This window comes from Tannerella serpentiformis (assembly GCF_003033925.1).
Lineage (GTDB): Bacteria > Bacteroidota > Bacteroidia > Bacteroidales > Tannerellaceae > Tannerella > Tannerella serpentiformis.
The window spans coordinates 173,014-288,356 of record NZ_CP028365.1 but is presented as its reverse complement, the minus strand read 5'-3'; the positions used below and the strand labels follow the sequence as shown (position 1 = coordinate 288,356).

The 115,343-nt window shown below is 55.7% G+C and carries 83 protein-coding genes, 2 tRNA genes and 7 pseudogenes (1 of these 92 running past the window's edge); 41 read left to right on the top strand and 51 right to left on the bottom strand.

The window, feature by feature from the left end:
• The 6 genes in view from C7123_RS01205 to C7123_RS01180 are tightly spaced (at most 31 nt apart) and all read left to right on the top strand, a layout consistent with a single transcriptional unit that may run on beyond the window.
• Positions 1 to 124, top strand: partial view of an adenylyltransferase/cytidyltransferase family protein gene (locus C7123_RS01205; protein WP_069175499.1) — the end only. It extends 377 nt beyond the left edge of the window; 124 of the gene's 501 nt are visible here — the last part of the coding sequence; the start codon falls outside the window, past its left edge; the stop codon is at positions 122 to 124.
• Positions 125 to 143: 19 nt separating this feature from the next.
• Positions 144 to 872 (top strand): SDR family NAD(P)-dependent oxidoreductase, encoded by a 729-nt coding sequence (locus C7123_RS01200; protein ID WP_037981993.1) that lies wholly within the window; start codon positions 144 to 146, stop codon positions 870 to 872.
• Between the two features lie 3 nt (positions 873 to 875).
• Positions 876 to 1,802: a CDP-alcohol phosphatidyltransferase family protein gene (locus tag C7123_RS01195; RefSeq protein ID WP_037981994.1), complete on the top strand. Its 927-nt coding sequence runs from the start codon at positions 876 to 878 to the stop codon at positions 1,800 to 1,802.
• A complete protein-coding gene (locus tag C7123_RS01190; protein WP_069176387.1) occupies positions 1,795 to 2,643 on the top strand; it encodes a lysophospholipid acyltransferase family protein in 849 nt (282 codons plus the stop codon). The genes C7123_RS01195 and C7123_RS01190 overlap by 8 nt, the downstream gene beginning before the upstream one ends.
• Positions 2,644 to 2,674: 31 nt before the next feature.
• Positions 2,675 to 3,829 (top strand): glycosyltransferase family 2 protein, encoded by a 1,155-nt coding sequence (locus C7123_RS01185; RefSeq protein WP_069175498.1) that lies wholly within the window; start codon positions 2,675 to 2,677, stop codon positions 3,827 to 3,829.
• On the top strand, positions 3,808 to 4,404 hold the full coding sequence (locus C7123_RS01180; protein WP_069175497.1) for a GNAT family N-acetyltransferase: 597 nt from the start codon (positions 3,808 to 3,810) through the stop codon (positions 4,402 to 4,404). Before C7123_RS01185 ends, C7123_RS01180 begins: the two co-directional genes overlap by 22 nt.
• Positions 4,405 to 5,110: 706 nt before the next feature.
• On the opposite strand, the gene C7123_RS01175 is transcribed toward C7123_RS01180, so the two are convergent.
• The gene (locus tag C7123_RS01175) at positions 5,111 to 5,863 is read right to left on the bottom strand and encodes a NigD1/NigD2 family lipoprotein (protein ID WP_083206907.1); all 753 of its coding nucleotides are present in this window, start codon (positions 5,861 to 5,863) and stop codon (positions 5,111 to 5,113) included.
• 164 nt (positions 5,864 to 6,027) lie between these two features.
• On the opposite strand from C7123_RS01175, the gene C7123_RS01170 reads away from it, so the two are divergent.
• The gene (locus C7123_RS01170; protein WP_069175495.1) at positions 6,028 to 7,257 is read left to right on the top strand and encodes a M16 family metallopeptidase; all 1,230 of its coding nucleotides are present in this window, start codon (positions 6,028 to 6,030) and stop codon (positions 7,255 to 7,257) included.
• A 5-nt stretch (positions 7,258 to 7,262) separates the two neighbouring features.
• Here C7123_RS01170 and tsaD read toward each other — a convergent pair whose 3' ends face one another.
• Positions 7,263 to 8,294, bottom strand: coding sequence for a tRNA (adenosine(37)-N6)-threonylcarbamoyltransferase complex transferase subunit TsaD (gene tsaD, locus C7123_RS01165; protein ID WP_069175494.1), 1,032 nt, complete (start codon positions 8,292 to 8,294; stop codon positions 7,263 to 7,265).
• 122 nt (positions 8,295 to 8,416) lie between these two features.
• Here tsaD and C7123_RS01160 point away from each other — a divergent pair.
• The 5 genes from C7123_RS01160 (at position 8,417) to C7123_RS01140 (ending at position 14,202) form a co-directional block, all read left to right on the top strand.
• Positions 8,417 to 8,490, top strand: a tRNA-Pro gene (locus C7123_RS01160).
• 522 nt (positions 8,491 to 9,012) lie between these two features.
• Positions 9,013 to 9,357, top strand: a complete 345-nt coding sequence (locus C7123_RS01155) for a translation initiation factor (RefSeq protein ID WP_069175493.1) — start codon at positions 9,013 to 9,015, stop codon at positions 9,355 to 9,357.
• Complete coding sequence (locus C7123_RS01150; protein WP_069175492.1) at positions 9,351 to 12,623, top strand: UvrD-helicase domain-containing protein; 3,273 nt, start codon at positions 9,351 to 9,353, stop codon at positions 12,621 to 12,623. The genes C7123_RS01155 and C7123_RS01150 overlap by 7 nt, the downstream gene beginning before the upstream one ends.
• Before the next feature lie 138 nt (positions 12,624 to 12,761).
• Positions 12,762 to 13,436: a phosphatidylserine decarboxylase family protein gene (locus C7123_RS01145; protein WP_037984594.1), complete on the top strand. Its 675-nt coding sequence runs from the start codon at positions 12,762 to 12,764 to the stop codon at positions 13,434 to 13,436.
• Between the two features lie 4 nt (positions 13,437 to 13,440).
• On the top strand, positions 13,441 to 14,202 hold the full coding sequence (locus C7123_RS01140; RefSeq protein ID WP_069175491.1) for a CDP-alcohol phosphatidyltransferase family protein: 762 nt from the start codon (positions 13,441 to 13,443) through the stop codon (positions 14,200 to 14,202).
• A 702-nt stretch (positions 14,203 to 14,904) separates the two neighbouring features.
• Here C7123_RS01140 and C7123_RS01135 read toward each other — a convergent pair.
• Entirely contained in the window at positions 14,905 to 15,786 is an 882-nt protein-coding gene (locus C7123_RS01135; RefSeq protein WP_159049791.1) for a hypothetical protein, read from the bottom strand.
• 488 nt (positions 15,787 to 16,274) lie between these two features.
• Here C7123_RS01135 and C7123_RS01130 point away from each other — a divergent pair, with 488 nt between their 5' ends.
• A complete protein-coding gene (locus C7123_RS01130; protein WP_037984581.1) occupies positions 16,275 to 19,277 on the top strand; it encodes a tetratricopeptide repeat protein in 3,003 nt (1,000 codons plus the stop codon).
• A 73-nt stretch (positions 19,278 to 19,350) separates the two neighbouring features.
• Positions 19,351 to 21,156: a TonB-dependent receptor gene (locus tag C7123_RS01125; protein WP_069175490.1), complete on the top strand. Its 1,806-nt coding sequence runs from the start codon at positions 19,351 to 19,353 to the stop codon at positions 21,154 to 21,156.
• Between the two features lie 459 nt (positions 21,157 to 21,615).
• Here C7123_RS01125 and C7123_RS01120 read toward each other — a convergent pair whose 3' ends face one another.
• The 14 genes from C7123_RS01120 to C7123_RS01055 form a co-directional block, all read right to left on the bottom strand.
• Entirely contained in the window at positions 21,616 to 22,266 is a 651-nt protein-coding gene (locus C7123_RS01120) for a porin family protein (RefSeq protein ID WP_083206906.1), read from the bottom strand.
• 229 nt (positions 22,267 to 22,495) lie between these two features.
• Positions 22,496 to 23,164 carry a porin family protein gene (locus C7123_RS01115; protein WP_083206905.1) on the bottom strand — a complete coding sequence of 223 codons (669 nt, stop codon included), beginning with the start codon at positions 23,162 to 23,164 and terminating at the stop codon, positions 22,496 to 22,498.
• 189 nt (positions 23,165 to 23,353) lie between these two features.
• Positions 23,354 to 24,043, bottom strand: a complete 690-nt coding sequence (locus C7123_RS01110; RefSeq protein ID WP_069175487.1) for a phosphatase PAP2 family protein — start codon at positions 24,041 to 24,043, stop codon at positions 23,354 to 23,356.
• Between the two features lie 12 nt (positions 24,044 to 24,055).
• Positions 24,056 to 24,820 carry an SH3 domain-containing protein gene (locus C7123_RS01105; RefSeq protein WP_069175486.1) on the bottom strand — a complete coding sequence of 255 codons (765 nt, stop codon included), beginning with the start codon at positions 24,818 to 24,820 and terminating at the stop codon, positions 24,056 to 24,058.
• A 6-nt stretch (positions 24,821 to 24,826) separates the two neighbouring features.
• On the bottom strand, positions 24,827 to 26,689 hold the full coding sequence (locus C7123_RS01100; RefSeq protein ID WP_069175485.1) for a BatD family protein: 1,863 nt from the start codon (positions 26,687 to 26,689) through the stop codon (positions 24,827 to 24,829).
• Complete coding sequence (locus C7123_RS01095) at positions 26,683 to 27,405, bottom strand: tetratricopeptide repeat protein (RefSeq protein ID WP_037984564.1); 723 nt, start codon at positions 27,403 to 27,405, stop codon at positions 26,683 to 26,685. The genes C7123_RS01100 and C7123_RS01095 overlap by 7 nt, the downstream gene beginning before the upstream one ends.
• Positions 27,406 to 27,433: 28 nt before the next feature.
• Positions 27,434 to 28,249, bottom strand: coding sequence for a hypothetical protein (locus C7123_RS01090; protein ID WP_159049790.1), 816 nt, complete (start codon positions 28,247 to 28,249; stop codon positions 27,434 to 27,436).
• A 2-nt stretch (positions 28,250 to 28,251) separates the two neighbouring features.
• Positions 28,252 to 29,274, bottom strand: coding sequence for a vWA domain-containing protein (locus C7123_RS01085; protein WP_069175483.1), 1,023 nt, complete (start codon positions 29,272 to 29,274; stop codon positions 28,252 to 28,254).
• Between the two features lie 12 nt (positions 29,275 to 29,286).
• Complete coding sequence (locus C7123_RS01080; RefSeq protein WP_069175482.1) at positions 29,287 to 30,276, bottom strand: vWA domain-containing protein; 990 nt, start codon at positions 30,274 to 30,276, stop codon at positions 29,287 to 29,289.
• Positions 30,273 to 31,256 (bottom strand): hypothetical protein, encoded by a 984-nt coding sequence (locus tag C7123_RS01075; protein WP_069175481.1) that lies wholly within the window; start codon positions 31,254 to 31,256, stop codon positions 30,273 to 30,275. The genes C7123_RS01080 and C7123_RS01075 overlap by 4 nt, the downstream gene beginning before the upstream one ends.
• Before the next feature lie 12 nt (positions 31,257 to 31,268).
• On the bottom strand, positions 31,269 to 32,138 hold the full coding sequence (locus tag C7123_RS01070; RefSeq protein ID WP_069175480.1) for a DUF58 domain-containing protein: 870 nt from the start codon (positions 32,136 to 32,138) through the stop codon (positions 31,269 to 31,271).
• Positions 32,139 to 32,177: 39 nt separating this feature from the next.
• Positions 32,178 to 33,173, bottom strand: coding sequence for an AAA family ATPase (locus C7123_RS01065; protein WP_037984222.1), 996 nt, complete (start codon positions 33,171 to 33,173; stop codon positions 32,178 to 32,180).
• Positions 33,174 to 33,325: 152 nt separating this feature from the next.
• The gene (locus C7123_RS01060) at positions 33,326 to 33,805 is read right to left on the bottom strand and encodes a hypothetical protein (RefSeq protein ID WP_069175479.1); all 480 of its coding nucleotides are present in this window, start codon (positions 33,803 to 33,805) and stop codon (positions 33,326 to 33,328) included.
• Positions 33,806 to 34,322: 517 nt separating this feature from the next.
• On the bottom strand, positions 34,323 to 35,939 hold the full coding sequence (locus C7123_RS01055) for a DUF3078 domain-containing protein (protein ID WP_069175478.1): 1,617 nt from the start codon (positions 35,937 to 35,939) through the stop codon (positions 34,323 to 34,325).
• 89 nt (positions 35,940 to 36,028) lie between these two features.
• Here C7123_RS01055 and C7123_RS01050 point away from each other — a divergent pair, with 89 nt between their 5' ends.
• Together C7123_RS01050 and porE are read left to right on the top strand one after the other, a co-directional pair.
• Positions 36,029 to 37,255: an S-adenosylmethionine:tRNA ribosyltransferase-isomerase gene (locus tag C7123_RS01050; RefSeq protein ID WP_069175477.1), complete on the top strand. Its 1,227-nt coding sequence runs from the start codon at positions 36,029 to 36,031 to the stop codon at positions 37,253 to 37,255.
• Positions 37,256 to 37,323: 68 nt separating this feature from the next.
• Complete coding sequence (gene porE, locus C7123_RS01045) at positions 37,324 to 39,321, top strand: PorE family type IX secretion system protein (RefSeq protein ID WP_083206904.1); 1,998 nt, start codon at positions 37,324 to 37,326, stop codon at positions 39,319 to 39,321.
• A 1,168-nt stretch (positions 39,322 to 40,489) separates the two neighbouring features.
• Here the strand turns inward: porE and tamL are convergent.
• On the bottom strand, positions 40,490 to 42,787 hold the full coding sequence (gene tamL / locus C7123_RS01040; protein WP_069175476.1) for a translocation and assembly module lipoprotein TamL: 2,298 nt from the start codon (positions 42,785 to 42,787) through the stop codon (positions 40,490 to 40,492).
• A gap of 609 nt (positions 42,788 to 43,396) precedes the next feature.
• Here tamL and C7123_RS01035 point away from each other — a divergent pair.
• The 7 genes from C7123_RS01035 (at position 43,397) to pbpC (ending at position 56,647) form a co-directional block, all read left to right on the top strand.
• Positions 43,397 to 43,960 carry an L-threonylcarbamoyladenylate synthase gene (locus tag C7123_RS01035; RefSeq protein ID WP_069176385.1) on the top strand — a complete coding sequence of 188 codons (564 nt, stop codon included), beginning with the start codon at positions 43,397 to 43,399 and terminating at the stop codon, positions 43,958 to 43,960.
• 2 nt (positions 43,961 to 43,962) lie between these two features.
• A complete protein-coding gene (locus C7123_RS01030; protein ID WP_069176384.1) occupies positions 43,963 to 45,351 on the top strand; it encodes a sugar transferase in 1,389 nt (462 codons plus the stop codon).
• A 14-nt stretch (positions 45,352 to 45,365) separates the two neighbouring features.
• Positions 45,366 to 47,150, top strand: coding sequence for a chloride channel protein (locus C7123_RS01025; RefSeq protein ID WP_069176383.1), 1,785 nt, complete (start codon positions 45,366 to 45,368; stop codon positions 47,148 to 47,150).
• Positions 47,151 to 47,779: 629 nt separating this feature from the next.
• The gene (locus tag C7123_RS01020) at positions 47,780 to 48,967 is read left to right on the top strand and encodes an ATP-binding protein (RefSeq protein WP_069175475.1); all 1,188 of its coding nucleotides are present in this window, start codon (positions 47,780 to 47,782) and stop codon (positions 48,965 to 48,967) included.
• Positions 48,968 to 49,038: 71 nt separating this feature from the next.
• On the top strand, positions 49,039 to 52,476 hold the full coding sequence (gene nifJ, locus C7123_RS01015; RefSeq protein WP_394365927.1) for a pyruvate:ferredoxin (flavodoxin) oxidoreductase: 3,438 nt from the start codon (positions 49,039 to 49,041) through the stop codon (positions 52,474 to 52,476).
• Between the two features lie 868 nt (positions 52,477 to 53,344).
• Positions 53,345 to 54,286, top strand: coding sequence for a YitT family protein (locus C7123_RS01010; protein WP_069175473.1), 942 nt, complete (start codon positions 53,345 to 53,347; stop codon positions 54,284 to 54,286).
• A 93-nt stretch (positions 54,287 to 54,379) separates the two neighbouring features.
• Complete coding sequence (pbpC, locus tag C7123_RS01005; RefSeq protein WP_237269255.1) at positions 54,380 to 56,647, top strand: penicillin-binding protein 1C; 2,268 nt, start codon at positions 54,380 to 54,382, stop codon at positions 56,645 to 56,647.
• An 86-nt stretch (positions 56,648 to 56,733) separates the two neighbouring features.
• On the opposite strand, the gene C7123_RS01000 is transcribed toward pbpC, so the two are convergent.
• Together C7123_RS01000 and C7123_RS00995 are read right to left on the bottom strand one after the other, a co-directional pair.
• On the bottom strand, positions 56,734 to 57,150 hold the full coding sequence (locus C7123_RS01000) for an FMN-binding protein (protein WP_069175471.1): 417 nt from the start codon (positions 57,148 to 57,150) through the stop codon (positions 56,734 to 56,736).
• Positions 57,151 to 57,389: 239 nt separating this feature from the next.
• Positions 57,390 to 58,358: a UDP-glucuronic acid decarboxylase family protein gene (locus C7123_RS00995; protein WP_037981854.1), complete on the bottom strand. Its 969-nt coding sequence runs from the start codon at positions 58,356 to 58,358 to the stop codon at positions 57,390 to 57,392.
• Positions 58,359 to 58,943: 585 nt separating this feature from the next.
• Here C7123_RS00995 and C7123_RS00990 point away from each other — a divergent pair.
• The 3 genes from C7123_RS00990 to C7123_RS13560 all read left to right on the top strand — a co-directional run bounded on the left by C7123_RS00990 (position 58,944) and on the right by C7123_RS13560 (position 61,890).
• Positions 58,944 to 60,173, top strand: coding sequence for a site-specific integrase (locus tag C7123_RS00990; protein WP_069175470.1), 1,230 nt, complete (start codon positions 58,944 to 58,946; stop codon positions 60,171 to 60,173).
• A gap of 11 nt (positions 60,174 to 60,184) precedes the next feature.
• Positions 60,185 to 61,393 carry a site-specific integrase gene (locus tag C7123_RS00985; protein WP_069175469.1) on the top strand — a complete coding sequence of 403 codons (1,209 nt, stop codon included), beginning with the start codon at positions 60,185 to 60,187 and terminating at the stop codon, positions 61,391 to 61,393.
• A gap of 320 nt (positions 61,394 to 61,713) precedes the next feature.
• Entirely contained in the window at positions 61,714 to 61,890 is a 177-nt protein-coding gene (locus tag C7123_RS13560) for a transposase family protein (RefSeq protein ID WP_083206901.1), read from the top strand.
• Between the two features lie 876 nt (positions 61,891 to 62,766).
• Here the strand turns inward: C7123_RS13560 and C7123_RS13555 are convergent.
• A complete protein-coding gene (locus C7123_RS13555; RefSeq protein WP_394365944.1) occupies positions 62,767 to 63,012 on the bottom strand; it encodes a transposase in 246 nt (81 codons plus the stop codon).
• A gap of 54 nt (positions 63,013 to 63,066) precedes the next feature.
• Positions 63,067 to 63,447: a transposase gene (locus C7123_RS13095; RefSeq protein WP_173896996.1), complete on the bottom strand. Its 381-nt coding sequence runs from the start codon at positions 63,445 to 63,447 to the stop codon at positions 63,067 to 63,069.
• A 298-nt stretch (positions 63,448 to 63,745) separates the two neighbouring features.
• On the opposite strand from C7123_RS13095, the pseudogene C7123_RS13260 reads away from it, so the two are divergent.
• The 3 genes and pseudogenes from C7123_RS13260 to C7123_RS00960 form a co-directional block, all read left to right on the top strand.
• Positions 63,746 to 64,072 (top strand): annotated as a pseudogene (locus C7123_RS13260) (ISAs1 family transposase); the annotation flags it as partial.
• A gap of 128 nt (positions 64,073 to 64,200) precedes the next feature.
• Positions 64,201 to 65,463 carry an AAA family ATPase gene (locus tag C7123_RS00965; protein WP_069175467.1) on the top strand — a complete coding sequence of 421 codons (1,263 nt, stop codon included), beginning with the start codon at positions 64,201 to 64,203 and terminating at the stop codon, positions 65,461 to 65,463.
• 13 nt (positions 65,464 to 65,476) lie between these two features.
• A complete protein-coding gene (locus C7123_RS00960; RefSeq protein WP_069176382.1) occupies positions 65,477 to 66,178 on the top strand; it encodes an RloB family protein in 702 nt (233 codons plus the stop codon).
• A 295-nt stretch (positions 66,179 to 66,473) separates the two neighbouring features.
• Here C7123_RS00960 and C7123_RS00955 read toward each other — a convergent pair whose 3' ends face one another.
• Together C7123_RS00955 and C7123_RS00950 are read right to left on the bottom strand one after the other, a co-directional pair.
• Positions 66,474 to 66,776: a helix-turn-helix domain-containing protein gene (locus tag C7123_RS00955; protein ID WP_069176381.1), complete on the bottom strand. Its 303-nt coding sequence runs from the start codon at positions 66,774 to 66,776 to the stop codon at positions 66,474 to 66,476.
• Between the two features lie 2 nt (positions 66,777 to 66,778).
• A complete protein-coding gene (locus C7123_RS00950; RefSeq protein ID WP_069175466.1) occupies positions 66,779 to 67,069 on the bottom strand; it encodes a helix-turn-helix domain-containing protein in 291 nt (96 codons plus the stop codon).
• A gap of 383 nt (positions 67,070 to 67,452) precedes the next feature.
• Here C7123_RS00950 and C7123_RS00945 point away from each other — a divergent pair, with 383 nt between their 5' ends.
• The 5 genes and pseudogenes from C7123_RS00945 to C7123_RS13255 form a co-directional block, all read left to right on the top strand.
• On the top strand, positions 67,453 to 68,706 hold the full coding sequence (locus tag C7123_RS00945; protein WP_069175465.1) for a VapE domain-containing protein: 1,254 nt from the start codon (positions 67,453 to 67,455) through the stop codon (positions 68,704 to 68,706).
• A gap of 171 nt (positions 68,707 to 68,877) precedes the next feature.
• Positions 68,878 to 69,828 (top strand): toprim domain-containing protein, encoded by a 951-nt coding sequence (locus C7123_RS00940; protein ID WP_038001506.1) that lies wholly within the window; start codon positions 68,878 to 68,880, stop codon positions 69,826 to 69,828.
• 5 nt (positions 69,829 to 69,833) lie between these two features.
• Entirely contained in the window at positions 69,834 to 70,199 is a 366-nt protein-coding gene (locus C7123_RS00935) for a DUF3408 domain-containing protein (protein WP_069175464.1), read from the top strand.
• A 264-nt stretch (positions 70,200 to 70,463) separates the two neighbouring features.
• The gene (locus C7123_RS00930) at positions 70,464 to 70,868 is read left to right on the top strand and encodes a plasmid mobilization protein (protein ID WP_069175463.1); all 405 of its coding nucleotides are present in this window, start codon (positions 70,464 to 70,466) and stop codon (positions 70,866 to 70,868) included.
• Positions 70,852 to 71,823: pseudogene (locus C7123_RS13255) on the top strand (relaxase/mobilization nuclease domain-containing protein); the annotation flags it as partial. The gene C7123_RS00930 and the pseudogene C7123_RS13255, both read left to right, overlap by 17 nt.
• A 637-nt stretch (positions 71,824 to 72,460) precedes the next feature.
• Here the strand turns inward: C7123_RS13255 and C7123_RS00920 are convergent.
• The 5 genes from C7123_RS00920 to C7123_RS00900 all read right to left on the bottom strand — a co-directional run bounded on the left by C7123_RS00920 (position 72,461) and on the right by C7123_RS00900 (position 77,314).
• Positions 72,461 to 73,447 carry a relaxase/mobilization nuclease domain-containing protein gene (locus C7123_RS00920; RefSeq protein ID WP_069175461.1) on the bottom strand — a complete coding sequence of 329 codons (987 nt, stop codon included), beginning with the start codon at positions 73,445 to 73,447 and terminating at the stop codon, positions 72,461 to 72,463.
• Entirely contained in the window at positions 73,431 to 73,835 is a 405-nt protein-coding gene (locus tag C7123_RS00915; RefSeq protein WP_069175460.1) for a plasmid mobilization protein, read from the bottom strand. The genes C7123_RS00920 and C7123_RS00915 overlap by 17 nt, the downstream gene beginning before the upstream one ends.
• 265 nt (positions 73,836 to 74,100) lie before the next feature.
• Positions 74,101 to 74,466, bottom strand: a complete 366-nt coding sequence (locus C7123_RS00910; RefSeq protein WP_069175459.1) for a DUF3408 domain-containing protein — start codon at positions 74,464 to 74,466, stop codon at positions 74,101 to 74,103.
• Positions 74,467 to 74,471: 5 nt separating this feature from the next.
• Entirely contained in the window at positions 74,472 to 75,365 is an 894-nt protein-coding gene (locus C7123_RS00905) for a toprim domain-containing protein (RefSeq protein WP_262509630.1), read from the bottom strand.
• 620 nt (positions 75,366 to 75,985) lie between these two features.
• Positions 75,986 to 77,314, bottom strand: coding sequence for a VapE domain-containing protein (locus C7123_RS00900; protein WP_069175457.1), 1,329 nt, complete (start codon positions 77,312 to 77,314; stop codon positions 75,986 to 75,988).
• A gap of 312 nt (positions 77,315 to 77,626) precedes the next feature.
• Here C7123_RS00900 and C7123_RS00895 point away from each other — a divergent pair.
• Positions 77,627 to 77,905: pseudogene (locus tag C7123_RS00895) on the top strand (helix-turn-helix domain-containing protein); the annotation flags it as partial.
• A 225-nt stretch (positions 77,906 to 78,130) separates the two neighbouring features.
• On the opposite strand, the gene C7123_RS00885 reads toward C7123_RS00895, so the two are convergent.
• The 20 genes and pseudogenes from C7123_RS00885 to C7123_RS00785 form a co-directional block, all read right to left on the bottom strand.
• Positions 78,131 to 78,379 carry a transposase gene (locus tag C7123_RS00885; RefSeq protein WP_083206898.1) on the bottom strand — a complete coding sequence of 83 codons (249 nt, stop codon included), beginning with the start codon at positions 78,377 to 78,379 and terminating at the stop codon, positions 78,131 to 78,133.
• A gap of 116 nt (positions 78,380 to 78,495) precedes the next feature.
• A pseudogene (locus tag C7123_RS13545) lies at positions 78,496 to 78,982 on the bottom strand (transposase).
• Between the two features lie 267 nt (positions 78,983 to 79,249).
• Positions 79,250 to 79,385: pseudogene (locus C7123_RS13540) on the bottom strand (transposase); the annotation flags it as partial.
• A 259-nt stretch (positions 79,386 to 79,644) separates the two neighbouring features.
• The gene (locus C7123_RS12775) at positions 79,645 to 79,803 is read right to left on the bottom strand and encodes a hypothetical protein (protein ID WP_159049785.1); all 159 of its coding nucleotides are present in this window, start codon (positions 79,801 to 79,803) and stop codon (positions 79,645 to 79,647) included.
• A 762-nt stretch (positions 79,804 to 80,565) separates the two neighbouring features.
• A complete protein-coding gene (locus tag C7123_RS00860; RefSeq protein ID WP_069175455.1) occupies positions 80,566 to 81,741 on the bottom strand; it encodes an efflux RND transporter periplasmic adaptor subunit in 1,176 nt (391 codons plus the stop codon).
• Complete coding sequence (locus tag C7123_RS13090; protein WP_037981944.1) at positions 81,738 to 82,982, bottom strand: TolC family protein; 1,245 nt, start codon at positions 82,980 to 82,982, stop codon at positions 81,738 to 81,740. The genes C7123_RS00860 and C7123_RS13090 overlap by 4 nt, the downstream gene beginning before the upstream one ends.
• Positions 82,979 to 86,104: an efflux RND transporter permease subunit gene (locus tag C7123_RS00850; protein WP_083206894.1), complete on the bottom strand. Its 3,126-nt coding sequence runs from the start codon at positions 86,102 to 86,104 to the stop codon at positions 82,979 to 82,981. Before C7123_RS00850 ends, C7123_RS13090 begins: the two co-directional genes overlap by 4 nt.
• Positions 86,105 to 86,252: 148 nt before the next feature.
• Positions 86,253 to 86,921 carry a phosphatase PAP2 family protein gene (locus tag C7123_RS00845; RefSeq protein WP_237269327.1) on the bottom strand — a complete coding sequence of 223 codons (669 nt, stop codon included), beginning with the start codon at positions 86,919 to 86,921 and terminating at the stop codon, positions 86,253 to 86,255.
• Positions 86,911 to 87,408 carry a DUF6769 family protein gene (locus tag C7123_RS00840; protein WP_069175453.1) on the bottom strand — a complete coding sequence of 166 codons (498 nt, stop codon included), beginning with the start codon at positions 87,406 to 87,408 and terminating at the stop codon, positions 86,911 to 86,913. The genes C7123_RS00845 and C7123_RS00840 overlap by 11 nt, the downstream gene beginning before the upstream one ends.
• Positions 87,409 to 87,488: 80 nt before the next feature.
• Complete coding sequence (locus C7123_RS00835; RefSeq protein WP_237269326.1) at positions 87,489 to 89,357, bottom strand: heavy metal translocating P-type ATPase; 1,869 nt, start codon at positions 89,355 to 89,357, stop codon at positions 87,489 to 87,491.
• Between the two features lie 49 nt (positions 89,358 to 89,406).
• A complete protein-coding gene (locus tag C7123_RS00830) occupies positions 89,407 to 89,772 on the bottom strand; it encodes a Fur family transcriptional regulator (protein WP_237269339.1) in 366 nt (121 codons plus the stop codon).
• 302 nt (positions 89,773 to 90,074) lie between these two features.
• A pseudogene (locus tag C7123_RS13245) lies at positions 90,075 to 90,254 on the bottom strand (PRTRC system ThiF family protein); the annotation flags it as partial.
• 90 nt (positions 90,255 to 90,344) lie between these two features.
• Positions 90,345 to 90,980: pseudogene (locus C7123_RS00820) on the bottom strand (DNA methylase); the annotation flags it as partial.
• A gap of 534 nt (positions 90,981 to 91,514) precedes the next feature.
• On the bottom strand, positions 91,515 to 92,723 hold the full coding sequence (locus C7123_RS00815; protein ID WP_069175450.1) for a site-specific integrase: 1,209 nt from the start codon (positions 92,721 to 92,723) through the stop codon (positions 91,515 to 91,517).
• 12 nt (positions 92,724 to 92,735) lie between these two features.
• Entirely contained in the window at positions 92,736 to 93,965 is a 1,230-nt protein-coding gene (locus C7123_RS00810; RefSeq protein WP_069175449.1) for a site-specific integrase, read from the bottom strand.
• Between the two features lie 680 nt (positions 93,966 to 94,645).
• The gene (locus C7123_RS00805; RefSeq protein ID WP_069175448.1) at positions 94,646 to 96,259 is read right to left on the bottom strand and encodes an HU family DNA-binding protein; all 1,614 of its coding nucleotides are present in this window, start codon (positions 96,257 to 96,259) and stop codon (positions 94,646 to 94,648) included.
• On the bottom strand, positions 96,256 to 96,543 hold the full coding sequence (locus tag C7123_RS00800; RefSeq protein WP_037984634.1) for an HU family DNA-binding protein: 288 nt from the start codon (positions 96,541 to 96,543) through the stop codon (positions 96,256 to 96,258). Before C7123_RS00800 ends, C7123_RS00805 begins: the two co-directional genes overlap by 4 nt.
• Positions 96,544 to 96,607: 64 nt before the next feature.
• Positions 96,608 to 97,903: a 30S ribosomal protein S12 methylthiotransferase RimO gene (gene rimO / locus C7123_RS00795; protein ID WP_069175447.1), complete on the bottom strand. Its 1,296-nt coding sequence runs from the start codon at positions 97,901 to 97,903 to the stop codon at positions 96,608 to 96,610.
• Complete coding sequence (gene ftsY / locus C7123_RS00790; RefSeq protein WP_037984639.1) at positions 97,890 to 98,855, bottom strand: signal recognition particle-docking protein FtsY; 966 nt, start codon at positions 98,853 to 98,855, stop codon at positions 97,890 to 97,892. Before ftsY ends, rimO begins: the two co-directional genes overlap by 14 nt.
• 300 nt (positions 98,856 to 99,155) lie before the next feature.
• Positions 99,156 to 99,230 (bottom strand) — tRNA-Val (locus C7123_RS00785).
• Positions 99,231 to 99,702: 472 nt separating this feature from the next.
• Between C7123_RS00785 and C7123_RS00780 the strand changes: the two genes are divergently transcribed.
• Both C7123_RS00780 and C7123_RS00775 read left to right on the top strand, forming a co-directional pair.
• Positions 99,703 to 100,818 (top strand): TlpA disulfide reductase family protein, encoded by a 1,116-nt coding sequence (locus C7123_RS00780; RefSeq protein WP_069176379.1) that lies wholly within the window; start codon positions 99,703 to 99,705, stop codon positions 100,816 to 100,818.
• A gap of 120 nt (positions 100,819 to 100,938) precedes the next feature.
• On the top strand, positions 100,939 to 102,318 hold the full coding sequence (locus C7123_RS00775; RefSeq protein ID WP_069175446.1) for an aminopeptidase P family protein: 1,380 nt from the start codon (positions 100,939 to 100,941) through the stop codon (positions 102,316 to 102,318).
• 457 nt (positions 102,319 to 102,775) lie between these two features.
• Here C7123_RS00775 and C7123_RS00770 read toward each other — a convergent pair whose 3' ends face one another.
• Complete coding sequence (locus tag C7123_RS00770) at positions 102,776 to 104,845, bottom strand: prolyl oligopeptidase family serine peptidase (protein WP_069175445.1); 2,070 nt, start codon at positions 104,843 to 104,845, stop codon at positions 102,776 to 102,778.
• Positions 104,846 to 105,042: 197 nt separating this feature from the next.
• Between C7123_RS00770 and C7123_RS00765 the strand changes: the two genes are divergently transcribed.
• From C7123_RS00765 to C7123_RS00750, 4 genes are all read left to right on the top strand, one after another.
• Positions 105,043 to 105,282 (top strand): DUF4160 domain-containing protein, encoded by a 240-nt coding sequence (locus C7123_RS00765; protein WP_037987067.1) that lies wholly within the window; start codon positions 105,043 to 105,045, stop codon positions 105,280 to 105,282.
• A gap of 11 nt (positions 105,283 to 105,293) precedes the next feature.
• Complete coding sequence (locus C7123_RS00760; protein ID WP_237269325.1) at positions 105,294 to 105,695, top strand: DUF2442 domain-containing protein; 402 nt, start codon at positions 105,294 to 105,296, stop codon at positions 105,693 to 105,695.
• 622 nt (positions 105,696 to 106,317) lie between these two features.
• On the top strand, positions 106,318 to 107,301 hold the full coding sequence (locus C7123_RS00755) for a DUF6261 family protein (protein ID WP_069175444.1): 984 nt from the start codon (positions 106,318 to 106,320) through the stop codon (positions 107,299 to 107,301).
• 466 nt (positions 107,302 to 107,767) lie between these two features.
• Positions 107,768 to 110,743 (top strand): BACON domain-containing protein, encoded by a 2,976-nt coding sequence (locus C7123_RS00750; RefSeq protein ID WP_083206891.1) that lies wholly within the window; start codon positions 107,768 to 107,770, stop codon positions 110,741 to 110,743.
• A gap of 159 nt (positions 110,744 to 110,902) precedes the next feature.
• On the opposite strand, the gene C7123_RS00745 is transcribed toward C7123_RS00750, so the two are convergent.
• Positions 110,903 to 114,553 (bottom strand): 1-acyl-sn-glycerol-3-phosphate acyltransferase, encoded by a 3,651-nt coding sequence (locus C7123_RS00745; RefSeq protein ID WP_069175440.1) that lies wholly within the window; start codon positions 114,551 to 114,553, stop codon positions 110,903 to 110,905.
• Positions 114,554 to 115,343: the final 790 nt, after the last annotated feature.

The following is a 115,343-nucleotide window of genomic DNA, read 5'->3' as shown; positions in this document are numbered from 1 at the left end:
CCGTAAGACCATCCACGACTCTTACGAGAAACACCTGCAGCAGGAGCGACAGGCCAAGCCCGAGTCGGTGAAGGGCATGAAGATCGGTCTTGACGACGAGCCGACGTCCGGCCAACCATCCTAACGCCGCACCCCAGAGAGATATGACTAAACAAGCATTGATCACGGGCGGTACGAAGGGCATCGGTCGTGCCGTAGCCGACGTGCTGGCCCGCGCTGGCTACGACCTGACGCTGACCTACGGCGCCGACACCGTGGCCGCCGAGGAGGCCGCGGAAGCGATCCGCACGGCGTCGGCCGTTCGGGTCGACCTGCTCCAGGCTGACATTACCGACCCCGCCTCCATTGCGCGTGTCGCCAGCCATTTCGAGGCCTCAGACGCCACGCTTGACGCCGTCGTCCTGAACGCCGGCACCACCTATCGCGCTTCGTTCGAGGAGCTGGAGCTGGCCGAGTGGGAGCGGCAGTTCTTCGCCAACGTACACTTCCCCGTCTTCCTCCTCCAGCGACTTGTGAAGCGCATACGGCGCGGTGCAGGCGTCGTCTTCACCGGATCGCTGATGGCCGTCGAGCCGCACGGCATGTCGCTCTCGTACGGCGTCACCAAGTCGGCCGTACATGCCCTGGCCAAGAACCTCGTCAAGTTTCTTGCCCCCTACGGCGTCCGCGTGAATGCCGTCGCACCGGGCTTCGTCGACACCGATTGGCACCGCACCAAGCCCGCCGAGGTGCGTCGCAACATCGAAGGGAAGATCGCCCTCGGCCGCTTCTGTAGCCCCGAGGAAGTAGCCGAGGTCTACCGGATGTTGGTCGAGAACAGTTATATGAACGGCGCAGTGGTCGTGGCGGACGGCGGATATTGCTATCGGTGAACCATGAGCGACAAGTCATTCGAAGCGTCCCTGAAATCCATCGAGACCGAGAACCTGATCGATCTCTATTTCTATCGCCCCATCGGCTATCGCCTGGCGCGCATGCTGCAGCACACCGGCGTCACGCCGAACATGGTCACCATCCTCTCCATCTTCGTCGGTGCCGGCACGGGCTACCTCTTCTACTTCACCGGCCGCCCGGAGTACACCGTGGCGGGCATCCTGCTGCTCATCGTGGCCAACATCCTCGACTGTGTCGACGGCCAGTTGGCCCGCTTGACCGGCATCAAGTCCGAGATCGGTCGCATCCTCGACGGCATGGCTGGCGACATCTGGTTCACCCTCATTTACGTTGGCCTCGCCCTGCGCCTCACGCACCTCTACGGTAGCGGTTGGTTCTTCGTGCCCGCCGTCGCTTCCGGTCTCTCGCATCTGCTTCAGGCCGGCATCACGGACTATTACAAGACGCTCCACCTCTACTTCGTCAGCAAAGAGAAAGGCCGCGAGTTCCATAGCATCGATCAGGTCAAGGCCCAGCAACGCGCCATGAAGAGCCGCACCAACCGCGCCTTCTTCGCCCTCTATGAGGTCTACACCCGGGTGCAAGAGTTTTGGACGCCCGCCCTGCAGCGCATGCTCCGCACGCTTCAGGCACGCTATGGCGACGACATCCCCGAGCCCCTTCGCCAAGCCTTCCGCAGTCGCAGCCGCCACCTGATGACGCACTTTATCGACTTCATGACCTTCAACGGTCGCACCGTCGTTCTCTTTCTGGTCATGCTCCTTAGCATACGCTGGAGCGGCATCGTGTGGATCTATTTCGTGTACGAGATCGTTGTGCTCAACGCCATTCTGCTCCTCTCTGTCCATCGGCACGAGCAGATTTGTCGTGACATCATCACCCTTGACGAACGCAGCCGGCATGAGTGAGCAGACCGACGTGAAGCCCGTCTTCGGCCTGGCCGATCTGCAGGCCGCTGCGCCCATCTTCCGCCACCGATGGGCCATCCCCATCGCTCGCCGGCTGATGAAATGGCTCGCCATCGACAAGGTCAACGCCATCCACACCCGACATTGCCACCTGCGTGGCGCCGCCTTCACCTCCGCCATGCTGGCCGACCCGATGATGGACGTGCGCTACAACATTCATCACGCCGAGCGACTCGACACCCTCCCCACGGGCGCCTTCATCACCGTCTCGAACCATCCCATTGGGTCGCTCGACGGCATCATCCTCATCGACCTTTTTGCCTCCCGCCGACCCGACTTTCGCGTCATGGTTAACGGCGTGCTGGAGCGCATCTGGGCCATGTCGGACAACTTCATCTCAGTCACGCCCAAGACGGGCAACCAAACGACGGCCCATCACGCCAATGTGGGCGGCGTACGCCTCGCCCTCGAAGGGTTGCGGAACGGTCACCCGATTGGATTCTTCCCCGCCGGCGCCATGTCGTTCGGTAACGCACGCGGCGAGGTGCTCGATCGGCCGTGGACGCACAGCGTGATCCGCCTGATTCGCAAGGCCGGCGTCCCCGTCTATCCTGTCTACTTCGATTTCCGCAACTCCCGGTTCTTCTACGGGCTGGGCTGGATCAGCTGGAAGATCCGCACGCTGCGCGTAGCGGCAGAGGCCTTCAACAAGCGCGGGCATACGGCCGAAGTCTACGTTGGCACCCCCATCGACCCGGACGTGATCCGTAGCTATACGGACGATGTGGCTCTGGCCGACTTCCTCTATCGCCGCACGTACGCGCTGCCGAAGGAGGATTAATCCCCCCGCCCAACCGATTGCCCCCACCGCCATGCTGCTCTCCATCGTTATCGTCAATTACAATGTGAAGTACCTGCTCGAGCAATGTCTGCGCTCCGTCCGTGAGGCCGCGCAAGGCATTGAGGTGGAGACGTGGGTGGTGGACAACGCTTCTACGGACGGGTCTGTCGACTATCTGAGCCCACTTTTCCCCGAGGTACACTTCATCGAAAACGCAGACAATCCGGGCTTTGCCAAGGCGAACAATCAGGCGATCCGCCTCTCGCGAGGGCGCTACGTGCTGCTTCTGAACCCCGACACGATCGTGACCAGCGAGGCGCTGCGCGGCGCGTGCCACTTCATGGACAGCCACACGAACGCGGGCGCGATCGGTGTGAAAATGATCAACGGGCACGGCGCTTTCCTCCCCGAAAGCAAGCGCAGCTTCCCCACGCCGTGGGTGGCCTTTTGCAAACTCTCCGGCCTCTCGCGCCTCTTCCCCCGTTCGCCCCGCCTGGCCGCATACAGCCTGCGATACCTGTCGGACGACGCCGTCCACGAGGTGCAGGTGCTCTCCGGTGCCTTCATGTTCCTCCGCCACGAGGCGCTCCGGCGCATCGGCCTGCTGGACGAGGCATTCTTCATGTACGGCGAGGACATCGACCTCTCTTATCGCATGATCCCCGCCGGTTATGCCAACTATTACCTCCCCTTCAGCATCCTCCATTACAAGGGCGAAAGCACCCACTACGCCGACCGACGCTATTTGAATGCCTTCTATAATGCCATGCTGATTTTCTATCGGAAGCATTACCCGAACGCCGGCGGACCGGCCTGGGCCCTGATCCGTCTTGCGGTTTGTTTGCGCAAAGCCCTCGCCGGACTGTTTGGCTGGAAACGCACGCGCCCCTCTCGTCGCCGAGGCGGGCGCAGGCCGGAACTCATGTATGTGTGCAGCAAAGCGCACGCCGCCGATGTGCGCCGCCGTGTATTGGAGCGATTCCCCGAGGCCGCATCGATCGCTTGGGAGGCGGCGGACGAGATAGGCGCCATCCCCCCGCTGGACGGGTGTACGGACATCATCTTCTGCCACCCCGACCTCTCTTTTGATCGCATGATTCACCTCATGGACCGCTGTCCGGATAAGCGGATGACCTACCACACGTTTTACCCCGACACGGATCGATGGATCTCACCCACCCGATAACGCCGCCCCCCGAGGCGTGGCTCGACGGCCGTCGGGTGCGCCTGCGCGCCCTCGAACCGGAAGATTTGGAGGCGCTCTATGGGTGGGAGAACGACCCCGCGACGTGGGAGCAGGGCTGCACCCTCGCGCCCTACTCCCGCTACGCCCTGCGCGAATACATCGCCTCCGCCTCGACGAGCGACCTTTACGCCATGCGTCAGCTCCGCCTGATGATCATCGACAAGTCGGCCGATCGAGCCATCGGCACGGTGGATCTTTACGACTTCGATCCGCACCATCAGCGTGCCGGCCTGGGGGTGCTCATCGACGCCTCTTGTCGTGGACAGGGCTTCGGGCGGGAGGCCATCGGCCTCGTTTCGGCCTACGCCTTTCGTTTCCTTCACCTCCATCTGCTTTACGCCCACGTGTCCACGCGCAACACGCCCAGCCTGCGACTTTTCGCTGCGGCTGGCTTCCAGTCCTGCGGCACACTCCCCGGATGGGTCCGCACTGCCGAAGGCTTTGACGACGTCGTCGTTATGGTGTGCACTTGCGACTCAGCGGCCCCGTCAAGCAACTTTTTCGCATCGCTGTGACCCAGCGGCCCCGTCAAGCGACTTTTTGGCGTCGCTGCGTGCCAGCGGCTCCGTCAAGCGACTTTTTAGCGTCGCTGCGTGACAGCGGCTCTGTCAAGCGACTTTTTGGCGCCGCTGCGTGCCAGCGGCTCCGTCAAGCGACTTTTTGGCGCCGCTGCGTGCCAGCGGCTCTGTCAAGCGACTTTTTGGCGCCGCTGCGTGCCAGCGGCCCCGTCAAGCGACTTTTTGGCGCCGCTGCGTGCCAGCGGCTCTGTCAAGCGACTTTTTAGCGCCGCTGCGTGACAGCGGGCCCGTCATGCGACATTTTTGGGCGCCTGCGTGCCAGCGGCTCCGTCATGCGGCATTTTGAGGAGCCTGCATGCCAGCGGCTCCGTCATGCGACATTTTGAGGAGCCTGCGTGCCAGCGGCTCCGTCATGCGACATTTTGGGGCGCCTGCGTGCCAGCGGCGCGGCCCGAGCGACAGGATGGACACGCGGAGGCGTGAGGATAAGGAGCGGCTTGCATGGGGCGCCGGCTGCGTAGCGATCCCGCCAGGACGGGGCGTAAAAAGTATGAGGATGCACCCTCACGGACACATCCTCACGCAGAACACTACCTCATTGTCAAGGTAAACACACGATTGTTCTAACTAGTTGTTTGTCTTAGTCTATGTTCTAAACGAGATCTATGATAACTGATACTTATACACTTACACGGTGCTCTGCTTATTCCACATCGATGAGTTCCTCTTGTGCCATGCTGCGCGCCTCGTAGGGGATGGTCTTATCGACCGACCGGCGGCAAACGATCTTGTAGCGCTTCTCACCGTCGAAGGTTTTCACCCGTACCGTCACCGTGGAGTCTGACCCGGCGGGGAACTTTAGCTTAGCCATATCGAAGGCCACGAAAGCGCGTCGGCCGTAGCGCGGGGGGTCGCCGAAAGCGTTGTGGCGAAACTCGAAGACGTAAGGTGGGATGCCCGATTGCGATACCTGCACAAGGTTCACCAAGTGGCGCTTCGTACCGCCGTGATTGGCCCCGAAATGCACGTTGATGTAACCGTCGCCATACCAAATGTCGATCACGCTGATAGGATCAGAGCCGAAGTCGTCCGACGTTTTTGAGGTGCTCAACATATCGGATTCTATGAACGGTTTCGTGAGGATGTCACGGATGCTACGCATAAGGATGGCGTGGTCGTAGCCCTGGAAGGTGTCGGAGAGGATCGTATAGTACGCCAGGGCGCGGTGGCGCGTGGTGGGGCGATAGAAGGGGATCTCCGTGCCGGCGGGCCAGAGGCGCGTGCCGTCGTCGAGGGTGAGCGAATAGGTGCCGCCCTTGCCGATCGGGTCGACGGTCACGACCGATCGCCAGACGCGCCCTAAGCTGTATCCGCTATCGTCTTTGCTGCATGATACGGCCCCCGACATGATCAATGCCGCACAGAGACTCATCAAAAGGAATTTCGTCGTTTTCATCTGGGTGTTGTTTTTTTGATTTACTGCAAACCTTGATGGGGGAGGGTGCGATAGCGTTGCATTGAGTGGATGTTAAAACTTCTAAGGCCCTGACGCCGGTCTGTCGCACCTCGTGCGGCCACCGATCGCCGTCTACTTTTGCGGCCGATAAAGACGAAGAACTGATGAGAGAAGAAATCACGCTTACGCACACCCTGCCCAATGGGCTGCGGATGGTCCATTTGCCGACCGATTCGGAGGTGGCTTATTGCGGGCTGGCCGTCGACGCTGGCACGCGCGACGAGGCGCCGGACGAGAGTGGGCTGGCGCATTTCGTGGAGCATATGCTTTTCAAGGGTACCCGTCGGCGCCGGGCATGGCACATCCTGAATCGCATGGAGGCTGTCGGCGGCGATTTGGATGCCTACACGACGAAGGAGGAGACGTTCCTCTATTCCGTCTTTCCCGCGCCACACTTCGAGCGGGCGGTGGAGCTGATCGCCGATTTGGCGGCACACGCGCAGTTCCCTGCGGCCGAGATCGAGAAGGAGCGCGAGGTGATCTTGGACGAGATCCGATCCTACGAGGATGCGCCTGCGGAACTGATTTTCGATGAATATGAGTCGATGCTCTTCGACGGTCACCCGCTCGGTCGGCCGATCCTCGGCAATAAGCGCGCGCTGCGGCGTTTCGACACCCTGCGCGGGCGATCGTTCATGGAGCGTTACTATACGGCGGCGAACATGGTCTTCTTTTCGATGGGCGCCACGGCGTTCCAGCGGATTGTGCGAATGGCCGAGCGACATTTTGCCGACCTACCCGCCGTGGGTATCCCTCATCAGCGCACGTCGCCGGCTGAGGTTTCGCCACGCGAGTCGGTCAGCCGAAAACGTACGCACCAGTCGCACGTGATCCTTGGCGCCCGCGCCTGCGACCTCTACGACACGCGTCATGCGCCGCTCTATCTGCTGAACAACATCCTCGGCGGGCCGGGCATGAACAGCCGACTGAACGTGGCCCTGCGCGAGCGTCGCGGGCTGGTCTACGGCGTGGAGTCGAACTTGACGTGCTACACCGACGCAGGTCTCTGTACGATCTATTTCGGCACCGATCCGCGCAATCGCACGCAGGCGCTCGACCTTGTCCGCGCCGAATTGGCGCGCCTCCGCGAGCGCCCCCTATCGCTCACGCAACTGGCTGCGGCCAAGAAGCAGGCCATCGGGCAGCTGCGTGTGGCAGGCGACAATCGCGAGGGGCTGTTCCTCACGCTCGGCAAGTCGTTCCTGCGCTTCGGTCGGTGCGATACGCCGGCCGAGACGGCCCGTCGCATCGAGGAGGTGACGGCCGACGAAATCCTCGCCGTGGCCAACGAGTTTCTCGCGCCAGACCGCCTTTCGTGCTTAGTCTACGAGTAGCGGGCTCAACAGATCGTCGACGTGACGCGCGCATAGGGGGCGGCATCCATCGGGCAGAAGAGGCCGTCGGCGTACTTGAAATAGCCCGTCATGGCGACCATTGCGGCGTTGTCCGTGGTGAAGGCGTTCGGCGGCAAGAAGATGTTCCAGCCGAGGCACTCGGCATGGTCACGGAAGGCGTCGCGCAGGCCGGAGTTGGCCGAAACGCCCCCCGCCACAGCCACTTCGCGGATGCCGGTGTCAGCCACAGCGCGGCGCAGTTTGTCCATCAGAATATCAATGACAGTGGCCTGCAACGAGGCGCAGAGATCTGCCTTGTGCTTCTCCACGAAGTCCGGATCGTCCTTCAGCGCGTCGCGGAGGGTGTAGAGGAAAGACGTTTTGAGTCCGCTGAAGCTGTAATCGTAGCCCGGGACGTGTGGCTTGCTGAAGGTGAAGGCCCGCGGATTGCCCTCGTTGGCTAAGCGATTGACGATGGGGCCGCCGGGATAACCGAGCCCCATCACCTTGGCGCACTTGTCGAAGGCTTCGCCCGCGGCGTCGTCGATCGTTTGCCCGATGACCTCCATGCGATCGTAGGCCTCGACGCGAATGATCTGCGAATTGCCGCCCGAGACGAGTAGGCAGATGAAGGGGAACGCGGGGTGCGCATTGTCGTCGGGCGACTGCTTGATGAAGTGCGCCAGCACGTGCGCCTGCAAATGATTGACCTCGATCATGGGGATGCCGAGCGAGATGGCCAGCCCTTTGGCGAAAGAGGTGCCCACGAGCAGTGAGCCTAAAAGTCCCGGCCCGCGCGTGAAGGCCACGGCCGTCAGCTCCGAGCGATGAATACCGGCCCGACGGATGGCCTCGGAGACCACAGGGACGATGTTTTGTTGATGTGCCCGCGAGGCTAGCTCCGGCACCACGCCGCCGTAGGCCTCATGTACGGCCTGGCTGGCAATCACGTTCGACAGCAGCACGCCGTCGCGTATCACAGCGCACGACGTGTCGTCGCACGAAGATTCTATTCCCAATATTGTTACGTTGCTCATACCTATTATATCTATTGTGTACCTCCTGTCTGAGGAGAATGCGGCGCAAATTTCGGAGAAAAAGCTCACGGGAATTTGCTCGTTTCAAAATGATGTTACCTTTGCGCCCGTCAAAAATGACACGGGATGTAGCACAGTTGGCTAGCGCGCCACGTTCGGGACGTGGAGGTCGGACGTTCGAGTCGTCTCATCCCGACCTCATCATATTATTAATTGAGAAATTGGTGATTCGAAGAAAAGGGTTTTCCGTGATGGAGAGCCCTTTTTTTTGTCCTTACCCCAGGGCTCCACGCCCCAGCGGGTGGTTCCGCGGCGGATTGTCGGGCGCAGCCTTACGGACTCTCACGCGATCTGCTTGTCTGAGACAATGAACTGAGGTGGTTTCGTTTCGGCCGATTGTATGATACAATGAGCCGAAATGGTTTTGATTCTCGCCATTGTACGATACAATCGGCGTTTTTTTTTCGATTCGGCCGATTGTATGATACAATGAGCCGAAATGGTTTTGATTCTCGCCATTGTACGATACAATCGGCGTTTTTTTTTCGATTCGGCCGATTGTATGATACAATGAGCCGAAACGGTTTTGTTTCTCGTCATTGTACGATACAATCGGCCTACGAGTCATCTGTTGATTGTACGATACAATGAACGCGGTGCGAGAATGAGGTGCAAGGCGCGCCTATTTTTGCCGCCCGAATAATGATCCAATAGAAGAATGAAGAAGAACAACGACTGGAAGGAGCGGCTCGGAGTGATCTATTCCACGAATCCAGATTTTGCATATCAAACAGACGAGGCGCCGGAGGTGGAGACGCTGCCTTGCGACCGTCAGCGGCTGCGCGTAAGGATTGACCGGCGGAACAGGGGCGGCAAGACGGTGACGATCGTGGAGGGCTTTCGCGGCCGGACGGACGATCTGGAGGCGCTGGGCAAGGCGCTGAAGGTGCGTTGCGGCGTGGGCGGGGCGACAAAGGACGGGGAGATCATCCTGCAAGGCGACCTCAGGCAAAAGGTGGCGGACATCCTTCAGGGCGAGGGCTACGGGGTGCGCGTATGCTGACCGTTTATCGCGCATCGGCCGGGGCGGGCAAGACGCACACGCTGACGGGGGAGTACCTCAAAATGCTTTTCGGCGGCAAGGGGCAAGAGGGCGAGGCAACGTATCGCCACATCCTGGCCGTGACGTTTACCAATAAGGCGACGGCGGAGATGAAAGACCGCATCGTTCGCGACCTCTACGCCCTGGCTTCGGGCGGGCGGTCGGGTCATCTGGAAATGCTCCGGGCGCATCTCGGGGGGGCGACGGAGGCCGACGTGCGGACGCGGGCTCGGACGTTGCTGGTGCGCATGCTGCATGATTATGCAGCGTTTAACGTGAGCACGATCGATCACTTTTTTCAGCAGACCCTGCGCGCCTTTGTGCGTGAGATCGGCTTGCAGGGCAACTATGTCGTGGAGCTGGACGCCGAGCCGGTGCTCGACGAGGCGGTGGACAGTTTGCTGGCCGGCTTAGACCGTGAGGGGGGCGACTCGGAGCTTTTCCGGTGGCTGCTGCGCTTCAGCGAGCAGAAGGTGGAGCGGGGCGAAACGTGGGTCTTGAGCCGCGACATGAAGACGCTCGGGCGGCAGCTCTTCAATGAACACTACAAGGCGCTGCGCAGCGCGGACGATGCTGACGAGACGGCGCCCACGGTGGACCGTAAGAAGATGACGGCCTACAGCGACATGCTTTACGCCACCATGAATGCCATCAAAAGCGAGGCGCGCGAGCTGGGCGAACGAGGGCTAGCCATCATGGCGCGCTACGGGCTGAAGCCGGAGAGCTTCAAATGGAAGGACAAATCGGGCCTGATGTTTTTCAATAAGCTGCAATCGGGCGTCATCGACGAGGAGCCGGGCAAACGGTTCTGTCAGTTGCCGGACAATCTCGCAGAGTGGGTCTCGGGGAAGAATGCGGCTATCGAGCAGGCCTACGCCGACGGCCTGAACGACTGTGTCAAGGCGGTGATCCGATTCTATGACACGCGCATGCGAGACTATCTCACGGCCCAAGCCATTGCCGCCAACTTCTACACGTTGGGCATCCTGGGCGACATCGCCCGCGAGATTCGCCGTCGGAGCGACGAGAAAAACCGCATGCTCATCGCCGACACCGCCGAACTGCTCACGCGCATCATCGACGGCAGCGATGTCCCCTTCATTTACGAGAAAACCGGCACGCGCATCCGGCATTACCTCATCGACGAGTTTCAGGACACCAGCGCGCTGCAATGGCGCAACTTCCGCCCTTTGGTGGCCGACAGTCTCGGCGCGGGCTACGACGATCTGATCGTGGGCGACGTGAAGCAGAGCATCTACCGCTTCCGCAATTCTGACTGGACATTGCTCGACGAGCGCATCGGCCTCGATTTCCCGACCGGCGTCACGGAGCGTACGCTGGCCGAGAACTGGCGCAGCTTCGGTCGCGTGGTGGAGTTCAACAACGCGCTTTTCACCTTCTTCCCCGCGCGGCTACAGGAGCGATACAACGTAGGGCTGGCCGAGTCTACGTTGCCGCCGGAGCGTTGTGCGCTCTATGGCGGGCGCATTCTCCGGGCCTACGCGCACAGTCGGCAGGCGCTGCCCGAAGGTCGAGCTGCCAATGCCGGGCACGTGCGCGTGGAGCTGCTTGAGCATACGGGTAAGAAGGAGGAGTGGCAGGAACAGGCGATGGCGCGTCTGGTGGACGTCGTCAGTGAGCTGCGGCGACACGGTCGGTCGTGGGGAGACATCGCCGTGCTGACCCGTACGCGTGCCGAGGCGGCCCTCGTCACGGGCGCGTTGCTGACGTACGGTCGGCAGCATCCGGAGGCGGCCCTCCGAATCCTCTCGGACGACGGGCTGCAGCTCGATGGCGCGTCGGCTGTACGCTTCATCGTGGGCATGTTGCGCTACATGAACCGCCCGGACGACTCTACGCTGCAGCGCTCCGCCGGCCTCCTGCTCTCGGCCATGCGTATCAAGCGCATGGGGGAGGGCGCCAACCCGTCGCTCGTTTGTGCCGAGCTCGACGTGGACGGTGCCGAGGCCCGCGATCCGCTCCTTGCGGGCCATCGCTCGATCTATGAGGCGGTCGAGGCCATCTGCCGCCGCTTCGGGAGCGACTTCCCAGAGGACGAGCTGATCTTCGTGCAGTCCTTTCTCGACCTCATAGCGGACTATGCCGAGCGCGAAGGGTCGGACGTCGACCGCTTCCTCTCGTGGTGGAAAGACACGGGTATCCGGACCCAGATCGCTATGCCTGAGACGCAGGATGCGCTCCGCGTCATGACCATCCACAAGGCCAAGGGTCTCGGCTTCGATGTCGTCGTCTTGCCCTTCAGCGATTGGGGGCTGGACGCAAAGTCGGAGACCATCCTCTGGTGTCGGCCACGCGTCGCACCGTTTGACGCCATCGGCGCCGTGCCCGTCAATTACAAGGCTGAGCTTAGCCGCACGATCTTCTCCGAGGAGTACTATCACGAAAAGCTGCACGCCTATATCGACGCCCTGAACACCTTCTACGTCGCCCTCACCCGCGCCAAGGAAGAGCTGATCCTCTTCACTCCGGCCGAGAAATCCAAGAAGGACGCCAAGAAGGACGCCGCCGCATCGATCGCTGACATCCTCCGCGAAGCCCTCACCTCTCGCCTCACGCAGACAGCCGAAGGCGATCCGCTGCTCCCCTTAGCCGACGGATTCCGCGCGGAGGACGGACTCTTCGAGTGGGGCACTTGGATCGATTGCGAGGCCAAGTGCACGGACGAGCTACCCGCCGACACCGCGTCGATCGTCCGCACACTGCCCTCCGTCCGCCCCGATGCGCGCATGTACTTGAGCCTCTCCGGCCGGTCGTTCGACGATACGCAACGCGATTACGGCGTGCTCATGCATGACCTGCTCAGCCATATCCGCACCGTGGACGACCTTCCCGCGGCCGTAGCCGCCAAGGTCTCCGCGGGCGAGATCGGTCGCCGGTCGGCCGATGAATTGGAGAAGCGCCTGCGCACCCTGCTCGACCTCCCCGCCGTCCGAGCGTGGTTTGACGGCTCGATGACGGTCCTCACCGAGGCCGAGATCCTCTCCGGCGACGGCCGATCGCGCCGCCCCGACCGCGTCATGCTCGCCACCGATGACGAGGAGCCGTGCGCCGTCATCGTAGACTACAAATTCGGCCTCCACAAGTCCACGCGCTACGCCCGACAGATCCGCGACTACATGGCCCTTCTGGGCGCCATGGGTTACGCCAACGTCCGGGGCTATCTCTGGTACGTGGAGCTGGGCGAAACGGAGGAGGTGAGCGCATGAGCCGAATGCCCCGCCATCGCTCGGTCAAACGGGTGGCCGACGCCCCTCAGGCGCCCCGTGCGACCTATCCCTCGACCGACTTTCGGCTGGCCGTATCTCAATGAATATTCTATTTTTGCCCCGCTTAACAAGATAAGGATGAAAGTTCACCGCGAAGGAACAGGCTTATTGCTGACGTTATTTACCCTTTTGTTTGTCGTTGATCTCTTGATCTACTATACGATCGACAAAGGGTTCTTTTTTTACCTCTTCACCGCCTCGTCGGTCGTCTTTTTTGCCCTCGTATTGAATTTCTTCCGCAGCCCACACCGCCGCTTCCCGTACGACTCGGAGGGCCTCGTGATCGCCCCAGCCGACGGAACGGTCGTTGCCATCGAAGAGGTGGCGGAGAATGAGTATTTCCACGACCGCAGGCTCCAAGTTTCCATCTTCATGTCCGTCTTTAATGTCCACGCCAACTGGTATCCGGTCAATGGCGTCGTCAAGCACGTCTCGCATCAGAAGGGGCGCTTTCAGGCGGCCTACTTACCCAAAAGTAGCACCGACAACGAGCGCTCCACGATCGTCATAACCACCTCTTACGGCGTCGAGGTGCTCACCCGCCAGGTGGCTGGTGCCTTGGCCCGCCGCATCGTCACCTACGCACAGCCCGGAGAGCAGTGCAAGGTCGACGACCAGATGGGCTTCATCAAATTTGGCTCGCGCGTGGACACCTTCCTGCCGGTGGGTACCGACGTACTCGTCCGCCTCGGCCAGAAGGTGCGGGCCAACCAAACACCGATCGCCCGACTGGGCAAAATCATCTACCGATAGCGCTATGCCGAACCTCCTTCGTCACCTCCCTAACGCGCTCACTTGCTGCAACCTGATCTGCGGTTGCATCGCCACAGCGGCCGCCCTCGACGGACGACTGATGACGGCCGTGGCGCTCCTCTTTGCCGCCGTCGCGTTCGACTTCGTGGACGGCCTCGCCGCCCGCCTCCTCCACGCCGCCTCGCCCATCGGCAAGGACCTCGATTCACTGGCCGACGTAGTCAGTTTCGGCCTCGCCCCCGCGGCCATGCTTCACCGCCTGTTCGTCGACCTTAGCCTCTTGGGGCCAGACGCCACGCTGCCCCTCCCGTTGTCGATCCTCGCCACGGTAGCCGTCCTGACCATACCCGTTGGGTCGGCCCTCCGACTGGCCAAATTCAACAACGATGCCCGCCAGACGACCTCCTTCATCGGCTTACCCGTGCCCGCGCATGCCATCTTTTGGTCGTCGTTGCTGGCCTCACTGGCCCGGATAGCCGAGCAGTACCCCGCGGCCGTAGCCGCCGACCTCACGCTGTGGGTGATCGGCCTGTCCGTGCTCGCCTTGGCCGGATCATTGCTCCTGGTGTCCGAGCTCCCCATGTTCTCGCTCAAGGTCAAATCGATGGCGTGGCAAGGCAACGAGCGGCGGTACCTGTTGCTCATTTCGGCCGTTGTGCTCACCTTGGCAATGCCCATGCTGACCGGCATTTCGGCCACCATTTTGCTTTACATCCTCCTCTCCATTTTCGATCGGAAAGCCCCCGAGGCAGAGTCGCCCACGTAATCCATTCCGTCGTTCGCCACCACCCGTAAGTTGCCCCCGTCAAGACGTTTGGCGGGGATTTTTTTTGCCCGTCCGCCCCAGTTGGAAAACACAACTTCAACCCCATCCCGTACCCGGCCAATTTCGGAAAACACAACGCCCGCCCCATCCCATACCCGGCCAACTTCGGAAATTACTACGCAGGCTCCTTCCCGTACCCGGCCAACTTCCCCGCCCCCACCGGGGGCGGGGAAGTTGGCCGGGTACAGGATAGGGCGGGCGTTGTGTTTCTTGATGAGGGCAACCAAGCGACGTGTGCTCTCAAAACGAAATCTGACGGGAGCAACCGAGCGACAGGTGCTACTCTTGGAAAGTGTTTTCCGACTTTCTTTCAATCCTCTTTTCTTTCCTTGATGAAAGAAAAGAGGGCAAAAGAAAATCAAGCCCCCACCGGTGGCGGGGAAGTTGGCTGGGTATGGGTTGGAGTTGGCGTAGTGTTTTCCGAAGTTGGCCGGGTACAGGATAGGGCTGGCGTAGTGTTTTCCGAAGTTGGCCGGGTATGAGTTGGGGCTTGCGCAGTGTTTTCCGACGAAGGCTGGGTACGGGTTGGGGCTGGCGTAGTGTTTTCCGGCGGGGGCGGATGACTGGAAATGGCGGGCAAAAAAAAGCCGTCCACGGGCTACTGGCTGTGGGCGGCTTGATGTTGTAATGGGGATCGACGGCTTAGGGCTGTCGGCTGCGGGTGAGCATGGCGTTGTCTTCGTAGAAATAGTAGTCCGAGCCTACGCGCGAATAGACGCTGTGAAGGTCACCCTCACCGTCGCGGTAGATGTTACGTTCGATGATGGCATCGGGAAGCAGCTTGACGGGCGTTCCGTAGATGCCGAGATAGTAGAGATCGGGGTTGAGCGCGTACTGGTTCGTCAGCGGCGCGCCCACGGCACGCAGGACGTTGCAGACGTACCCCGTATTGCGGAGCTTTTCGGGCGCCAGCCGCAGGGTGTAGGTGCTGGTGTCGGTGCGTTGCACTTCGGTGATGGTGATGCTGTTGGCGTAGTTCGACTGGTCGCGATAGTGGTACTTGAAGCGGATCGTGGCCTGAAGGTTCGGGATCTCGATCCGGCTTACATAACCCGCGTAGTCGTAGGAATAGCTGAGCTGGGCCACGAGGCGGTCGCGCTCGCCATCCTTGCCGCGGCGCCAGATCTCCATGTCCTCCACGAAGCCGTTGTCCTGCAGGGAGAGGATGCGGTATTCCAGATCGTCCCAGACGTAGCGGTAGTCGTAGCCGTAATTGATCTCCGGGCGGCGCCAGTCCCAAGCGATGGAGTCGATGGCGCCGTTCTCGTCGTAGATGACGGTGCCTTTGCGGAAGCCGCTGATTCTTACCGCGCCGCCTTTTTGGCGCGTGAGGATCAGCTCGGTGCATACGGTGTCGATGGTGTAGGCCGTCATGCCGACGTCGAGCAGTGAGGCGCCTATGCGGATTTCTTTGTTGTTCACGCGGTTGCCATTTTCATCCACCTCGGTCAGGTCGGACGAGGTGATTTCGCAGCCGGACAGCAGCAACACGAAGGAGAGCAGGAGCAAATAGGTCGTTTTCATCTTCTGTGTGGGGGTCATTAGGAGTTTCGTACGGCGCAAAAGTAGAGAAATTGCCTCCCTGGCCCGGTTTGGACGGTACGTCGCCCCCGCTTTTTCGTCTTTTATAGGATTCTCATTCCATCTTAACCCCCATCGTCAGAAAGGCGGAATGGTTGTGAGGATCGGGTGGGGGGGGCTGGCTTCTGGAGCCTGTTGGGGCACATTTCTTTTGGGGGCACTTTCCGGACGTGGCCCCAGATCGGAGGTCGGTTTTCGTGCCCTTGTTTCGCGCGCGTACCTTTATATATATAGCGCTACGGGGGGCGGCGCACATTGGCTCAGGGCCTGTCTCAGGCACACGGCTGCGCTTGTTCCGAGGGTACGAAAGGCACATCCAAGACCCTCCCGGGGCGCCTTCCGATTCTCATTTTCGCGCCTACCTTTGCACCCATCATCGAAAGAGGCCGCTAAAATGGGTCTCATCAAGCCATTAAGAGGACAAATTGAATATGAAAAAAATCGTCGTATCGCTGTGTTTGATGGCGAGCTGCCTGATGGCATACGGGCAGCGCACGTACCGCTTCGAGCGGGCGGACAGGCTGTTTCAAGAAGGAAAAGCGTTTTTCGAATTGCGCAACTTCCCCGGTTGCTCGGACAAGTTGATGGCCTTCAAAGCCATCTCCCACGATCGCGATCTGATCCAAGAGGCCGACTACATGTTGGCCGTGGTGGCCTCTGAGCAGGGGCGCGAGGACGCCGCCGCCGTCATGGAGCGCTACCTCAGCCTCTACCCCGACTCCCGCCACGCCAATGAAGCCGCCTTCCTCCTGGGCTCGTATTACTTCGCTCACGAGGATTATGGGACGGCTATCCAATGGTTTAACACGTCCGAAATAGACCTCCTCGGCATCGATCAGCAGGAGGATTACGCCTACCGATTGGCCTACTCCCTGCTCCAGCTGCACGACCTACGCACGGCGCGCAATTACTTCGCCCGCATTGAGGAGGTGGGTCGCAAATACCGCGTGCCGGCCACCTATTACCTGGCTTACATCAACTACGCAGAGGACAAACTCAAGCAGGCCGAGCCGCGCTTCGAGCAACTCAAATCCGAGCCCGCCTACCGCGAGCAGTCGCTCTATTACCTGATGCAGATCCACTATGTGGATGAGCGTTACGACCGCGTCAAGTCGGAAGGCAAGGCCCTCCTGAGCGCATATCCGAACAGTCGGAACAGCGCCGAGGCCTACCGCCTGTTGGGCGACGTAGCCTATCGGGAGGGCGACGAGGCCACGGCGATCAAGATGCTCGATAAGTACGTCGAACGGGCCGACTCCTTCGTCCGAGGCGACCTCTATATCCTGGGCGTCTGCCGCTATAACCGAGGCGATTACCCCGAGGCCATCCAAGCCTTTGCCGAGGTGGTGGGCGAAGAGGACGAGCTGATGCAGAACGCCTGCCTTTACCTCGGACAGTGCTACCTGCAAACCGGCGACCGCAACCGTGCGCGTATGTCTTTCGAACAGGCCGCCACGCTGACCTTCGACCCGAAGGTGCAAGAGACCGCGATGTACAACTACGCCCTCCTTATCCACGAAACGTCCTTCTCAGGCTTTGGCGAGTCGGTCACCATCTTCGAGGACTTCCTCAATCGCTTCCCCGACTCCAAGTATGCTGACAAGGTCAGCGACTACCTCGCGGAGGTCTACCTTACCACCAAGAACTACGACGCCGCACTCGCCTCGATCGACAAAATCCGCCGACCGGGTCGGAAAATCCTTGCCGCCAAGCAGAACATCCTCTTCCGTATGGGCGTCGAGGCCTTCACCGCGCGCCGCCCATCCGAGGCCATTCGCCGCTTTGACGAGGCCATCACCCCCGGGGTCTACGACGCCGACGCCTACAGTCAGGCGTACTACTGGCGCGGCGAGACCTACTATCGCCAGGACGATTTCAACAACGCCGCAGCCGATTACCGTTCCTACCTCAGCAACGCCACCGACCGCTCGGCTGAGGCTTACCCTCTCGCATACTACAATCTGGGCTACTGCCTCTTCAAACAACAGCGCTACAACGACGCTCTCGCCGAGTTCCGTCGATACATCAATCTCGAGCCGCGCAAGGAGAGTGTCTCCTATGCCGACGCTTACAATCGCGTGGGCGACTGCCTCTTCCATGCCCGACAGTTTGAGGCCGCTGACGAAAACTACACCCGCGCTGCCGCACTTCAACCCTCCAGCGGCGACTATGCCCTCTATCGCAAGGGCTTCCTGCTCGGACTACAAAAGAATTACCAGGGCAAGATCACGGTCATGGAGCGCGTAGTGCGTGAATACCCCGAGTCGCCCCACGCGGCCGCTGCACTTTTCGAGATGGGTCGCTCGTACGTCATGCTGGAGGACGAGGATCGTGCTGCGGCTGCCTTCACGCAACTGCAGCAGAAGTATCCACTCCATACGCTGGCTCGCAAGGCTGGATTGCAGTTGGGCCTGCTCTATTTCAATAGCAACCGCCCCGAGCAGTCCATCAAAGCCTATAAGAAGGTCATCTCCGACTACCCCGGCAGCGAGGAAGCTCGCACGGCGGTGCAGGATCTCAAGGCCGTGTATGTCGACATGAACGATGTGGCGGGTTACGCCACTTATGTGCGTTCGCTCGGTGACATGGCCGCCCGATTCGAGGTCAGTGAGCAGGATTCGCTAACCTATTTCGCGGCCGAGAAGCGTTTCCTGCGCGGCGAGAGCGAGGCAGAGCAGAGTCTGCGTAACTACCTGCGCCAATTCCCCAAGGGTGCCTTCAGTGCGCGCGCCAACTACTACTTAGCGCAGATCGCTTACGACGCGAAGAACTACGAGGAGGCCAAGAAGTATTACGAGGTCGTGATCCGTAGCGGCGACACCAAGTTCGGCGAGGAAGCCCTGACGCGTAAGGGCGAGATCGAGTACATGAACAAGGACTATGCGGCGGCGCTGGAGAGCTTCAAGCGACTGGCTGCAATCGCTACGACGGCCGAAGTGCGCGACGGGGCTCGACTGGGTGCTCTACGCTGTGCACGTCGTACGAAGCAGTCGGCCGATGCCGTCAAGATGGCCGATGAGCTGCTGAAGAACGAGAAGATTAGTCCCGAGATAGCGGCCGAAGCGCGTTTCCTGCGCATGAAGTCGTACATCGACCTCAAGGAAGACGCCAAGGCGCAGGCCGACCTCGTCACGCTGAGTAAGGATACGCGTACGGTCTATGGCGCCGAATCTAAGTACCTCTTGGCCCAGCGTTACTTCGATCGCAACGAGATCGACAAGGCTGAAAAAGAGATGCTCGGTTTCATTGAGCAGGGTACGCCCCACAGCTACTGGCTGGCCCGCGGCTTCATCCTCCTCTCCGATGTGTATGCTCGCAAAGGCGACAAGTTCCAAGCGCGCCAATACCTCACCAGCTTGCAGAAGAACTACAAGGGTGGCAACAAGGACGACGTCATGGCCATGATCGATAAGCGACTGGCTGCATTGAAATGAGTCCCCGCCCCCTCTGCTACCGCTCACTCCCCACAAATAACTTTCTGACTACTGATTACTACCCCATAAGAAGATGAGAACAGACAATCGGATACGGATCTGCGCTGCAGCAGTCCTGCTGCTCAGCTGTAGCCTCGGCCTTCGGGCTCAGGACGATCGCGAAAACACGGACGAGAAACTGCGCCGCGAACTGACCCTCGAACGTGAGTATGACCCCGGTGTGCAGGACGCGGACAAGGTCAATCGGCTGCCTGAAGTGAAAGACCCGCAGGTGACTAAGCACAAGATCGAGTACTCTCGCTTCACCACCACGGCCGACCCTGACCGAGAGATCATCACCCTGCCTTCAGGACGCGTCATGACCGACATCCCCTATAACCGCAACCGCGGCTACTTCCACTACGGCATCGGTACGCACCTCAACATGGACGGCGACGTCGGCTACCACTTCCTTGACAATGCGACCGACCGCCTCAACGCCCTCCTCTCTCTCCGATCCACCCACGGCAACGTGCGATACAACGACTGGGGAGGCCAGAAGCAGCGCGCCAAGTACACCGACATCCGCGGCGCTGTCCATTACGCCCATCGCTTCGCCCCGCTCACCTTCCGCCTCGGCGGGCAATACCGCTACAACACCTTCAACTATTACGGTTTCCCGCTCGACTCCATCTATCGCCTCGGCCCTTGGAGCATGGCGCCCGCTGTCATCTATCCCGCCGACCGCGACCGTAACCAACGCAACCAAACGTTCGATGCCTACTTCGGACTGCAATCGAACGACACCACCGATCTCAGCTATCGCCTCGACCTCTCTTACCTCCGCTTCGTGCAGCGCTATGGCCACACCGCGCAGATCGACGGCCTGCAAGAGAATCGCTTCTCCCTCAACCTCGGCCTTCTGGCCAACATCGACGACCGCTACTTCGGACTCGACGCCATCGCTCACCTCTTCAATTACGTCTACCCCGCGACCGTCCGCAACGCCGTCGATTTCAACGGCTATCGCAGCCACGCCCAGATCACCCTCACGCCCTACTACCGCTATTTCGACGAGCTATTCAACCTCCGCCTTGGCATCAATCTGGGGCTTGTCACGGGCGACTCTGCCAAATTCTTCGCTGGGCCAGCCATCCGCTTCGAGGCCAAGTTGGCCGACCGCACGTTGCTCTACGGGCGCGCCGACGGTAACATCGGCATGAACGACGCGGCCTCAATTGCTGACCGCAACCGCTATGTGGATCACACGCTCAAGGTGCGGCCCTCGCGCACATGGCTCGACGCCGAGTTGGGCGTTCGGTCGGGCATTGTCCCCGGCCTTTGGCTCGACGCATTTGCGGGCTATGCGGTGATCAAGAGCGCCGCCTTCTTTGTCCCCTCGGACTATCTCGGTGAGCCTTACGACTTCGGCAATTATCACGTAGCCTTCCAGCCCGACGCCACTTGGATGCGCCTCGGCGCTGCGCTCAAGTACGCCTACCGCCAGACGGTCGACTTTTCCGTCAAGGCCGTCTACAACCGCGGCACCTTCCGCAAAGGGGAGGGCAACTCGTGGCTCTCCGGCGCCGGTATGTCGAACATGAAGCCCTACGGCTGCCCCGCTGTGGAGGTTAACGCCGACCTCACCGTGCGGCCGATCACGCCCCTCTCGCTCACGTTGGACTATTACCTCGGCGCCCGCCGCGTCACCCTCTTCCACGGCGACAATATCAAGATGAGCGACCTGCACGACCTGAACTTTACCGCCGCTTACAACATCAACGACACGTTTGGCGCCTACCTCAAGTTCACGAACATCCTCTCGCGTGGACAGGATCTTTGGTACGGCTATCCGATGCAGCGGTTTGGATTTATGGGGGGGATCAACATCAATTTTTGAGACGTCCGTATAAAAGCAGGCGACACTTCCGAAGTCGCCGATAGACAAAGCGTCCTCCGGGCTTATGGATACGTAATCCATCGCTCGGGGGACGCTTCTTTTGAACGTGAGTTCGATGAAGGAATGGGGTTCCTAATCCCTGAAGAATGCCTTGGATAGATCGCTGTAACGGCTAAAGTGCTTTTGGAAATGCCTGCCAAAAACTTCTTCAGCTCATTTCCTCAGGAAATCGGCCGCCACAAAACTTTTTCGGCTCATTTCCTCAGGAAATCGCTTGCCACAAACTTTTTCGGCTCATTTCCTCAGGAAATCGCTCGCCACAAACTTTTTCGGCTCATTTCCTCAGGAAATCGTAGGATGGCCTACATCGAACTCACGTCAAATCAGAAGCCCCGCCCCCAAACTTCGGTGAACCGAGGATGGAGGCGGGGCTTTCCCTATGCGGGGATACTTCGCTGATTAGAACAGCTCGTAAGCCAGAGAGACTTGAAAGCCGCGCTTCTTAGCATACGTGGGGATGAAGTGATCGCCAGATGAGGTCTTGAACTCATGGATGTAGCGCGCAGAGATTGAGAGCCCGTTGTCCAACCGATAGCCCAAGCCAACGACGCCCGAGAGGTCGAACGGGGCGGCCTGCTTGGAGCCGCTCTCCGTGATGTAAGAGTTGCGGCCGCCCAGATTGCCGGTGACGGTGATGTTATCCTTCAGGAAGAAGCCTGCCTGCGGGCCCAGCTCGGCGTAAAGTCCGATGTTGGGCAGGGTGTAGCGGAAGAGCACGGGCACGGTGAGATAGTGCAGCTGCGTCTTGACCGATGCGTCTGCGACCAGGGGTGAGGTGATCTTATAGCCCATCATCGAGTAGAGCAATTCGGCTTGTACACCCATCGCAGGGGTGAGGTTGTAGCGTGTGTATAAGCCGACGTGATAGCCCGGCAGATACTTGCTCTCAAACAGACCGGAGAGCGCTTTGCCACCGGGACCTATTGAGGAGAGATCGATCTTGCTGATCGTCGAGAAGTTTGCACCAGCCTTTACGCCGAAGGAAAGCTGGGCCTGTGCCTGCGTTAAACCGATGGCCGCACACATCAGGAGGAGAATCATTCTTTTCATACTGTGAATTATTAAGGGGTTAAGTGAGTCCTTATAACGGAGAAAGGGCTCCGAGATTGTAATGGGGCTGTTCGGGTGGATCTTCCTTCTTTCTGTTTTAGGGGAGCTATTGGGGCCTGTGTCTGCCCTTTGGGTGTTCCATATAAATAATCAGAAGCCCCGCCCCCACGCTTCGGTAAACCGAGGATGGAGGCGGGGCTTCCCTGATTCAGGCGGACGTCCGCAATGCTTAGAACAGGTCGTAGGTGACAGAGAGCTGGATGCCGCGCTTCTGCGCCTTGTCGGGGATGAGCCGGTTGACGTTAGACGAGGTCTTGAACTCGTGCTGGTAACGTAAGGCGAAGCCTACGCCATTGTCCAACTTGTAGCCGACACCCACCACGCCTTCAAGGCTTAGCGATGCTGCCTGACCCTCACCACTATCGGAGAAGCCGCCTCTGACGGTGCCGATATGTCCGGTTCCCACGATGTTATCCTTCAGGAAATACCCGAACTGCGGACCCAGCTCGGCATAGAAGCCACTGCTCGGCATGGTGTAGCGGAAGAGCACGGGCACGTTGAGATAGTGCAGCTGAGTGCGGATGTAGGTGCCATTGAGCAACGTGGTGGTCACCTTGTAGCCGGCCATAGAGTAGAGCACTTCGGCTTGCACGCCCACGGCGGGGCTGAAATTGTAGCGGCCGTAGAGCCCCAGATGATAGCCGGGGATGAACTTCATCTTGAATTGGTCTGTCTCTAAGCCGTCCCCGGGGCCGTGGATGATCAGGTTGGGCCTACTGATTGTGGAGAAGTTGACACCCGCCTTGACTCCGAAGGAGAAGGGCGACTGTGCTTGGGCATGCGTCAAGCCAAGGGCGATGGCACATGCAGCGAGGAGAATCATTCTTTTAGTTTTCATACTGTCAAATATTTAGAGTGAGTAGTCTGTAAGCGAATGTCTAAGGGGAGAATGGTTAGAGGTGAGCTCTTTCGAGTGCAAAGCTGCTAAATCATCATTAATCACGCACGCCCCAGCCTGCTCCGAATGTTTTTCTCGACGGGGAGTCGGGCGCTCCGCTACGTATGAAAGAGGGGGCTTTCATCGTGTCTACCATACCCACCATACAGCGATAAGCGTGATCGCGGCGTGAGTGAGAAGCATGCCGCAGAGGATGGTGCGGGGCACGACGGCAGGGTAGGGCAGGAGCGGTGTGTCAGGGATAAAGCGGGGGCGGACACGGACGTAGAGTCGGAAGACAAGCCACGCGAAGAGTAGACCGAAGAGGGCGCCGGGGATGATGTCCGAAAGGAAGTGGACACCGAGGTAGATGCGCGTGTAGGACATGGCGGCGGCCCAGAGGAAGAGGCAGATCGTGTAGACACGGTGACGGAAGAGCAGCGAGGTAAACAGCGCGAACCCAAACGTGTTGGCTGCGTGGCTCGACATGAATCCGTAGCGACCGCTGAGGTAAGGCTCGCCGGTGCGGGGGCTGATGACGGTCTGCACCACATGCATAAAGTCTGGGTGACGCGTGGGTCGGAAGCGGGCGAAGAAGGGTTTGCAGAAGCCGGAGGCGAACTGGTCGCAGAGGGTGATGGCCAGCGCTAAGGCCAGGATGAGCAGCACGGATTCGCGCCAAGGTCGCCGGTAGCAGAGGGCAAAAAGAATGAAGACGGCCAGCGGGATCCAGGCGGGGTTGCCGGAGTAGATCCACATGAAGCGGTCTAAGTAGGGCGTGTGCAGGCCGTTGAGCCAGAGGAAGGCGTCGCGTTCGTAGACGAGGATTTGTTCGAGCATGGCGGTGGGGCGTTAGATGCGTTCGAGGTCTTTGCGGGGGATCCAGCCCTCTTTGCCGTCGCCGAGACGGATCTCGTACCATTCGCCGAGGGTGTTCTTGATCGTCACCTTGGTGCCCTCGTGCAGGATGAAGAGGTCGGTGCCACTGCGATCGGGTGAGCTTTTGATGGTGACGGTGGAGGTGAAGACGACTGCCGCGTCGCGCACGATCAAATCCTGCCGCTCGCCCCAGGCAAAGACGTTGGCCATGACGGTGATGAAGAGGAGAAGGAGCCCGAGGTAGAAGCCAGTCTTACGCAGGCGCATCCACTTGGAAAAGAAGAAGAGGACGAGGCAGCCAGCGAAGGCGACGAAGCAGATCAGGCCGACCGCAGCCCAACCGTCGACGCTGAGCAGGTGTTGCACGCTGCGATAGGCACGGCCGAAGAAGCCGTCGGCGGGCTCGATGCGATCTGCCGTGCGTTGGCGGGCCATCTCGAGGTTGAAACGCGTGTCGCCGTCGCCGGGGTTCATGACCAGGGCGCGCTCATAGTTGAGGATGGCAGGGGCGATGCGTCCGAGCTTGTAGTAAGCGTTGCCGAGGTTGTAGTAGACCTCGGCAGCGTCGCCGTAGTTCTTGATCAGGGCTTCGTATTGCTCAGCGGCAGCGGGGTAATTGCCGTCGGCGTAGGCCTTTTCGGCGCTGCGGAGTTCGGCGTCGCGGTCGGCGGCATGCAGACTGACGGCGGCGAAGAGGAACGCCAAAAGGGTGAGGGTGATTTGCTTGATGGGAGTCATGTCAGTTCAATGTTTGGTGAGGTTTTCCATTCGTCCGATGGCGTCGGCGGTCTGCCGATAGAGGGTGTCGAGGGTGTCGGAGGCTTGCGAGGGGGCATAGCGGGCGAACTCGCAGGTGTCGAGTATCTGCATCAGGTCTTTGGCCAGTGTCTCGTCTGCGCCGAAGGTGGCCAGCTCGTTGCCGACGTTCTCGCGCGTCAGGTCGGCCTGCGGGATGTTGAGCTTATCGCTGAGATAACCCCAAAGCGTGCGGAAGATCTCGTCGTAGAAGTCCTCCTTGCGACCCTCCTTCATCAGCTTCTCTGCCGTTTTGAGGCGACGCAGCGCCACCTTGTTGGCGCGTTTGGTGCGGACAAAGGCCAGGTCGGCATTCTCCTTCATCTGCTTGCGGTAGATGACGAAGAAGACGGCGAAGAGCAGGGCGATCAGCACGTAGGCAAGGACGTAAGTGAATGACCCGAAGAAGATGTCGCCCCGAGAGTTGACGAAGTGCGGGCTTGAGGTTTTGATGTAGCGGATGTCTTTGCTGAGATACTTGACGTCCTCCTGCGACCCATAGTTGGAGACGGCGGGCGAGGCGGCGCCTTCGGGGCCCTTTTCGACGTGCAGCTTGAAGGGCTCCGAGGTGAGCGTCTTGTACGATCCGCTACGGGGGTCGAAGTAGGAGAAGCGGATGGCAGGGATCTCGAAGTCGCCGGCGTAGCGCGGGATGGCGATGTATTCGATCGTCTTCGTGCCGCTTGAGCCCGAGGCGGTGGTGCGGATGTTCGTCTCCACTTTCGGGTCATAGACTTCGAAGTCGTTGGGGAAGGTCACGGTGGGATTCTTGGCCAGCTTGATGTTGCCGTTGCCGGTGAGTGTGACGGTCACGGTCACGGCCTCGTTCGTCTTGGCTTGGTTGGAGTTGATGGTGGCCTTCATCGTGTAGCCACCCACGGCGCCATTGAACGATTCGGGCTTGCCGGAGGGTAGCGGTTTGACGTCGATGGTGACGGGCGCCGTGGTGAGCACCTTGCGGATGTCCTGATAACCGCCGCCCATAAGCTCGTCGAAGATGCTTCCCGAGCGTTGCTTGACGCGGACGTGCGCAATGGCATCGAAGCGGCCCGAGCCAATGGTGATCTTGCCCGAACGCTGGGGGTAGAGGATGGTTTGCTTGAAGACGGCGGTGCGATAGTTGCGGCCGTTGTAGTTTTCGAGTGTCCACTGGGGGTTGAGCTCGATGTCTTGGGCGAGGAAGCCCTCGAACTCGGGGAATTTGATGTCGTCGAGGTCGACGTCATAGAGGGAGTAGATCTTGAAGGTGACGAGGATGCCCTCCTGCTCGTAGACGCTGCGGTTGGCTACGTTCATACGTACGAAGAGCTCGTTCGCGCCCACGCTCGTCGAGCCTTGCGAGGCGCCCGCACCAGCGGCTCCTGCGGCGGCCCCGCCGCTCCGTCCACCGCCGGCACTGCCTGCCTTGTCGGGCGGAAGCACCTTAATGACGAGCGAGTTGGAGCTATAGTTGGCGTTCTTGATCTTGATGCTGCCCGGCCCGATGTTGAAGGTGCCCTCCTTCTTCGGCATCAGCACATAGGTGAAGGTCTGGGAGTAGGAGCTTGACATCTGCCCGTTGACGATCTGCATGCTGCGGCTGACGGACGAGCTGGGGCCCATCAGCACCTCGAAGTCCGAGAGATCCGGCGTGCGGAGCGAGCTGGCCCCCTCGGTGTTGACCGTGTAGGTGAGTTGGAATTGCTGCCCCATGACGACAGCGCTGGGGGCCGAGGCCCGGAAGGTCACCCCGTTAGCTTTCGCGAGGTGCGTTGCCCCGGCCGTGAGCCAGAGGGCGAGGAATAGAATCAGTTGCTTCGTTGCGTTTACCATTGCTTATCTGTTTTACGTCGTTCCTGTTGTTGCCGCTGCGCCTTCTTCACCTTCTCCTGCGTGTCGCGTTCGTCTTGCAGGAAGGCGTCGAGTATCTGCTGCGCGTTGTCCTGGCTCATCTGTTCGTTCTGCTGTTTCTCTTGCTGCGTCTTGTTCTCGCGCTTGTCTTCCTTTTGCTGCTGTTGCTGCTGTTCTTGTTGCTGCTGCTGTTGCTGCTGCTGGTTTTGCTGTTGATTCTGTTGTTGTTGCTGTTGATTCTTGAGCAGTTTCTGCGCCAGCGCCAAGTTGTAACGCGTCTCGTCGTCCTTCGGGTTCAGGCGCAGCGACTGCTTGTAGGCCTCCACGCTCTTGGCGTAATCCTTCCCTTGCATTTGGATGTTACCGAGGTTGTGATAGACCTCCGCTAAGCGTCGCCCGTTGGCCGGGTTGTCGGCCAGCAACTGCTCGCGCCGACCCACGATCTGCATGTATTGTTCGGCCGCTTCGGGGTATTTCTTCTGTTTGTACAGCGCATTGCCGAGGTTGTAGGCCGCCTCCACGGAGCGCGGATTGACCGTCAGCCCCTTCCGATAGGCGATCTCGGACTCGGTATATTTCTCGTTGCGATAAAGCCGGTTGCCCTGGCGGATATTCGACCGCTCAGCCTTCTGCGCCGATGCGCTTCCGGCGGCCAGCAGCAGGCCTATGCTGATGATGTATAGCGTGCTTCTTTTCATATTCATCTTTTCTGGGTGATCCAACAATCTATGCGTCGGTTTGTTGAACCGACAAATGGTTTGCCAACGTCCTCGCGCCCTGTGGTAGCCCCGGCGACAGTGTCGCCAGCGTCACCATGCCCTGTGGTAGCTCCGGCGACAGTGTCGCCAGCGTCATCTTGGCCTGTGGTAGCCCCGGCGACAGTGTCGCCAGCGTCATCTTGGCCTGTGGTAGTCCCGGCGACAGTGTCGCCAGCGTCATCATGCCCTGTGGTAGCCCCGGCGACAGTGTCGCCAGCGTCACCATGCCCTGTGGTAGCCCCGGCGACAGTGTCGCCAGCGTCATCTTGGCCTGTGGTAGCCTCGGCGACAGTGTCGCCAGCGTCACCATGCCCTGTGGTAGCCTCGGCGACAGTGTCGCCAGCGTCACCATGCCCTGTGGTAGCCCCGGCGACAGTGTCGCCAGCGTCATCTTGACCTGTGGTAGCCCCGGCGACAGTGTCGCCAGCGTCATCTTGGCCTGTGGTAGCCTCGGCGACAGTGTCGCCAGCGTCATCCTGCCCTGTGATAGCCCCGGCAGACATTCTGCCGACGCCATCTTGGCCTGTGATAGCCCCGGCAGACATTCTGCCAGCACCATCCTACCCCATGATAGCCCCGGCAGACATTCTGCCAGCGTCATCCTACCCCATGATAGCCCCGGCAGACATTCTGCCGACGTCATCTTGGCCTGTGGTAGCCCCGGCAGACATTCTGCCGACGCCATCTTGGCCCATGGTAGCCCCGGCAGACATTCTGCCGACGCCGACGGGGTGGGACGTACTCGCGTCCGATGGATATGGAGGATGGGCCGGATGCCTTTCACTGCTATCTCGAAAACAGCTTGACCCGACGGAAGATCCGATTCCGGCGATCCATGATGATATACTCCGCGATGAGCAGCAGGAGCACGATCCACGCGAGGCTCTGGAACTGCTCGTCGTATTCGGAATAGACCTGGCTTTCTTGCTCGGCCTTCTGCATCTTGTCGATCTCTTTTTGCAGCGTGTGCAGGGCCGAGTTGGTGTTGTCGGCGCGGACATAGATGCCTTTGCCAGCGGCGGCTATCTCCTGACACATCTGTTCGTTGAGTCGGGTGATGACCACGTTGCCGTCGTTGTCCTTCATGTAATTGCTGCTTCCACCGACGGGGATGGGCGCGCCTTCGGGCTGCCCGATGCCGACGATGTTGACGCTGATGCCTCGATCGGCAGCGGCTTTGGCGGCCTTCACGGCGTCGTCCTCATGGTTCTCGCCGTCGGTGATCAGCAGGATGGTCTTACCCGCCTGGTCGTTCGGCGTGAAGGAACGCAGGGCTAAGTTGATGGCTGCGCCGATGGCCGTGCCTTGCGTGGAGACCATCGAGGGGCTGATGGAGGAGAGGAACATCTTGGCGGAGATATAGTCCGACGTGATGGGCAGCTGCGTGAAGGCGTCGCCGGCGAAGACGATCAGCCCCACCTTGTCGTTGGTGAAGCTCTCGGTCATGCGGGAGAGCATCTGCTTGGCCTTCTCGAGGCGGTTGGGCTGGATGTCCTCGGCCATCATCGAGTTGGAGACGTCGAGGCAGATCATGATCTCTACGCCGCGCTTCTTTACCGTCTCGAGCTTGGAGCCGAACTGTGGCCCGGCGATCACGAAGATCATCACGGCCACGGCGGCGAAGAAGAGCCAGAACTTCAGGTGCTCGCGCTTACGCGACACTTCCGGCATGAGCTCGGCCACGAGCTTCGGGTCGCCGAAGCGACGCACGGCCCGCCGACGGTCGATGAGGGTGTAGACGTAGCCCCCGATCATCACCGGGAGCACGGCCAGCAGGTAGAGGTATATGGGGTGTGCAAAACGAAACATGGGGGAGGGGGATTACGGGATTCTCTTGAGGATAGTGATGCGCAGGAGCCACTCGATGAGCAGCAGGCCCAGCACGACGAGGGCGATGCGCGTGTATTCCTCTTGCTTCTTGCTGAACTCGCGGACGCTGATTTTGGTCTTCTCCATCTTGTCGATCTCGGCGTAGATGGACTTGAGGCTCGAGTTGTTCGTGGCGCGGAAGTATTGGCCGCCGGTGATGGAGGCGATCTGTTGCAGAGTCGGCTCGTCGATGTCGACGGGCACCATCTGCATTTGGATCGTGCCGCCGGGCAGTCGGAAGGGGTAGGGCGCCTCGCCCTGAGTGCCCACGCCGATCGTATAGACGCGGATGCCGAACGTGCGAGCGATCTCGGCCGCCGTCACCGGGGCGATCTCGCCGCGGTTGTTCGAGCCGTCGGTCAAGAGGATGATCACCTTCGACTTGGCTTGGCTGTCCTTGATGCGACTCACGGCGTTGGCCAGTCCGACGCCAATGGCGGTACCGTCCTCGATCATGCCGCTTTGGATGTCTTTGAAGAGGTTCAGCAGCACGGCGTGATCAGTCGTGAGGGGGCACTGGGTGAAGCTCTCGCCGGAGAAGACCACGAGGCCGATGTTGTCGTTCGGTCGACCGTTGATGAAGCTGGCGGCTACATTCTTGGCCGCCGTCAGTCGGTCGGGGCGCAGGTCACGGGCGAGCATACTGCCCGAGATGTCCATGGCCATCATAATGTCGATGCCTTCGGTCGAGGAGTTCTGCCAGCTGTCCGTCGACTGCGGGCGGGCCAGAATGACGATGACGAGCGCGATGGCCACCATGCGCAGCACGAAGGGCAGATGGCGCAGGCGCACCTTGGCAGTCGTCATGCCCGGCTGCGCGAAGGCTTCGGACGACGACATCTCCATGCTCGCCTGGCTGCGGCGTAGTTTCCACACATACGCAGCAATCAGCGGCGCAAGCAGGATCAACAAAAACAAATAGGCGGGATTAGCAAACGTCATTTCTTATCCTCCTTAGTTACGGTTTCTGGGGCTGTCCCATCGGGCTGCGGCGCCTCGGTGCGTTTCGTTTGGTTGACGAAGAGGTAGGCGTTGCGCATGCTCTCGTCGTTCTCGTCGGGCAGGGGGTGCAGCTTGGCAAACTTCACATAGTCCGACAGGCGGAGCACCTGCCGCAGCGTGTCGTAGACGGTGCGTTCGTCGGTCTCACGCTCGATGATGGCGAGGATCTCCTCGGAGGTCTTCTCCATCGCATTCACGCCGTAGCGGCGAGAGATGTAGCGGCGGAGCGTGTCGGTCACCTGCGTATAGTATTCCTTGTTCAGGCCTTGCTGCCAGAGCTTTTGATCCTTGATGGAGTCTAACTCGCGGATAGCCGTCTCGTAGGGCGGGAGTTCCGGTTCGGCTGGCTTGACGGGCACTTCCGACCGATGGCGGCGGTAGCGCTGCACTAAGTAGCCGATCACGCAGATGAGGAACAGCGCGGTCAGAACGCCGAAGATCCACGGATAATAGTCGGCCAAGACGAAGGGCGGCTTCCAGACGTCCTTGATGTCGTAGAACTTCTCCGGGTTGTCCACGTCGACGGGCACGGTGGAGACTTTCAGCGCCACCTGGTTCGACGCGATCGTATCGGCGCCGTCGATGGCGATGAAGGGCGGGAGTAGGTAGAGCGACGAATCGAAGGAAGTAACGAGGATGTCGCGGCGAATGACCAAGCGACCGTCGGCCACCGTCGAATCAGCGTCGGAGACGGAGATCACCTCTACGCCCGTCATCAGTGTGTCGCTGGGCAGGGGGATGATGATCCGTCGGTTGGGGTCGGTTGTGACGGTCACGTGCAGCGTCGTCTGTTCGCCGACGAGGATGTCGGCCGTGTCGACCTTCACGTCGATCAGTGTCTGCTGCGCTCCAGCGCTGAACCCCGCGAGGAGGCATACGACGAGGAGAAGCATACGGACGCTTATCACTTTCAATTTCATTGTCAGGAAAAGTCAGTTTCGTTTATCGAAGAGAGCCAGCAGCGCCTTCACATAGTCGTCCTCCGTACGGATAGAGACGGCGTCGATGCGGCTCTTTTGGAAGGCGGCGTTCATCTCCGCCTGCCGTTTGTCCCACCACGTGCGGTAGGCTTCACGCACTCGTTTGGAGGAGCTGTCGATCCATCGTTCTTGGCCGGTCTCGGCGTCGCGCACTTTCATCAGGCCTACGGCGGGCAGCTCCGTCTCGCGGCGGTCGTAGACTTGGATGGCTACGATGTCGTGCTTGCGGTTGGCGATGGTCAGCGCGTCGCGGTAGTTGCCGCGGTCGATGAAGTCGGAGAGCAGGAAGGCCGTGCAACGCTTCTTGATGGCGTTGGTGAGGTACTTCAGCGCTTGGTTGATGTCCGTCTGACGGTCGTCGGGCCGGAAGTCGATCAGCTCGCGGATGATATATAAGATGTGTCGGCGGCCCTTCTGCGGGGGGATGAACTTCTCGATCTTATCGGAGAAGAAGATGACGCCGATCTTGTCGTTGTTCTGTATGGCGGAGAAGGCCAGCGTGGCGGCGATCTCCGTCGTCACGTCGCGCTTCATCTGCGACACGGTGCCGAAGTCCTTGCTGCCCGATACGTCGATGAGCAGCATGACAGTCAGCTCGCGCTCTTCCTCGAAGACCTTGATGTAGGGCCGGACGTAGCGCGCGGTGACTTTCCAATCGATGTCGCGCGTGTCGTCGCCGAACTGGTATTCGCGGACTTCGCTGAAGGCCATACCGCGCCCCTTGAAGGCTGAGTGGTATTGCCCGGCGAAGATGTTGTTCGAGAGTCCGCGCGTCTTGATTTCGATCTGCCGGACCTTCTTTAAGAGTTCGCTCGTCTCCATCCTTACCTATTAATCTATACGGATGATGGGCGGCGGGGGTTAGGGCACCTCGACTTTGTTGAGGATCTCGCTCACGATGGCTTCGGAGGTCAGGTTGTTGGCTTCGGCCTCGTAGCTGAGCCCGATGCGGTGACGCATGACGTCGTGGCAGACGGCGCGCACGTCTTCGGGGATCACGTACCCGCGCTGCTTGATGAAGGCGTAGGCGCGGGAGGCCAGTGCGAGGTTGATCGAGGCGCGGGGTGAGGCGGCGAAGGCGATCATGGACTGGAGGTCGGTGAGGCCGTACTCCTGCGGGAAGCGGGTGGCGAAGACGATGTCCACGATGTAGCGCTCGATCTTCTCGTCGATGTAGACCTCGCGCACGATGTCGCGGGCGGCCATGATCTGCTTCGTGTCCATCACGGGGCGGATCTCAGGCGCGTGCCCGGTGATGTTCTGCCGGATCACCTGTTTCTCTTCCTCCTTCTTCGGGTAGTTGATGATGACCTTGAGCATGAATCGGTCCACCTGCGCCTCGGGCAGCGGGTAGGTGCCTTCTTGCTCGATGGGGTTCTGCGTGGCCATGACGAGGAAGGGGGCGGGGAGCTTGTAGGTCGTTTCGCCGATGGTCACCTGCCGCTCCTGCATGGCTTCGAGCAGTGCGCTTTGCACCTTGGCCGGGGCACGGTTGATCTCGTCAGCCAGCACGAAGTTGGCGAAGATGGGGCCTTGGCGCACTTGAAATTCCTCGTTCTTCTGGCTGTAAACCATAGTCCCGATCACGTCGGCCGGGAGCAAGTCGGGGGTGAACTGGATGCGGCTGTATTTGGCGTCGATCAGTGAGGCGAGCGTCTTAATGGCGAGCGTTTTGGCCAGCCCGGGGACGCCCTCGAGGAGGATGTGCCCGTCGGAAAGCAGGCCGATGAGCAGCGACTCGATGAGGTGTTTCTGCCCGACGATCACTTGATTCATTCCCATGGTGAGCGTTGTCACGAACGTGCTGTGGCGCTCGATTCGCTCATTCAATTCCCGGATATCTACTGTTTGATTCATAGACGTTTGATTGATACTTATACTGTCCTTTTCTATTCTGGGGCGCAAAAGTAGACCCTTTAGCGAGTGAGTGCCCGCGAGGCGTGGTTAAAGAAATGGAAGCTGTTTTGAATTTGCTGAAGCGCGGATGGATGCTGCGGAGGGATGGGCGATTATTCGTCGTCGGCGACGTTTTTCCGGCGTGAGGGGCGGGCGTAGCGCTGGCCGATCTCTTTGACGACGGCTTTGAGGGAGCCTTCGAACCGTGAGGCCTTCTTGAGGTAGCCGTAGACCTCGTTGGCCTCGGCCAGAGCGTCGGCGGAGGAGGCGTAGATGGTGTCGTCGAGCTTTTCGAGCAGCGAGGCGACGGAGGCGCGGAGGCCTTTGAGTCGGTGCATAAGCAGGACGTCGTGCTCGAACTCGTCCACGTCGAAGGTCGACAAGAGGTATTTGGGGAAGCTCTGGGCGCCGCGGAGGGCCATGTCGACAAAAGCGGCGGTGCGCGGGCCGGAGGGCCTGATGCGCCGCTTGTCAGCGGTAGAGAGGGCGATCAGGAAAGGCAGTTCGGACTCGATTTTCTTGATCATCTCTTGGATTTTGTCGCATGATGCCTCGCTGAGCGTGGCCGAGACCAGATTTTTCGTCTTGTTCATCGCAGTAGGGGTTATGATTGATGGCGTAAAGGTAGCGGCTGTCTTTGAATGATGCTTGTGTGATCAAATTTTGATGACGCGCGAGCAACAACAAGCTGGCGAGTGATCAAATTTTGATGACACACGAGCAACAAGAAGCTGGTGCGTGATCAAATTTTGATGACGCATGAGCTTTTTTACCTCTTACGTGATCAAATTTTGATGACGCGCGAGTAACAAAAAGCTGGCGTGTGATCAAATTTTGTTCACGCGTGATCGAATTTTGATGACGTGTGAGGTTTTTTACCTCTCGCGTGATCGAATTTTGATGACGCGTGAGGTTTTTTACCTCTCACGTGATCGAATTTTGATGACGCGTGAGGTTTTTTACCTCTCACGTGATCGAATTTTGATGACACATGGATAACGCAAGCGGACGAAACAAGAAAGGGAGCCCACGGATGAGCTCCCTTTGCTTATACCTTATAGAATAGGGCCGGATGACGGGCGGCGGATGCCCGCGGGTCTGCCCTTCAGGCTAATCCCACTTGTAGCTGAAGCCGAAACTGAGGATCTGGTTCGTTTGGACGTAGGAATCGTAGCCGGGCGTCTTCGTGACGCTGTCGTCGAAGCGGAGGTAGACGTTGATCATGGTCGAGAAGAAGCGGCTGAAGGCCATGTCGAGCGAGTTTTCGAACTCGGCCAGGATGTTCCGGTAGGTGGTGTTGTAGTAGAGGCGTGATTTCCACGTGACGTTGTGGTTGGGCTTGAGTACCATGTCCATACGAACCGTGGAGCCGATCTTATGCAGCACGCGTTCGTAGCCTCCGGAGGCGTCTTTGGGGAAGCCGTGGGGGCTGCGGTCGACGGCGGCGTCGAGGCTGTACATGTGGGTGTAGGAGATGGGTGCGATGTTGACGGCCAGCTTGAGCGAGCGGCCGCGGGTGCGGAATTTCTTCTCCAGGTCGTACTTCATACCCAGGCCCACGTTGACGATGTAGGGCGAGAGGAGGGCCACCTGGCGGACGTTGGTGTTCTTCTTATAGTTGGCCACGAGTGGCGTCTTGAGTTCGCCGTCGATGGTGTAGAACCAGCGGCTGAAGGCGCGGTAGCCGAAGTTGGTGTAAAGGCGGAAGAGGTTGTCGCCGAACTTGTAGTTGCGGAGCGTGTCGTCGGAGGCGGTGTAGACGCTGAGGTCGACCTGGAGGAGGTTCTTGAGCTGGATGCGGTCGCGGGCGTAGTTGTACTGGAAGAGGTTTTTGGAGAGGATGTTCAGGTTGCTGTTGCCCTCTTTGTACCAGTTGGGCGAGACGTAGTTCTGTGAGAAGCGGAGGGAGCTTTCGAGCGACGAGGTCCAGTAGCGGCGGTCGGGGATGAACTTCGGGGGCGCGTCGTAGTCGTTGGCCGAGCGCTCGACGTGGTAGACGGGCACCTGCACATTGCCGTTCATGCGCATTCGCAGCGTGCGCTCCACGGGCAGGTCGTCGGCACTGTGGCGGAAGTAGTTCGGGTGGTAATGGCGCACGTAGCGATAGGCGTAGTCCTGGATGATGATGCGGTTTTCGGCCCGTTCAAAGGGGTGAATGGGGCGGTAGAGGGAGCGCTCCCACGGTCGATCGTTGAGATCCATGGGGCGGTAGAAGACGATGCGCCGCGCATTGTCGAGGTTCTTCTTTTTGAAGAGCACGGGCATGAAGAGCGGGTTGACGATGATGGTGTCGTTGAAGGTGAAGTAGCTCGGTATGCGGCCCGTGGCGCTCCTCCAGTAGCGCGACCAGTAGAGCGCGCGGTCGGACATGGTGAGCGGTTCCGTGGGGAGGATGATGGGCGTGCTGAGGTCGGTGGCTGCGGGGCGTTCCAGGGTCGTGTCACGTCGGGCACGGCGCTCCATCCGCTCCAGTAGGCGGGCGTTCAGGTCGCTGGGCTCCGCGCGGAGGGTGTCGGGCGTGGTGGTACGCTGGCGGACGGTGGGCTGCGAGGTGTGGGTCGGCTCGGCCGATTGGGCGACGGAATCGCGTCGCATGGCCCGCTCCATGCGAGCGCGGATGCGGGCGTCGTTGTTCAAGTCTTGCGCTACGGAAGCGGTAGCCAGGAGGATCAGTCCAGTAGCGACGGTCAGGAGTCGCGTGCAAACGTTACGTGTTTTAGTCTTCATCGTGTGTCTACATTAATAGGAGTGTGTGTGATGGCCGGCAAAAGTAGGCGGTGAATCTGAAGCTGTACGCCCTACATTTGTCCGCCGTTATGCATACCCCCCAACAGATACACATCAGCGATTACGCGTACGCACTCCCCGACGATCGGATTGCGAAGTACCCCCTGGCCGAGCGCGACGCCTCCAAACTGCTCATCTATCGCGGTGGGCAGATCCGCGAGACGCTCTTCCGCCACTTGCCCGACTGCCTGCCGGACGGTGCACTGCTTGTCTTCAACAACACCCGGGTCATTCGGGCCCGCCTACTGTTCCGTAAGGACACCGGCGCCATGATCGAAATCTTCTGCCTCGAGCCAGCCGTGCCGAGCGACTATGAGCAGTCGTTTGCACAGACGGCCCATTGCACCTGGCATTGCCTCGTGGGCAACAGCAAGCGATGGAAGTCGGGCCAGCTGCACACCACGGTCACCGTCGGCGGTGAACCAGTTACGCTCTCGGCCGAACGCGTCTCCGTAGCGGGCGAGGCGGGCGATCTCGTCGATTTCCACTGGGACAATCCCCGCTGCACCTTCTCCGACGTGCTCGAGGCTGTCGGCGTACTGCCCATTCCGCCCTATCTGCACCGTGAGACAGAGGCGCAAGATCTGCAGACGTATCAGACCGTCTATTCGAAGGTCAAGGGCTCCGTGGCGGCGCCTACGGCCGGGCTGCACTTCACGCCTGCGGTGTTGGCCGAGCTGGACGCCCGAGGGATCGAGCGCGAAGAAGTGACGCTACACGTAGGCGCTGGAACTTTCCGCCCCGTCAAGAGTGACACGATCGGCGGTCATGCGATGCACACGGAGCACTTTGCGGTCACGCGGCGGACAGTGGACCGACTGCTGGCTAAGCCGGAGCATGTGATCGCCGTGGGTACGACGTCGGTACGTACGCTCGAGAGTCTCTATTATATCGGTTGTGCGTTGGCGCGGGATGGAGCGGACGAGTCGGCCGACGGAGCGTTCACCGTGGGCCAATGGGAGCCGTACGACGCCGATGCACCCACGCTGACGGCGGAGGAGGCGCTCCGGGCCATCCTTAGCTACCTGGACCGCCGCGGGATGGATCGCCTGTGGGCCGCCACACAGATCATCATTGCGCCGGGGTACCAGTTCAAGATCGTACGCGGTATGGTCACCAACTTCCACCAGCCACAGAGCACCCTGCTGCTGCTTGTCTCGGCCTTCGTGGGTGGGGATTGGCGCACGATCTACGACTACGCCTTGGCGCACGACTTCCGATTCTTGAGCTACGGCGATAGCTCGCTGTTGTTATAGTCCGTCGTCCTGGATCGACACACGGACTGTGCAGCAATAACCCCCAAACTTGCTTCGTTCAATTAGAAATGAAAACCCTGTACGCAATTAGAAAACATGCGGCGCTTTCCCTGGTCTGCTGCCTGCTGATCGGCCTCGTCACGTCTTGCAAGACGGTCAAGCTGAAGGATGCCGAGGAAAAACAGCAACTCGGAGAGTACTATGCCGCGGCGGAGATGTATCGGAAGCTCTACACCAAGTCGAAGCCCGACCAGAAGGACTTGCGCGCTTACATCGCTTACCGCATGGGATACTGCAACCAGCGCGTAAACAACAACGGCCGAGCGATCAGTGCCTACCTCAATGCCCTCCGTTACGATTATCCGGACAGCCTCTTGCGCTTCAGACTCGGTCAGGCGTGTCAGAAAGAGGGACGCTACGACGAGGCCGCCCGGTATTACCGCGAATATTTGGCTGAGGCGCCCACGGATCAGCGTGCCGTACTGGCTTTGGCGGGCTGTGATTCGGCCGTCAGATGGCGCGATCGGCCGACGCTTTACCAGGTCTCCCGCATGGAGGTCTTCAATTCTCGGCGCAGTGAGTGCTGCCCCATGTATTATGGTGACAAATACGATCAAGTTTACTTCAACTCCACCCAGGGGATCGTCCATAAGGATTCCGTCAATGCTATCACGGGGCTGAAAAACAATGCGCTCTTCTTCGCCAAGAAGAATGAGCAGGGCGTCTGGACAAAGCCGAAGGAGGTGGAGGACCCAGTGGCCAGCGAGTATGATCAGGGTACGCCCTCGTTCACCCGAGATGGCAACACGATGTACTACACCTTCTGCGCCGTCGACGCTACCGAGCCGCGCACGGCTGAGATCTACCAATCCTTGCGCAGCGGGGCTGCATGGAGCAAGGGTCAGCGTGCGAACGTGTTGAAGGACTCGATCACGCTGCTGGCCCACCCAGCGGTTTCGCCCGACGGGAAGTACCTCTATTTCGTGGCCGAATCCGTCGGCGGATACGGTGGCAAGGACCTCTTCCGATCGCGAATCGTAGGCGGTTCGGACTTTGGCGGCATGGAGAACCTTGGCCCCGTGATCAATACGGCGGGCGATGAGCTGTTTCCCTACGTCCGCGACTCGGTGACGATCTACTTCGCCTCCGACGGGCATCCCGGGATGGGCGGGCTCGACCTGTTCCGCGCCAAGCAGGACAGCGCCGGGCAATGGCACGTGGAGAACCTCGGCGCGCCCATCAACTCGTCGTTCGACGATTTCGGTATCACGTTCGAGGGACAACGCGAGCGCGGACTTTTCTCCTCTAATCGCGGCGATGCGCGGGGCTGGGATCACATCTATTCGTTCGAGTATCCCACGTTCACGATGAAGATTGATGGTTACGTTTCCGATGTCGACGAGGTGCCCATCGATAAAGCCATCGTCCGAATTGTAGGTCGTGACGGCATGAACCGCAAGATACCGGTTAAGAAAGACGGGTCGTACAGCGTCGAGCTTGCCCGGGGGATGGACTACGTGATGATGGCCGAAGCGCCCAACTACCTCAACCAAAATTTCGAGCTGAAGACCGAGGCGGAGGAGAAGAATGAGACGTACTACGTGGACTTCTTCCTCTCGCCCACCGACAAGCCGGTCGTTGTTGAGAACATCTTCTACGATTTCGATCGTGCAACGCTTCGCCCCGAGTCAAAGGAAGCCTTGGATCGGTTGATCAAACTGCTTCGTGATAACCCCTCTGCGCGGATCGAGCTGGGTGCGCACACCGATCGGAAGGGATCGGACGCCTATAATGAGGGTCTGGCGCAACGCCGCGCACAGTCGGTCGTGGATTACCTCATCGCTGCGGGCATCGACGCGGCACGCCTGACGGCCAAAGGGTACGGCAAAATGGTTCCGAAGACCATCACGGCCAAGCTGGCCGAGAAGTATCCCTTCTTGCCCGAGGGCACTGTGCTCAGTGAGGAGTTCGTCAACAGTCTGCCGCAGGAGCAGCAAGAAGTGGCCGACCAACTGAATCGGCGGACGGAGTTCCAGGTGACCGGCATGGACTATGAGATAAAATAGATCGCACGACCACATGGGCCGTCTGACGGACAGCCTATCCGGCCGGACAGATGCAGTTACGCAGCCGCTGCACCTGTCCGGCCGTTTTTATTTTATTGATTATGCCGACTGCAGGGTTGCAGTTCTAAAAGAATACATATATTTGTTCGCCCATAGGAGAGATGCGGAACCATTTCTCCTGAGAAGTGTCCTTAGTTTAAGACCTGAAAATTTTCACATCACTTGATAACCGTCAAGATAGAGCTCCCCCTGCGTGATACGTGGGGGGAGCTTTTTTTTCTTCAGGATGGGAAAACGGTTTGCGTAGAGATAGGTCCGTATGCAGAATGGCTGTAAAGCGGCTTATTGAGTTGCTGGCGAGCCGTTTGCGGGGTATAAAAACAAACGCTGAATGGCAACTCTGCACGCTGCAGAGTAGGAAAACAAAGTCTGTTTTGAGGTTCTGCACGCTGCGGAGTAGAAAAACAAAGTCTGTTTTTGGGTTTTGCACGCTGCGGAGTGCGAAAACAAGATCTGTTTTTGGGTTCTGCACACTGCAGAGTGCCAAAACAAACTTTGTTTTTGAGGTCTGCACACTGCGGAATGCGGAAAACAGATTTTGTTTTCGTACTCCGCAGCGTGCAGAGTGGGAAAACAGAACTTGTTTTTAAGTCATTCAGCGTGCGGAGTATGGAATCGAGATTTGTTTTATAGGTTAAATGACGTAAAGGTATAGCATGCGTATACCGTGTGTATACCCCTACGATATGCGTAATCAAAAATTGAAAAACAAAAGGTGAATCACGCTGCTTGTGTAGGTATCATTTTTATTTTGGAAGATCTATCATGTACAGGATTGGGGCGCAAAAGCATATGCCCTACAATACATCTGTAGCATGCAGATAAATACAGATAGGAATAGATTGAATCCTGATTGGGAGAATGTATAGGTCTGCTCATTCCTTTGGGTCTACCCATTTACATATAGGGTACATGCGGGGACGTATGCTTTTACGCCCCTACCAGGCGATGAATAACTTATACCGATAAAGAATACTACTCATGCAGACGGCAGGGTATATGCAGGGGCATATGCAATACACCTCTACCGAGTGCACAATAGGTACACCCAAAAAGGAATGATAACCGTGCATGCAGAACGGTTCAGATTTCGTTTCCCGATTTTCGGTCAGAACGGATAACCGATAGCGAAATGCCAAGCGAAATTGTTGGTCAGATTGGGGCGGGAGATGGCCCAGCGACGCGCACCGCGTTGTCCGGGGTCGTAGGCCTTGAGTCCGGTATCGAAGCGGATGAGGAAATAGTCAAAATCGAGTCGGAGACCGAGTCCGTACGAGAGGGCGATCTCACGGTAGAAGCGTGAAAGGCGAAAATCGCCGTCGGGCTGATAGCCGTAACGACGTATGGTCCAAATATTTCCAGCATCTATGTAGGCGGCGAGCTCGAACTTCCAGAAGAGGCGTGTGCGGTATTCGATGTTCGCATCGAGTCGGATGTCGCCCACTTGGTTGATGAACGACGTGGACTCCTCGTCCGCCATACTGCCCGGGCCAAGTGTGCGGACGGACCACCCGCGATTATTATTTGCGCCGCCGGCATAGTATCGGCGCACGAAGGGTATTTCCGTGGAGTTTCCGTAGGGAACGCCCAGCCCGCCACCGATGTGAAAAGCGACGCTGTTTCGTGCATCGAGAACGATACTGCGGGCATAGTCGATGTCGGCCTTCACGAACTGCGAATAAGTCGTTCCGAAGAGCTTATAACTACCGTCCGCGCCGCGGGATGCGCCTAACAAATGCGAGAGGCCATAGAGCGCATTGCCGGCCAGCTCGATCGCCGCACGAAGGGAATGCGCGCTGCGGTTCCGACGCATCGGGTCGTAACTGTTGAGCGAGTATGTATAGCCACTGCTTACGATGAACATGTCGGAGTAGTTGTATTTAGCCGTCAGCTCAGGTAATCGACTTCTGAAAGCCGTGTCGACGTGCAGCATGTATATGTAATCGACATCAATGAGCTTAAGTGTGTGGCGCGCAGGGTGGTTGGACGCGCCCGTTTGCCAGTTATAATTCCAGCCGCCGGATATGATGGCACGTCGATATTCGGGTCGGCGCTGCTGATCATAGCTGATTTTGAACTCGGTGGTGGCCCGCATGCGCCGCCGGAAGGCGTAACTGGCGAAGGGGAGGAGGAATGTCGGGAAATGGATAGAGGCTTCCGTTTCAAATTCCCAGTAATTGCCCCAACCACTCCTGCGATCGCCGCCGGAAAGGGCCTCGTACGCACCGCGGACTCGTGTCGACAAAAGTTCCGAGCCCCTCAGCAGGTTGCGATGACGGTAACTAACGGCCGAGGCGAAGCCCAGATCACCGCCGGAGTTGGTGCCTTCAAGTTCCAATCCGAAACCCTGCGGTGGGGCGGCTGCAGTAATGATGGTCGTTTGGAGCCTTACGGTGTCCGAGGGGTTATCCGTGGTTTCCTCGTATCGCAGGCTCACATGCCGCAGGGCTCCCAATCCGGCCAGCGAAGAGTAAGTCCGCTCGGCGTCGCGTTCATTAAACAGATGGCCCGGCAGCAGGAAGCAGCGCCGATAGAGCACGCCCGGGCGAAGCAGATGTTGGCCCGCAGCGTAACGGATCTCCACGTCACGAATGCGCACCGTGTCGGTCGCCGTGCGGAATAGGGTCGATGAATCTGTAAGGTGTGTCCTGCTGTCCACCAGGATACGCACCGAGTCGACGCAATAGAGTCGGTGCGGGTGCTCGATCGGTAAGGAGTCCGTGGCGATGCGGACGGGCCGGATGCGCATAACCAAATCGACGCGCTCCGGGACGGAGCTGTCGGCCGAGAAGTAGATATAATCGCGGTGAAAGGCAAAATATCCGTTCCGACGCATAAGCGACGTGATGCGTTGGCGCTCCTGTTCTAGCTCATCGCGGTCGAATCGTTGTCCGACTCGGATGGGCGTCGGCTCGGTGCGTAGCAAAGAGTCCATCCGATCGTCACCCGGTTCGAGGCGATAACTGGCAATCAGATACGGTGCGCCGGAGCGAATGCGGTAACGGACCGTGGCGCGTCGGCTGCGCGAGGTGTCGATCGCATAGTCCACCGCAGCCTGCACGAACCCCTTGTTCACCATGTAGCGCCGGAGCTCGTCGCGCGAGAGGACGATGAGTGACGTATCCATGATCACAGGAGCCTCGCCCATGCGGCGCAGCAGTCGGTCTGACCAACGGCCACGGTCGCTGGACCAGTCATAGACGTAGAGCGGCCATTTGAGTAGGCCGAAGATCTTTTGATTGGGATGCTGGTGGAGGTAGGACTTCAGTTCGGAGGTGGGGATGGGCGAGTAATCTGCTTCCACGCGTACGCGGTCAAGCAAGTATTCGCCTTCGCCCACATAGCGCGTCGTGCTGCACGAAGCCAGCACAAGGAGCGCGAGGAGGACAGGGGTGATGCGGGGCATATAGAATATGTATAGTGCGTGAGGAATGATTGACAATCGGGCGTCCCGACGGCTGGCAAAGGTAGGGCGCGGGGCAAAAAACGAAATCCGACGACCAAGTCTGCTCCGTGAATACCTGTCCCGTCGGGTGGCGAGAAAGCGTCGTTTGGTACGTGGAGTCACCTCGGGGCATACGGTGTGGCAACCCTTCCGGTCGGCTGACACCCCGTGCGCATTCGTAGGGAACACCACCTCAGCCGCTGCCCCCATCCGCCGACTGAGTCCGCCTCCCTATACCTATTATATATATGTATAGCCCGCCTGGCACCGCTCGCCCTCCCGATCGACGGATCACCCCGCAACCGACGCCTGTCCCTCTCATCCGTCCACAGACCTTGCACGCACAATGCGGCGGCTTAAGTCCCCATCAAGCGGGGTCAATCTGTCGATTCGGCGGAGGCAGTCCGCCCCTGCGCAGGCCCCACCTCCGGGGTCGGATTGGGGTGGGCCGTCCTCAGAATGGTCGGGCGGAAGTGTCAGTCGGGGGCGGTGTTTACACTTTTCGGTATTCCTTTGTGATCCAATTACAGAACCACATGGATTATGCACTCAATAAACGATAACGAACTGTTGCAGGCCGATCTCACGGCATGTGTGCGCACACTGCGCGAAGGCGGACTGATCCTTTATCCCACCGACACGATCTGGGGCATAGGCTGTGATGCGACCTCCGATGAGGCCGTCCGACGGGTTTATGCGCTCAAGCGGCGCGCCGATCACAAAGCCATGTTGACCCTCGCTGACAGCCCGGGACGAGTGATGGGGTACGTCGACGCCATCCCCGACATCGCCTGGGACCTCATCGAGCTCTCCGAACGTCCGCTGACGATCATCTATCCCCACGGACGGAACCTCGCGCCGTCGCTGCTCGGCCCAGACGGCTCGGTGGGCATACGCGTCACCCGCGAACGATTCTCACATGCGCTCTGTGAACGCTTTCGCCGTCCCATCGTGTCGACCTCAGCCAACCTCAGCGGACAAGCCGCGCCCGGATGCTACGACGAGGTCTGCCAGGAGATCATCCGCGGCGTGGACTACGTCGTCCATTATCGGCGCACGGATCGCTCCACAGCACGTCCCTCGGGCATCATCCGATTAGGCGCCGACGGAACCATTCAAGTCATACGCGAGTGATGATGAACCGCCGCCGCCAACGTCTCCTCTATCTGTCGTCCGACTTCGTCACCGCGGCCGTAGCGTGGGCTGTGCTCAACGTGGTACGCTTTCACGAGGTGGCCCGCTACGACTTCGGTACGCTGGCCGACTTCCTCGGCTATCGGCAAGTCATTCAGGTGCAGCTTATCGTACCCTTCTTCTGGCTGGCCCTCTATTTCCTTTCGGGTTACTACAATCGGCCCTTCGGCAAGTCGCGTATCGAGGAGGCCTTCACCACCTTCGTGAGCGTCGGGCTAGGGTGCGTCGTCATCTTTTTCGTGGTCATCCTCAACGACCTCCCGCGTTCGTTCGACGTTTACTATATCATCTTCTTCACCTACTGCGCGCTGCAATTCGTCCTGACCTACCTCGGGCGCAACATGATCACGAATCATGCTCTGCGGATGGTACGCCGCGGACTGTGGGTGACGGATGTCTTAGTCATCGGAACGGGTCAGCACGCCCCGGAGGCACGGCGCGATCTGGAACGGTTGGGCTATCGGGTGGAAGGGTTCGTCGGCCAACCGTCGACGGCGGAGGGTGTGCAGGAAACGCTGGGCTGTATTAGTGACTTGCCCGCGCTGATGGCCTCACGGACCGCACATGAGCTGGCGCTCGTCGTGGAGCCGGGGGGCGACGCCGACGCCGTGCACATTCTCTACTCACTCTACCGCTATAAGTGCCCCGTGAAGATCTGGGCGGCCAAGAACAGTCCGCTGGGGCGTGTCGGTGCGCGGACCATCCACGGCATCCCCCTGATCGACGCCACGGACAACAACTTCTCCGAGGCGGGTAAGAACCTCAAATGGTTGGCCGATAAGATCGTTTCCGCTATCGCTCTCCTGCTGCTCTCGCCCGTCTACGCCTACCTGGCTATCGGCGTCAAGCGTAGCTCGCCCGGCCCCGTACTGTTTCGGCAGGAGCGCATCGGGCGCGGTGGCCGACCCTTCACGATCTACAAGTTCCGCACGATGTACGTCGGTGCCGATCGTGACGGCCATCAGCTGACTCAACAGGACGACGACCGCGTGACGCCCTTCGGCGGTTTCCTCCGTAAATATCGGCTGGACGAGCTGCCGCAGTTCTGGAACGTGCTCATTGGCGACATGTCGCTCGTCGGGCCACGGCCTGAGCAGCGGTACTACATCGACCGCATCGTCCGCACTGCGCCCTACTTCTATTTATTGCACAACGTTCGCCCCGGCATCACCTCCTGGGGCATGGTCAAGTATGGCTATGCCGACACGGTGGAAAAGATGATCGAGCGCCTCGACTACGATATCCTCTATTACGAAAATATGTCCCTCGCCCTGGACCTGACTATCCTTATTTATACGGTCAGGACGGTGGTCACGGGCAAGGGCGTATGAAACACACGAACCACATGACAAACGAAAACCGCTTCTATCGCTTCCTGCTCTGGCGCGAACGCCACATTCGGGAGCGCAACTTCATTCTCATCATCAGTTTCCTGGTCGGTATCGGTGCCGCTACGGCCTCCCTACTGCTGAAGTTCCTTATCCACACCATCCAGCAGTTGCTCTGGGCCAACATCCGCGAGGGAGCCAACTATTGGCTGCTCCTTTACCCCATCATCGGCATCCTGCTGGCCGGAGTCTTCGTCTATTACGTCGTCCGCGACGACATCAGCCACGGCGTCACCAAGATCCTCTATGCCATCTCACAGCGCAAGAGCCGCATCAAGCCGCACAACATGTGGAGCTCGCTCGTGGCCAGTTCGCTGACGATCGGATTCGGCGGATCGGTCGGGGCCGAGGCGCCCATCGTGCTCACTGGCGCTGCCATCGGGTCGAACCTCGGCCGACTCTTCCGCATGGAGCAGAAAACGCTCATGCTACTCGTCGGCTGTGGTGCCGCGGGCGCCGTGGCGGGTATCTTCAAGGCTCCGATCGCCGGATTGGTCTTCGTCATCGAGGTGCTCATGCTCGACTTGACGATGACGTCCGTCTTGCCCCTGCTCATCTCGTCCGTCACGGCCGCCACGATGTCGTACGTCTTCTCCGGCACCGAGGCCATGTTCCAGTTTTCGCAGACCGAGGAGTTCGTCATGGAGCGCATCCCCTACGTCCTCTTGCTGGGCATCTTCTGCGGACTCGTCTCGCTCTACTTCACCCGTGCCATGCTGCGCGTCGAAGGGATCTACGCCGGCCTCTCGCACCGCTGGCAACGCTTCATCCTCGGCGCGGCCATGCTCAGTATCCTCATCTTCCTTTTCCCCCCACTCTACGGCGAGGGCTACGACACGATCGAGACCCTGCTCAACGGCGACTTTATCCACCTCATGGACCAAAGCCCCTTCCTCGGCATGGAGAATGGCTATTGGGGCATCGTCATCTTCCTCGGCCTCATCCTCCTCACGAAAGTCTTCGCCTCGGCGGCCACCAACGGCGGCGGCGGATGCGGTGGCGTCTTCGCCCCGAGCCTCTACATCGGCTGCATCGCGGGCTTCTTTTTCTCGCACATCCTCAACTTCTTCGGCCTGCCGGTCGACCTGCCCGAAAAGAATTTCGCCCTCATGGGCATGGCCGGCACCATGTCCGCCGTCATGCACGCCCCCCTGACGGGCGTCTTCCTCATCGCCGAGCTGACCGGCGGCTACAACCTCTTCCTGCCGCTGATGATCACCTCCATCGGCTCCTACGTCACCATCCGCGCCTTCGAGCCCCACAGCCTCTACACCATGCGTTTGGCCCAAAAGGGCGAACTCCTGACGCACCATAAGGACAAGGCCGTGCTGACGCTCATGAACGTCGGCAGTGTGATCGAAACGGACTTCATCGCCGTCCGCCCCGATATGAGCCTCGGCGACGTCGTCAAGGAGGCCATCGCCAAGAGCTCCCGCAGCATGTTCCCCGTGGTCAACACCGAAGGCGTGCTGCTGGGCATCGTGCTGGTGGACAACATCCGCAACATCATGTTCCGCCCCGAGCTGTACGAGCGTTTCCGCGTCTCGCGCTTCATGGTCTCGCCCCCCGCGCGCATTGTCAACGACATGCCGATGGAGAAAATCATGCACATTTTCGACGACACCAAGGCCTGGAACCTGCCCGTCGTCGACACCGAAGGCACCTACATCGGCTTTGTCTCCAAGTCGAAAATCTTCAACGCCTATCGCGAAGTACTTGTCGACACGTTCACCGGCGACTGACCTCCGAAGCCCCACAACAACATCTCGAGAATTGGATTCAAGACGGATCACCTGCTGTGCGTCTTGAATCCTTTTTGTTTTACGCCGAATCGCATGCAATCCGAAGCGAAACAATTTTGTATCGGATCGGATTGCACGCCATCTAATTCATATCCGATTTGAATCACTACAAATGGCATGCAATCCGAAGTGAAACAATTTTGTATCAGCTCAGATTGCACGCCATCTGACCCGTATCCGATTTGAATCACATCGAATCGCATGCAATCCGAAGCAAAACAATTTTATATCAGCTCAGATTGCACGCCATCTGACCCGTATCTGATTTGAATCATACCAGATTGCATACTATCTGGTCACATTCAAATTTGAAGATTGATGGATCTCATGCGATCTGATCAAACACAAAGTCTATTCAGATGAGATGGCAAGCATGGCCGCGTGGATCCATTTGGATTTGAATCGAATCTTACGTCATACGATCAGGAGCATATTTTGGCGCGATCGTAAACACGAATCAGGGGTCGAAAACCGAACGGGAAGCGCAAAATTGCAATCTACAGTTTGCATTTTTGATGGTGTTTTTACGCGCAAATCCTATCTTTGCCCGCGGAAATTTGAACTGACTTATGGAGGCATTCTATCGAACGCACAAATATCTGGTGACGCATCTGGGGACACCTGTGCGCCGCGGCCTAATGGACGAGGTGGACTGGAGTCAGCGCCTGATCGGGATCAAGGGCTGCCGTGAGATTGGTAAGACGACGTTTCTGCTCTCTTACGCTCGCGAATACTTCGCCCCCGATGGCCGCGAATGCCTGTACGTCAACCTGAACAACTTCATCTTCACCGAACGCACCCTCACGGACTTCGCCGGCGAATTTTACGCCGCTGGAGGCAAGGTGCTCCTCATCGATCAGATCTTCAAGTATCCCAACTGGTCGCGCGAACTGCGGTACTGCTACGATCATTACACCAACTTGCGGATCGTCTTCACCGGATCGTCCGTCATGCGCATCAAGGAGGAGAACCACGAGGTGGGCGACATCGTGGCGCCTTACTACCTGCGCGGCTTCTCCTTCCGCGAATACCTCAACCTCAAGACCGGCCTCGACCTGCAACCCTTCAGCTTCGATATGCTCATGCGCGATCGCTATCTCATCGCCCGCGACATCTGCGACCAGGTCAACCCCGGCGAGTATTTCCACGACTACCTTCATCACGGCTTCTACCCCTTCTTCCTCGAGAAGCGCAACTATTCCGAGAACCTGCTCAAGATGATGAACATGACCCTCGAGGTCGACGTGCTCTACATCCGCCAGATCGAGCAGCGCTACCTGCCCAAACTGCGCCGCCTGCTCTACCTGATTTCGCAAAACGAGCCCTGCACGCTCAACATCAGTCAGCTCAGCAAGGACATCGGCACCTCACGCGCCACCGTGATGAACTACCTCAAATACCTCAAGGACGCCCGCATGATCACCCTCCTCTACCCCCGCGGCGAGGAGTTCCCCCAAAAGCCCGTCTACGCCTACCTCTACAACCCGAACCTGCTGCACGTCATGAACCGTCAGACGCAGGACGAGCGCACCGTCAACGAGGCCTTCTTCTTCAACCAACTCCTGAAGGACAATCGCGTGAATGCTTACGACAGGCACAACAGCTTCCTGGTCAACGATCGCTACCTCTTCCGGGTCTCCTACCCCGAGGCGCGCTGGAAAGTCAGCCCCGACTTCTACTACGCCGTCGACGAGGTGGAGCCTCCCCTCGACGAGCCGAACTGCATCCCCCTATGGATGTTCGGCTTCTTATACTGATACAATCTCCACTGACTAAATATCCACATACAAGCAATCAGAATGTTACACACATCAAACAACAGATAGTTATGGCACGAGAAAAGAAATTTTTGACCTGTGACGGTAATCAAGCCGCGGCGCATATCTCGTATATGTTTTCCGAAGTGGCTGCCATTTACCCCATCACACCGTCGTCGACGATGGCCGAATACGTCGATGAATGGGCCGCCGCTGGGCGGAAGAACATCTTCGGCGAAACCGTATTGGTGCAAGAGATGCAGTCTGAAGGCGGAGCCGCTGGCGCCGTGCACGGATCGCTGCAGGCCGGTGCGCTGACCTCCACCTATACGGCCTCACAGGGATTGCTGCTCATGATCCCGAACATGTACAAGATCGCGGGCGAGTTCCTGCCCTGCGTCTTCCACGTTTCCGCACGTACCCTGGCCTCGCACGCCCTCTCCATCTTCGGCGACCACCAGGACGTGATGGCCGTACGCCAGACGGGCTTCGCCATGCTGGCCGAAGGCTCCGTGCAGGAGGTGATGGACTTGGCCGGTGTGGCACACCTGGCCACGATCAAGTCACGCGTCCCGTTCGTCAGCTTCTTCGACGGCTTCCGCACCTCGCACGAGATCCAGAAGATCGAGAAGCTCGACAACGAGGATCTCGCTCCGCTCATCGATCAAAAGGCCCTGGCCGAGTTCCGCGCCCGCGCCCTGAACCCGATGAACCCCGTGGCGCGCGGTATGGCTGAGAACCCCGACCACTTCTTCCAGCACCGCGAGGCTGGCAATCGCTTCTACGACGAAGTGCCCGCCATCGTGGAGGAATACATGGAAGAGATCTACAAGCTCACCGGTCGCAAATACGGCCTCTTCAATTACTACGGCGCCGAAGATGCAGACCGCGTCATCATCGCCATGGGCTCCGTGACGGAAGCCGCGCGTGAGGCCATCGATCACCTCGTAGCCAACGGCGAGAAGGTCGGCATGGTGGCCGTACACCTCTATCGTCCGTTCTCGGCTAAGCACTTCTTGGCTGCAGTGCCGAAGACGGTTAAGCGCATCGCCGTGCTCGACCGTACGAAGGAGCCGGGCGCCAATGGCGAGCCGCTCTACCTCGACGTCAAGGACTGCTTCTATGGCCGCGAGAATGCCCCGATCATCGTCGGTGGACGCTACGGCCTCAGCTCGAAGGACACGACGCCGGCACAGATCATTTCCGTCTTCGAAAACCTCGCCCTCAACGAGCCCAAGAACCACTTCACGGTCGGCATCGTGGACGACGTCACCTTCACCTCGCTGCCGATGAAGGAAGAGATCGCACTCGGTGGCGAAGGCATGTTCGAAGCCAAGTTCTATGGCCTCGGTGCCGACGGTACGGTGGGTGCCAACAAGAACTCGGTGAAGATCATCGGCGACAACACCGATAAGTATTGCCAGGCCTACTTCTCTTACGACTCTAAGAAGTCGGGCGGATTCACCTGCTCGCACCTCCGCTTCGGCGATCACCCGATCCGCTCGACCTATCTGGTGAACACGCCCAACTTCGTGGCGTGCCACGTGCAGGCCTATCTGCACATGTACGACGTGACCCGCGGTCTCCGCAAGAACGGCTCCTTCCTGCTCAACACCATCTGGGAGGGCGACGATCTGGTGCGCAACCTGCCCGTGAAGGTGAAGAAGTACTTCGCCAAGAACAACATCACGGTCTACTACATGAACGCCACCGAGATCGCCCAGCAGATCGGCCTCGGCAACCGCACGAACACCATCCTCCAGTCGGCCTTCTTCCGCATCACGGGCGTCATCCCCGTTGATCTGGCTGTGGAGCAGATGAAGAAGTTCATCGTCAAGTCGTACGGCCGCAAGGGTGAGGACGTGGTGAATAAGAACTACGCCGCCGTAGATCGTGGAGGCGAGTACAAGCAGCTTACCGTAGATCCCGCTTGGGCCGACCTGCCCGACGATCCGCGCGCTGCAAACAGCGCCCCGGCCTTCATCAACGAAGTGGTACGCACCATCAACGCTCAGGACGGCGACCAGCTGCCCGTATCGGCCTTCAAAGGCAGGGAGGACGGCACCTGGATGCAAGGCACGGCTTACTACGAGAAGCGCGGTGTAGCCACCTTCGTCCCCGAGTGGAACATGGACAACTGCATCCAGTGCAACCAGTGCGCCTACGTCTGCCCCCACGCTGCCATCCGTCCCTTCGTGCTTGACGAAGAGGAACAGAAGGGCGCCAACTTCCCCCAGCTCAAGGCACAGGGTAAGACGTTTGCGGGCATGAACTTCCGCATCCAGGTCGATGTGCTCGACTGCACCGGCTGCAGCAACTGCGTCGATGTCTGCCCGGGCAAGAAGGGCGAGAAGGCGCTCGGCATGAAGCACCTCGAGACGCAGATGGATCAGGTGCCAAACTGGAACTACTGCGTAGATCACGTCAAGACGAAGCAGCATCTGGTCGACACCAAGGCCAACGCCAAGAACTCACAGTTCGCCACGCCGCTCTTCGAGTTCTCCGGAGCCTGTGCCGGTTGCGGCGAGACGCCCTACGTGAAGCTCGTCACCCAGCTCTATGGCGACCGCGAGATGGTGGCCAACGCTACGGGTTGCTCCTCGATCTACTCCGGCTCCGTCCCCTCCACGCCCTACACGAAGAACGACATGGGCCGCGGTCCGGCTTGGGCCAACTCCCTCTTCGAGGACTTCTGCGAGTTCGGCCTCGGCATGGAGCTGGCCAACGAGAAGATGCGTGAGCGCATAGTGAAGCTCTTCAAGCAAGCTATCGAGAACGAACACACTCCGGCTGAAGCCAAAGAGCTGATGCAGGCATGGATCGACAACATGTTCGATGCCGATAAGACGAAGGAGTTGGCTCCGCAACTTGAGGTCATGATCGATCGTGGCATCAAGGAGGCCGATTGCTCCGTATGCAAGGAGCTGAAGGGCTTGACCCAATACCTCATCAAGCGCAGCCAGTGGATCATCGGTGGCGACGGTGCCTCGTACGACATCGGTTACGGCGGTCTCGACCACGTCATCGCCAGCGGCAAGGACGTCAACATCCTTGTGCTCGACACCGAGGTGTACTCCAACACCGGTGGACAGTCGTCCAAGTCCACGCCCGTGGGTGCCATCGCCAAGTTTGCCGCTGCCGGTAAGCGCGTCCGCAAGAAGGACCTCGGCCTCATGGCCACCACCTACGGCTACGTCTACGTTGCCCAGATCGCTATGGGTGCCGACCAGGCCCAGACGCTCCGTGCCATCCGCGAGGCCGAAGCCTACCCCGGCCCCTCGCTCATCATCGCCTACTCGCCCTGTATCAACCACGGTTTGAAGGCCGGCATGGGTAAGAGTCAGACGGAGAAAAGCAGGCCGTGGCTTGCGGCTACTGGCAGCTCTGGCGCTACAATCCGCAGCTTGAGGCCGAAGGCAAGAACCCCTTCATCCTCGACAGCAAGGCGCCGAACTTCGACGAGTTCCAGAACTTCCTCAAGGGCGAGGTGCGTTACGCTTCCGTCATGAAGCAGTACCCCGCCGAGGCAGCCGAGCTCTTCAAAGCCGCCGAGGAGAACGCCCGCTGGCGTTACCGCAACTATCAGCGTATGGCCTCGAACGAGTTCTGGGCGCTGGGACAATAACAGCAACGCAGAAGTATCTCCACATAGGACGTAGCGCGGTCTCGTCTTCTTGACGCCGACGCGCTACACCCTTCGGGGCGTCTCTTTCCTACACAAAGCAGGAAGGGGGCGCCCCGAATCTTTTGCCGGAGGGGGCCTGCGGGTCCCGGCGAAGTTGCAACCAGGTACCCGGGAAAACTTGGCAGGCGTCCCTGACGCCCCTGAAAGGCGCCAGGGGCGCCAGCCAAGTTTGCCGGATACAGGAGAACTCCCCCGGGTTTTACCCCTTGCGTGCCGTGCAAGGCCAGGGCAACCGCATCAAATCAAAACCACGCGTCTGAGAGATCTCTGTACCCCTACGGAGATCTCCCGGACAAGTGTTTTTGATCTCCGTACCCCTACGGAGATCTCTCGGACAAGTGTTTTTGATCTCCGTACCCCTACGGAGATCTCCCGGACTGGTGTTTTTGATCTCCGTACCCCTACGGAGATCTCCCGGACTGGTGTTTTTGATCTCCGTACCCCTACGGAGATCTCCCGGACTGGTGTTTTTGATCTCCGTACCCCTACGGAGATCTCCCGGACTGGTGTTTTTGATCTCCGTACCCCTACGGAGATCTCTCGGAGTGGTGGTTTTGATTTGATGCGGTTGCCCTGCGTGCAAGCCCCAAAACCCGCCCCCAAGAATCTTCCGACGAAAAAGACGCGAGGCCCCGAGGCTGGCCTGCGATCTTTTTTACTTTTGCGGCCGTTAAAAAATCATGAAAAGAAAGATGAACCCTGTCAAGTCGATTCGAACGAATCAACAAGCCCTGCTCCGCGAAGTCAGGGATTACGTGATGATTGCCCTCGGCATGCTGCTCTACAGTATCGGGTGGACCGTTTTCTTGCTCCCGAACAAGATCATGACCGGTGGCGTGCCTGGCATTGCCTCGATCATCTACTTCGCCATCAAGCTGCCCGTGCAGTACGTCTACTTCGGCGCCAACGTCTTCCTGCTCGTCCTCGCCATCAAGATCTTGGGGTGGAAGTTCAGCATCAAGACGATCTACGGCGTCTGTATGCTCACCCTATCGCTCGAAGTGGTGCAAGCCATCACGAAAGGCGTGTGGATGCTCCATGATCAACCCTTCATGGCCTGCGTCTTGGGGGCCTCCATCTGCGGCACAGGGCTGGGTATCGCCTTCTCGTCCAACGGCAGCGCCGGCGGTACGGACATCGTGGCCGCCATTATTAATAAGTACAAGGACATCACCCTGGGGCGCGTTATGATGATCCTCGATACGATCATCATCACCTCCAGCTACGTCGTGTTGCGCGACTGGGAGCGCGTCGTTTACGGCTTCGTCACCCTCTTCGTCACCAGCTTCATGCTCGACCAGATCGTCAACAGCGCCCGCCAGTCCGTGCAGTTCTTCATCATCTCCAAGAAGTACCAAGAGATTGGCCACGCCATCAACGCCATGCACCGCGGTGTGACCGTGATCGACACCGTCGGCATGTACACCGGCCAGCCGCAGAAGATGATCTTCGTCCTGGCCAAGAAACGTCAATCGACCACCATCTTCCGCATCATCAACGACATCGACCCCTCGGCCTTCATCTCGCAGAGCGCCGTGATCGGCGTCTACGGACACGGCTTCGACCACCTCAAGGTCAAGCAGAAGAAACATGGCACAGCCGCTGTCGAGGAGGCGCATGAACTCGGCGTTTGAGCTGAGTTTAAGCGGCGTTTAACCCGTATTAAAACACACGATCAGTTGCTACCCGATTGGAATACGAAACCAGTAAGAGCCATCCGTTACGGGGTGGCTCTTTTGCTGTTGGCTTACCTGCTGTGCCTGCCGCGCCGACTGTTCGACGTGCCTTACGCCACCGTCGTCACCGATCGCCACGGTGAGCTGCTCGGTGCACGCATCGCCACCGACGGACAGTGGCGCTTCCCGCCCTCCGACACGGCGCCAGACAAGTTTGCCCGCTGCCTCATCGCCTTCGAGGATCGTCATTTCTACCTCCACAACGGCGTCAACCCCGTGTCCATCTTGCGCGCCTTCGTGCAGAACGTTCGCGCGCGACGCATCGTCAGCGGGGGGAGCACGATCACCATGCAGACCATCCGACTCTCGCGCGGCGAACGGCGTACAGTGGGGGAGAAGCTGATTGAAATTGTTTTGGCCACTCGCCTCGAATGTCGCTACAGCAAGCGGGAGATCTTGGCGCTCTATGCCGCACATGCACCTTTCGGCGGCAACGTGGTTGGGGTGGAGGCAGCCACTTGGCGCTATTTCGGACACTCGTCCGCCGAGCTGTCGTGGGCCGAGGCTGCCATGCTGGCCGTGCTGCCCAATGCACCGTCGATGATCCACCTTTCGCGAAACCGTGAGGCGCTGCTCCGGAAGCGCAACCGACTGCTGCGCGAGCTGCATCGGCGAGGCGTGATCGACGATGCCGACTATGAGCTGGCCCTCAGCGAGGCGCTGCCTGAAGAGCCGCTGCCACTGCCCGCATTGGCCCCACATCTGGTGGCCGACTTTCAGCAGACACGCCCCGGTGAACGCATCGTTTCGACGATCGATAAGGGCATGCAGTCGCAGGTCGAAGCCGTGCTGGCACGGTGGCACGCAGAGTTTGCGCAGCAGGACATCCGAGACATGGCCGCGATCATCGTCGACGTTCGCACCGCCCGCGTGCTGGCCTACTGTGGCAATGCCCGCTTCGACGAGCGACAGCCCGGTAGTCAGGTCGACATCATCCGCGCGCCACGCAGCACGGGCAGCATCCTCAAACCCCTGCTCTACTGTGCCGCTATGCAGGATGGCGACATCCTTCCCCGTACCCTCCTGCCCGACATTCCGATCAACGTGAACGGCTTTGCGCCGCAAAACTTCAGCCTGCAATTCGAGGGGGCCGTGCCCGCCGAAGAGGTCATCGCCCGCTCGCTCAACGTACCCTCCGTCGTGTTGCTCCGCCGTTATGGCGTCCCCAAGTTCTACGACTTCCTGAAGCGCGCCGGTCTCACCACCCTCCGCCGACCGGCCTCGCACTACGGCCTTTCGCTCATCCTCGGCGGCGCCGAAGCCACCCTGTGGGACGTCACCGCGGCCTACGTCGACATGGCGCGTTGCCTCGAGGGACAGCCGCGCATCCCCCTTGCCCTGGCCGCCGATGAGAAGCAGCGCCGCTCCACCACCCCCTACGTCTTCACACCGGGTGGCGTCTGGCTCACGTTTCAGTCTATCAAGGAGGTGAATCGGCCGGAGGACATCGATTGGCGCACGATCCCTTCTATGCAGACCGTGGCGTGGAAGACGGGCACGAGCTACGGTTTCCGCGACGCGTGGGCCGTGGGCGTTACGCCGCGCTACGCCGTGGGCGTGTGGGTGGGAAATGCCTCGGGCGAGGGTCGGCCGGGGATCGTCGGGGCACGTACCGCCGGCCCTGTCCTCTTCGACCTCTTCAACCTGCTGCCCGCCGCGACATGGTTCGACATGCCCGGCGACGGTGCACTTGTCGAAGCCGAAGTGTGCCGCCAGTCGGGCTGCCTCAAGGGGCGCTTCTGCGACGCGTCGGACGTTGTCCCGATTTGTCCCAACGGGCAGCGGACGGAGCCTTGTCCTTACCACATACGCGTGAACCTGACCCCCGATGGTCGCTTCCGTGTCTACGAAAACTGTATGAGCGAGGCGAGCGCTGTGCCCGCCAATTGGTTTGTGTTGCCGCCCGCCTGGGAGTGGTATTACCGGCAGCAGCACCCCGAGTATCGTCCGCTGCCGCCCTTCATGCCCGGCTGCGGCGACGACTCCGACCGCCCCATGCAGTTCATCTATCCCCAAGACGCCTTTGCACGCATCACCCTGCCCCGCCAGCTCGACGGCACGCCCGGTGTCGTCACCTTCGAGTTGGCCCATAGCGATCCCAACGCCACTGTCTTCTGGCATATCGACGGCAATTACACCGCCTCCACGCGCGACTTCCACAAGCTCTCCCTCCACCTCGATCCCGGCCTCCACACGCTTACCGTGGTCGACGATCGCGGCCATACGCTCTCGGCCACCATCCGGGTGGAAGCGTCGTAAATCCCGTAACACAAAAAAGAGGATGCGCCGCGGGGCGTATCCTCTTCGTGCATATCGTGGCCATCCCTGCCGGGGATGCGCTGCGGTTACTTCCGTTTCTTTTTCGGCTGCTGCTTGTTGTAGTGCTCGAGCCCGACCCGGACGTTTTTCTTCAGTGCCTCGGACGAGAGCGTGGCGCCTGTCACGGCGTCTGGGGCTTCCTTCACGGCCTGGGACACGGCTTTGCCGTCCCAAAAGGTGAGGATGGCTTTGGCGCGGTCGAAGAACTTCGGTGTCTCTTGGTTGGGCAACGCTTCGACGCGCACCACCTTGTTTTGCTTGATGAAGATCTTCACGGGCGTGTGGCTTTGGTAGCCCTTCACGTCGCGGGTCAGCTCGGTGGTGTTGATCACCGTCATACCGTTCTCTTTCGTGATTACGCCGTCGCCGGCCTTGGCGGCCGTGAGCAGTAGCACTACGGACAGGACCGCGGCCACTGTCGTCAATCTCTTGTTCTTTCTCATTTTGTTTATTGGGGTGTATGAATAATATGTAGTAAGGGGGGACTTTATGGTCGCCCGAAATATGCTTTGGGTCTTCTTTTCTGGCCTTGATGCTTCTTTTCTTCCCTTGATGTTCTTCTTTTCTTCCCTTGATGGAAGAAAAGAAGCAAAAGAAGATCAAGGCCTCTACCGAGGCCGGGGAAGTTGGCCGGGTACATGATAGGGGTAATCGCCTACCAGCCAATTTGGCAGCCTACCTGTCACATTGGGTTGGTGGCTCTGACGCCGCCCTTGCTGAGGAGTTCGTCGAAATAGGCGATGGTCTTCTTTAGTCCTTCTTCCAGCCGGATGGTGGGTTGCCAGCCGCCGAGCTTCTCATAGGCCAGGGAGATGTCGGGCTTGCGCTGCTTGGGGTCGTCCTGGGGCAGGGGGGCGAAGACGATTTTCGAACGTGATCCGGTGAGCCGAAGTACTTCGTGCGCCAGCTCAAGCATGGAGAACTCGCCGGGGTTGCCGATGTTGACCGGCCCGCTGAAATCGTCCGGCGTATCCATCATGCGCATCATGCCTTCGATCAGGTCGTCGACGTACTGGAAGCTGCGCGTCTGGGAGCCGTCGCCGTAGATGGTGATGTCGTGGCCGGTGAGGGCCTGAACGATGAAGTTGGAGACCACGCGGCCGTCGTGCTTGTCCATGCGCGGGCCGTAGGTGTTGAAGATGCGGATGATCTTGACGCGGATGCCGTGCTGACGGTGATAATCCATGCAGAGCGTTTCGGCGGCGCGCTTGCCCTCGTCGTAGCAGGAGCGGATGCCGATCGGGTTGACGTTGCCCCAATACGACTCCGGCTGCGGGTGGATGGTCGGGTCGCCGTAGACTTCGCTCGTAGAGGTGTGCAAGATCTTTGCGTGCACGCGCTTGGCCAGGCCGAGCATGTTGAGCGTGCCGTAGATCGACGTTTTGAGCGTTTTGATGGGGTTGTACTGGTAGTAGACGGGCGAGGCGGGGCAGGCCAGGTTGTAGACCTTGTCGACCTCCGCGTAGTAGGGCGTGGTGACGTCGTGGCGCACGGCCTCGAAGCGGTCGCTGCCCAGCAGGTGGCGGATGTTGTCCTTGCTGCCCGTGAAGTAGTTGTCGACGCAGATCACGTCGTTACCTTCCATGACGAGGCGTTCGCAGAGGTGCGACCCGATGAAGCCTGCGCCACCGGTTACTAAAATTCTTTCCATATATCGTTTCTTCTCTGATTATTCATCTCGGCGCAAAAGTAGGCCGGGCGTTGGGATTTCTCTGTTTTGAGTGCTGAGGCGGCCGTGAATACGTTCCGAGGTGGTCGTAATACGTTCCGAACCTATTAGAACCACCTCCCTAACCTATTACAATACGTTCCGGACGTATTCCGACCACCTCACCAACGTATTCCAACCACCTCGGAACCTATTCTAATACGTTCGGAACCTATTAAAACCACCTCACCAACGTATTCTAACCACCTCGGAACCTATTCTAATACGTTCCGAACCAACTATTCCCCTCAAAAGCAGAAGCCCCGATGTCGGAGCAAGTGGACTGATTGTTAGGCGGAAAGGGGTGGATATGCTTCCGATTACGTCGAGCGTAAGAGGCAGAAAAGTGCGGATCCGAGCAAGAGTTCAGTTACCAAACCATTACCGTGTCTGGTGGTAGGTAACGATGGTGCAAAAGCAGGTAACTGAACCTTTCTTGCACATGGTTCTTTTGCATTGATATACAGGAATCTGCACAGGTAACGGGCGCTTTGAACCGGGTAATTTTGCCCACAGTTTTCAAAGCGTATGGATGACATGAAAATGAAGGTGTTGCTCTACCTCAAAAAGAGCAGTCGCGACAGGTCGGGCAAGGCGCCGATCATGGGACGGATCACGCTGGGACGTTCCATTGCACAGTTCAGTTGCAAGCTGTTCTGCAATCCCGATTTGTGGAACCCGCGCGAAAGTCGGATGAACGGGAAGAGCCGCGAGGCGGTCGAAGTCAATGAACGGTTGGACAACCTCCTTCTCGCCGTTCAGTCTTCCTATCAGTCCTTGCTTGCCAAGGGATCTCCATTTGACGCAACCGACATCAAGGAGCATTTCCAAGGCTGCGTGCAGAGTCGAACCATGCTTTTGGAGCGGTTTGACGGCCTGATCGAGGACATGGAGGATCACGTCGGAGTAGACATCAAAAGAGAGTCTTTGGTCTTGTATCGTCAGACAAGAGCGCGATTGCAACAGTTCATTCGAGCGAAGCATAACGCTTCCGACTTGACCTTTTCGCAGCTCACGGAGGACTTCGTCAAGCAGTTCGAGCAGTTCGCAACCGGAGAGGTTGGACTGAAACAAAGTACCTGCTACAACATGATTGTCCTTGTCAAGAAGGTCTGCAAGCTGGCGTATCGAGAAGGTGCGGCGGACTCCTTGTTATTCGACAATGTGCATGTAGACAAGGGAGATAGTAGACTGCCCAAAGCGCTCGATAGGGAAGCGTTGGACAAGTTAAAGGCGCTCTGTTTTGACGGCTGGGAGATTGACTTGGAGACAGCGCGCGATGTGTTTCTTTTCGCCTGTTACACCGGCGCCGCCTATTGCGATCTGATGGCACTGAACCGTGAGCATCTTGTCCGCGACGATGAGGGCGCCCTTTGGCTGAAGTTCAACAGACAGAAGACAGGCGTCCTCTGCCGTGTAAAGCTGTTGCCCGAAGCGCTTCGATTGATGAACAAACTGTCTGATGAAGGAAGGGACACGTTGCTTCCTCACATCAATTACCTGACTTATCAGTCGCACCTGAAGGTTCTCAGATTGCGAGCCGGTATTGCGCTACCCTTCACCTCGCACACCGCCCGACATACCTTCGCTACGCTCGTCACCTTGGAGCAGGGCGTACCCATCGAGACCGTTAGCAAGATGCTTGGGCATAGCACGGTTCGCATGACCGAACGATATGCGAAAGTCACTTCCCAAAAGCTATTCGAGGAGTTCGATCGCTTGATCACCTTCACCAAAGACTTACATCTGACCATTTAACCGAAACCAACATGAGAAGTACATTCAAGATCCTGTTCTACATCAACAGACAGAAGACAAAATCTGACGGCAAGACGGCCATCTTTTGCCGCGTTACCATTGATGGCAGAAGCGCGGTGATGGCAACCGGAGAAGAATGTCTGCCGACCGAATGGAACAGCGGACAGGGAACAACCGGCGAAAAGAAAATCAATCAACGCCTCGCGACGTTCAGAGAACTCGTGGAAAAGACTTACGCGGAAATGCTCGCAAAGAACGGCGTGGTCAGTGCAGAACGGCTTAAGAACCGCTTGCAGGGCGTCGCGGCCACTCCAACCACCCTTTTGACCATGAGCGAGGCAGAACTGCAATCTGTTAAGGCATGCGTAGGCAAGTCAAAGGCAGAAAGTACTTACCAGAACCTTACTTATTCGGACAAGTTGCTTCGAGAGTTCGTGAAGGAAAACGGAGGTCGAGACATCCCCCTCGCAGGCATTACGGAAGATCTGTTTGAGAACTTCCGCTTCTTCCTCAAAAAGCGTGGCTTGGCCACATCGACCATGAACAATCATCTCTGCCGATTGAGTCGGTTGATGTATCGCGCGGTAGACTTGAAAGTCATCCGCTGCCATCCTTTTGAAGATGTCATCTACGAAAAAGAGGAAAGAAAGATTCGCTTCTTGCAAAAGAGTGATGTGGCCAAGCTCATGGCGATGAGAGTGAACGACAGGGAAGCAGAGCAGGCCAGGCAGATGTTTCTCTTCTCCTGCTTCACCGGACTGGCCATTGTGGACATGGAGCGCCTAAAGTTCTCGCATATCCAAACGTCGGCCGACGGTAGGAGATATATCCGTAAGGAGAGGCAGAAAACGAAAATGGAGTCCCTCGTGCCATTACATCCGATCGCGGAGGAGATCCTCAATAAAAGCCAAGTGGAGCAGACGGTGAAAGAAGAAGGCGAGGCCCTTATCTTTCCACGCAGTTGCAGCCGCAGTGTGATGAATAACAAACTGAGCACCGTGGGTTTTGCATGTGGCATCAGACAGCGACTCTCTTTTCATATAGCGCGCCACACGTTCGGAACGTTGTCGCTCAGCGCTGGCATCCCGATAGAGAGCATTGCCAAGATGATGGGACATGCATCCATATCCAGCACGCAGATCTATGCACAGGTGACGGACAAAAAGATCTCAGAAGACATGGACAAGCTGATCCGGAAGCAACAAGCGGCGTCAGAGTGATCCTTGTACGGCTGTCCTAACATGCCTTTTTCCCTTTCACCGAATAGATCTTACTACATGACTACTATGTGGGTAATACAGTGAAAGAAGCGGGATTTGGGTGTAGTCAGGTGTAGTCGCTATGCAACCAGAAATTGTCTGCTCGACTTTGATCCAAGCGAAGGAGCGACTCTGTTCAGTTTTTTGCCCTGTGATAAGCTCTTTCCCACGAGGCTTCTTTGTACAGCGAAGAACAACTATATTAAATGTGAGTTCGACGTAAAAAATCTTCTTGTCAAGTGCTCTCTTACGCAGCCCGAGGGTAACCGTACCTTTGATATATGGAAAAGATCGACTATTTTTCTTCTGTACCGGATCCTCGTGTGAAGGGACGTTGCAAGCACAAGTTGAGTGACATATTAATCATCGCTATAGCAACTTATCTCTGTGGCGGAAACGATTACGTATCTATGTATGAGTTTTGTAACACCGAGGAGAATTTCTCAAGCCGTTGTTAGAACTACCCAATGGCTGTCTGAGTGTGGACACAATCGAAAGAGTGATTTCTTGAATTGATCCTGCAGCTTTTGCGGAGTGCCTGTCGGTCTTTGGCAATACACTTGTCGATGACTTGAAAGGCAAACCTGTCTCTATTGATGGCAAACGAATCCGCGGATCAAAATCTTCCGACTCGTACACCCACATACCCATCAGCATAGGTCGATGAACACACCATCAGCATTGCGGGTAAGGCGGTGGAAGAGAAGAGCCATGAAATTACAGCCATCCCCAATGTGCTTGACAGCATTGATCTCACGGGAGCCGTGGTGAGCATCGACGCTATGGGAACGCAAACTGATATTGCTTAAAAGATTGTGGAGTCGGAGGCCGATTATGTATTAGCTCTAAAAAGGAATCACAGACACTTATCTGAAGACTTAAAAAGACGCTTTTACCGGTCGCTATACGCAGTTTACATACAGCACTTTGGGCAAGGATCATGGGCGGGTGGAAGAGCGGATTTATACAGCGCTTAGACCCCAAGAAGTCTTTGATGACTCACAATATAAGACCATCGCACAACATCTCCGAGTCAGCGCCCAGATCTTTCCAACTCGATATTCAGAACATTTAGGCCGAGTAGAGTGCTATATCTACCTTCCCTATCTCCCTCTTTAGAGGAGGAACACGTCCTCTAAAGAGGGGCATGAGGACTATTTGACACTTTGCAGTATAAGAAGCCTTGGCATACGCTTGAGATTGATGCCATAACTTCAAGGATATTCTGGGTGTGCGTTCGATCTAAACCTCGGTAGCGACATCGCCCGCCTGAGAACCACAAGCGAATACTTCCAAAGGGTCCCTCGATTAAGCTGCGCGTTTTGCGAATGATCTTATTCAGAGATCGCTTCAGTATCAGTCAGCTTCTTCCCTCTACTTGCCTTGTGCATAATCCCGTCGATTAACCCGTGGCTTGTCAAGCAGTGCGAGTTCTTCTTGCTACAATACCCCTTGTCGGCGAGCACACTAATCCCTTCGGGCAGATCCACCTTCTCAATCAGATCGGGTAGCATAATCGTATCAGAGCAATTGGCGGGCGTAGTAATGAGAGTTTCCACCAACCCTTGATTGTCGGTCAGTAAATGTCTCTTGTAGCTGTACCTATATCGGCTCCCTTTGCGAACCCAGCGAACCTAGGTATCCACTCCTGGCTTACGACTTTTGAGCTCGTACTGATAGGCTTCCTCTTGGGCTTGTTCCTCTATAGTGCGCAAATCTTCCCAGTCGTCTGCCACTTCGATTAGGATACTTTCATCGGGTGCATGGGGACTGTTAACTATGCTTGCATCTACGATCGCACCATGGTCAATGCGGCTAATCCCCTGCTTCTTGAACTGCTTATTCAGTTCTTTAAGGAGTTTGTCCATATAATCCACGAGACGTGTGAGCTCTAAGCGGAAGCGGCTGATGGTGCTGTGATCCGGAGCGGACACACCCATATCCAAGTTGAGGAATTCGCTGAAGAGAATGGAGTCATTGATACACTCCTCAACCTCATAATCACTTGGGACCATACCAAGTCTGAAAGAGTAAGATCTTGAACATCATCAAGGCGTCATAGGCGGGATTGCCTACTGCATTTTGAGTCTTGGTGTACTTCTCTTATTCAGTAGTGTCTGAATCCCTCTCCAGTTAATGCATTTATTGATTTGGCGAAGGAATGAGTGCTTCCATGCGGTTACGACGCACTTGGGTATAGACTTGCAGGAAACTGGGGGCGGGGGTGGTAGACTTTGTAGACATACTTGACTACAGGGTTTAAGCCAAATAAAGTTAAGAATACTCGGGCACATAACAATAGAGTTCAAATAAAAGACCATGCGACAATCTCAATATGTGCCATGGAAAAATTTGTCTTCTTTGGTTCAGGTCGAGCGCCTTGTTACCTTCTCCGACGGAACTGAGCGACGTGATAAATAGTACTATTTGAGTAGTTTACCAGCCGAGGCTGTGGAGAAGATCGGAGCTTATATCCGTGCTCATTGGGAGATAGAAAACAGATTGCATTGGCACCTTGACGTAACCTCCAGAGAAAATCTTTCCCGGGCACGCAAAGCATACGCTGCTCAGAACCTCAACACGATCAGGAAGCTGGCCTTAGCCATTGTCTCACAGAGGAAAGACAAGCTATCCATTTGAAAGAGATTATTCACCGCGGCTCTCAATATCGACTATCTCAAAGAGCTACTCAAAATTTGATACGGTTGCCCTACTGCAGAAATCCATCATATCAGATATTCGTTATATATTTGGAGAAAATATGAGGTATGCTACTCGATTTCACTGTCAAGAATTACCGTTCTTTTAAAGATGAACGGACATTTAGTATGGAGGCTTGTTCTATAAAGGAACACGAGCAATCTGTAATTAATGAAGGCGAGCATCGTTTGCTCCCGCTGGCTGTATTATATGGCGCGAACTCTAGCGGTAAGAGTAATCTAATCAAGGCTATTTATGTCATGAATAGGATGGTAAAACGTTCAGTACAACTGAATGAGGATGATTTATTACCCTATGATCCTTTTGAATTGGATAAGACAACTGCTTCGCAACCTACCCTGTTTGAAATACGGTTCATCAGAGAAAAGGCTATCTATCGCTATGGTTTTGAGTACAACAGAAACGAGATTATCTCGGAATGGTTATACGAGAAGCCATTTGAAGAGAAAGAAGAGCATGAGCTTTTTGAACGTTCACGAGACGTGATAGAAGTTTTGTCAGAAAACTTCCCTGAGGGTGACGGTAAGGAGAATTTAACCAACAAAAACCGATTATTCCTATCTTTGGTAGCTCAGCTAAAAGGCAAAAAATCTAACTCAGTAATAGGATGGTTTAGGAAATGCAATGTATTATCTGCTGTTAATGATAAAGGTTACGAAGAATTTACGCATAAAATGTTTTTAGAGCATCTAAGCGGAGCTGATGAAGCACAGGCTTTTTTTAGGGAACTGCAGTTGGGGTTCAAACTCTTTTCTGTAAGAGAGATGAATATTCCCAAGGAGGATACAGTCAATCCTTCAGATTTATTAAGATCGGATTTAGAGAAAGGCTTGTCAAAAGATACTGTTATTAAGTCGGAAACTCTTCACAATGTATATGACAGGAGTGGACAGATTGTTGGAGAACAAAATTTTTATATGCACAAGATGGAGTCGGAGGGAACAAAAAAGGTTATAAACATTTCCGGGCCAATTTTTGATAGCTTAAACGAAGGAAATATTCTTGTCATAGATGAATTAGATGCAAAACTTCATCCTCTTTTAACTAGGAATATCGTGTTGCTATTTATGGATTTGAATAAAAACGAACGAAAGGCGCAGCTCATATTTGCTACGCACGACACCAATCTTCTAGACTTGGATCTTGTTCGTCGCGACCAAATTTGGTTCACAGAGAAGGATAGAGTAGAGGCTACTGACGTCTATTCACTTGTGCAATTTAAGAATGATAATGGGGGAAATAATCAGCGAGATGTTAAACGCGATTACATTCGTGGACGCTATGGGGCCGTGCCATTCATTGGAAAATAAGAGGGAAATAGTTATGGGCGATCTGAGCAAGAGAGAACTTAAAATAACAAATAGGCACTCGGGGAGAGCAACCTGCAAAGAACGCGAAGAAAAATTTAAACTTAAAGAGGGGCAGGTGCGCTTTTTGATAGTATGTGAAGGAAAAAAGACCGAGCCAAACTATTTCAAAGCTTTTATTGAGAACAATACGTCCGTTGTTCATTCTGAGATTCAAGGTGTAGGTATGGGAACGGTCGCTTTGGTTAAAAAGACATTGGAAATAAAGCGGGATCTGGAAAAGAAAAATGCGATGAAGTTTGACCGTGTGTGGGTTGTGTTTGATAAGGATGATTTTGAAGACTTTAATGAAGCCATAAAAGAAGCTAGCAGATGCGGTATTCAAAGTGCTTGGACGAATGAATCTTTTGAATTGTGGTATTACTTGCATTTTGAATATCTTGATACAGCCATTGGTCGAAAGCAGTACATAGAAAAACTTGAGAACATGTTCAAGGATAAAATGAGAGATGGAAGTTTTAAATATGAGAAAGGAGCTTCTGATATTTACGACTTACTTCAGCGGTATGGAAAGGAAGAGTTTGCTATAAAATCTGCCGAAAAACTGCGTAAATCACATAAGGGTAAGGGTACTAATTATGCAAAACATGATCCCTGCACGATGGTTGACAAACTCGTAGAAGAGCTCAGATCTCCCAGTCAATACAAAGAGGAGTAAATAAAAGAAGATGCTACTATGTAAGATCCAATAGAGATAATAAATAAAGAGTGGAGATTGACTATTAAAAAGCAGTTACGTGAAAATGATCTCCTAGGAGGTTCTCTGTTTTTTTTGCTCCTTCTGCTCCTTATCTAAAAAAAACAGCATCTAAGATGGGAGACGAGAAGTTCTTTTTAAATCTATAACAAAGAGCTCAAAAAGGAAAGTCAATTCCTCATAGATAAACGGCACTTAGTGCAGATATGTCTCTGCCTAAGTGCCGTTTTCAATTCAATTATGCGCCTTTCACGTCTTATCGTTTCCCGCCTCCCTTGTAATTCCCCTCTAGTATCCTTTCGAGATCCGAAATCTTGTAGAGGATCTTGCCGGCGAACTGCGTGTAGGGGATGATCCTCCGATCGCGATAGTCCTGCAAGGTGCGGGGACTGATGTAAAGCCGTTCGCAAACTTCCTTGCCTGTGAGGAAATGTTCGCCGCCAAAGAGCGGTCGGTGCGTCTCCGACACTTCCCGAATCCGTTCCCTGACGCGTCGCAAGGCTGAGAGGACTACCGGCATCTCACCCGATTCCATACTCAAATCTTGAATCGCTTCCATCATCATGCTTTCGTGTTTGCCGTTTTGTCAGACTTCACGCAGAGCAACTGCTCCACGTCCTCCCGTTTGTAATAGCACTTGTGCCCGATCTGCGCAAAAGGTAGCACGTTCGTATCACGGTAATGTTGCAGAGTGCGTTTGCTGATGCCGAGTAGTCGGCAGACGTCCCCGTTGTGTAGCCAGTCCGTGTGTTTGGACTCTTCTCCGAAAGCCTTCAGGCAACATTCTGCAAGGCTCAGCACCTCGTTCCGCAGGCAGAGCCAATCGGCCTCTGTAATAATCAAATACTTCATGGTTTCACGTATTAGTTTTCTGGTCGGTATTTAGGTTTTACTGTTTTCGCCAGCAAACGTAATTGCACGCAAAACGCTGTCAACGCAATCGGGAACAGGAGGGATGCAAATGGAACAGTAGGGATACAACCGGCGCAGCAAGGGGGGGCTTTCGCTTATTCGGAAAACAGCCGCAACGGAAAGCAGATAGCAGCCCGCGAATCATCCCCCTTCCTTTCACTGCCATTTTGTCTTATCGAAGGAGCGAATCACTTCCTTGTAAAGCCTATTCTCTGAAGAAATCGGCCGCAAACAGATGCAACATCATGCCGGAATGCGCTGCATGCTTGGAGGCTGGGGAGGCTCATCACACTTTCACCCCCGAAAACTCATCCCAGCCAGCCATGAAGAAACAGGTAGATAGAAGCAACATAAACACCAGCAAAACACCGGACAGCAGCGGACGCTCATCAAAGAACGGGGAGATCGAGGCCTACCTCTCTCAGCATTACGCATTCCGATACAACACCGTTTGGGGACGGGCGGAATATCGCGGCCGGGAGGACACCCGATTCGTAAAAGTCGGTCGCTATGAGATCAACACGCTGCGCCGTGAACTCGACAATGAGGCCGGGCTCACGACCTCCCCAGACAACCTCTACTCGATCATCGAAAGCAGTTTTTCGCCCCGTGTCAATCCCGTACAGGCGTATTTCAAAGCCTTGCCCGCCGCTGTGCTAGATGTCCCAAACACACACGCCATCCGTGAGTTGGCCGACTGCGTCGTTGTCCGTAATCCGGAGAAATGGCTGCTGTACCTGACAAAATGGCTTATGGCTGTAGTCGCCAACGCGATGGACGACCACGCGTGTCGCAACCACACCTGCCTGGTCTTAACCGGCGAACAGGGGCGATTCAAGACGACATTTCTCGACCTGCTTTGCCCGCCTGAGCTGCACGATTACAGCTATACCGGCAAGATCTATCCGCAGGAAAAAGACACGCTGACCTACGTCGGGCAGAACCTCATCATCAACATCGACGACCAGCTCAAGGCGCTCAATAAGCGAGATGAAAACGAACTGAAGAACCTGATCACCTGCCCGATGGTCAAGTACCGCATGCCCTACGACAAGCATGTGGAGGAGCACCCCCACATGGCGAGCTTCGTGGCCTCGGTGAACGGCAACGACTTTCTCACCGACCCCACCGGCAGCAGACGCTTCCTGCCCTTCGAGGTGCTTTCCATCGACATCGATCGGGCGAGAGCAGTCTCGATGGACGCCGTCTATGCGGAGGCCAAATCGCTGTTGCAATCGGGCTATCGGTATTGGTTCAACGACGAGGAGATCGCGGAGCTATACCGCGAAAGTGAGGCGTTCCAAGTGCAGACCGCGGAGATGGAGCTCCTGTTGCGCTGTTTCGAGCTGCCGACCACCGACAGTGATTGTTCCTACCTGACAACGACCGAAATCTTGACTTACCTCGGCGCCTATACGCGCCAGCCGCTCACGGCCAAACGTATGGGAGAGGCGCTGAAAAAGGCCGGATACATCAAGGTCAGCCGGCGGCGGAACGGCGGCAGCCCGCTGTATGTCTACAAAGTCCGAAAGATCCTCCCCTGTCCGCTCCTTCAAATCTGTAGTAGTGACATGTAGTCAGCTGCGTAGTGACTTCTATCTGCATGAATGCTATTGGGAAACAATCGATTATGGCAATTGTAGTTTGTAGTAAGAAGAAACCAAAAAGTACGGGTGTTTGATCCTAAATCACTTGCATTCCAATAAAACACCCCACCATTTCATTACCGATCTCAATGTTTAATCAGCATGAAAGAAGAAAACCTATCGACCATCAAGCGGTATCCCATCACGGCGTACTTGGAAAGTAAAGGCATCACGCCCGTCCGACGGCTGGCGGCCTATGCAATGTACCGTTCACCATTGCGGGATGAACGCCACCCGAGCTTCAAGGTGGATACCGAGAAGAACCTGTGGATTGACTATGCCGAAGGCTGCGGAGGAAGCATCATCGACCTTTGTATGCGGCTCGAGAGGTGCACCTTTCCGGAGGCCATCCGCTGTTTGGGAAAGATGATTTTCGGTCGCACGACGAGCGATTACCCGCGGACGGAATCCCACCTTCATAGCCCCGAGAGAACAGACGGAGGCAGAAAGCTGATCGGCATATCCGACGACCTTCCGCCACATTTGCAGGAATACCTGACCAAAGAGCGGCGCATCGACCTCGGTCGGGCACGATCCTTCCTCCGATGCGTCCGCTACGAGGTGAGGGGACGGACGTACGAAGTCATCGGCTTTCCCAATGCCTCGGGCGGCTACGAACTACGGGGCACCGAGCTGTTCAAGGGTACACTAGCGCCGAAGGACATTACACCAATCTTTCCCGACAGGCGGCAGCCAGTCTGCCTCTTCGAAGGCTTCATGGACTTCCTTTCCTTCCTTTCAATGAAAGAAAAGGTCGGTAGCCATTGCCTTGTAATGAACTCCGTGGCTAATGTCGGGCGGTGCATCCGTTACCTGCGCGAGCGGCACATCACGGCCCTCCGTGCGTTCCTCGATAACGACGACGCTGGAAGGCGAACCCTGAGCGCATTCATCGACGCCGGGTTCCAGGTGGAAGACATGTCCGTGCACTACCGAGGATGCAAGGATCTCAACGAGTTTCATGTTAGCCGCGTCTGTCGCCTACGGGAGCAACGAGAACAAGCACAAATCACAACCAAACCATCCCACCCCATCAAACTGAAAAGGAGATAGCAACCATGAAAGAGAAAGACACCAACAAAACTGACCGGGCGTTCCTCGACGTCTATTTGGGAGAAACGCGTCCACAGGAAGCGGAGCCATCCGAGCAGGCTGTGCATGCCAAGAGTGCACCCACACCGAAACGCATCAGCACCAAAATGAGGCGAGGGACTCTGGAGGCTTACAAGCAGACCTTCCTCGTCCCCACCAAGCTGACAGATCGTCGGGCAGTCTATTTGAGTAGAGACACACAGGAGCGCGCCGACTTCGTTGTCCGTCGACTGGGCAATCGTGGCGCCAACCTGTCGAGCTTCGTAGAGCGCATCGTGCGCGCCCATTTGGAGGACTACGCCGAGGAGATCGAGGAATGGCGGAAGCTATAATCCGAGCATACAGATCTATCAAAAAGTTCACGAACAATATGCACGTCAAGCAATCAATAACTGCCTGAATGCATGGTATGCAGTGATCACAAGAAACACACCGGGTATGTAACGGAGCGTGACGACGGTAATGCAAGACGTCAGTTTGTTCCCACAAACTGCGCTTGCTCCCCCGCCCTTAGCGGACGGAGGAGAGAGCCGTAATCACATCCGTTCTCATCGGCCTAAACCATAGAATAAGCACAACAAAAAAGACCTATCCACATGAAAAGACACCCTAAAAGGGAAGACAAGAAGCTGAACAAAACCGCCTTTATCAAGGTCAGATGCACAGCAGAGGAGAAGGAACGGATCCGGTTGAGAGCTGCGAACGCAGGGCGGAGATACTCCGACTACTGCCGCGAGATGTTGCTCAGCGGATCCGTCATTGCCGTCCCTCCGATGGGCTACAACGAGAAGGAGGCGCTCGCCATCCTCCGTCAGACAGCGCTATTCTACGCACACATTTCTAACCTGATTAAGGTCAAGGACGCCTCTTGGGTAGACGCCACGAAGGCACTCGCCACCTATGCCAAGATCGCTTTTAAGCGGTTCTTCAGCCCTCGCTATCGGGTCCCCGAGGAGGTATTTAAGCGCTTAAATATCGAAGGCCATGATCGCAAAGTGTAAGGCCATCGCACACGAGGGTAACGCGCTGGAGTACGTTTTCCGAGAAGGAAAGCTCGGCCGGATCCTCGCCCTCCACAACCTGTGTAGCGAAACGCCGAAGGAGATCAACGAGGAGATGAAGCTGATCAACGACTACAACAGCCGTTGCAAAAACAAGTTCCTGCGTATAGAGATCGGCATCGCCCCGCAGGACGAGCCGCAGATGACGTTCAAGGCGCTGAACCGCCTCGCCCTGCTTTTTGCCAAGCAGATGGGGCTGGACGACCATCAATGGGTGGCCGTCACGCATAAAGACACCGACAATCTACACATCCACATCATCGCCAATCGGATCAGCCTTGGCGGGCAGGTCTACGATACCACCTTCGTCAGTAACCGAGCCGCGAGAGTAGCCGAAGAACTCAGCCACAAGTACGGGCTGACCATCGCCAACGAAGTCCGATCCGCGCGACTACATCTGAAAGCCCAAGCCGATCCGAGAAGAGAGCGGACAAAGCAGCAGGTTCGGAGCATCTGCTACGCCCTGCTCGAGAAGCACCGCGGGAAAGGCCTTTCGGGTCATTCCATGTTCCTCTACGAACTCCACCGAAGTGGCGTCACGATCGACCGCATGAAGAACAAGCAGGGGAAAGTCTACGGGCTGAAGTTTACCTACGACGGCCACAGTTTCAAGGCCTCCGAGATCGGCCGTGAGTTCGGTTTCCGCACCCTGCCGAAACAGTTCGAGTCCGACAACACACTGAAGCCAATCATCCCCTCCGACCATTCCTCCCTCCGGCCAACAAATGATTCCCCTATTGCACAAGTCGCAAGCTCCGCTTTGGACACTGCGGAAAGCCTCCTTTCAGAGGTGGGCGAAGTAACAATCCTACAGACTCACGGCACAGACTACGCTGAGATCGCATGGCAGCGACGCTTAAGAAACCAAGCCGGGAAAAAGAAGCGGGGGGCGGGGAATATGATGTTAGACGTTCATCTGCTCCCTCCATCCCGACCTTTCCCAAACCGAAAGCCAAATCGAGAGAATTGCATCAAAAACGCCTGTTTTTCAAATAGTCATAGTAACATTGCACCCTCAAATGACAAGCGCCCTTTGTTTGTGCAGATCCCAGCAACCTCAAGCGCTTCGCTCGTTTCCACTTTGTTACCTATCCAATGTCTACGACCGACTAACTTCTTCTTTTGCAGAGGGATATTTCTAAATAGTTTTCTCCCTAACCTATTACAATACGTTCCGGACGTATTCCGACCACCTCACCAACGTATTCCAACCACCTCGGAACCTATTCTAATACGTTCCGAACCTATTAGAACCACCTCAGAACGTATTACAATACGGTTCGGGAGAAAAATATCAGCAAATATTCCTCTGCAAAAGAAGAAGTTAGTCGGTCGTAGACATTGGATAGGTAACGAAGTAGAAACGAGCGAGGTGCTTGGAGTTGCGGAAATCTGCACAAACAAAGGGCGCTTGTCGTTTGAGGCTGCAATGTTACTATGACTATTTGAAAAACAGGCGTTTTTGATGCGATTCTCTTAATTCTGCTTTCTGCTTGTGAGTCCGTGGAAGAGGGTCGAATGAACGTCGAACATCATATCCACCGCCTTCGCTTCTTCTTTTTCCCGGCTTGGTTTCTTAAGCGCCGTTGCCATGCGATCTCGGCGTAGTCGGCGCCGTGTGTCTGTAGAGCTGTGACCTCTCCAGTCTCCGAAAGAAAGCTTCCTGCAGTGTCTAAAGCGACGTCCACAGCGGCGCCTGCGACTTGTGCGATAGGTGTACTGTCTTTCGTAGGGATCATGGAGGATTGGATGATGGACTTCTGCGCATTGCCGTTCTCGAACTGCTTCGGCAGGGTGCGAAAACCAAACTCACGGCCAATCTCGGAGGCCTTGAAACTATGGCCGTCGTAGGTGAACTTCAGTCCGTAGACTTTCCCCTGCTTGTTCTTCATGCGGTCGATCGTGACGCCACTTCGGTGGAGTTCATAGAGGAACATGGAGTGACCCGACAGGCCTTTCCCTTTGTGCTTCTCGAGCAGGGCGTAGCAGATGCTCCGAACCTGCAGCTTTGTCCGCTCTCTTCTCGGATCGGCTTGGGCTTTCCGATGTAGTCGTGCGGATCGGACTTCGTTGGCGATGGTCAGCCCATGCTTGCGACTGAGTTCTTCGGCTACTCTCGCGGCTCGATTGCTCACGAAAGAGGTGTCGTAGACCCGCCCACCGAGGCAGATTCGATTGGCGATGATGTGGATATGCAGATTGTCGGTGTCTTTATGCGTGACAGCCACCCACTGGTGATCGTCCAGCCCCATCTGTTTGGCAAAGAGCAAAGCGAGGCGGTTCAGAGTCTTGAATGTCATCTGCGGCTCGTCCTTTGGGGCGATGCCGATTTCGATGCGCAAGAACTTGTTTTTGCAGCGGCTGTTGTAGTCGCCAATCAGCTTCATCTCCTCGTGGATCTCCTTCGGCGTTTCTCCGCAGAGGTTGTGGAGGGCGAGGATCCGGCCGAGCTTTCCCTCGCGAAAAATGTACTCCAGCGCGTTGTCTCCGTGCGCGATGGCCTTACACTTTGCGATCATGTTCCTCGATATTTAAGCGCTTAAATACCTCTTTATTGACGCGGTATTGGGGACTGAAGAACCGCTTAAAAGCGATCTTGGCATAGGTGGCGAGTGCCTTCGTCGTGTCTACCCAAGAGGCGTCCTTGACCTTGATCAGGTTAGAGATGTGCGCGTAGAACAGTGCCGTCTGACGGAGGATGGCGAGGGCCTCCCTCTCGTTGTCGCCCATCGGAGGGACGGCGACGACGGATCCACCGAGCAACATCTCGCGACAGTAGTCGGAGTACTTCCGCCCCGCGTTCGTGGCTCTCGAACGGATCCGTTCCTTCTCCTCGGCTGTGCATCGGACCTTGATAAAGGCCGTCTTGTTCGTCTTCTTGTCTTCCGTTTTGGTGTGTCTTTTCATGTGTGTTGTCTCTTTTCGTGGTACTTATCCTATGGTTTAGGCCGATGAGAACGGATGTGATTACGGCCCTCTCCTCCGTCCGCTAAGGTCGGGGGAGCAAGCGCAGTTTGTGGGAACAAACTGACGTCTTGCATTACCGTCGTCACGCTCCGGTACAAACCCTACAGTGATTCTTGTGATCACTGCATGCCATGCATTCAGGCGGTTGCTGATTGCTTGACGTGCATATTGTTCGTGGACTCTTTGATGGATCCGTGTGCTTGGATTACAGCTTTCGCCATTCCTCGATTTCCTCGGCGTAATCTTCCAAATGGGCGTGCACGATGCGCTCCACGAAGCTTGACAGATTGGCGCCACGATTGCCCAATCGACGGACAACGAAGTCAGCGCGCTCCTGAGTCGCCCGACTGAGGTAGACCGCCCGACGATCTGTCAGCTTGGCGGGGACGAGGAAGGTCTGCTTGTAAGCCTCCAACGTTCCTCGTCTCATTTTGGCGCTGATGCGTTTCGGTGTGAGTGTACTCTCGGTATGCACGGCTTGCTCGGATGGCTCTGCTTCCTGTGGATGCGTTTCTCCCAAATAGACGTCAAGGAACGCCCGGTCCGCTTTGTTGGTGTTTTTCTCTTTCATGGTTGCTATTTTCTTTTCTGTTTGATTGTGTGGGATGGTTGGGTTGTAATTAGTGCTTGTCCTTGTTGTTCTTGTAGGCGACGGACGCGGCTAGCATGAAACTCGTTGAGATCCTTGCATCCTTGGTAGTGTACGGCCATGTCTTCCACTTGAAACCCAGCTTCGATGAACATGCTCAATGTTCGCCTTCCAGCGTCGTCGTTATCGAGGAACGCACGGAGGGCCGTGATGTGCCGCTCGCGCAAGTAACGGATGCACCGCCCAACATTAGCCACGGAGTTCATTACAAGGCAATGGCTACCGACCTTTTCTTTCATTGAAAGGAAGGAAAGGAAGTCCATGAAGCCTTCGAAGAGGCAGACTGGCTGCCGCCCGTCGGGAAAGATGGGTGTGATGTCCTTCGGCGCTAGTGTCCCTTTGAATAACCTGGCGCCCCGTAGCTCATAGCCGCCCGAGGCATTGGGAAAGCCGATGACTTCGTACGTCCGTCCCCTCACCTCGTAGCGGACGCATCGGAGGAAGGATCGTGCCCGACCGAGGTCGATGCGCCGCTCTTTTGTCAGGTAGTCTTGTAAATGTGGCGGAAGGTCATCCGATATGCCGATCAATTTTCTTCCTCCGTCTGTTCTCTCGGGGCTATGACGGTAGGATTTCGTCCTCGGGTAATCGCTCGTCGTGTGACCGAAAATCATCTGCCCCAAACAGCGGATGGCCTCCGGAAAGGTGCACCTCTCGAGCCGCATATAGAGGTCGATGATGCTTCCTCCGCAGCCTTCGGCATAGTCAATCCACAGGTTCTTTTCAGTGTTTACCCTAAAGCTCGGATGACGTTCATACCGCAGTGGTGAGCGGCACATCACATTCTTCGTCAACCGTCGGACGGGTATGAGATGGATAATAAATCACTCCGATACTTTATCTGAATGCGAATGATTTGAGATAAATCACTCCAGTACTTTATCTGAATGCAATTGATCTAGAATAAATTACTCAGGTACTTTCTTTGAATTCGGTTGTTTGGGAATAAATCATTCCAGTACTTTATTTGAATGCAAGTGATTTGATACAAATTACTCCAGTACTTTATCTGAATATAATTTATTTGCAATAAATCACTTCGGTGCTTTCAATGAATGCAAGTGATTTGAGATAAATTACTTCAGTAATTTCTATAAATACAATTGATATGAGATAAATCACTTTGGTACTTTCTCTGAATGCGAATGATTTGATATAAATCACCTTGGTACTTTCTATAAATACAGATGATTGGGAATAAATTACCAGGATGCTTTGCTTGAGAGCAAGTGATTTGGAATAAATTACTCTGGTACTTTATATGAATGCAATTTATTTGATATAAATTACCACAATACTTTATTTGAATGCAAGTGATTTAAGATCAAACACCCGTACTTTTTGGTTTCTTCTTACTACAAACTACAATCGCCATAATCAATTGTTCTCCAATAGCATTCATATAAATAGAAGTCATTATGCGGCTGACTACATGTTACTACTACATGATTGGAGATGATTGGAGGAGGGGACAGGGGAGGATCTTTCGGATTTTGTAGACATACAGTGGACTACCGCCGTTTCGCCGTCGACTGACCTCGATATATCCAGCCTTTTTCAACGCTTCGCCCATACGTTTGGCCTTAAGCGGTTGGCGCGTATAGGTGCCGAGGTAAGTCAAGATTTCGGTCGTTGTCAGGTAGGAGCAATCGCTGTCGGTGGTCGGCAGCTCGAAGCAGCGCAACAGGAGCTCCATCTCCGCAGTCTGCACTTGGAACGCCTCACTTTCGCAGTATAGCTCCGCGATCTCCTCATCGTTGAACCAATATCTATAGCCCGATTGCAATAGCGATTTGGCCTCCGCATAAACGGCGTCCATCGAGACGGCCCTTGCCCGGTTGATGTCGATGGAGAGCACCTCGAAGGGCAAAAAACGCCTGCTGCCGGTGGGGTCGGTGAGGAAGTCGTTGCCGTTCACCGAGGCCACGAAGCTCGCCATGTGGGGGTGCTCCTCCACATGCTTATCGTAAGGCATGCGGTACTTGACCATCGGACAGGTGATCAGGTTCTTTAGTTCGTTTTCGTCCCGCTTGTTGAGCGCCTTGAGCTGGTCGTCGATGTTGATAATGAGATTCTGCCCGACGTAGGTTAGCGTGTCTTTTTCCTGCGGATAGATCTTGCCGGTATAGCTGTAGCCATGCAGCTCAGGCGGGCAAAGCAGATCGAGAAACGTCGTCTTGAATCGTCCCTGTTCGCCGGTTAAGACCAGGTAGGTGTGGTTGTGACACGCGTGGTCGTCCATCGCGTTGGCGACTACAGCCACAAGCCATTTTGTCAGGTACAGCAGCCATTTCTCTGGGTTACGGACGACGACGCAGTCGGCCAACTCATGGATGGCATGTGTGTTTGGGACATCTAGCACAGCGGCGGGCAAGGCTTTGAAATACGCCTGTACGGGATTGACACGGGGCGAAAAACTGCTTTCAATGATCGAGTAGAGGTTGTCTGGGGAGGTCGTGAGCCCGGCCTCATTGTCGAGTTCACGGCGCAGCGTGTTGATCTCATAGCGGCCGACCTTCACGAATCGGCTGTCCTCCTGACCGCAATATTCCGCCCGTCCCCAGACAGTGTTGTATCGGAACGTGTAATGCCGAGCGAGGTAGGCCTCGATCTCACGGTTCTTCGATGAACAGCCGCCGCTGTCCGTTGTTTTACTGGCGTTTAGGTTGCTTTTATCTGCCTGTTTCTTCATGGCTGGCTTGAGTGAGTTTTCGGGGGTGAAGGTGTGATGAGCATCCCCGGCATCCAAGCATGCAGTGTATTCCGGCATGATGTTGCATCTGTTTGCGGCCGATTTCTTCAGAGAATAGGCTTTACAAGTAAGTGATTCACCCCTCCGATAAGACAAAGTAGCTGTGAAAGGGAGGGAGAAGAGGGACTATTAGAAGGCTGTTACCTGCTTTCCGTTGCGACTATTTTCCGAATGAACGGAAACTTCGTCCATGCTACACCGGCTGTTTCCTTACTGTTCCATTTGCATCCCTACTGTTCCCGATTGCATGGGTAGCGTTTTGCGTACAATTACGTTTGCCGCCGAAAACAGTAAGACCTAACTACCAACCAAAAACTAATACGTGAATCCATGAAGTATTTGATTATTACAGAGGCCGATTGGCAGAACCTGCGTGACGAGGTACTGAGCCTCGCAGAATGTTGCATGAAGGCTTTCGGAGAAGAGTCCAAACACACGGAATGGCTACACAACGGGGACGTCTGCCGACTGCTCGGCATCAGTAAACGCACCTTACAACACTACCGAGACACAAGAGTGCTACCCTTCTCACAGATCGGGCACAAGTGCTATTACAAGCGGGAGGATGTGGAGCGATTGCTCTGTGTAAAGTCTGACAAAACGACAAACACGACGAAAGCCCCCGCACCTTGCAGGACTATCGCGATCGGAGGATCATCCCCTACACGCAGTTCGCCAGCAAGATTCTCTACAAGATTTCGGATCTCGAAAGGATACTAGAGAAGAATTACAAGGGGGGGCGGGAAACGATAAGACGCGAAAGGCGCATAATTGAATTGAAAACGGCACTTGGAAGCAGAAGTAGATCTGCGCCAAGTGTCGTTTTTAGAATATCTACATAGTGTTTTGAGAAGCAGTTTTGAATTTATCTGTGGACTTTTTAAGGAGAATATGACAGAAAGTGAGGTACAGCATGGCTTCTGCGGACTCACTACATCGTTCTTTATTGATCGTCATTCTCCTGTAGTTTTCTATCCAAGAGAACGTTCTTTCTACGATCCATCTTAAGAGGAGAACAACAAACTTATGTGTGTCCTCTTTCGGGCGAAGTATAGAGACCATTGCGCAAGCCCATCTCTTCATAGCTTGCACTTTTCTCCACCGAACTCCGGAGTCTTTAGGCTGAGAAGCGAGATGCCTGTCTCTCCCCCTTGCCCCCTTTCGGGAGGATCATCCTTCCGAGAGGGGGCTTTTCGGGGCTATTTGATACTCTGGAGCACAAGAAGCCCAGGCATACGCTTGAGATTGTATGCCATAGCTTCCAAGATATTCTGTGTATGCGTTCGCTCAAGCCCTCGGTAGCGACATCGCCCTCCTGAAAACCACCTTCGAATACTCCCGAAGGTACGCTCTATCAAACAGCGCATTTTGCTGATGGCGTTATTCAGTTCACATTGTCGCTCTGTGAGCTTCATCCCCTTCTGTGCCTTGAGCATAATTCCATCAATCAAGCCGCGCTCAAGGAGACAAGCTGAGTTCTTCTCGGCTACAATAACCTTTATCGGCAAGGACACTAACGCCCTGCGTAAGCTCAGCCTTCTCTATCAGCTCGGGCAATACCACCGTATCGACACAATTGGCTGGCGTGGTAATTATGCTCTCCACCAACCCTTGCCCATCAGTCAGCACGTGCTTTTTGTACCCGTAGCGATATTGCCTGCCTTTGCGTACCCAACGAGCTTCCATATCGACCCCTGGTTTGCGACTTTTCAACTCATACTGATAAGCCTGCTCTTGGGCTTGCTCTTCTTCGGTGCGCAAGTCCTCTCGGTCGCCTGCCACTTCGATGAGGATACTTCCATCGGGAGCGTTCGGGCTATCCACAATGCTCGCATCCACGATAGCCCCTTGGTCAATACGGCTAATCCCGTGCTTCTTGAACTGCTTATTCAGCTCCTTAAGGAGCTTGTCCATAATCCCCAAGCGTGTCAGTTCATCGCGAAAGCGACAGATGGTGCTGTGGTCTGGAGCTGGAAGGCCCATATCCAAGAGGAGGAATTCGCTCAAAGAGGATGGAGTCGTTGATCCGTTCTTCGACTTCGTAATCACTCAGGCCGTACCATGTCTGAAGCAGTAGGATCTTGAACATCATCAAGGTATCATAGGCTGGATTGCCTGTGGCGTTCAGGGTCTTTGTATACTTCTTGTTGAGTAACGTGAGTTCGACGGAAGAATAAGGCCCTTAGAGAGCCACTACGGAAGCCATGCGATGGCCAAAACGCCTTTGGAAATGCCCCGCGGGAGTCCCGCAAACGCCAAGGCATTTGCGGGACTCCCGCGGGGCATTTCTAAAAGCACTTTGGTCGTTACAGCGCTCTATCCAAGGCATTCTTCAGGGATTAGGAGCCTCATTCTTCCGTCGAACTCACGTTGAGTAGTGTGCGAATACCTCGCCAGTCAACGCAAGCGCTGATCTGTCGAAGGAACGAGTGTTTCATGCGGTCGCGACGCACCTGCGTATAAACTTGCAGGAAGCTCGGAGCGGATTTGGGTTGTTTGGCAGGCATAGCTATACGACTGTTTTGGTTATGAAGATGCTAAATATCAGTGATATACAAAGCAACCACAACCCTGTATACCTTTGAAATACCGTGCAATGGTCTCCTTAATACGAGTGTAGCCAAGACAGCCAGTGCAACACCGTCTATCAGCATTCCGACAAAGGGTGCATAATGGAAACGGCAATCAGGGTCGGGACATTCCATAACCCAAGAATAAATGCAAAAGCCGATGACGCAACCTAATACGCCGCTTCCGCAGATAAGAATCCTGCGCCGTCTTCCGGTACGTGCCCGATATGTCTCCTTTTCATTATGCTCCTTTCCTTGCTCTTCCTTTTTCCGCTTCTTCATTTTCCAACGCAGAGAAAATCATTTCATCCACTTATGTTTGCCGGCAAGACAAGGAAGACCCGTACCTGCCGCGATACGCAAGCAAGGGCTTCCTTGTCTTACACTATGATAGCATTCAATCGTGCGATTTCGGCTTTTTGCGTTTCCCCCGGTCGGGATGTGCGAAAAACACTTCACTCGTTACCAACGCAAAGGCTGGGAACACCAAGAGACAAATCGCCAGATTGACATAGGTTATGACGCATGTCGGGTCTTCACACCGGTAAATGAAGTGCCAGACGGCAAAGCCGGCGACCAGACCTGCGGCAAGGCTTACGATGATGCTGATTTAGAAAGGTTGAACATCTTGTAGCGATGTTGCCGTCGTCTTCCCAATCTACGTTCGTTATGCCTGTTCATAGATGTCCGTTGCTATAATCAGTGTTCGCCGTGGTCGGCGGACATGGAAGCGAGGTAAAATGCTTTGCCTGTTACTACTGTGGCGTCCGCATCCACGGGGTTCACGAAATCAACCTGCGTATATCCCAGCTCGCCGACTCCCGTTATGACTTCCACGCGCTTGAAATGCAGCGTTTGCTCCTTTCCGTCCGCCTGTCTGCCATCGAGGACGAAAACGAACTTCTTGCCTTCCGCGCTGACTATGGCATCGTCAGGCAGAGCCGTGACCTCCTTCTTGCCCGTATGTATCAGTCCGGTGATGTACATTCCGACAATCAGCCTGTCGGCGTTGCCTCCGGTAATTTGGGCATGTACGGCGATGGCCTTGGTCTCCGGGTTCATGGAGCGGTTCACCAAAGACACCTTGCCTTTGACGCGCGCCTCCGGGCTGTTCGTGATGACGAAATCCACGTCCTGCCCGACCTCGACCTGGCTTATGTTGCGCTCGAACACATTGAGGCTGGCATAGACGGCCGAATTGTCGGCTATCTGCATCAGCGGAGTGGTGGTGTCCACGTAAGTGCCGGTGTTCACACTTACCTTGCCTACCACACCCGGAATAGTCGTGCGCACGGGGACTTGCAAGACTATCTTCCCCGCTGCCACTTGTTCCGGACTGATGCCGATTTGCACCAACTGGTGATACAATCCCGTCAGGCGTGCCTGTGCGGTCGCGTATGCCGCTTCCGCTTGCTGGAGCGTCTTTTCCACTCCGGCTCCCTGCGCGGACAGCGTTCGTTGCCTCTGCTGTTCCAGCTGGGCCGTCTCCTTTTCTTTTGCAGCCACAAGGTAGTTCTTCTGCATCTCCACAATCTCCGTGTTCTCGATGTAGGCCACCGTCTGTCCGGCTTTTACCTGCTGCCCCTCTATGACACTTATCTTGCGGACGATGCCGCCGATGAGCGACATGACATCCGCCTTGTCCTGCGGATTTAGCTTCAGCTCCCCGTTGACGCGAATTACGCTGCCGAGTTCCTTTTTCTCCACTTTGCCCAGCGTGATGCCCACGGTGCTTATCTGCGTCTGCGTCAGTTCCACCTCTTCCGTATGCTGTTCTTCCGTCTCCTTAGTCTGGTTTTCTACGTTCTTGTTCCCGGAGCATGACGCAAGGATGACGAGTGCGCCTGCCATGATTGTCATATAAATCGTTTTCATTTGTTTCCTTTTATGTAATTCAACATGATGATTGCCTGATTGTAGTCGTTGACGGCATCGGCATACCGCAACTGCACGTCGAGTGCTGTCTGCTGGTTCTGGATATATTCCACATACCCGATTTCCCCGTTCTCGTAGGACACCTGCGAGAGGCGGCCCATGCGCTCGCCCTGTCCGTTTCCCTGCGCGGTGTAATAGTCCAGCACCTTCTGCGCACGGAAAAGCTCGTTCAGTCCGTCACGGTATTCCTTGTCCATACGTTGCTTCGCCTGCCGGCGGCTGATTTCCGCCAGTTCCACGTCGCGCCGGGCGGCCTTTACCTTCGCATTCTGACCGCCCCAGAACAGGGGTATGCTCACGCCTACCTCGAAGCCCATGAAATTTCCCTTGTCAAACCTGCTGCGCTCGATGTCGTAAGGATTGAAGCCCTTGATGAGCAGCTGCCCTGTCAAGCCTATGCTCAGTCCCGGCATATACCCTTGTTTGGCAAGGCTGAGGTTACGCTCGGATGCCGTTATCCGTGCGGCATACATTCCGCCCAAAGGCGTTTGCTCGAAGGAAACGGATGCCTCCGGCATTTCCTGTCGTATGACGGGAAGCGAAACGTCCGCCGGAACGACCACGGTGTCCGTGTTCAGCAGTTGCCGGAAAGCAAGCATCGCCGACCGGTAAGACTTTTCAGCCTTTTCCATCTCGATGCGGTTCTCGTTGCGAATACGCTCTGCGTTTATCAGTTCCAGATTGCCTGCCTCCCCCGCCTTGAACCGTGCCGAGGCAAGGCTGACGAACCTGTCGTACACACTGTCTTGCGCCTGCAAGATTTCGATGGTACGGCGGTCATGGAGCAGTGTGTAATAGTATGCGCTTACGTCCCTTACCACCTCGTTGCGTGTCACCGCCAGACTGCTCTGCGCCGCCGCCGTTTCCGCTTTCAGGTACTTGCGCCGTGCGGCGTAAACAGTGGGGAACTCGAACGACTGGCTTACCGTTATGCCGTTGTCGGGACTACCCCCTGATGTGGGGTCCTGACTGAGCGTGACGGATGTCTTCTCCATGTCGAACGCCGTGCCTTGCAAGTCGCGGGCTTTGCCTACGGAGACTGTCCCGGCTTTCATGTCCAGATTGTTGTCCAATGCCATGTCGATGCACTCCTGCAACGTCATGGTCTTTTCCTGTGCAGGTGACGACAGCGGCAGTGCGCCGATACATACCGTTAAAATGATATACTTGAATGTTTTCATGCTTCCTTACGATTTTCTCTTGTGAATGTCTTATATATTGACGGCAATACAATGAGTGTCAGGATGGTGGCAGTGAGCAGTCCGCCGATGACCACAGTCGCGAGGGGACGCTGCACTTCGGCTCCGTCGCCCGTGGAGAGTGCCATAGGCATGAAGCCGAGCGATGCCACCAGTGCCGTCATGATGACCGGGCGCAGCCGCAGCATACATCCCTCGACAATCCGTTTCCGCACATCCGTCATTCCTTCCTTCTCGAACGTGTTGAACTGTCCGATAAGCACGATGCCGTTGAGTACCGCCACGCCGAACAGCGCGATGAATCCCACACTGGCAGAAATGCTGAACGGCATATCGCGCAGCCACAATGCCCACACGCCGCCGATGGCGGACAGCGGTATGGCGGAGAACACGAACAGTGTCTCGCGCACATTCTTCAGTGTGGCATACAGCAGGCAGAGGATGACCAGCAGGGCAAGCGGCACGGCGAGCATGAGCCGCCCTGTGGCTTCCTGAAGGTTCTGGAACTGTCCGCCGTATGTGTAATAATAGCCCGCCGGGAGCTTCAGTTCCTTGTCGAGAATGCCTTGGATTTCCTCTACGGTGCTTTGCACGTCACGCCCACGCACGTTGAACCCTACGTATATGCGCCGCAGCCCGTCCTCGTGCGTGATTTGCGCCGGAGCGTCCTCGAAGCTGATTTCGGCAACCTGTCGCAACGGCAGCGTCCCGCCGTCGGGCAGTGGCAGATAGAGACCTTCCAATGCCGCGAGGTCGTTGCGCAGGTCATTGTCCATCCGCACCACCATGTCAAAGCGGCGGTCTTCCTCGAACACGTAGCCTGTGCGACGGCCTGCGAAAGCCGCCTCAAGTACTCTGTTGGCGGTGGCTATGGAGATGCCGTATTTCGCCAGACGGTCTCGGTCATACTTCACCTGTATCTGCGGCAGTCCCTGCACCTTCTCCACGAACGGTTCAGACACGCCGTCCACATCCTTGATGAGCGATGCCACCTTTTTCGCTGAAGATTCCAGCGCGTCGAGGTCGTTGCCGTATATCTTTATCGCCACATCCTGCTTGATGCCCGTAATCAGATCGTTGTTGCGCATCTGTATGGGCTGTGTCATCTCTACCTCCATGCCGGGAATGACGCTCAGGGCTTCCTCCATCTTCTCCATCAGCTCGTCCTTGGTCTTTGCCGATGTCCATTGGGCTTTCGGAATCAAGGATATGAGCATGTCGGCACGCTCCACGGGCATGGGGTCGGTGGGGATCTCGGAGCTTCCTATGCGCGTCACCGCCTGTTTCACCTCCGGGAACTGCGCCTTCAGTATCTTCTCCGCCTGCATGGTGCTTTCCACCATCTGCGAGAGCGACGTGCCCTGCGCCATGCTTATCTCGGCGACGAAGTCCCCCTCCTCAAGGCTGGGGATGAACTCTCCGCCCAACCTGTTGAAGACAAGCAGACTGATTGCGAACAGCACGACCATCGAGGCTATCAGCGTCTTGCTCCAATTGAGGCTTTTCGTGATGACGGGCAGATACCATCCCCTCAGCTTCTCAATGAGGCGGTCGGACAGGTTGCGCTTGTGCGTGCTTTCCTTGCTGAGGAACAACGCGCTTGCCATCGGCACATACGTGAGCGACAGGATGAACGCGCCGAGTATGGCGAAGAAGATGGTCATAGCCATGGGACGGAACATCTTCCCCTCAATCCCCGCCAGCGTGAGTAAGGGCAGATAGACCGTCATGATGATGATTTCGCCGAATGCCGCGCTCTTGCGGATTTTGGACGCGGAGAGATACACCTCGTCGTCCATCTGCGCCTGCGTGAGCCTTGCGCCCCGGTACTTGTCCCTGCTGATGCCTATGTGGTGGCACACGGCTTCCACGATGATGACCGCACCATCGACGATAAGCCCGAAGTCTATCGCACCGAGGCTCATCAGGTTTCCGCTCACGCCGAAGAGCTTCATCATGCCGAATGCGAACAGCATGGACAGTGGGATTACGGAGGCTACCACAAGTCCTGCGCGGTAGTTGCCGAGGAACAGTACGAGGATAAAGACCACAATCAGCCCTCCCTCTATCAGGTTGCGAGTGATGGTACCCGTCACGCGGTCCACTAATTGCGTGCGGTCGATGAACGGTTCGATGGCCACGCCTTCGGGCAGGCTTTTCTGTATCTGCGCCATGCGTTTCTTCACATTCTTTATCACCTGCTGGAAATTCTCACCTTTGAGCATCAGCGTGATGCCGGCCACGACCTCGCCCTCTCCGTTCCTTGTCACGGCTCCATAGCGGGTGGCATATCCGAACTGCACGTTTGCCACATCCCTTACGAGTATCGGCGTCCCGCCAATAGTCTTCACGGGTATCTTCCCTATGTCCTCCAACGATGTGGTGAGGCCTATGCCACGGATGAAATACTGGCTGCTGTTCTTCTCTATGTAGCTGCCGCCGGTGTTCTCGTTGCCCGCTTCGAGGGCGTCATACACGTCCGCCACGGTCAGCCCCGATGCGTTCAGCCGGTCGGCGTCAATCGCCACCTCGTACTGCTTCACGTATCCGCCCCATCCGCTCACTTCGGCTATGCCCTCCGTGCCGGACAGCTGCTTGCGCACAATCCAGTCCTGCATCGTGCGCAGGTCGGTAAGGCTGTACTTGTCCTCGTAGCCTTTTTCCGCGCGTATGGTGTAATGGTAGATTTCGCCAAGCCCGGTCGTCACGGGGGCAAGCCCCACCGTGCCTTTGCCTTGCGGCAGCACCTCCTCGGCTTCCTTCAATTGTTGGCTCACCTGCTGCCGCGCCCAATACACATCGGCGGCATCGTCGAAGACAAGCGTGATGACCGATAGTCCGCTACGGCTGATGCTCCGCCGCTCCGTCACTCTCGGTATGTTTGCGAGCGCCATCTCCACGGGAGTGGTGATGAACTGCTCCACCTCCTGCGCCCCCAACGACGGGGCCTGCGTGATTACCTGCACCTGATTGTTGGTGATGTCAGGCGTGGAGTCAAACGGCAACTGTGACAGCGACCACCCTCCCCATATGATGAGGGCTACCGTCAGTATGCCTATTGTGAGTTTGTTCTCTATTGAGAATTTTATCAGTTTCTGAAGCATATTCCATTCTAAATTAAAAATCATATTTGACTGAAAGTCCTCCCTGTTGCCCGTTGTAATAAGGATAGAAGGAGATGCCGGAGACTTTCTCCTTCTTTTTGGACAATTTGCGTTGCACGGACGGGTACAGCCTGTATGCGAGTTTTGTTCATAACATTCCCAAACCTGCGCCGAAAACGACATCCCAGACCCAATGCTTGTTGTTCCACGCCCTTAACGCCCCTGTTCCGGCGGCTATCACATATCCGCCGATGCCATACCAAGGCGACACGTCTTTGTATTCCTGCCACAGGAACTCCGCTCCCATAAAGGCTGCGGCTGTATGTCCCGACGGGAACGAATTTCTCCCGGATTTGTCAGGGCGTTGCTCGCGCACCGTGTATTTCAGCTCGTTGACTGTCACTGCGGTAAACAGGCTCGCCATAACCAATATGACAGTCCTGTCCTTGAAGCCGTGCCGTCCTTTGCCCCCGGCAAGATTCAGGACATAGACACTTGCAGCCGGAACATACTGCGTATAGTCGTCAATCCTGAACTTTGCAGGTTTGTGGGTGATGACCTCGTGACCTATGCTATAGTTCAGCATCCTGTTCCCGTGCATCATCGCGGCTTCGAATATGCCGTATGCCACCAGCGAGGCCGGAACTATCAGCTGCTTTACTGAAAGTTGCGACGCGCCGGTGTCGTGCAACAGGCTATCTGTCGGTTGTAAATCGTCCTTATCCTTTACATCATAGGCATACAACAACAGAGGAAAGACCAATGCAACAGGCACTAAGGCTCTCTTTATTAACATTTTTGTTGTATTACGTTTCACGCTCCCTTACACGAAGGGAACGGATGATGTATGAAAAAAAAGGGAAATAGGGTATGCGGAAAGGCATACCGCACCTCATGGATTTATAAGAGGTGTCAGAAATATGGGGAGGTGCCCGCAGGGCATTGGTCCGGGTCAGTTCCGCCGATTGGTAGATGGCGATGCCTTCCCATTCGCATGGAATCTTCTTTTCCGGAAACAGTTCGGCAATTGCCATCCTGCATATCGCACAGACAAATGCCGGAATTATCTTATAGGAAGTATTGTTGTGTGCATCGGATTTGGATATGAACAATCCGCCATTCTCTATGCACGCCGTGCCGTCATCGTTGTGGCCTGTATGTTCGTCATTATCCGTGTTGTCGCTGTCACAGTGTTCCACAACCGTACATAGCGCTTTATCGTGGTGATGATGCGGAATGAATGGCACGGCAAGCAACATGATTGCCGCCAACGCCACTATCGCTATGTACACTTGTCTTTTCATCTCTTTGTTGACAGTAAAACTGCTTTTCGGGTGCAAATACACGCTTTTACTTTTGCAACCCGGTTGCAAAGATGGAGTTATTATTGTTTTAACACATTGCTGACACGTATGCTCCTTAACGCATTGAGTATGGCAAGTATGGTAACACCTACATCGGCAAACACGGCAGCCCACATGTTGACAACGCCCAACGCTCCCAACAGCAACATCAGGAGTTTGATGCCGATGGCGAATACGATGTTCTGTTTTACTATGCTTAACGTCTTGCGCGCTATCATCATGCCTTCGACGATATTCATGGGATTATCATTCATCAATACGATGTCGGCGGCTTCAATGGCGGCGTCACTGCCGACAGCACCCATGGCAATGCCTATGTCAGCAAGTTTGATGACCGGAGCATCGTTGATGCCGTCGCCGACAAAAGCGATGGGAGACCGGGCATGTTCTTTACACAGTGCCTCGACAAACCTCACCTTGTCTATCGGCAGCAGTTCGGCATGGAACTCATCTATGTTCACTTTTTCGGCAATATCTTTGGCCACATCACTGCGGTCACCCGTAAGCATGATTGTTTTTCCAACTCCGGAGGCTTTCAGCCTTGCGATGGTCTCGACGGATTGCGGCTTTAGGGTATCGGAAACGACGATATGTCCCATATAAACGCTGTCTACGGCGACATGGACAATGGTACCTGTCTTTTTGCATGACCGGGGCGTCACACCGGCACGCGACATAAGTTTTTCGTTTCCGGCATAAACTTTGCCATTGTCAATGATTGCCACGATTCCTTCGCCTGCAATGTTCTCATAACCGGTCACTCTTGTTTTGTCCAATGGCAGATTGCAGGCATCCCGTATCGATACCGACAAGGGATGGTCGGAAAAACTTTCCGCCAATGCAGCCAATTTTATAAGCTCATGTTCCGATAACATTTGGGGATGTATGGCAGTGACTGAGAAATTGCCTCTTGTCAGAGTCCCGGTCTTGTCGAACACGACTGTTTTTATATGCGTCATCATTTCCAGATAGTTGGAGCCTTTTACAAGGATGCCCTTTCTTGATGCTCCGCCTATTCCGGCAAAGAACGTCAGCGGGACGGACACGACCAGTGCGCAGGGGCAGGAAATCACTAGGAAAATCAGGGAACGGTTTAACCAGACAAGCCATTCGCCGCCCGCAATCAGCGGAGGAACCAAGGTGAGCAATGCAGCCACAGCCACGACAGCAGGTGTATAATAGTGCGCGAAACGGGTTATGAACTTTTCACTCTTCGCCTTGCTAGTATCCGCGTTTTCTACCAAATCGAGGATTTTCGCGACAGTCGATTCTCCAAATGTCCCCGATGTGCGGATATGCAGAACACCTGTGAGATTCAGACTTCCGCTGATAACGGTATCGCCTTCGGAAACCTCACGCGGAAGGCTTTCACCTGTCAACGCCGCCGTGTCGAGAGTCGTACTTCCGGAGATTATCTTTCCGTCCAATGGTATTTTCTCTCCCGGTTTTACTACTATGATACTGCCGACCGGGACATCCGATGGAGACACCCGTGTTAGATTTCCCTCTTTCTCAATATTGGCATAATCCGGACGGATATCCATCAATGCCGCAATCGAAGCCCTGCTCCGTTCCACCGCTATATCGGAGGAAAGTTCCCCAATCTGATAGAACATCATCACTGCCACCGCTTCGGGGTATTCACCGATGGCAAATGCTCCGACGGTCGCAATAGTCATGAGGAAATTCTCATCGAAAAACTGACCTTTACACAAATTGCGCAAGGCTGCATAAACTATGTCCGCACCGATTATGACATAGGCGATGGCGCATAATCCGATGTGAATCTCTTCCGGAATAGCCGGAATATATGCCGCCATTAGCAAAACGATGCTCGTAATGATGCGTATCACTTTGATTTTTTGCTCTTTTTTCACAACCAATTCCATTTAATACGCTGCAAAAGTACGGTATAAGAACTGCAACCGAGTTGCAAAGTCAGTCGAGTCTCTTGTTTCGGCAATCAGGGCAAAGACCTTTCAATAAATAATCGACACTATGCAACTCAAATCCTTTCGGATAATGCACCATCGGAATATAGGTATGGTCGAGACAGTATGTTTTATGGCAACTCTCACAGTAGAAATGACAATGCAGTTCATCGACTCTGCACACATGGTCATTGCGGCATAAGCAGTATTTTGTCGAGCCGCTTCCGTCTTCTATCTTATGGACAAGATGGTGTTGCGCAAAGAGCGACAAAGTTCTGAACAGTGTGGATTTATCCACGCTGTCCAATGTGTTTTCCAAGTCTGTCAGGCTGAACGTGTCATGAAGCTCATACATGGCACGAAACACGATGATTCAAACAGCCGTTGGCCGAATACCATAGTCGTTCAGATATTTTGGAATATTAATTTTTCCGGATAACATAATATGTTTTAGTTGATATATCATGCGTTTCGTGTAAATATCCATTACTGTTGTCGTGTACGCAAAGAATCATGTATTTATTGCAGTACACAAATCTATTCCACGTAAAGTGTGGAATGCACAAAAATAGGCATTATTTTCGCGTAAAGAGTTTTCTCAACTATCATAACAATATCATATTTAAGCCTTATTTTGTACGTTTTATATAGTTTAGAAACAAGTTGCGCTATTGTCGGATTCACTTTCATCGTGGCCAGATTGAGATATAGCCCATGATACTCTATCATGCCGTGGCGGAACATCTTCCAAAGGATGTTGCATCCGAGTTGCGTCAGCGTGGAGTTGATGAACAGAGCCTGTTTCTCCAACGCTTCGGCATGGGAGCAGATTGAACCGGAATCTTCCTCCTTGACTTCCCTTTTAATTGTAATTGAAAGTAAGTTATCTAAGCAGTTAAAAAGCCATATCAATCGATTAAATGATTTGATATGACTTTTTATTGCTTATAATTTCAGCCCTTTCGGTCGATTCTCATCTTTTGCATACAATCCCGGTCGCCCGATAACGATATAGTCGTCGATGAAATTTCCCGACGGACTGCGTATCTGCGGTGCTTCTTCGGTGTGTTGTGATGGTACGTTTTGTACACCTTCCGTAACCGGCTTGACTTCCTGCCTGTTTTTCTCCTTTTCTGCGACCTCCGGCGTAGGCGGAGCAAGCTCCAGCTGTATCTTCCGGTCAAGCGCGGCAAGTTCGGACTTCAACTGTTTCAGCTCGTCCTCCTTCTTCCACACCTTGCCCGCTATCTCCTGCAACTGCGGTATCTCGCGCTCCAGCACCTCGTTCTTCGCCTTGTACTGGTCGATGGTGGAGGGTATCTTCTCCAGCGCGTTCAGGAAGTTGCGTGCGGCGGCTACCGGGTCAGCCAGCGCCAAATGCCCGTTGTTGTAGGTGTACTTGTAGTTGCCCTCCACCACGAAGCGGTTGTCGGTAAACTCCAGCCCCTCTTTGAGTGTCCTCTCGCTGACCACCTTTATCGGGAAACCGTAAAGCTCCCCGACAGCCGTGTACTGTCCGCCCGTCACGGTGTTCTTGGCGATTTCCTGCAAACGCTTTCCGATGACCTTCTTATCGGACGCGAGTTGGAGTCGCTTCTAGCTCTGAACTTCCGCGTAATCTATTCGCAATCCATTTTTTATTGACTATACAAGGGAGGTGGGAAGCGGTAATCCGACAAGAGGGGGGGGAGAAAAATAGGACCTCTTCGCATAAACAAATGCACAGATGCCTGAATGTACTTTCGCACACCCCATTCCTCCTCTTATCTTTTCTACCTATTCGGTTAATTCATACGATTCATTATAGTGCTGAAAACTTTCTCCTTCCGAACCCCAAGCGAGGCTCGGAAGGGAGAAAGGAAACCCATCAAAGGGCTCTCAACTCACCTTATCGACACTCTAAAAAAATGACTCCGAAAAGGAATGAGGAGGGTATGTAGATTGTGCAGAGCCCTCTCGTATCGTGTTATGTAGTTGGGAAGGTAGCATAAAGGATTTCGGGCTTCTACAACATTCTAACTTCTATTTTGTCAATCTGTTAGGCCCCGTTGTAGTTGCGTAGTAAGATCTATTCGGTGAAAGGAAAAAAGGCATGTTAGGACAGCCGTACAAGGATCACTCTGACGCCGCTTGTTGCTTTCGGATCAGCTTGTCCATGTCTTCCGAGATCTTTTTGTCCGTCACCTGCGCATAGATCTGCGTGCTGGATATGGACGCGTGCCCCATCATCTTAGCGATGCTCTCTATCGGGATGCCTGCACTGAGTGACAGGGTTCCGAACGTGTGGCGCGCCATATGGAAAGACAGTCGTTGCCTGACGCCACACGCCAGTCCCACAGTACTCAGTTTGCTATTCATCACACTGCGGCCGCAACCGCATGGGAAGACAAGGGCGTCGCCTTTTCCTTTCACCGTCTGATCCTCTCGGCGTCTGCTAAGGATCTCCTCCGCGATCGGATGTAACGGCACGACAGATTCCACTTTCGTCTTCTGTCGTTCCTTTCGGATATACCTCCGGCCGTCGGCCGCGGTCAGGATATGCGAGAATTTCAGGCGCTCCATATCCGCAATGGCCAGTCCGGTGAAGCAGGAGAAGAGAAACATCTGTCGGGCCTGTTCTGCTTCCCTGTCGTTTATTCTCAGCGCCATGAGTTTGGCTACATCGCTCTTTTGCAAGAAGCGAATCTTCCGTTCCTCCTTTTCATAGGCAACATCCTCAAAAGGATGGCAGCGGATGACTTTCAAGTCTACCGCACGATACATCAACCGACTCAATCGGCAGAGGTGCTTGTTCATGGTCGATGTCGCCAGTCCACGCTTTTTGAGAAAGAAGCGGAAGTTCTCAAATAGGTCTTCCGTAATGCCTGCAAGAGGAATGTCCCGCCCTCCGTTTTCCTTCACGAACTCTCGAAGCAACTTGTCCGAATAAGTAAGGTTTTGGTAAGTACTTTCTGTCTTTGACTTGCCTACGCATGCCTTCACGGATTGCAGTTCCGCCTCGCTCATGGCCAAAAGGGTGGTTGGAGTGGCCGCAACACCCTGCAAACGATTCTTGAGGAGTTCTGCACTGACCATGCCGTCCTTCGTAAGCATTTCCGCGTAGGTCTTTTCCACAAGCTCCCTGAACGCTACGAGGCGTTGGTTGATTTTCTTTTCGCCGGCTGTCCCCTGTCTGCTGTTCCATTCGGCCGGCAGACATTCCTCACCTGTGGTAATAGCTGTGCTCCTACCATTGATGGTGACGCGGCAAAAGATGGCTGTCTTGCCGTCGGTCTTCGTCTTCTGTCTGTTGATGTAGAACAGGATCTTGAATGTACTTCTCATGTTGGTCTGTGGTTAAATGGTTAGGTGCAAATCTTCGGTGAAGGCGATTAAGCGATCGAACTCCTCGAATAACTTCTGCGGTGTCACCTTCGCATATCGCTCGGTCATGCGCACTGTGCTATGTCCAAGCATCTTGCTGACGGTCTCGATGGGCACGCCCTGTTCCAAGGTGATGAGCGTAGCGAAGGTGTGTCGAGCGGTGTGTGTGGTGAAGGGCAGCGTGATACCGGCCCGCAGTCGGAGGGCTTTCAGATGCGATTGATAGGTTATGTAATGGATGTGAGGAAGCAACGTATCCCTCGATTCATCATGCAATTTGTTCATCAGTTGAAGGGCCTCGGGCAACAGCTTTACACGGCAGAGGACACCCGTCTTCTGCCGGTTGAACTTCAGCCAAAGGGCGCCTTCGTCGTCGCAGACAAGATGCCCACGGTTCAGTGCCATTAGATCGCAATAGGCGGCGCCGGTGTAACAGGCGAAAAGAAACACATCGCGCGCTGTCTCCAAGTCAGCCTCCCAGCCGTCAAAACAGAGCGCCTTTAACATGTCCAACGCTTCCCTATCGAGCGCTTTGGGCAGTCGACTGTCTCCCTTGTCTACATGCACATTGTCGAATAACAAGGTGTCTGCCGCGCCTTCTCGATACGCCAGCTTGCAGACCTTTTTGACAAGGACGACCATGTTGTAGCAGGTGCTTTGTTTTAGCCCTACCTCTCCGGTTGCGAACTGCTCGAACCGCTTGACGAAGTCTTCCGTGAGCTGCGAAAAGGTCAAGTCCGAAGCGTTATGCTTCGCCCGAATGAACTGTTGCAGCCTCATTCTTGTCTGACGATACAAGACCAAAGACTCTCTTTTGATGTCTATCCCGACGTGCTCCTCCATATCCTCGATCAGGCCGTCAAACCGCTCCAAAAGCATGGTTCGACTCTGCACGCAGCCTTGGAAATGCTCCTTGATGTCGGTTGCGTCAAATGGAGATCCCTTGGCAAGCAAGGACTGATAGGAAGACTGAACGGCAAGAAGGAGGTTGTCCAATCGTCCATTGACTTCGACCGCCTCACGGCTCTTCCCGTCCACCCGACTTTCGCGCGGGTTCCACAAATCGGGATTGCAGAACAGCTTGCAACTGAACTGTGCAATGGAACGCCCCAGCGTGATCCGTCCCATGATCGGCGCCTTGCCCGACCTGTCGCGACTGCTCTTTTTGAGGTAGAGCAACACCTTCATTTTCATGTCATCCATACGCTTTGAAAACTGTGGGCAAAATTACCCGGTTCAAAGCGTCCGTTACCTGTGCAGAATCCTGTATATCAATGCAAAAGAACCGTGTGCGAGAAAGACTCAGTTACCTGCTTTTGCACCATCGTTACCTGTCGCGGGGCGGGGTAATGCTTTGGTAACTGAACTTCTGCCTAAAATCGCACTTTTCTGCCTTTTACGCTCGACGCAATCGGAAGCATATCGCCCCCTTTCTGCCTAATTATCAGTCCACTTACTCCGACATCGGGACTTCTGCTTTTGAGGGGAATAGTTGGTTCCGAATAGTATTTAATCACGTTCCGAACGTGGTTTAATACTATTCCGAGGTGGTCACAACCACGTTCCGGACGTTATTTAACCACGTTCTGAAGGGTATTTAATACCGTTCCGAGGGGTATTTAATGACGTCCTGAGGGGTATTTAATATGGTTCCGAGGGGTATTTAATACGGTTCGGCGGGGTATTTAATCACGTCCTGAACCATATTTAATGACGTTCGGAACGTGATTATGACCACCTCGGAAGGGTATTTCACCACGTTCGGAAACACCTCGGAAGATCTTCCGAATCGCACCATGGCTTATGGCAAAAAAGAGAGAGGGCATATCGCTCCGAGCGACGCGTCCTCTCTCCACGTAAAACCTGATCCGTTGGGGGGATGATTACTTCCGAGCGTTTAGGCGAGCCTGAATGGCCTTGGCCTTTTCTACGGAGGCGCTGTTGTTGGCGTCGATGCCGTAGAGCTCCTTGGCCGGAATCTTGATCTCCATGTTGGTGGGGATATGATTCGGGTCGGCGATTTTCGATTTGTTGAATTCGTAGATGTAGACCCAGAAGACCTTGTTACCGTAGTATTTCTCGGCCAGCTTGGTCAGGAATTGCCCTGGCTCTAACCGAACGGTGGCCACCACTTTGCGTTTGGGTGCGGCCGGTTTCTCTTTCTTCTCTTTGGCCTTAGCGTCCTCTTTGGCTTTGGCCTCTTCTTCGGCCTTAGCCTTCTCCTTAGCCTCTTCTTCGGCTTTAGCCTTCTCCTTAGCCTCTTTCTCGGCAGCAGCCCGACGCGCCTTGTCGGCGGCTGTAGCCGGATCGAGCTTCTGTTCGTCGGCTATGGAGGTCTGCGGCTTGTCGCCACGACCGGCCTCGGGGGCGTCTTTGTCCTTAGCCTCTTCGCCAGGCATGACGAACGTATCGCCCGTCACCACCTTGTCACCGTCCGTGCGACCCATGGCGCGCGTTTCGGATGAGGGGAGGTAGTAGAAGTAGTGGTAGAAGAGTCCGCCGAGGAGGAGCAGCAGCAGGATGCTGAGCACGACGTACAACGGGAAGTTTGACGAGGAGCGCTTTTCGCTCTTTTTCGGCTGCGGAGTAGGCTCCACGGGCGGAGGCGGCGCGATAGGCGGGATCACCGTCACGGGCTTTTTCCGCGGTGGCCTCTGCTCGTTTGTGCGTCCGGCGTTTGATGTCGGTGTATCGGTTCGGCCCGTTGCCAGAGGCGCTTTCGGCTCATCCTTCTGGACGGGTTCCGGCACCTTCGTGTCAACCTTTTCGGCGGTCACTTCGGGCGTAATGATTTGCGATGCTTTGAGGTGTGCTGCAGCCATTTCGCCCACTGTCATGGGTTTACTGCCCACCGAGCGCCCCTCCGACCAGCCCTCGGCGATTTCCTTTTTGATCTCACTGTTCATCGTTTGAGATTTTTCGTTGTTCCATGTGCTTCCAATCAGGGTGACGGGCTCCACGTCGTCGTCCCCCTCGTCCTCCTCGTCGTCGTCAGTCTCCGCTGTTGGGGCGGGCGGTGCAGGTGTGGGCTCCGTCGGTTCCGACTCGCTGTCGGTCGGTTCATTTTCCGGCGTGGAGATGAAAGAAGGGGTGGAGAGGGGAGCCTCGTCCGCGGGCGTGTCTTCGTCGTCCACATACTCACGCTCAGGGTCTTCGGGCGTCTCAATCGGTGCATCGCTTTCGCTCGCCTCGACAGCTTCGAAGATGGCAAAGGGTTTATTGATGCGGTCTTTCAGCGATTTATCGGGCAGGTACGACAGCCAGTGGTGGGCCGGAATAACGATGCGCTCACCCTCTGGCGTCACACTTTCGCGTTCTCTGACGGGCACGATCCGAAACTTGCCGATGCCCTTGATTCGTGTCGATCCGTCTTTGATAAGACTGTCGTTCACCAGCGCGGTCAACTCTCCGACGAAGGTCTGCACCGCTGTGCGGTCGCGACCCGTTTGGGCCATCATCAATTCAATGATGCGGTCTGTGGTGATTTTCTCGTTCATGCCTGATCTAAGTTTTTGATGTACGTTCTGAGTCGGGAGGAAGGTCTGAAAACGGGGATCAATTTCGGGGGTAGCAGGTAGCGTTTGCCACTTTCGACGTCGGCCGAGTAGCGTTCCGCCTTCTTTTTGAGTTCAAATTGCCCCCATCCCTCGAGTGCAACGATGTCGTTATCTGCAAGCCTGTCGGCTACGATTTGCCCGAACGCGTCCAGCATGTTCTCCACCTCGGGGATCTCCCGGTCGAGGCGCGCGGCCAGTTCGGCTATCAATTCTGTATCTCTCATATGATGGATATATCTCTTTGTTTCTGATTATTCGGAATATAAATCTCAGTAGTTCGCCGATGGATTAAACAACCTTCCGGCCATATAGTTCGAACGGTTCAGCGGCTTCAATCTGTACGGAGTAAATTTTACCGAGCTCCATGTCGGCGTCCTTGTGCACGAGCACCTCGGGGTCTACTTCCGGCGAGTCGAACTCAGTCCGCCCGATGTAGTAATCCTCCTCGCGGTCCAGCATCACGCGCAGTGTTTTGCCCACCTTTTCCTCTTGCACCTCGGCCGAAATGGCCTCCTGAAGATCCATCAGCGCGTTCAGCCGCTGCTGCTTCACTTCGTCCGGCACATTGTCTTGTTCATTTTTATAGGAATGCGTCCCCACCTCGTGACTGTAGGCGAAGGCGCCCATTCGCTCGAAACGCATGTCTCGTGCGAACTGCATCAGTTGTTCGAAGTCGTCGTCCGTCTCTCCGGGATAGCCCACCATCAGCGTGGTACGCAGGTGAATGCCGGGCACTTCTTCCCGAATCCGGGCGATGAGTTCGTAAGTCTCTTCTTTCGTAATATGCCGTCGCATGCGCTTCAGCACAGGGTTACTGATGTGTTGGAGGGCGATGTCGAGGTATTTGCAGACGTTCTCGCGCTCGCGCATCACGCGCAGCAATTCGTGTGGGAAATGCGACGGATAGCCGTAATGCAACCTCAGCCACTCCACGCCCGGCACGTCCGACAGTCGCTCGACTAACTCGGGCAGTACGGCTTTGTGGTAAAGATCTTGTCCGTAGTAGGTCAGGTCTTGCGCGATGAGTTGAAACTCGCTGATCCCTTTTTCGGTCAACAGTCGGGCCTCCTTCACAATCTCCTCCATCGGACGCGAGCGGTAACGCCCCGTAATGATCGGTATCGAGCAGTAGGAACATTTACGGTCGCACCCCTCAGCGATTTTTAGGTACGCGTAATGTCCGGGAGTCGTTACAACGCGATCTTCCGAAAATTCGCTCAGGTAGGCCTTACCTAAATCGTTCAGCAATTCTTTCCAGTTGAATTTCCCGTAGAAACGATCTACAAACGGAAGCTCCTGCTGGAGTTCCTCTAAGAAACGCTCCGAGAGGCACCCCATCACGTACAGCTTCCCGATGCTTCCGCGTTTCTTCTCCTCGCCCAATTCGAGGATCAAGTTGATAGATTCTTCTTGTGCATCGCCAATGAATGCGCACGTGTTGACAACGACAATCTCGCCGTTGATCTTCTTCGCGTCGTGGGTGACGGTATATCCGTTCAGTTGAAGTTGGCGCATCAACCGCTCCGAATCGACCAGATTTTTCGAGCAACCGAGCGTGATGATGTCGACCTTATCTTTTCTCATCGTCCCCGAACAGCGAATCCACGAATGCTTTTCTATTGAATACCTGCAAGTCCTCCATGCCTTCGCCCAAGCCAATGTACTTGACTGGGATCCGGAAATGGTCGGAAATACTGATGACTACACCGCCTTTGGCTGTCCCGTCGAGCTTCGTAATGGCCAGTGCATTGACTTCCGTTGCGGCGGTAAACTGCTTAGCTTGCTCAAAAGCGTTCTGTCCCGTCGATCCGTCGAGCACGAGCAGCACCTCGTGCGGAGCGTCCGGAACGACCTTCTTCATTACGTTCTTGATTTTCGTCAGCTCATTCATCAGGTTGATTTTGTTATGCAGACGTCCTGCTGTATCAATGATCACCACATCCGCTCCAGTCGCTTGTGCCGAATTGAGCGTATCGAATGCCACTGAAGCTGGATCGGAACCCATCTTTTGCTTGACTACCGGCACACCCACACGTTCGCCCCAAATAACGATCTGCTCTACAGCCGCCGCGCGAAACGTATCGGCTGCTCCTAACAATACAGAATAGCCATGCTTCTTGAATTGATAGGCCAACTTACCGATAGTCGTCGTTTTACCTACTCCATTGACACCAACCACCATGATCACGTAAGGTCTTTTTCCCTCTGGTGTACGGAAGTCATCCGCGTCCTCGGTCTTATTTTCCGTAAGTAGGGTGGCGATTTCTTCACGTAAGATCTTAGTCAGTTCTGCGGTCGAGACATATTTGTCTTTCGCGGCGCGTTTCTCAATCCGTTCAATAATCTTCAGGGTCGTATCCACGCCCACGTCAGAAGAGATCAAGACCTCCTCCAGTTCATCCAGCACGGCGTCATCGACCTTGCTTTTTCCCACAATGGCTTTGGTGATCTTAGAGAAGACGTTCTCTTTCGTCTTCGATAGACCTTTGTCTAATGTCTCCTTTTTCTCTTTGCTGAAGAAATCAAAAAATCCCATCTCTTAATCGCGTGATAAGTAGGTAAGTAAGATTGGGCCACAAAAGTAGATCTTTTTCGGAAAGCCTAGGGCATACATGATTAGGGCTGCCAGAGTAACCGTATCAAAAACCAAGTAGCTGCATGAGGTAGGGCATATTATTGATAGCACTCCGTCGTCTTCCTTTGACCGAGAGCTTATCTTTCTTCTGCTTGAGAAGAAGCAGGGACAACTTGCGGATGAGATTGAGAAGCTGTTTCGTTGCTTAGCGAATAAACAAAAATAGGAGAAAGCGATTTTGCTTTCTCCTATTTTAATAGGTGGGCGCTGAGGGATTCGAACCCCCGACCCTCTGCTTGTAAGGCAGACGCTCTGAACCAACTGAGCTAAGCGCCCTTTTTTTATTTGATTTTGCTGTCGCTCTCTCTTGAAGACGGTGCAAAGATAAGGGCGTTTTCGAAACCTCCAAAAAATGCCATGAAAAAAGTCGATCTTTTTTGAGTCGTCATGGATCATTGAATTCTTCTTTTGCGCGCTTATGCGTTGTGTCCTAAACTATTGGATAGGATTTCTATGGCTTATTAGTTCTATTCAGAACAAGGTGCTTTTTTCTCCTTGTGGATGGCTTTAGCCTAAATAATGGCAGGAGGAAGTGCATGGCTCAGCCTGTTTCGAGAGTAATTGACGGGCTGTCTGTTCTGCGTGGAGGTGTCTTTTGCTATAGGGATCTTATTCCGAATCAGATTCAGACGGATTTTTACTTTTGCCGCCACTTCGTCAGAGGTTTATTGAGACTTTTGCGCGAAGAGAGATCCCCTATTGTTGTATTGTTATATTGTATCATGTATTAGAACAAACAGATCAGATTATGAAAAGGCTTTTATGGTTTGCAGCAGTGGCTGCAGTATGTGTGAGTTGTGGCGGGAAGAAGTCCGGCTACGTGATTGATGGTAAAATTGCCGAGGGTCGTACGGACCTCGAAGGTAAGTACGTGTATCTGATTCCGTACGGATCAGATGGCGCGGCGACAGACAGTGCATTGATCGAGAAGAATACGTTCAAGTTGCAGGGCGAACCTACCGCTGACGGTCTCTATGCTCTCTACTTGAAGGACGAGGGAGACGAGATGATGAGTCGTGTGGGTGAGGCGCCGTTCTCTGCCGTGTTTGTGTTGCAGAAGGGAGAGATGCAGGCTGTACTTGACTCGTTTTCGTATGTGACGGGTACGCCGGAGAATAACGCGTTCAAAGACATTCGTTCGGTGTTGGTTGATGCGCAGAAGAACTATATGAACCTTGTCAGCAACATCAAGGAGGGCGAATTAGAGGCTGTGAAGGCAAAGGCTAAGCAGCTGGAGGATGAGATGATGGCCAAGGTGAAGGCTTACATCGAGGCGAATCCGAACAAGCTCACTACGGCTAAGCTCCTCACCGATTTCCAGTTTGGGCTGGATGAAAAGACGCAGGAGGCAGCACTGGCCAAGGCGGATTCGGCCTTCATGAAGTTTCCTGGCATCAAGGAGATAGCCGAACATTTGCAGGCTATGAAGAAGGTGGCCGTCGGACAGAAGTTCTCAGACTTTGAGATGGTCGACCTGAAGGGTGACACCCACAAACTGTCGGACTATGTAGGCAAGGGCAACGTGACGCTGGTAGATTTCTGGGCGTCGTGGTGTGGGCCGTGCATGCAGGAGGTGCCGAACTTGAAGAAAACGTATGAGACCTACCACAAGAAGGGATTCGAGATCGTCGGAATCTCGCTTGACTCGGAGAAGGGCGCCTGGGAAGCAGCCGTGAAGGACAAGCAGATGAACTGGATCCACCTGTCCGACCTGAGAGGATGGCAGTCGGCTGGCGGAGCTCTCTACGGTGTACGATCAATCCCGAACACCTTCTTGGTGGATAAGGACGGTACGATTGTCGGTCACAACCTCTTTGGCGAGGAGCTGAATAAGAAGCTGGACGAACTGTTGGCCGAGAAGTAATCCTCCCCGAAACTTTGTGTATAGGTATGATAAAGCGGCAAGGCAAGTGTACAATGTGATACGGCCTTGCCGCTTTCCTTTTACTTTTGCTCCATCTGATTTCAAAACACGATAATTACTATGTTCAAGAAAGAAACTTACATTCAGCGGCGTGAGGCCCTGAAGAAGGCTGTTGGCACGGGCCTGTTGTTATTCATGGGTAACGACGAAGCGGGTTGCAACTTTGAGGACAACCTCTATCCCTACCGTCAGGACTCTACGTTCCTCTACTATTTTGGCTTGCCCTATGCGGGGCTAATGGCCGTCATTGACATCGATGAGAACCGCGAGATCATCTTCGGCGACGAACTGACGATCGACGCCATCGTCTGGATGGGTGTGCAGCCGACACTCCACGAAAAGAGCGAAGCTGCCGGCATTAAAGACGTCCGTCCGTCGGCCGAGCTGAAACCCTACCTCGAGGCAGCCGCCCGCAAGGGACAGCCCGTGCGTTACCTGCCGACTTACCGCCCCGAACATCGCATCAAACTGCTCTCTCTGCTGGGTATTATGCCGGGTGCAGAGCAGCCGTCGGTGGAGTTCATCAAGGCAGTGGTGAATATGAGGAACTACAAGTCGGACGAGGAGATTGTAGAGATCGAAAGGGCGTGCAATGTGACGGCCGACATGCATCTACGTTCGTTACAGATGGTACGTCCGGGAATGCGGGAGTGCGAAGTGGCGGCTGCTGTGCAGGAAGTGGCGGCTGCGCACAACTTCATGCTCTCGTTCCCGACCATTGCCACAGTGCACGGCGAGACGCTCCACAACCACGACCACAGCAACGTGATCCGTAGCGGGCAACTCTTCCTGCTCGATGCGGGCGCAGAGACAGAGATGGGCTACGCGGGCGATATGTCGAGCACAGTGCCTGCCGATCCGAAGTTCACCGCACGCCAGAAGGAAATGTTCGAGATCCAGTTGGCCAGCCACGAGACAGCTGTCAAGGCGCTTCGTCCCGGCATCCGATTCGAGGAAGTCTACGACCTGTCGGCCGAGGTGATCGTCGAGGGCATGAAAAGCGCAGGGCTGATGAAGGGTGACGCCAAGGAGGCTGTCAAGGCCGGTGCGCATGCGCTCTTTTTCCCCCACGGACTGGGCCACATGATGGGCCTCGACGTGCATGACATGGAGAACTTAGGCGAGGCTTACGTCGGCTATGGCGACCAACCGAAGAGCAAACAGTTCGGACGCAAGTCGCTGCGGTTGGCCCGTGAGCTGGAGCCAGGATTTGTGCTGACCATTGAGCCGGGTATCTACTTCATCCCGCAGCTCATCGACTCGTGGCACGCAGAGAAGCGGTTCGCAGACTTCATCAACTACGACAAGGTGATCACCTACAAAGACTTCGGCGGTATCCGCAACGAAGAGGACTACTTGATCACTGCCGATGGTGCGCGTCTCTTAGGCAAGAAGATCCTGCGCCATGCGGACGCACTGGAGGAGCTGCGGAAGGGCTGATGACGGAATGACGGACCGTTAGTTGTCCGTCGTTAGCGCTTATGCCGGGTATCCCGATCGCGGATGCCCGGCATTTTTTATGTGCTCCCGTGCGAGGAGCGGGGCAAACCGTCCGTCGCAGGCGAGGGGTAGCGGCCAAAACGAGCGAGGCCGCCCGGCGGGATCTCCCCGGCAGGCAGCCTCTTGTTGGTATTCAATGTTGTGTACCCCCAATGGCTTTCGCAAGCCCTACGCGGGGAGCACTTCATTGATGATTGACATCAGTCGAGGCACTCGGGGATGACTTTCGCAAGTCCTATGGAAGATGAGCGCCCCAAAATGATCGCTTATAGTATATGAAACAACTCCGGACGGACTTATCGCAAGTCGGTTGGTCGATGGAGCCTTATGATAGCGTAGTATGAGTGGGCGTACGCCAGATGTCACACGCTGGCGCGCGCCCTAATTGCAATTTCTGTTAGAGTCCTAACTGGTTCAGGATGAATTCGAAAATGAATGACCAGTTAGCTATCGATTGCTCGGTGCTTTGTCCCGATCCGTGGCCGCTATCATAGTCGATATGCAGGATGACGGGGTTCAGCTGACCGGGGTTGTTCTGCAGGGCCGCCACAAATTTCTTGGCGTGGAGCGGGTCGACACGACTGTCGTTGGCACCGGTGGTGACGAGCATGGTCGGCAGGTTGACCCCCGAGCGAATGTTATGGTAAGGCGAGTAGGGGAAGAGCCAGCGGAACTGTTCGGCGTCGTCCGAGGAGCCATACTCGGGGATCCAGTAGCGGGCGATGAGGAAGCGGTGGTAGCGGAGCATGTCCAGCAGTGGCACCTGGCAGACGATGGCCCGGTAGAGGTCCGGCCGCTGCGTAGCGATCGCGCCCATGAGCAGGCCGCCGTTGCTGCCTCCCTTAGCCGCAATGCGGGTGGGGTTGGTGTACTTCTCGCGGATGAGCCACTCGGCGCAGCTGTTAAAGTCGTCGAAGGTGTTCTGCTTCTTGTCCAGCATACCGCTGCGGTGCCAGCTCTCGCCATACTCGTCGCCGCCGCGGATACCGGCCTCCACCACGACCACTCCGCGTTCCAGCAGTGAGCGGTAAAATCCGATGTAGCTGGGCGCGATACCGTCGTTGAATCCGCCGTATCCGTCGATCAGCACCGGGTTATTGCCGTCCATTTTGAGTCCCTTCTTGTGGTAGATGAAGGCGGGGATCTTCGTGCCGTCCTTTGAGGGGTAGAAAATGATCTTAGCCTCGATGTCGCTCATGTCTATCGGCGTCTCGCGGGCGAAATAGAGCTTCCATTTGAAGTCTTTGGGCGAGGCCACGAAGGTTTTGGGCATCGTGGTGAAGGTGTTCAGGGTCATGTAGATCGAATCCTTCTCGCGGTCATAGCTGATGCCGCCCACGTTTCCCAGCTCGGGCAGCTCGATTTCGCGCTGCCGATGGCCCTCCAGGTCGTAGAGCGTGAGGCGGCTCTGGATGTCCTTCTTGTCCTGGACGATGATGTTGTGTTTCGTCACTACGCAGTTCTGCATCACGGTCTCGCCTTCGGGGATAAGCACCCGCCAGTCCTTGTATTCGGGTCGGGCCACGTCGGCCGTCATTAGGCGGAAGTTGGGCGCGTGATCGTTGGTGAACATATACATGCGGTCGCCAATGATCTGCGGATAGGCGTTCGATACGGTGCTCTCATAGATGAGTCGTCCCTTCTCGTTCGTGCCCGTGCGACGGATGTAGGCCTTGTTGGAGTAAAAATCGCTCTCGCCATAGACCGTCATGTCGCCGTATCGGTTATCGTAGATGAAAAAGCTGTTTTTGGCGTCGTCCGTGGTGCCAATCTGACGCGCTTTGGAGGCTGGGGTGCCGAACTCCCAGAGATACGTCTTGAGGGGGCGCTGGGCAGCCACGTCCTCCGGCGAACGGAAGGTGACATAGGCGTGCTTCTGGTCCTTGGTCCACTTAAAGTCGAACGTATTCTCGAGCGGTTTGCCGATCTGTTTCCCCGTGCGCGTATCAATGAAATACGTCGTTGAGATCTCCGCGCCACTCTTTTGAGCGCTGATTGCTGCCCGGTTGCCGTCGTAGGTATAGGCCACGCCGGAGGTAGACGTCTTGCCCGTGGGGTCGATGGCCACCGGGTCCCAGATGAGTACACGCTTGCCGTTCAGGATGGTGTAGATGCGATACTGCTTGTCGCCCTTCATCTTCACGGTTTGAAAAACGCGATCGCCGACGTTGGTCAGCGGTCCCTCATAATCGCGGTCGATATAGGCTGCGAGTTGTTCACGTACGCCCGGATGCACCTGCTGTGTCTTCTGGAGGTACTCGATACCATAGTCATGCTGCGCTTTTGACCAGGCCACGACGGCCGGATCGTCCTTATCCTCGAGCCATCGGTAGGGGTCGGTAAAGACAACATTGTGAATCGTGTCTCTTACGGCATGTTGGGGGGTTGCCGGCGGTCGAAACTCGACCTGTGCCCGCCCCGCTGTTCCAGCGAACAGCATCATCGGGAGCCAGTACTGATATTTCATCTTGTGTGGTATAAAAGTGGAGATGTCTATTGAAAACGTGGGCAAAGAAGGGGATGAAAATCGAAAAAATGAAGCCCGAATGCAAAAAAGATCTCTCCTTGTCGCGCCGAATAGGGTGGGGGAGGGCCGGGAGCGGGGGAAGGCCGATCGGGATTCCTCGTGTATCTTTGCCCTACCACTAAATATCCCCTGCATGTATGCCCACCATCTTCATCCTTTTCGGATTCCGATTCATGTTTTACTCTAACGACCACGAACCCATCCATGTGCATGTGACAAAAGGAGACATCCGAGCCAAATTCAACCTCTTTCCCGTCACACTGGTGCAGAATCACGGACTGAAGCCATCGGAGCTCAAGCTCGTAGAGCATGTGATCCGTGAGAATCAAGAAATCATTGCCGAGCATTGGAATCGGTTCTTTAACCAATCAAGATAAACAAAATGGATATGCTACACATTGAAAAGATCTGGCTGACCGACGACGCCATATGGATACGCACTGCGGACGGACGCGAGGCCGCCGAACGCTTTGTCGACTACCCGCGACTGGCCCGCGCTACCGCCGACGAGCGCGCCCGTTATCTGGCCGACGGGGCGGGGATACACTGGCCGGAGCTGGATGAAGACCTCTGTTACGAGGGATTCTTTACGCCTAAGACGCACAGCCCGCTGTACGATTTCTTCATGGCGCACCCGGAGCTGGACGCCTCGGCTGTAGCCCGGCGGATGAAAATGCCGCAGAGCCTCCTCGCCCAGTACCTCAGCGGGGCGCGACAGCTGTCGGAGCAGGGCTTTGAGGAGATCGTGCGAACGGTGCGCTCCATTGGCCGTGAATTGGTCGAGGTTTAGCCCTTGCGCCTATATATATAGGTATAGACGTGCGGGGACGCGAGCTTGTCGCTGTCGGTGGGAGATACGAAGGCTTGGAAAGACCCGTTGTCTCGGACAATGCTAAATGCCTGATTAAGGTATTCAATATTGTCTGAGACAATGATAAATACCTAATCTAACTATCTATCATTGATCGAATCAACGATAAATAAGAGCGTCGATATTTATTATCGTCTCCGGAAACATTGAATACCTGCATGAGTTGTTTATTATTATCTCAGACAATGACTCCCTCCGAGGGGTGAAGTCTCCTCGCGCCCGAGACAGTGTCACCTTCGAAGGCTCGGAACCTCTTATTGACAGAGGCTGTAAGGGTTTTCTATGCGTGAAGCCTTTCTATGTCTGAAAAAGTGTCACCTTTGGGGGTCTAAAATCTCTTATTGACAGAGACCGTAAAAGTTTTTTGCATGCAGAGCTTCTCTATGTCAGAAATGGTTGTACCTTTGGGGCCGTCAGATCGCCCCTTGTCTGAGGTGGGAGAGGCTTCCCGAAAGAGACGTTTTTTCGCGCTTCAGACAATGAGAGATTTGTTCGAGTAAAATTCACCATATTTGCACACAATTCTAGACCATGTAATGTTATGTCGAAAGAAAAAGTGAGCAGCTACGAGCTCCCAAAAACAGTAAACTTTATCGTAGCCAACACCTCGAGATTCTCCGCAGAGGAGTATGTACCCTATCAAGTAGAGCTTTTCAAGCACGTCAAGGCAGCCGACCAAACGAAGATCAAACTGCCGGCCGGCATGGCTGAGGAGTGGGATCGCCTGAACGGTGTCGGGATGGAGATCAACAAGGTCACCGCCACTTCGGGCCTTACCAAAGCCAAGCAGAAGAAAGATCAGGAGCGCGACCGCCTGCTGATACACCTCTTCGGCATGATCCGCCAGCAGAAGTACGCGCCCAAGAAGGAGACCATCGAAGCCGCCGAACGCCTCAGCATCATCGTGGCCCCCTATCTGGGAGCACGCGACAAGCGCTGCGACATCAAATCCGGGCTCATCCTGGGGCTGGAAAAAGACCTCGGTAAGGCCCCGGCCGACGTGGCAGCCGTGGGACTCACCGACACCCTGAGCCAACTGCACACCGTCAACGCGGAATACATGACCCTGGGCGGAGCCAGCGACGCCGAAATCATCGAACGCAGCAAGTTGCCGTCCATTCGGGACGTCCGAGATGCCATCGACAAGATCCATCTGGTGGCCTGCCAGGTGCTCCAAGCCAACTACTTGACCACCACCAAGGACGAGGAACGCACGGCCATCGAGGCCCTGGCCGAACAGATGAACCAGGTCACCCTCCGCTACAAGTCGCGCCACAACGTCAGTGAGGCCCAGAAGAAATCCGCCGCCGAGAAGCATCCCAAGGGACCCAAGGAGCCGAAGGAGCCCAAAAAGCCGGCCGATCCGAAAGACCCCAAGGACCCGAAAAAGCCCGACGCGCCCAAGGATCCGAAGGACCCCAAGCAGCCCGGCACCGGCCCCGGCGAGCAGCCCAAACCGGGCGGCGAACAACCCAAACCGGGCGGCAGCGACGGAGGCCCCGACATCCACCTTCCGGAAGAGTAAGACGAGACGAGAGACAATGGTCTAAGAGCGAGAAACGCCGTGCGCATGCGTTCACCCCGCAGGTGCCCGGCCGTTTTTCGTTTTGCGTCTTACGCTTGAGTCCTACTGTTTTTGGCTATTCGCTTTGCGGTTTGCGCGTGTGCCCTACTGTTTTTGGCTATTCGCTTTGTGGTTTGCGCGTGAGTCCTACTGTTTTTAGCTATTCGTTTTGTGGTTTACGCGTGGGCCCTACTGTTTTTGGCTATTCGCTTTACGGTTTACGCGTGAGCCCTACTGTTTTTAGCTATTCGTTTTGTGGTTTACGCGTGAGTCCTACTGATTTTAGCTTTTGATTTTTCACTTATCCGTTTCCCCGACTTGTTTTTAGCTTTCCGTTTTTCATTTTTTAGCTTCCCCGACGCAGCGTTTGGCTGCGTTTTTCGCATCACAGATCACGTATTACACACACAACAAAATATCTACGAAAATGAAAAGAACAACCCCTTGGATCGTGGCGCTGGCCTGCCTCACCACGATCGGCGGCTCCCTCTGGGCCGCCAGCGAAATGAATCTCGCACCTTGGGCCGCCCCCGCTCCGGCCCCGGCGCCTGCACCGAAGCAGTTGACCGTCACGGCCGCCCCAACCGACAGCGTGGCCGACACTGGAGGCACGGTGACTCTCACTATCCAAAGCGATACCGCGTGGTCAGTGTCAACCGTTCCCGCTTGGATTACGCTCTCCCAAACCAGCGGGTCTAAGGGTGTAGGATCGGTGACCGTAGATGTCGCTGTCAACACGACCTCTTCCCCACGTACAGCTACAATCGAAGTTTACGCCACGGATAGTTCCGCTTTGAAGCAGATAATTACGATCAGCCAGAAGGCCCAAGCGCCGGCCACGATAGCCGTTACGGGAGTCTCTCTGAACAAATCTAACGAAACGCTTACCGCGAGCGGAGCCACCCTGTCGCTGACCGCAGCCGTCGCTCCTATCAACGCCTCGAACAAGAGCGTAACTTGGGAAACCTCTGCATCAGGGGTAGCATCCGTCTCCGGAAGCGGTCTTACGGCTACGGTTACTCCACTCACTGCAGGCTCAGCCACGATTAGCGTAAAGACGGCCGATGGTAACTTCACGGCCTCTTGTAATGTAACTGTCAATGCCGCCGCAGTGCCCGTTACAGGCGTGAGCTTTTCTCCGGATAAGGACACCGTTGTCCTCAACAGTGGTAATCGCACAATCACGGCGACCATCACCCCGGACACGGCGACAAATAAGACTGTTTTTTGGGAAAGTCTGACTCCCACAGTGGCCGCCGTCGAGCCGGGCTCGGGACTTACGGCCACGGTAAAACCGCTTACTGTGGGTGATGCCGTCATTCAAGTGAAGACAGACGATGGAAACTTTACAAGCAACTACCGGTTGCACATCAAACCCGCCGCTGGCACGCCTCGCACCTTCACCGTCACCCCGACAACCTTCTCCAACCCCGCTTCTGGCGGATCGGGTAGGGACACGATCAACATCGCCTCCAACGTCGCTTGGGTGGCCACCGTGCAAGCCGGACAAAACTGGCTCAGCGCCGAGGGTGCCACGACGGGAACGGGTAACGGTAGCGTGACCCTCACCTACACCACCAACACCTCCGCCGCCCGCTCGGCCACCGTGACACTCAAGACTGCCGCAAACGACACGACCGTCACCGTCACCGTCAATCAGGCCGCGGGAAGCGCCGTCCTCGAGCTCGAAGACACCGCCCAGCTGCGGAATGTGCCCTTCACCGGCAGCAATATCTCGATCAAGGTCAAGAGCAACGTCCGCTGGCGAATCACGTCCGACGCCGGCCCCTGGATCCAGTTCCTCGACACGCAGGGCAACCCGCAGACAGCCCGCCAGGGCGGCAACGACCAGACCGTTACCGTGCGCGTCCTGCCGAACCTCGCCACCATCGGTCGCACGGCCAAGATCACCGTCGAGACAGAGCAAACGGGCGTGCCCAAAATCACGCGGACGGCTAACGTCAGCCAGTCTGCCACCGATTTTAGCTTCAATATCAACGGTCTGCCCGAGCCCGTGGACGCTGCTGGCGGAGAGTTCGCCCTCGCCCTCAGCGGCAGCGCAAATTATGCCGTGTCCACCCGCAACACAGATTGGCTAAAGATCAAAGAAGCCGAGGTGGAGAAGGACTCCATCAGCTATGCCGGCGGCACGCGCACCTTCAAGTTCCTCGTCAAGGCTAACGAGACGGGCGGTCCGCGCATAGGCTACGTCCGTGTTTACTACGGCGGCGCACTCGTCCAAACGCGCAAAGTCACCCAGACGGGCAACCAGATCAATGTCCAAATCATTACCCCGGGAACAATCCCCGTCAACGGCGGTACGAAAGAGGTCCGCATCAGTGGCTCCGCCAAGTGGAACATTCGCATCTCAGCCGACTGGCTCCGCGTCGATAAGAAGAAGGCTGCCACGGGGGCGGTCAACGACACCCTGATCACCTTCCGCGCTGCCGGAAAGAACCCCAGCATCCAGCCGCGTACGGCCACCGTTACCGTCCTCACCAAGCTGGGAAAAGAAGCTGCCTCGTTCACCCTCACCCAGGACGGCACTTTCTCCACCGTCTACGACAAGAATCTCTTCGAGTCGACCTCCGAAAAGGGTGGCGAGCGTACCGTTACCGTCAACAGCGAACAACCCTGGCTGCCTACGCTGAGCGAAGTGGCGGCTGCCCCCGCTGCAACTGCTGAGCTGCTTCGCGTGGGCGTATCCGGCACGGACACAACGCTCACCTGGCTCACCGTTAACTACGACCGCGAGGCAGGACCTTCCCGCTACAACGGCACTGTCAAGATCGTCGTCAAGCCGAACAAGACACAGCTTTCTCGTGAGGCGCTGCTGATCCTCAAAACCACCAATGGCGTGGCCCTTGACACAGTCGTCATCAAGCAGTACAACGTCAGCGGTAAAATGACGCCGCGCGCCGCCGAGGTCAAGGTAACGTCCCTGACAATGAACCGTCCGAACGTGACCATCAACGGAGAGAAGAACGTACAGCTCTCGGTAGCTGTCAAGCCAGACAACGCGACGAACAAAAACGTGACATGGGCCAGCAGCGACACCTCGATCGCCAAAGTTGACGCCAAGGGACTCGTCACCATCGGTCGTAAGAAGGGCAAAGTGACGATCACCGCCACCGCAGCTGACGGCAGCGGCGTAAAGGCCACCAGCATCATCGACGTACTTATCCCGCAAGCAAACATGGAGTTCTCCGGCCTGAAGGTGTACGCCACCGCTGGCCAGTTGCACCTGTCGCTGCCCGCGTCGGATGACGTACAGATCTACGCGGTCTCGGGTACGCTCGTTCGCTCCTTCACTGCTCCCGCTGGCGACACGTCTGTATCGCTTCCGTCGGGTATCTACATCGTTCGCGTCGGATCGCTGACCGAGAAGGTTGCCGTGGAGTAATCTTTTAACGGCTAACGATTAATGGCCAATGGCAACGCTTGAATTGGGCTAAGTATTGGCCATTCGCCATTCGGCATATCCAAAGAAGTCCCCCGGGCAAGGAGCAATCCTTAGCGCGGGGGACTTTTTTATGGGCGATAGGGAAGGGTGCGGGGCGGATTAGGTCTCGCTGACGTACTGGAGATTGTCGGGGCGGGCGGCGCAATGCATGGCGATGGCACGGCGATCGTCGTCGGGTTCTACGGCGGTGATTCGTAGATGGGGCTTGACGAGTGCAGCGAGTAAGGGCTGCTCCCCGTAGCCGGTATTGCGTAGGGTCACTTCGCCGCTGTCGGGCAGGGCGGAAATTTCGGCCGTGTAGTTGTCGTGCTGGCTTAATGCGTAGCGAACAGCTCGTTCGACGGATGGCCCCTTATAAATATAGTTGTGGAGGACAAGGTCGGAGAAGTACGCGGGCGTTTCTACGCGGCGGCAAAGGGCCTCGTATTCCGCACGATAGAATTGGCGAAGCTGGCGGGCCCGTGCGATGTGGTCCGTGCCAAAACGCGTGTCAGCGGGGGTGATGCGAGGGAGCACGCGAACGTGAATGCTGCCACGGCGAAGCATGAAGTCTTGCTTGGGTAAAACATGTCCCGTACCGTGAAGCACGACGGGTAGCAGGTCCATATTTAATTGTTCAGCCAGAAAAAATGCACCTCGCCGGAAGCGCAATAGCGAGCAATCTGGGGAGCGGGTGCCCTCCGGGAAGATTGCAATGGAGTAACCCTGATGTTTGGCCTCGCGCAGGTGTTCCAAAGTGCGGTCGAGTCCCTCCGTGACAGGATAAAAGTCTGCGTAACGGATCAATTGGCCATAGAAGGGAGAATGCCACACCCAATCGTTCGTCAAAATGATGAGCTTGGGGGTGAGCATGAGTAAACACATGAGGTCGAGGTGAGACTGGTGGTTACACAGGATGATAGATGGCCGGCGAAAATCCTCGCCGCAGGTGTTCTCCACCGTAGTACGCACTTGGGGGAAGTGGTGCATGGTGAAACGGGCCACGCTGTAAAGCATGCGATGGTAAGCCGCTTTTTTACGACTCGTTTTTTTGCCCAAAGTGAACATCACCCATCCTACAACGGTCAATCCAAAACTCAAGACGAGGAAATACGTAAACGCATAGATGCTTATGAGCAAATTGCGGAGTGTTACAGGCATGCGGCGAGCTTTCCCGCGCGTAGACGTCAGGAAACCAAAAAGAAAGGGCGGAAAAATGTACGCCATAACTACCACGGAAAACATCCCCACCACGGTTACCTCGCCGAGGGAACGAAGCGCTGGGTGACGGGCAAAAATCATCGCACCCATGCCCACAAACATAATGGCGGCAGAAAGGGCTATGCTGTCTTTGTATGATGCCAAAGTGCGGCGCCGATAAGTGTACTCATAAATGAGTCCTTCCGTCATGAAGATGGTGTAATCGTCGCCTTGACCGAATATAAACGTGGCCAGGATGATATTTACGATGTTGAATTTCATGTCGAAAATGCCCATCAATCCAAGAATCCAAACCCAACTGAGCGCGAGGGGTAGAAAGGCTATCAAACTGAGTTCGAGCCGACCCAGGGAGAACAGCAGGAAGATAAAAACGATGAAACCGCAGACGTAGAGGACATAATTGAAGTTATCCGACAGGGAGGCGATCATGCGGCGGGTCATCGACTCAGCATCAAAGGCGATAGAGGCGGTGTTGCGATCGTTCAGGGCCTTTTCTACGGCCGGAGCACGGTCGGCGTCAAGATACAAGAGGTTGACAATCATCGTTTTTTCGGGCCGCTCAAATACATAGCTTCCGCCTACGGTCTGGCGAAGGGGATTGAAAAATTCAAGCCCTTCGATCGACCACGATCGGCTTACGGACGCATTGAAAGCACCGAATGCGTCGGCACGAAAACCCAGCCGAGAAGCCTCTTCATTCAAAATATGTAGCACAGAGTCTCGCCGCGTTTTCCAAAAAGCCTCCCACCGGCCGAGACGCTCTGCTTGACGAGCGCGCGAAGGAATCAGGCCGTCAATGCCTCCCACGCGACTGATATCGCCTCTTTTTTTCAGGTCAGCGAGGGCCGCGAGACTCTGTTCGTTGGCTTCTAAGGCCGAATCGGGCGTGGCGCCTTCCGTCACGTAATAAAGAATGTGTTGATTTTCGCTCAACATGGCCCGCAGGTGCGCAAAATCTTTCCGATGGGCGTCCGTCATGTAATTAATGCGTGCCATATCGGCCTCAAAAGACGATCCGTCAGAAAAAAAGCTCAATAAAATGGTGAGAAAGACCACCGCGCCGATCACCACGCGATTACTTCCCCACGGGCGAGACGTAAACCATCTAAAAGGCGAATAATCAGGGCGTGGGACGGCCCTATGCGGAAGTAAATGGGGCAAAAAAAGGAGCACAAAAAGGATCGTCCCAACGAGCAGAAGCGATGCAAACCAACCGAGATCTCGCATCGCATCTGAATTGATAAAAACAAGGCTCATAAAGGCGCTAACCGTAGTCACATTACCCACGGTTAGGGGCCGGACGATGTCTTTTATTACTGCACGGGGGTCGGGCGTATGATGGTGATGGCCAATGAAATGCAGCGGATAGTTTATTGCGATACCGAAGATGATGGAACTAATGCCAACGGCAATTGTAGAGGCCTCGCCGCGAATAAGATGAAGCGCAGCAAGCGCAAAAAGTCCACCGAAAAGGACGGCTGCAAACACAAGACCTATTTCTCGCGCACTCCGGAAGGAATAAATGAGGAGCGCAAGAATAATGACGGCCGAAAGGATGCCCGTGAACAGCGCGTCTTGTCTAATCCGATTGGCGTTGGAGAGGGAGATTTCCACGGCTCCAAAACTATGGAATGAGACACCCTTGAACTCCCGTTCGGTCTCCGCCATGCACGTTTTGAGGTTCTTGATAAAGCGCTCATTCGCAGATGTTTCGCTGGCGGGGATGCTGCATTCGATCATGAGCAATGCACGCCCGTCATCGGCAAAGATGTGATCCTGAAAGAGGCTAAAACGTCCGCCAGCTTGCATGTTGCGAAGCCGATCCACCGCCCCTTCGGTCAATCGGAGGGGGTCGGCCAATAGCTGCGGCCTTAAAATCATGCCGACGGACGAGGTGAGGATGTCCCGATCCGCCTCCAAGCGACGAGCGATGGCCGTGCGGTTCAGCGTGGAATCTATTCGCTGATAATCCTCATCGGTGAGAAAGTACGGCATGTTATCTGTCACAAATTCAGCCACCTCCATCATTTCCGCGGGGTCAATTCGATAGCGAAGACGCTGTATGCGATCCGCGTCGGGCATTGTTCGCAGCCGTTCGGCCAGCGCGTCGATTGCCTCCACCTGTTCGGCCCGCGCTTCGTCGGTCGTGTCGGTTGCGCTGCAATAAACCGTGATGTGATTGGAGAGGATCACGTCCCGATAGGCATTATTTATGCGCGCATTTTCGCTGTCGTTAGGCAGAAAGCGTGCAATGTCTTCCTTAAATCCTAACCGGTAAGCCGAAAAGAGGCAAAAAGCTGTGAGAAAGAGCAATAGCACAAAAAGCAGCGCCCTATGTCGGGCGAAAAAATCATAGATGGAAAGTATAAGATGGCTCATGGGCGAGTAAAAAATGGATATTGAAAAATGAAATGCCTTTGTATCATCCGATGTAGGCGACTGCAAAAATGGCGTACTAATTTCATTTGCCCATATATGACCCCCGAAAAAATGCAGCGCCCTCGTTTTGCCGATAGAAAGGGTCATGCACCTCTTCAGGAAGCCATCCATCGCTCAAAATACTAAGCGAGATGAATGTTTTTTAGTGTATCTTCCGGAAGCGATTAAGCTGCAGGAATGTTGCTTAGTTGCTCTACTGAAGCAATTAAGCCGAGAAAATGTCTCTTAGTTGCTCTACTGAAGCAATTAAGCCGAGAAAATGTCTCTTAGTTGCTCTACTGAAGCAATTAAGCTGTAAAAATGTCTCTTAATTGCTTCATCAGAGCAACTAAATAACATGAATGTGATTTAGTATTTTCGATCCAAGATATAGTCCTGCAAAACCTATTCAGACTTGCCCGAATCAAAGCAAAGTTCATGCAAAACGGCATGAACTTCCTTTTGATCAAATAGAGACCTATGCAAAATGTATCGACCCTTTATTTGAATCGAGAAAGGGTCATGTGAAACAACATGACCTTCTTTTTGATCCGAAAAATGGTCATGCAAAATCGATTATCCCTCTATTTGAATCGAAAAAGGGTTATGCGAAACGACATAGCAGGTATTTCTGTAGGGGCGTATTGCATACGCCCCCTCAATGCATCCTCAAAAGAAACGTATGATCAGAAATCCAGGTACATGTGGGGCGTATTCAATACGCCTATACCCTGACGGATGAAAAGATCTATTTCTAAGATTAATTTTGAGGTTATGCAAAATGGTATGACCCTTTTTTTGATCTGAAAAATGGTCATGCGAAATTGTATGACCTTCTTTTTGAATCGAAAAATTGTCATGCAGAATCGATTACACCTCTATTTGAATCGAACAATAGTTATGCGAAATGGCACGACCCTTT

Excerpts from the sequence above, each read along its gene's own strand:
- C7123_RS00915 (WP_069175460.1), bottom strand. The coding sequence starts at position 73,835 with ATGAAAAGACACACCAAAACGGAAGACAAGAAGACGAACAAGACGGCC.
- C7123_RS01115 (WP_083206905.1), bottom strand. The coding sequence starts at position 23,164 with ATGAAAACTAAAAGAATGATTCTCCTCGCTGCATGTGCCATCGCCCTT.
- C7123_RS01020 (WP_069175475.1), top strand. The coding sequence starts at position 47,780 with ATGGAGGCATTCTATCGAACGCACAAATATCTGGTGACGCATCTGGGG.
- C7123_RS13095 (WP_173896996.1), bottom strand. The coding sequence starts at position 63,447 with ATGGTCCCAAGTGATTATGAGGTTGAGGAGTGTATCAATGACTCCATT.
- C7123_RS00850 (WP_083206894.1), bottom strand. The coding sequence starts at position 86,104 with ATGCTTCAGAAACTGATAAAATTCTCAATAGAGAACAAACTCACAATA.
- C7123_RS01000 (WP_069175471.1), bottom strand. The coding sequence starts at position 57,150 with ATGAGAAAGAACAAGAGATTGACGACAGTGGCCGCGGTCCTGTCCGTA.
- C7123_RS00920 (WP_069175461.1), bottom strand. The coding sequence starts at position 73,447 with ATGATCGCAAAGTGTAAGGCCATCGCGCACGGAGACAACGCGCTGGAG.
- C7123_RS01120 (WP_083206906.1), bottom strand. The coding sequence starts at position 22,266 with ATGAAAAGAATGATTCTCCTCCTGATGTGTGCGGCCATCGGTTTAACG.
- C7123_RS01175 (WP_083206907.1), bottom strand. The coding sequence starts at position 5,863 with ATGAAAACGACGAAATTCCTTTTGATGAGTCTCTGTGCGGCATTGATC.
- C7123_RS00765 (WP_037987067.1), top strand. The coding sequence starts at position 105,043 with ATGCCCACCATCTTCATCCTTTTCGGATTCCGATTCATGTTTTACTCT.
- C7123_RS01010 (WP_069175473.1), top strand. The coding sequence starts at position 53,345 with ATGAACCCTGTCAAGTCGATTCGAACGAATCAACAAGCCCTGCTCCGC.
- C7123_RS01060 (WP_069175479.1), bottom strand. The coding sequence starts at position 33,805 with ATGAACAAGACGAAAAATCTGGTCTCGGCCACGCTCAGCGAGGCATCA.
- porE (WP_083206904.1), top strand. The coding sequence starts at position 37,324 with ATGAAAACCCTGTACGCAATTAGAAAACATGCGGCGCTTTCCCTGGTC.
- C7123_RS01200 (WP_037981993.1), top strand. The coding sequence starts at position 144 with ATGACTAAACAAGCATTGATCACGGGCGGTACGAAGGGCATCGGTCGT.
- C7123_RS00950 (WP_069175466.1), bottom strand. The coding sequence starts at position 67,069 with ATGAAGTATTTGATTATTACAGAGGCCGATTGGCTCTGCCTGCGGAAC.
- C7123_RS00985 (WP_069175469.1), top strand. The coding sequence starts at position 60,185 with ATGAGAAGTACATTCAAGATCCTGTTCTACATCAACAGACAGAAGACA.
- C7123_RS00770 (WP_069175445.1), bottom strand. The coding sequence starts at position 104,845 with ATGAAATATCAGTACTGGCTCCCGATGATGCTGTTCGCTGGAACAGCG.
- C7123_RS01135 (WP_159049791.1), bottom strand. The coding sequence starts at position 15,786 with ATGAAAACGACCTATTTGCTCCTGCTCTCCTTCGTGTTGCTGCTGTCC.
- C7123_RS00810 (WP_069175449.1), bottom strand. The coding sequence starts at position 93,965 with ATGGATGACATGAAAATGAAGGTGTTGCTCTACCTCAAAAAGAGCAGT.
- C7123_RS00930 (WP_069175463.1), top strand. The coding sequence starts at position 70,464 with ATGAAAAGACACCCTAAAAGGGAAGACAAGAAGCTGAACAAAACCGCC.
- C7123_RS01095 (WP_037984564.1), bottom strand. The coding sequence starts at position 27,405 with ATGAAAAGAAGCACGCTATACATCATCAGCATAGGCCTGCTGCTGGCC.
- C7123_RS01150 (WP_069175492.1), top strand. The coding sequence starts at position 9,351 with ATGCTGACCGTTTATCGCGCATCGGCCGGGGCGGGCAAGACGCACACG.
- C7123_RS01180 (WP_069175497.1), top strand. The coding sequence starts at position 3,808 with ATGGATCTCACCCACCCGATAACGCCGCCCCCCGAGGCGTGGCTCGAC.
- C7123_RS01085 (WP_069175483.1), bottom strand. The coding sequence starts at position 29,274 with ATGTTTCGTTTTGCACACCCCATATACCTCTACCTGCTGGCCGTGCTC.
- C7123_RS00775 (WP_069175446.1), top strand. The coding sequence starts at position 100,939 with ATGTTCAAGAAAGAAACTTACATTCAGCGGCGTGAGGCCCTGAAGAAG.
- C7123_RS00805 (WP_069175448.1), bottom strand. The coding sequence starts at position 96,259 with ATGAACGAGAAAATCACCACAGACCGCATCATTGAATTGATGATGGCC.
- C7123_RS00860 (WP_069175455.1), bottom strand. The coding sequence starts at position 81,741 with ATGAAAACGATTTATATGACAATCATGGCAGGCGCACTCGTCATCCTT.
- C7123_RS01110 (WP_069175487.1), bottom strand. The coding sequence starts at position 24,043 with ATGCTCGAACAAATCCTCGTCTACGAACGCGACGCCTTCCTCTGGCTC.
- C7123_RS00900 (WP_069175457.1), bottom strand. The coding sequence starts at position 77,314 with ATGCCGGAATACACTGCATGCTTGGATGCCGGGGATGCTCATCACACC.
- C7123_RS00760 (WP_237269325.1), top strand. The coding sequence starts at position 105,294 with ATGCTACACATTGAAAAGATCTGGCTGACCGACGACGCCATATGGATA.
- C7123_RS01075 (WP_069175481.1), bottom strand. The coding sequence starts at position 31,256 with ATGAAATTGAAAGTGATAAGCGTCCGTATGCTTCTCCTCGTCGTATGC.
- C7123_RS00910 (WP_069175459.1), bottom strand. The coding sequence starts at position 74,466 with ATGAAAGAGAAAAACACCAACAAAGCGGACCGGGCGTTCCTTGACGTC.
- C7123_RS01190 (WP_069176387.1), top strand. The coding sequence starts at position 1,795 with ATGAGTGAGCAGACCGACGTGAAGCCCGTCTTCGGCCTGGCCGATCTG.
- C7123_RS01025 (WP_069176383.1), top strand. The coding sequence starts at position 45,366 with ATGACAAACGAAAACCGCTTCTATCGCTTCCTGCTCTGGCGCGAACGC.
- C7123_RS00745 (WP_069175440.1), bottom strand. The coding sequence starts at position 114,553 with ATGGATGGCTTCCTGAAGAGGTGCATGACCCTTTCTATCGGCAAAACG.
- C7123_RS01170 (WP_069175495.1), top strand. The coding sequence starts at position 6,028 with ATGAGAGAAGAAATCACGCTTACGCACACCCTGCCCAATGGGCTGCGG.
- C7123_RS00960 (WP_069176382.1), top strand. The coding sequence starts at position 65,477 with ATGGGCGATCTGAGCAAGAGAGAACTTAAAATAACAAATAGGCACTCG.
- C7123_RS01195 (WP_037981994.1), top strand. The coding sequence starts at position 876 with ATGAGCGACAAGTCATTCGAAGCGTCCCTGAAATCCATCGAGACCGAG.
- ftsY (WP_037984639.1), bottom strand. The coding sequence starts at position 98,855 with ATGGGATTTTTTGATTTCTTCAGCAAAGAGAAAAAGGAGACATTAGAC.
- C7123_RS00935 (WP_069175464.1), top strand. The coding sequence starts at position 69,834 with ATGAAAGAGAAAGACACCAACAAAACTGACCGGGCGTTCCTCGACGTC.
- C7123_RS00755 (WP_069175444.1), top strand. The coding sequence starts at position 106,318 with ATGTCGAAAGAAAAAGTGAGCAGCTACGAGCTCCCAAAAACAGTAAAC.
- C7123_RS00885 (WP_083206898.1), bottom strand. The coding sequence starts at position 78,379 with ATGAAGAGATGGGCTTGCGCAATGGTCTCTATACTTCGCCCGAAAGAG.
- C7123_RS00800 (WP_037984634.1), bottom strand. The coding sequence starts at position 96,543 with ATGAGAGATACAGAATTGATAGCCGAACTGGCCGCGCGCCTCGACCGG.
- tsaD (WP_069175494.1), bottom strand. The coding sequence starts at position 8,294 with ATGAGCAACGTAACAATATTGGGAATAGAATCTTCGTGCGACGACACG.
- C7123_RS00840 (WP_069175453.1), bottom strand. The coding sequence starts at position 87,408 with ATGAAAAGACAAGTGTACATAGCGATAGTGGCGTTGGCGGCAATCATG.
- C7123_RS01065 (WP_037984222.1), bottom strand. The coding sequence starts at position 33,173 with ATGAATCAAACAGTAGATATCCGGGAATTGAATGAGCGAATCGAGCGC.
- C7123_RS01100 (WP_069175485.1), bottom strand. The coding sequence starts at position 26,689 with ATGGTAAACGCAACGAAGCAACTGATTCTATTCCTCGCCCTCTGGCTC.
- C7123_RS01080 (WP_069175482.1), bottom strand. The coding sequence starts at position 30,276 with ATGACGTTTGCTAATCCCGCCTATTTGTTTTTGTTGATCCTGCTTGCG.
- C7123_RS00995 (WP_037981854.1), bottom strand. The coding sequence starts at position 58,358 with ATGGAAAGAATTTTAGTAACCGGTGGCGCAGGCTTCATCGGGTCGCAC.
- C7123_RS13560 (WP_083206901.1), top strand. The coding sequence starts at position 61,714 with ATGGAAAAGATCGACTATTTTTCTTCTGTACCGGATCCTCGTGTGAAG.
- C7123_RS01140 (WP_069175491.1), top strand. The coding sequence starts at position 13,441 with ATGCCGAACCTCCTTCGTCACCTCCCTAACGCGCTCACTTGCTGCAAC.
- C7123_RS00965 (WP_069175467.1), top strand. The coding sequence starts at position 64,201 with ATGCTACTCGATTTCACTGTCAAGAATTACCGTTCTTTTAAAGATGAA.
- C7123_RS00955 (WP_069176381.1), bottom strand. The coding sequence starts at position 66,776 with ATGGAAGCGATTCAAGATTTGAGTATGGAATCGGGTGAGATGCCGGTA.
- C7123_RS01055 (WP_069175478.1), bottom strand. The coding sequence starts at position 35,939 with ATGAAGACTAAAACACGTAACGTTTGCACGCGACTCCTGACCGTCGCT.
- C7123_RS01050 (WP_069175477.1), top strand. The coding sequence starts at position 36,029 with ATGCATACCCCCCAACAGATACACATCAGCGATTACGCGTACGCACTC.
- C7123_RS00815 (WP_069175450.1), bottom strand. The coding sequence starts at position 92,723 with ATGAGAAGTACATTCAAGATCCTGTTCTACATCAACAGACAGAAGACG.
- C7123_RS01145 (WP_037984594.1), top strand. The coding sequence starts at position 12,762 with ATGAAAGTTCACCGCGAAGGAACAGGCTTATTGCTGACGTTATTTACC.
- C7123_RS12775 (WP_159049785.1), bottom strand. The coding sequence starts at position 79,803 with ATGCCTGCCAAACAACCCAAATCCGCTCCGAGCTTCCTGCAAGTTTAT.
- C7123_RS00990 (WP_069175470.1), top strand. The coding sequence starts at position 58,944 with ATGGATGACATGAAAATGAAGGTGTTGCTCTACCTCAAAAAGAGCAGT.
- C7123_RS01070 (WP_069175480.1), bottom strand. The coding sequence starts at position 32,138 with ATGGAGACGAGCGAACTCTTAAAGAAGGTCCGGCAGATCGAAATCAAG.
- C7123_RS01105 (WP_069175486.1), bottom strand. The coding sequence starts at position 24,820 with ATGACTCCCATCAAGCAAATCACCCTCACCCTTTTGGCGTTCCTCTTC.
- rimO (WP_069175447.1), bottom strand. The coding sequence starts at position 97,903 with ATGAGAAAAGATAAGGTCGACATCATCACGCTCGGTTGCTCGAAAAAT.
- C7123_RS00780 (WP_069176379.1), top strand. The coding sequence starts at position 99,703 with ATGAAAAGGCTTTTATGGTTTGCAGCAGTGGCTGCAGTATGTGTGAGT.
- C7123_RS00750 (WP_083206891.1), top strand. The coding sequence starts at position 107,768 with ATGAAAAGAACAACCCCTTGGATCGTGGCGCTGGCCTGCCTCACCACG.
- C7123_RS01030 (WP_069176384.1), top strand. The coding sequence starts at position 43,963 with ATGAACCGCCGCCGCCAACGTCTCCTCTATCTGTCGTCCGACTTCGTC.
- C7123_RS00945 (WP_069175465.1), top strand. The coding sequence starts at position 67,453 with ATGAAGAAACAGGTAGATAGAAGCAACATAAACACCAGCAAAACACCG.
- C7123_RS13090 (WP_037981944.1), bottom strand. The coding sequence starts at position 82,982 with ATGAAAACATTCAAGTATATCATTTTAACGGTATGTATCGGCGCACTG.
- C7123_RS00940 (WP_038001506.1), top strand. The coding sequence starts at position 68,878 with ATGAAAGAAGAAAACCTATCGACCATCAAGCGGTATCCCATCACGGCG.
- tamL (WP_069175476.1), bottom strand. The coding sequence starts at position 42,787 with ATGCCCCGCATCACCCCTGTCCTCCTCGCGCTCCTTGTGCTGGCTTCG.
- C7123_RS01130 (WP_037984581.1), top strand. The coding sequence starts at position 16,275 with ATGAAAAAAATCGTCGTATCGCTGTGTTTGATGGCGAGCTGCCTGATG.
- nifJ (WP_394365927.1), top strand. The coding sequence starts at position 49,039 with ATGGCACGAGAAAAGAAATTTTTGACCTGTGACGGTAATCAAGCCGCG.
- C7123_RS01185 (WP_069175498.1), top strand. The coding sequence starts at position 2,675 with ATGCTGCTCTCCATCGTTATCGTCAATTACAATGTGAAGTACCTGCTC.
- C7123_RS01155 (WP_069175493.1), top strand. The coding sequence starts at position 9,013 with ATGAAGAAGAACAACGACTGGAAGGAGCGGCTCGGAGTGATCTATTCC.
- C7123_RS00835 (WP_237269326.1), bottom strand. The coding sequence starts at position 89,357 with ATGGAATTGGTTGTGAAAAAAGAGCAAAAAATCAAAGTGATACGCATC.
- C7123_RS01125 (WP_069175490.1), top strand. The coding sequence starts at position 19,351 with ATGAGAACAGACAATCGGATACGGATCTGCGCTGCAGCAGTCCTGCTG.